Genomic DNA, 115,343 nt, shown 5'->3' with positions numbered 1-115,343 from the left:
TGCCAATCAAATTTCGCATTACGCTCAACCGCTAAGAAATCGGCTACATGGTAAACACCTTTTACACCTTCAATGGTTAAAATGCGCTTGATCATCTCTGGCGCTTCGTCTTTTTGATCTTTTTTGTAGTTATTGCTTTTACCGCCTGCAAGCGCTTCTGTCAAAATGACTTTCATTGTATTCGGGCTTGGCGTTGGTTCTATGGCAGTTATTTTCATCTATACATCCTCCTTACACACATAAAGACCCTACTCATCTGTAAGGCCGCATTCTTCTTTCCATGTCTTGATAAATAGACACATAAACTCATGCCGCTCATGAGCCAGCTGCTTTCCAGCACGTGTGTTCATCAAGTCTTTTAATTGAAGCAGCTTTTCTTGCATATGCAAAAGTACTGTGCCTTGGTGAGCACCCTCTGTATAGTGAGGCTCCCCTTTTGCACCTGCATATGTAAACACCCTTGCAATCCCAGTTGCACCTATCGCATCTAGCCGATCTGCATCTTGAACAATGGTCCCTTCTAATGTCACTGGCTTATGCTGCATATGCCGGTGACGAAAAGACATCGTTGTAATAATATCCATGATATAGCGAATATCTCGCGTGTCCACTTCCCACAAAAGGAGCTGCTGCTTGAGATCATGCGGTGAAAGCTTCCATTCACTAGACAGCTTGTCATCAATGACATCATGGACAATCGCTGCCATTTCAATGACAAAAAGCGACCCGCCCTCCTGTTGTGCAATATGGACGGCAAGCTGGCGCACACGATTGATATGAGCTTCATCGTGTCCAGTCGGTTCATTCTTTAGCTGTTTTGAAACAAAGGAGGCAGCTGCCTCCAATTGTTCTTGCTGCTTACTCGAATACATGCTTATTTCTCCAAAAGAGCGATAATGGAGCTTTCTAATTCTTTTGGTGGTGTTTTAGGAGAAAATCGTTCAGTCACTTCTCCGTTTTGGTCAACGATAAATTTTGTGAAATTCCATTTCACCGTTTTTGTGCCAAGCACACCTTTCGCATGACTCGTTAAGTATTTGAAAAGCGGATGCGCATTGTCACCATTGACATCTACTTTTGCAAACATTGGGAAGGTCACACCATAGTTCAACGAACAGAATTCTTGAATTGCTTCTTCCCCTTCTGGCTCTTGATTCATAAATTGATTGCACGGAAATCCTAAAATTTCAAGGCCCTTTTCATGATATTGATCGTATAACTCTTGTAATTGTTTAAATTGAGGGGTCAGTCCACATTTGCTCGCTGTGTTCACGATGATCAGTACTTTCCCTTTGTAATCTGCCATTGATTTTTCCTGACCGTTAATGGTCTTGACCTGAATATCATAAATTGACATCTCATAGCCTCCTAGGATTCACTTTTTCCTATCGTAACATGCTTCTTTTAGAAAATCGCTTTTTATGCTTCCTGCTAAAAGAGTCCAGTCACACTGCCGTCTTCTAATAAATCCATCTCAAGTGCCGCAGGTTTTTTAGGGAGACCTGGCATGGTCAGAATGCTTCCCGTTAGTGCAACGATAAAACCTGCCCCTACAGATGGTTTTAACTCTCGAATCGTAACGGTAAAGCCTTTTGGTCTGCCGATTAAAGCTGGATCATCCGATAGTGAATATTGCGTTTTTGCCATACAAACCGGCAAATGGGCCCAGCCATTTTTCTCAATTGCAGTTAGCTGCTTTCTTGCTTTTGATGTAAGGTTGACGCCGTCTGCACCATAAACCACTTTGGCGACTTTTGACAACTTTTCTTCAATGGAATCTTGCTCCTCATATAAATAAGAAAAGCTGTTTTCATTCTTTTCAATGAGTGTCGTGAGCTCTTCGGCAAGTGCTACCCCGCCAGCTCCCCCTTCTTCCCATACATTGACGGCTTTGACTGGATGTCCATTCGTTTCGCACCAGTTTTCTATTGCTTGAATTTCTTCTTTTGTATCGGTAATAAAACGGTTCACTGCAACGATGTATGGTAGACCGAAGGCTTGCACTGTTTCAATATGCTTCTCTAAATTATGTATACCTTCTAATACAGCCTGTGCATTTGCTTCCTTGAGCTCTGTTTTCTGCATTCCGCCATGCATTTTTAGCGCCCTGACAGTTGCTACAATGACAACAGCGCCTGGTTTAAAATCACCGGCTCTTGTTTTGATGTGAAGAAATTTTTCCGCGCCGAGGTCTGCACCAAATCCCGCTTCTGTTACGACGTAATCTGCTAGTTTTGCCGCCATTTTTGTGGCAATTAAACTATTGCATCCATGTGCAATATTGGCAAAAGGACCACCATGAACAAGGGCTGGAGTTCCTTCAATCGTTTGAACAAGGTTTGGTTTCAGCGCATCTTTTAATAGCAAGGTTAATACGCCTTCATATCCTAGATTTCCAACTGTGACCGGTTCACCTTCTTGATTGTAGGCAACAACAATAGAAGAAAGACGTTTTTTCAGATCGTTTAAGTCGTCTGCTAAACAGAGGATGGCCATCATTTCGGATGCAACCGTAATATCAAATCCATCTTCTCTAGGGTACCCATTTAATTGACCGCCAAGTCCTATGACCACTTGTCTTAGAGCACGATCGTTTAAATCTAACACTCGTTTCCATACAATTCGGCGTGCGTCGATCCCAAGCTCATTTCCGTGATGGATATGATTATCAATAAAAGCAGATAAAGCGTTATGTGCAGATGTAATCGCATGAAAATCCCCTGTGAAATGAAGATTGATTTCTTCCATAGGCAACACCTGTGAATATCCGCCGCCAGCTGCACCGCCTTTAATACCCATTGTGGGACCTAGTGAAGGTTCACGCATGGCAATGATCGCTTTTTTCCCAATTTTCTCGAAGGCTTGACCGAGGCCAACTGTTACGGTGGACTTCCCTTCACCTGCTGGCGTTGGGTTGATCGAAGTCACAAGAATCACATTTCCTTCTTTTTGTTCCTTTAAACGGTCAAAAATAGTCAAAGATATTTTCGCTTTTGTGAAACCATAGCATTCTAATTCTTCGTCATGTATTTGTAATTTTGCTGCGATGTCTTGAATGGGTCTCAGCTTTGCCTTTTGGGCAATGTCAATATCTGATAAATGCTTTGTGATCATGATTAATGGCCTCCTTTTTTGACAGAAACAGCTTTCTTTTTTGCTCTATTTTTCATTGTAACATAATTGAAACATTGAAATATCGCCAGAAAGTTCCTATAATGAAGTGAAATTAGCTTTGGTTCAGGGGGTGGCGAGTTGCCTATTAACATACCAGTTCATCTGCCGGCAAAACAAATACTAGAGAGCGAAAACATTTTCGTCATGGATGAGACAAGGGCATTCAAACAAGATATCCGTCCTTTGAATATCGTGATCTTAAATTTAATGCCAAAAAAAATACAAACTGAAACGCAGCTGCTGAGAATGCTCGGAAATTCTCCTTTGCAAGTGTATTTTACATTTTTGATTCCAAGTACACATACACCGAAGAATACATCGAGAGAGCATCTAGATGAATTTTATACGACCTTTGACTCGATTCGCCATAAAAAATTTGATGGCATGATCATTACAGGTGCACCAATTGAGCATTTAGCTTTCGAAGAAGTTTCCTATTGGAAAGAACTGCAGGACATTTTGGACTGGAGTAAAACGAATGTGACGTCTACTCTCCATATATGCTGGGGGGCACAGGCAGGTCTATATCATCATTATGGCATTGAAAAAATCAAGCTTCCAGAGAAAAAATTCGGTGTCTTTGAGCATCTTGTCAAAGAGAAAAAAGAAAGATTAGTAAGAGGTTTCGATGAAGTATACTATGTCCCACATTCTAGGCATACAGATATTAATACAGAACAATTAAAAAACATGCCGAATCTAAAAGTATTGAGCACGTCTGAGGAAGCTGGTGTTTGTTTAATTGTTTCAGATGATGATAAACAAGTATTTTTAACTGGACATCCTGAATACGATACAGATACATTGAAGCAGGAATATGAAAGAGATTTGTTGAAACATGATACAGTCAAAAAACCCGTCCACTATTTCATCGAAGATGGAGACACATTAGTTCCAGTGAACCGCTGGAAAGCCCATGCTACTTTGCTGTTTATGAATTGGCTTAATTACTATGTTTATCAAGAAACACCATATGTGTGGGAATAAAATAGACTGTAGTCTGATGATAAATGCTTAAAATGTGTTAAAATACAAATGGCTCTGTCTTCCATTATCAATTTAGTCTGTTTGTTTTTTAAAATTAGTTTAATTCTTTCGTAACGAATGATATGCTCTCGCTGTTTATATGTTATCTTTATGTATATGTAGACCTATGAGATTTATAGTTTTCGTACGAAGTTTTGTTGTTGTTGATTACATTTGAGGTGAATATTCTTGAATACCAATAAAAAAATATTAATCTTGACCGCAAATTATGGAAATGGACATATGCAGGTTGCAAAAACACTGTATGATGAATGCAAATCCCAAGGGTTTGAACATGTGATAGTTTCTAATTTGTATCAAGAATCAAATCCCATTGTGTCTGAAGTGACTCAATATTTATATTTAAAGAGCTTCTCCATTGGGAAACAATTTTATCGCTTGTTTTATTACGGTGTAGATAAAATTTACAATAAACGCAAATTTAACATTTATTTAAAGATGGGAAATAAGCGTCTTGATGAATTAATTCAATTACACAATCCGGATATCATCATCATTACATTCCCGATGATTGTTGTACCTGAATACCGAAACAAAACAGGTAAAGTCATTCCAACATTTAATGTGATGACAGACTTTTGTCTTCATAAAATTTGGGTACATGAAAACATTGACCGATACTATGTTGCAACCGATTATGTGAAACAAAAGCTAGTAGAAATCGGCACACATCCAAGCGATGTCAAGGTAACAGGCATTCCGATTAGACCACAATTTGAAGTAGACGTGCCTAAATCGATCATCTATAAAAAATATGGATTATCATCAGACAAAAAAGTCCTTCTCATTATGGCGGGTGCCCATGGTGTACTAAAAAATGTGAAGGAACTGTGTGAAGCACTACTTCTTGACAGTGAAGTACAAATTGTTGTTGTGTGCGGTAAGAATGCAGCGCTGAAGCAATCGCTTAGCGAACTTGAACAAGCACACCCAAATCAATTGAAGGCGCTTGGATATGTGGAACAAATTGATGAATTGTTCAGAGTAACGGACTGTATGATTACAAAACCGGGCGGAATTACATTAACAGAAGCAACAGCAATTGGTGTCCCAGTTATTCTTTACAAACCTGTTCCAGGACAAGAAAAAGAAAATGCTCTTTTCTTTGAAGATTACGGTGCTGCCATTGTCATCAACAGACACGAAGACATTTTAGAATCTGTCACCAACTTGTTGCAAGACGAAGAAAAATTAGAATCCATGAAACAAAACATCAAAAAATTACACTTAAAACAGTCTTCTCAAACCATTTTAGAAGATATCGTCGAACAATCAGATCTGATCATGAGCAATAAATCGTATGCTCAAGCATTATCATAAAAAGGTGTCCGTCAATGACGGACACCTTTTTTCTTTTAACCTTGATTTCCATTCGTTGTATATACTTCTTCAAACGGCTGCACGACAACAAAGCCACTTCCGCTAAATTTCATTTGAATGGACTCTCCGCTTCCCCTGCCAATAAACGTTTTGAACGATACATCTGTCACAAATTCAGTCTGCAAATCTCCTGACCATGCGACTGTCGCATTCGGATCTGTATAAACAGAATCACCTGGCTGAACAATCAGCGTCAGCGGTTCGTAATGACTTGTGATTGCCACAAGACCTGGTCCTTCAAGTTTGACATTAAATAATCCGCCTGCAAGCATGCCAGACACCTTTTTCATTAATTTAATATCCCACCGAACAGACGGTTCAAATGCGAGCAAGTCGTTTCCATTAACGAAAATAGACTCCCCTTGAGCCAATCGAAGAATCGAGATTTTTTTCCCTTGGTCTGCTACATATAATTTCCCATCACCTGTGGCCTTCATCAAAGAGGTTCCTTCTCCTGATAACATTTTTTTGAACATCTTTGACACACCGTGTTCAAATACACCTTCACGTTCAAACTTTATTTTCCCGCGATACGAAACCATGGAGCCTGTCTTTGCCCAAATGGTATCTGTTAAATTAATTTCTAACAATCTTGATGTTTCAAGTTCGAAGACCCCTTCCCCTTTGTCTTCTTGCTGCGTATTCTGAACAAACTCCTCAATTGTGTAACGATTCATGACGCACCTCTTTCTGTATTTTTACTATATACGGACAAGTTATACGTTAGGTTTCATGAGATTAGGACGTTTTATAGATAAATGTCATTCACTAAAAAAACAAAAAAATCAAACATTCTGCTCAAAATTTGGCTTGCCTGCTTGACGCTTTACTTTTGATGGTGTATAGTGGAACCATCATTTAACAACTGCTTAAGTCGTTAGGTGATGAAAAATTTTTTTTAGTATGCCAAAAGGTGTGCTACAGTACTAGGAGGAAAAAGCAATATGCAAAACGGTAAAGTAAAATGGTTCAATAATGAAAAAGGTTTCGGCTTCATTGAAGTTGAAGGCGGAGACGACGTATTCGTTCACTTCACAGCTATCGAAGGTGACGGTTACAAATCTCTAGAAGAAGGACAAGAAGTTTCTTTTGAAATCGTTGAAGGTAATCGTGGACCTCAAGCTGCAAACGTAACAAAAATCTAATCAACTCAATCAATGATGAAACGACAAAATAAAGAGAGGCATATGCCTCTCTTATTTGATTTTCAGCTGAATTTCAATCGCTAAAATATTTTGCTTTAATCTTTGTTCAATTTCAGAGATATCTTTTTCGAGAAAAGGTCTTCCCTTCTTTGCTACATCTACCAGTTGCTCTAGATCACTGTACACCTCTTGAAATGTCCGATGTAATACCGTTTCAAAATCCTTATTATCCATGCCGGCCTTCCCCTTTTCCTCTATTATCCGTCACTTAGTCAAAAAGTAACTCAACCAAAACTTTCTATAGTTATATCGGCTCATTTTTCAGAATATGTTCTTTTTTTACACATTCTATTCGTTTTTTTTCGTGAGCGTATGATACATCTAGGGGAAAACCGGAGTGTACGCTTATTTTTTGAGTAATTCATTCCCGTATTGTTTGATCTTCTCTCCTACCGTGCATTGCTGTATACAAAAGGAGTGCGCGTATTTTTTGCCAAATTCTTTGCGAAAGTGCTTCTTAATCAAGCAATCTGAACAATACGTGTCTTGAAGATCTGTTAATTCTTTTACTGCTGTTTTTTTATCCACTTTATTCAGCTCCGTCTGCTTCTAATTTCAACTTACTTTCGATGGGGACGTCTGCAAGTATCTGTCTGGCAAGCTGATCTGCTTCTGCATTTTGTTTACGATCGATGACTTCATATGTTGGCGTGAGCTTCAGCTCTTTGATCGCAGCCTCAATTCGGTCGAGCCATTTGTTATGTATATCATCATAACAAGGCCATTCCCCTTTGAGCTGATTCATCACAACAAGAGAATCTCCTCTAATCGTAACAGAGTTTCTGCTGGCTCCCAGTTCTTTTAAAGCTTTTACCGCTTCAAATAAAGCCGCATACTCTGCCTCATTGTTCGTGGTGCTCTGAAAAGGCTGATTCTTCCTTAACCGGTATGCATCCTGTCCGAGCTGATAATACACGACAATTCCAAGCCCAGCATCACCTGTTTCTTTGCGAAAACTCGCATCAAAATAGACCTGAAGCTGATCGGGTTCAAGCCTAAGTTCTTCGTTTAGCTTTTCAAGTTCTTTCATCGACCACATCGCACCCTTTTCATCTTCAAATGATAGAAGTGACTGCGGTTCTTTTTTGTCTATATGTTTTGCTAAAAGCAAGGCTTTTTTGAGCTCCATCCAATCTTCTTGGAAAAAAGCAATGGACCCAATCGATTTCACTTTCATTGTATAGTGTGCTCTTAGTTTCATTGATCACATCGCCTTCCCGTACTTTTAAGGTAAACGTTCGTTATGCTATAATCAAAAAGTTACATTTTACATTTAGAAAGGAAGTTCATGTCACTTGTTTAATGAAGGTATTTGGATCTTATTTGCGATCATTAATTTTATCATTGTTCTTCTATTTTATAAAGGATTTGGCAAGATGGGGCTTTTCGTCTGGATTGGTTTTGCAACAGTTGCTGCCAATTTACAAGTGGTCAAAACCGTTGAATTATTTGGCTTAACGGCAACACTTGGCAACATTTTATACGGCAGTGTGTTCTTTGCAACGGACGTCCTCAATGAAAAATATGGACAAACCGAAGCGAAAAAAGCTGTCTGGATTGGCTTTGCCACCCTTTTAACATTAACTGTTGTCATGCAGGAGGCTTTGCTTTTCCATCCCGCTCCATCTGACATTTCCCAATCATCATTAGAAACGATATTCGGCTTTATGCCAAGGGTCGCTCTTGGTAGTCTTGCTGCTTATATCATCAGTCAAATGTTAGATGTTTATGTATATTCGTTTATTCGCCGGATATTTCCTTCAGATGGTGCGCTCTGGCTGCGAAATGCGGGGAGTACAATGATTAGCCAGCTACTTGATACACTCGTTTTCACAACCATTGCCTTTCTTGGGACCTACCCATTCCATATATGGATCGAAATTTTCATCACGACTTATGTGATTAAATTTATCGTCGCTGCCATTGGCACACCTTATGCCTATGCGGCGAAAAAAATGGTTCCGATTGATGAAAGGGGGAAATAAATTGCCAGCTGAAATATATATTGACGGTGCTAGTGCCGGAAACCCAGGTCCATCTGGCATCGGCATTTTCTTGAAATATGACGGAAAAGCTGAGTCTTTCTCCATTCCTCTTGGCATCATGAGCAATCATGAAGCAGAGTTTTCCGCGCTCATTGAAGGCATGAAAATTTGCGTAGAAAAAGGATTACGGACCGTTTCATTCCGCACTGATTCACAAGTAGTAGATCGTGCAGCCAATGCAGGATTTGCTAAAAATCCATCTTTTCGTCATTTTATCGAAGAAATGCTGCAGCTTCAAAGCGAATTTGATTTATTTTTCATTAAGTGGATTCCGAGCAAGGAAAATCAAGTGGCTGATCAGCTCGCTAGAAAAGCGATTCACCTTTCAAAAGGATGAATCGCTTTTCTTTTGGTTATGCTAATGTGTGAGGTGATACGAATTGGATAAAGAGAACAGAGGCCGTGTCACAAACGGAACGACTCCTCAAGGTGATGCGCAAACAAAGGATAAACAGCCAATATCGCAATTAGAAAATAAGGCGAAAAAAAGCAACACAAAGGGCTAAAATGAACTTGATTTTAGCCCTTTCTTTTTTTCTAACCTCAACTGATTCCTAATTGACTTAAGCGGTTAACCATTGGTTCGATCCCTTTAATTTGATGCAAGCGAAGCATTGCCGCTGCCCGCTCTGGGTCCATTTTTATTTTTGTTTCGTCAATCGGACAGCTGAGTGGTACATCACATTTAATTTCTGCCAGTATACGAGAAAGCTTCAGATCTTCTAAACCTGCTTGCATTTTCTTTTGCTGAGCTGCCGTTAATGCATGAACATTTTCTAACAGTCGATCAATCGTTTGATACGTTTGAATAAATTTCAATGCTGTTTTTTCGCCGATTCCTTTTACACCAGGGTAATTATCGCTAGCATCACCCATCAGCGCTTTTATATCAATCAGCGCCTTTGGAGAAATGCCCATTTCCTCTTCAAAAATGGCTTTTGTATAATGCTTATAATTCCCGATGCCTTTTTGCATTAAAGCCACGTTCACTTGTTCATTCAAGATCTGCAGCAAATCTTTATCTCCTGTTAAGACGGTCACATGTGCTTCGTTTTGATAGATTGATGCAAGCGTTCCAATACAATCATCTGCTTCAAAACCTGTCACACCAATGTTCATGATCCCCAGTTCTGCTGTTGCCTCTTTTGCTAAATCAAACTGCGGGATAAGCTCAACAGGCGCCTCGCCTCGATTGGCTTTATAATCTTGAAACAATTCGTTCCGGTATGTCTGGCTTCCCATATCCCAGCAGCAAACGATATGAGTCGGCTCAAATGTTTGGACAGCTGTTAACAAATGCTTCAAATAACCATTCACTCCATTTGTCGGTACACCACGATCATTTATCATAAAATTGCGATGGACAGCCGTCGCATAAAACGACCTAAAAAGAAGGGCCATTCCATCTACAAGTAATACGTGTTTATTCATTCATCTAAACTCCCTTTTTATAAACAATACTCCTATTCTATCATAGAACATCGAAACGAACATAAAAAAGGCGCCTTCTTCTTTTTGATAAAGAAGAGGCAGCCCGATTACTTTTTACCATATTGCATTTTTTTCGTTTCCGCTTCTGCGTAGGATGGCATGCCTTTTTCCTTCGGCATGCGCTCCTCCTGCTGCTTTACGTTTTGCTTTTTTGCCATGATCATTCCCCTTTCTGGTTCATTTGTTAAGATGACCAAAAATGAGAAAGTTACTCTTTACTTCTGTTTACGCTGGGTGTATTCCTCCACCATCTCAATCGTGACATGTTTACGAAGCGGAACAATTCCGCCTCGGGCAAGCTCATTCATTTTAGACGTAATGGCATTGATCTCATCTGTTGAAAATGGTTCATTGTGTTCACATTTTTTCACAGCCGATTCAATCGCCTGCTCTCTTTTTTGTTCAAGTGCAAGAAAAGATTGGATGTGGGCATGTTGTTTCTGTGAATGTGCAGAAATTTCTTCGTGTACGCTCGTCATCGTCTATCAACTGCTTTCTTTTTTATATAGTCTATCATGAATCATCTCGTTTTCAACTGGTTCTTCCATTCATTTGTTTGTTCATAAACTTGTTCAATGACCGCCTGTTTTTCAGCATCTGTTGTAAGGCTCGTCATAAATGTCTGTTTTTGCTCATTGAGCTGTTGGAGAGCATCTTGTTCGTACCTTTCCGTATAGGTCTTCACTAGCTTTTCATATCTGCTCAGCAACTCTTCTTTTTCGTTATCTGCCCAACGTGTTGTCATTTGATGTAGAACATCTCGAATGGCTTCAATAAACGTAGCCTTTTCATTTTGTTCAAAAAAGGCTTTCGCTGATTTTTGTTTCTTTAAAAGCGGCTCAAATGGTGCAATCTCTGCTTCGACTTCAATTTGTTTTAGCTCAGCATTTTTCTCCTCAGGGGCTGACAGGCTAAGAGAAAAGTAAGGATCTTCCGCACATGCAGCCTGCATCCCTTTTTCCCACTCCTCCTGGAAATAATGATGGATAAACGATTCCATTCGGATATCAAGTGCCTTGAGCTCCTGCACAAATTCAAATTCATACTCCTTTAACGCTTTCTCAAGTGCCTTTTTTAACTGCTGACCAAAATTCCCTTGAGATATGCCAGGATAAAAAGCCGACTTTAATAGATCATTCGCAAATAATGAAAGCCGCTGTACAATATGATAGAGCTGTTCATGCACGTCTTTTTTTACGCTTTCGGTCACAAGTTTAGACCGTTTCACATCTTGCATTTTTTCGAGAATGGCTTCATAGGATGTCTTGATGTTTTTCTTTTCAGCTTCTTTCTCATCTTCTGATTGATGCAAGGTCGCACGTAGTCTATCGACCGTTGTACATAATGTATTAGCTTCAAAATGCAAAAGTTCAATGGCATCTTTCGTTAATTCTTCCTCAATAAAATAGTCAAGCTGTTTTCTCAGTGTTGCATATTGATTATAAGATGTCGGCTCTTTCCCTTCGATCTCTTCCTTACTAGACACATGATGCAGGTTTGGATTGCGGATGCCTTCTTTTGTGAGCTCGCTTCGTACATAGTCAAATACGGTTTCAAGCTCTGCTTGATCCTTAGCCAAATCAGCTGCATTGATGATAAAGAACATTTTATCCATGCTAAAGGAATCTTTTACGAGTCCAAGCTTCCGTAAAAATGAGCGATCAGCTTTTGAGAAAGAATGCTGATAATACGTTAAATAAAGAAGGGCGTCTGCATCCTTCATATACTGGAAGGCGATTTCTGTATGACGCTTATTCATACTGCTTGCACCTGGTGTATCGACAATCGTCAGCCCTTTATCTGTCAGAGGTGTGCTTAAATACACCGTCACTTCCTTCACCACACAAGAAACAGATTCTTCCGCTACATAAGGCTTTAATTCTTGAAGTGTGACATGTAAATTGGTTTGGTTGTCAATGTCATCATGAAACTTGGCATAGGCTTGTAGAAAATGTTCTACAATGATTCGGTGATCCTGTTCGAGCTGGCGTTTTTTCAGCACTCTTTCCAGCTTTGCCTTAAACGAATCTCCTTTTTCTGTTGTGATCGAAAATCCAAGAATCTGATCGAGTTCCTCTAGAATGTCCTGCTTGGTTTTAAACACCACTTTGACACTTTCATGAGGATGATCTTCCGTAGGTCGTGTCAGTTTGTTAATTGTTGCAGTTGTTGGCGTAGGAGATGATGGTAACACCTTCCGTCCAACAAGCGCATTGGCAAAAGAAGATTTTCCAGAACTAAAAGCGCCAAATAAAGCGAGTGTAAATTCTTTTGCTTGCAGCCGTTCTGTTCGTTTTTCAAAGGAATCTCTTTGAGACTTTAGAATATCTAAAGGCGATAAAATGCGGGAAAGCTCTTTAAATTGTGCAATCGATTGTGCTGTTGTTAAATGCTGCGATTGGCGGTATTGATCACGCTCTGTCCGTTCAGCAGCTTGATCGCCCTCTTCAACATGAATTGATGCGCGATTCTTCTCCAGCTGGTCGTGCTGCATCCATTGCTTTTTCGCATAAAACCAGTCGCCTGGGATATGCTCATCCGTTCCGTTTTGCCAAATATCCCATAAATGCTGAATATCCTGTCTTATTTGTTCATTTTTTTCGTTATACCCCTCAAGGCTCTGAAGCTCTTGTTTCGCTTGCTCCCATTTTTCCTCTTGCTTCTCCTGTTCATTCTTGAGCTGGTCTTTCAAGGTTTCAATCATCTGTTCAATCAATTGAAGCGCTTGCTGTTTCGCCTGTCTTTTCAATGCTTCACCAGCATCTTTCGCATATTGAAGAACATATTCGTTAGAAAAAGTTGCCCCTTGGTGAATGACCTTTTCAAGCAAGGATTCTTCAATAGGTGTCTCAAATGCCATGGCTTTGTCTAATAACGCTTCGCCAAGCTGATGCTGTTTTATTTCTTTTTTGAGGAGCTCGGCAATGTGCCAGTCAACTTCCGCTTTCATTCTCTTTTTTACATCTGCTAAGAAATCATTTGCCCGCTTTTCCTTTTCCTGCTCGGTTTTATTTTTGGCAAAAAGTAAACCCACTTTAAAGCCAGGTGCTTTCGATTCGATATAGTCACTTGCAAGCTCTCGCATCTTAAATGGCGTGAGGTTTGCATTTTTTAAGATGTTCTCTACTTCAGAAGACACTTCATCTTCTACCTGCTTTGCACCATTTTCAATAAATCGGCGTTTCTCTTCTAGTTCTTTCACTTCATTCCTTTTTTCTTGAAGCTGCTTATCAAGGTCCTCTTCATGCAGTTCTTCTTTTAACGAGTCTATATGTTCTTTTAAAACATGTTCGATTTTCTGCTCTGTATAGGCTCGAAGTGATGCTTTAGGCATGGTTTGTAATTCTTGTAGTTTCTTCACTAAACGGATCATTTCGTTTTTTGGGTGTGCCTCATCCGTCACAGAAGTAAAATATAGATGTTCTTCTTCAATGCCTTCTTTTAAAAGCATCTCAACGACTTGTTTTTTGTAGTTTTCAAAAGTTGTCTCTTGTTCATCATGCCGATCCACTTGATTGACGATGAAATAAAGATTGGGCACTTTCTCTTTAATCGAGCGAATGAAGCGAATGTTTTCTTCAGAATGGACATGGTTATAATGAACGACATAAAAAAGAGCATCCGCTTGATGAAGAATAGAAGCAGCGGATAAAAAGTGCGCATGATCCGTTGAATCAATTCCCGGTGTATCAATGAGTGCCACTTTTTCTTCAAGTCCACTATAATCACCGCTAATTTCCACCATCTCAATTTGTTCCCCATCTTTACAAAAACGCTGCACCGCTTCTTTATCATAAGAACCGCTCATTTTTGCAAAACGTCCATCAGACGTATGGAGCTGAACTTCACTGACCCCTTTCCTGACAACAACCAAGTTTGCACTCGTTGGAATTGGGCTTGTGGGCAGGATGTGATCATGAAGAAGATGATTCACTAGTGATGACTTACCAGCAGAATAGTGGCCGGTAAATGCGATATATACTTCTTCTTCAGCTTCCTTTTTCATAATAGATGCAAGTTTGGCTGCGCGCTCGTGATCATCCCTTTTCAGAAGGCTTTGATATAAAGCACCTGTAGTTTGAACGAGCGAATCTCGAATAGACAAGTCTTTCATGACGATAAACCCCTTTGTTTTTAGAAAAGTCAGTTATGTATGTGTACCATTTTACACAAAATAAAGAGATTTTTCTTCTGATCTGAGGAAATAAAAAAAATCTGCTGCCCGATCAGTCACAATGGACTGCAATCAGGAAGCAGATTTTTTTGAAACACCTTTTAATACGAAGCCAATCAATAAGCTGTATACACAGACCGTACCGAGTAAGAAAATCATTGTCATGTGATCACCGTCCATCCTTCATGATTGAGAATGTTTATCATTAATGAAAGTGTAGCACAATTGATAATGATTTTCAATATTAATTTAGTAAATATTGATTCAGCGCTTTTTCTTCTGTTTGTATTCTGACCATCATCATCCATCCATTTAAACAAGTAAACAAAATGGCAGTAATAAATGCGTTAAATAGCAGCGGAATGAACATCAGTTCAATCGCCACCACCACATAGTTAGGATGCTTTAACCAGCGATACGGCCCCTTTTTCACAATCATCGCATTGGGAACGACTAAGATTTTTGTATTCCAATACGTCCCAAGTGAACATAGTGCCCAGTACCGAATCACCTGGGTCGCAAGCAGGAACACAAGCAGTAATAGGAAAAAACGAGACGGTTGACGATGCAGCAGCCATGTCTCTGCAATAAGCGAGAGGAAAAATGCTGCATGCATAGCGACCATATAAGGATAATGGCTTGCACCAAATTCGATCGCTCCGATCGCCTTCACCTTCTTTTCATTTCTTTTCGCCACAAGCATTTCAATGAGGCGCTGACAAATGAAAATGCCAATCACTATCCAGAAAATCATCACGAGAGCCCCTCCCATTTCATGAACAATAATTCTGACGAAAAGCCTGGACCAAGTGCTCCGCAAAGCCCCACCTGTCCTGCATCTAGTGACTGATGTTCAAGAAAATGCTTCATGACATATAAAACGGTGGCAGAAGACATGTTTCCATGCTGTTTCAGAACCTCTTTTGAAGAAAATAGCTGATGATCTTGTAAAGATAGGCTTTCAAGATAGGCATCAATCACTTTTTTTCCTCCAGGGTGAGCAAGAAAAACGGATACATCCTCTGTTGAAAACCCTAGCTGATGTAAAAATTGATCCACTTGCTCTTTTAACCACCCAGAAATGATGGACGGAATATCACGTGAGAAGATGACCCGAAATCCGTCGGCGGTAAAATCCCATCCCATCACATCCTCAGAATCTTTCATGGTCACTGACTGCGTGCCAAGCACTTTAGGTACTGTTTTTAACCGCGTATACTTAGAGGCGGACTTTTCTCCAGTTAAAAGAACGGCCGCAGTCCCGTCACCGAACAGTGAGGTTCCAATTAAATTGCTTTTTGATTGATCTTGCGGCTGAAAAGTGAGGCTGCAAAGCTCGCAGGCAACAACGAGCACTTTCGCTTCTGGATACGCCCTGATGTATTCATAAGCTCGGGATAAGCCTGCCGCCCCGCCCCCGCAGCCTAACCCCCAAATTGGCACTCGTTTCGTATAAGGAGAAAATGGAAGAACATTCATCAGCTTTGCATCAAGACTTGGCGTTGATAACCCTGTACTGGAGATGAAAAACAAAGCATCAATCTCATCAAAAGGAACTGGCTTTGTAAGAAATGCTGTTTCATGCAGACAGTGAAAAACGGCTTCTTTCGCATGAGCCAATGCTTTTTCGACATAGAGATTATTTTTCTCTTCAAAAGAGTGATGTTCTTGATACCAATCAATAGGCTGGACAAACTGCCTGCTCTCTATTTCGCCATTATTAAAAGCTTTTAATAGTCGATCAATGTCTTTAAACGATCGTTTAAATTGAGATCTTGCAAATTGAGCAGCTGCTTGCTGATCCACATGATGTTTTGGCAGACTTGTTCCAACTGAAAGAATGTATGCCATCGGCTTCACCTCTTTTTTCGGTTAATATCCCCAATCAAAAAAAGGATATACATGCCAAAACGACACAATTCAGTCAAAATATTTTCCTCCGTCTAACTTTTTGTCTTGACGACAATTGATAAATATTGGATAATATAGGTGAAAACATGATGTAGTTTTCCTCCTTCACAGGTTCGTTCCAAGCCAAGCGAACCTGCTTTTTTTATGCAATTTATGTTCAAAAATAATGTTGATTTAATGAAAAATAAAAGAACTCCGTTAATTGGGAGTTCCTCTGTGAATGACCTCTCTTATGAACATCTAAATAGCAAACCCTCACCTAAACCTTTTCAAGGATTGACTTAATAAAATCAGTTTTTTCATGAGCGTATTTGTGTTTGTCATTTCCATGTAATCTTGATAATTTAAGTTTAAGCTGTTGGTACTCACTTCTAGCTTGCTCATTATTTCTCAAGTAATCTCTGAAATTTAACTGTTCAAGTAAATACTTATTATGTCTTTGGTACATATGGATTTGATGTGTTCGTGGTTCTCCTTTATTAAAGTAGTGTCTTTCAGGTAATACGTTTGTTCCTTTATATGAGTAACCGAGTCCTTCCAACGCTATTACACATTTTTCTCCATCAAAAAAATGTTCTATTTCAATTGCAATATCAATAATTGGCTTAGCGCTTAAACCTTTTACTGCTGTACTTCCAATATGGTGTACATTGATTATGTATGGACCAATATCACCTATTATCTTTCGCTTTTCACTTTCAAATTCTTTTGTCCACTCAATAGACCAAGGAACTAAAAAGACTTCCCCTCTTGGTAATCCTAACATTTACTTATCCCACCTTTTAACACCCATTTGGAGAATGTTAATAAACCAACTTTATCATAGGTCCCATATGGAGAGAGCAGACAGATTTCAATAATCATCCTATTCGTTTAGATCTATTTCTTGGTTGATGTCATTCAATACGATTCTTAACCATTCACTCTCATCTTATTTTATATCTAAAGAACAAAAATCCCTTCAACCAATTATTAATAGAGTTATTTAACATAGCTTTATGCAAAAAAACACCTCTCAAATGAGAAGTGCAGACCGTAGACAAACCCCACCTTTACTTCAAGTAAAAGTGCTGTATGAAAGGAATAAGCAAATGACTTTTCACGTTCACCTTTTACATAGTAGCCAATCTCTGATTCAGTTGTACTGACTTTGCTTTCTTTTGTTTCTTCTTTATTTTGTAGGGGAAGAGCTTTTCTCTATGTATTTCGCGTTTGATAGCCTCTATCTCCAATATCCACATGAGCATCCTTTTTTCAATGAAATCGTCATTTTACAACACTTTCATACGGAATCTCCTTTCACTTCGCATTAATGGTTAAATCTGTTGCTATCTTAGCGTATAAATATCAACGTTTCGATCATTATTCAGAATTATTTCATTTAAACATGAATGGATCACCTTTTTTCTGATCAACACAAATAAATAACCATAAAATGCTAATTTATTTGATGATTATATATGAAAAGGTGTTTTTTCCCTGTATACTTAATCAATATGAACACCATGAAAAACAGTGAAAAAAGACAGAATCTACTACATGATTCGGCACAAAATTTAATTGACTGGAGTGATTGTCATGAAAAAGGTGTCCAAAAAACAGACACCCTACAACACGATATTTCTCTCGAAGATAATTGGTTTAGTGCTTCTTACACTGTTTCTCGTTTTTATCTGGGAAATGACTAAACCCCATTTGCAGGCGACAAATGGGCAAGCAAAAATTGTTACTAGCAGTGACTTCCGAGACACAAGTATCAGTCTGAAAGCAAAAGATCAGTCTACAAGAACATTGGATCAACAATTTAGGACCAATCCAAACCAACAGACAACGAATAAAACGGTCTTTTTAACATTTGATGATGGCCCTTCTGCTACATCAAATCAGCTGTTAAATGTCTTAAAAGCACATCAAGTGAAGGCGACATTCTTCATGCTTGGACCGCAAATCCAAGCTCACCAAGCAGCGGTGAAAAGACTTTATCAAGAAGGACATCAATTAGGGCTTCATGGCATGACGCATGATATAAACCGCTTTTATCAGAACAGTGAGTCTCCCGCAAATGAAATGAGAGAAGCTCAGCTCATTCTTGCTTCTGTTACAGGCGTTTACACCCGTCTTGTGAGAACACCTTATGGCAGTGTTCCAAATTTAACATATGATCAAAAAGTACGTTTAAACCAAAATGGCTTTATTTACTGGGATTGGACGATTGATAGCCTTGACTGGAGATATAAAAACTCACAATATGTTCCAGAGGTATTGAATCAACTGCAAATGTTTGAGAAAAATAAACATGGGAACCAAAAGTTATTTTAATGCATGATCAACCCTCTACCACGAACTATTTAGATAGCCTGATTACACAACTAAAAGCAAGGGGCTATACATTTGCAGTCATTAACGAAACAATGCCGCCGGTACAACATTAATAGCGCTAATCACAACAAGCCCGTATCCAAAGGATGCGGGCTTTCAGCTCTCCAAGAGAAGTGTTCACATAACAGATTGCTTAGGTTCTTCCATTAGCTCCTGCTCTGTTTCTTTTTTAAAAGGAATCATGTGATAAATAATATGAAGCAAAATAGCGGTAAAGCTTCCGGCGACAATTCCGTTACTTGTTAACAATTTAATCGATTCTGGCAAATGCTCAAACATTTGCGGTACCACCGTTACTCCGAGCCCGATGCCAACTGAGCATGCGACAATGAGTAAGTTTTCCTGTTTTGCAAAATCGACGCGTGAGAGCATTTTAATCCCATACGCAATGACCATGCCAAACATGGCGACCATCGCACCGCCTAGAACGGATTTTGGAATAATCGTTGTAAATGCCGCGATTTTAGGAAAAAGGCCAAATACCATTAATAATACCCCTGTCACCACAATGACCTGATTTTTCTTCACACCTGTTAATTGGATCAATCCAACGTTTTGGGAGTAGGCTGTGTATGGAAAAGCGTTGAAGATACCGCCTAATAAGACGGCAATTCCCTCTGCACGATATCCCTTTGCTAAATCCTTCTCTTTTAATGAACGATTCGTTAAATCTCCGAGCGCAAAGTATACACCCGTTGATTCGACTAATGACACAATGGCAACTAATGTCATTGTCATGATTGGTGCAAATTCAAAAGTAGGCAACCCAAAGTAAAAAGGCTCAATGAGGCGGAAAACTTGTGCATTCGCCACTTCTGCCGTCTCCACCTTCCCTAAGAAAGCAGCAACTGCTGTCCCAAGTAGAATGCCGATTAAGATGGCAATGGCTTTCATGAATCCCTTTGTAAATCGATAGAGAAGGACAATGATAAACAATACAAGAAAAGCAAGTCCAAGATTCTCAAAAGAACCATAGTCTGCACTTCCTTCACCACCTGCCATATTGTTCATGGCGACCGGAATTAAGGTAATTCCAATGATCGTGACGACGGAACCTGTGACAACGGGCGGGAAAAATTTCACAAGCTTCCCAAAGAAAAATGAAAGAGCAATGACAATACACCCTGCGGCGATAATACTTCCATATATAGACGAAATTCCATATTTAGAGCCAATCGCAATCATAGGAGATACCGCAGTAAATGTACAGCCTAGTACAACAGGCAAACCGATGCCAAAAAAGCGGTTTTTCCATACTTGAAGCAGTGTGGCAGCACCGCACATGAAAATATCTGCCGAAATTAAGTACGTCAGCTGGGCTGGCGTGAGCCCAAGCGCATCTCCAACAATGAGCGGAACAAGAACCGCACCTGCATACATCGCCAGTACATGCTGTATCCCTAGCGAAAGGGTTTTGGCTTTTTTAGCGGCACTCATGATTGTACCTCGCGTACAAACGTGACTTTTCCTTCCTCGAGCGATTCGATACGTGCGAGTGACTCGACTCTATAGCCCATTTGCACAAGTTCTTTCCTTCCAGGCTGGAATGATTTCTCGATAACAATTCCAAAACCAGCTACTTTTGCTTTCGCTTGCTTTGCGATTGCAGCTAGTCCCTTAGCGGCTTCTCCATTTGCTAAAAAGTCGTCGATAATTAACACACAATCATCCTCACTAAGGTGCGTGTTAGAGACAGCGATCGTACTTTCTACTTTTTTGGTAAAAGAATACACACTTGCTGTCAAAAGGTTATCCGTTAAAGTCAGTGATTGCCGCTTTCGGGCAAAAACAACTGGCACATGAAGGGCAAGTCCAGCCATTACAGCAGGTGCAATACCAGAAGATTCGATTGTGATAATTTTAGTAATTCCATCATGCTTAAATAATCTAGCAAACTCTTGACCGATCTCATGCATTAACACAGGGTCAATTTGATGATTTAAAAAAGCATCTACCTTTAGCACTTGATTTGACAGAACGATTCCTTCGTTCTCGATCTTTTGACGTAACAATTCCATCATTCTTCCTCCCAGCATATTAGCAACTTTCATTTTTTTGCATAAAAAAAGCATTGCTGTCCATTAAGGAGCAAGCAATGCGAAAACGATCCACGTGATCTTCAGCTCATACAAAAGCTGTTTCATTTTGCTCACTCATAGTCGGACGGTATCGGTGTCCGGTAGAAACTTGCGTGCCATTATCACGCGATTATATGAGTGTTATAGTGTTCAAATTATAACAAGATTTCAGACGCTTGGAAAGCACTTTTCTAGAAAAATACCGAACTTAAACAATCATTAAGCTTTAAACGTTCGTTTTTAGAATATTCAACCAGCAAAAAAGCATCCTTTTGATTAAAGGGTGCCTCAGATTGTTGACAAAGGGCTAAAATGAACTTTATTTTAGCCCTTTGTCTTCTTTTCAGCGTGTTAGAAAACCTTTGCAGTCTAGGAAGGACGAGCACCGGAGCAGAGCGAATTTAACATTCGTGAGCACCGGCGCGCAGACCCTGACAACGAATGCGAGGGTTTGTCTACACGCTGAAGCACCCTTCTGATCAAAGGGTGCCTTTCATTTATGATAAATATAGTTTCGTGTACTTATCTGTTAAATAATCAATTAAGTATTGAACATTTAATTCTTCACCAGTTGCGTCTTGAATGATTTCAGATGGCTTTTTCCGTTTTCCATGCTGATGGACATATTCAGTTAGCCATTCTTTTATCGGTGCAAAAGACCCATTTTGAATCAGTTCATCAAAATTCGGTAAATCTTTGATCATTTGCTGCTTTAATTGCGCCGCATACATATAACCAAGTGCATATGAAGGGAAATAACCAAAACTACCATCAGACCAGTGAACATCCTGCAAAATACCAAGCGCATCGTTAGGCGGCGTAATGCCAAGATATGCTTTATATTTTTCATTCCATAACGCTGGCAGATCTTCAACTGCTACTTCTTCATTGAAAATGGCTTTTTCAATCTCATAGCGAATAATAATGTGAAGCGGATACGTGAGTTCATCTGCTTCAATTCGAATGTAAGTCGGCTTCGATTCATTCACCGCATGCACAAATTCTTCTAAAGTGACATCTTTAAATTGTTCAGGAGATGCCTCTTGCAGCTTTTGATAATACGTTTTCCAGAAATCTTCATGTCTGCCGATAAAGTTCTCAAAGAAAAGAGACTGTGATTCATGAATACCCATTGATGTGCCGTCACATAAGAGCGTTCCGCTCAGTGCCTCATCAATATTTTGTTCATAAATGGCATGGCCGCATTCGTGAATGGTGCCAAAGATCGCCATGCGAAAATCGTGCTCATCATAACGCGTCGTCACACGTACATCCCCTCTGCTTAATGTCACAGCAAATGGATGAACCGTTGTATCAAGTCGTCCTGCGTCAAAGTCATACCCTAACTCTTTTAAGAAAAAGAGACTCAGCTCTTTTTGTTTGTCGATCGGGAAGCTTTTCGATAAAAACGAAGTATCCGGTTTATTTGGTGAAGCTTCAATTTTTTTCACGAGAGGAACGATGGCGTCTCGAAGTGCACCGAATTTTTGATCGAGTTGTTCAACCGTCATATCCGGCTCATAATTATTGAGCAGCACATCATATGGTGTTTTTTTCACGCCCCAGTACTGGATGAAACGCTTGTTAAAATCAATCAGCTGTTTTAAATAGGGTGCAAAGAGTGAAAAATCTGATTTCTCCCTTGCTTCTACCCAAACATGTTCTGCTTTTGATTGTAGAATGGAGTATTCTTTAAATTCTTCTTTTGGAATTTTACTGTTTTCATCATATTCTTTTTGCGATAATTCGAGTGCCTTCTGCGTGTCTTTTGACAGCTTTTCTTTCTCTTTATTTAATGCATCAAGAAGATCTCTCATTTCATCAGAAGTCTTCATATTAAAGATATCGCTGGATAATTGACCGATGGTTTCTGCTCTGAAATCAGCACTTTTTTTAGGCGCTTGTGTTCGAGAGTCCCAATAAAGTAAATGAAGCGCCTCTGTATAATGGGCGATTTTTCCTAGTAATTGATAAAACGCTTTCTCTTTTGATTCAAGACTCATGCGTTCGTTCCCCCAATCAATAAAATATGTATGTACGTTTCAAGGCTACTTCAATAAATGTTCTTTTGTCAATGAAAAAGGAGGATACGCTGATCGTATCCTCCTCTTATTGAATGGTTTTCTATCATTAAGAGATCACTGGCTTTACTGGAAGAACGGATTCAATTTTACTTTGTAGCTCAATATCTTTCTGACTGCCAAAGTAAATATGAATGCTGCCAGCATCTTGGCTTGTCCGAATCAGTCTACCAATGCCCTGCCTTAGACGAAGCAGCATGTATGGAAGGTCCACTTCAGTAAATGCATCTTTCGCTTCATTCCGTTTTGCTTCAAATACTGGGTCATGCGGTGGATATGGAAGTCCCCAAATGACCACATTTGTTAGAGACTGTCCTGGAATATCCAGCCCTTCCCACAAGTGAACGGAACATAACACAGATGTTTCATCCGCTTGGAACTTTTGAACAATGGTACTGATCTCCTCGTCTCCTTCAAAATAAACATGGAAAGGCAGTGATTCATTTGATGCATCGAGCTGCTTTCTAAATACATGCAGTTCATCAAATGAAGGGAATAAAATAAGAGATCGACCGCCATTTTCTTTTACCTGAGATAGCACGTGCTGACCTTTTACAGCTGACTCTGTCATTGGTTGCTGAATTCCGTGGAAATACATTTGCATTTGCTCCTCATAATCATACGGCGAAGCCACACTCATGGATAAATAATCTTTGATCCCAAGACTTTCAGCTAAATAATCAAATGATTGATTTTCAGATAACGTAGCAGATGAGAAAATATAAGGGATTTTTTGCGAAAATACCTTTTCACCAAGCACCTCTGCTACCGTTTTTGGCATGACGACAAAGGTGGTATCTAATTCCTGCTTCTCCAGCCAGCTAATGGCATTTTTCTGATAAAGCGACAGAGAATACGCCATCTGTTCAATGTACTCTTCCACAACAGACAATTCGTATTGATCAATTGTGTACATCTCTGATTCAAATACGAGCGCTTCTCCAATCTTCTCAAGCAAATCACATAATTCACTTGCTGAACGCTTTACCTCATCTACACGACCAATTTCAAGACGGTGTGATCCTTTGATTTCTTTGGCATTCGTTTTTAAGAGATAAAAGAACTGATCGTTTGTTGCAAGTGCATCTTCAACAAGCTCTGCAAACTCTTCACGAATATCATTTTGCAAAAGACGCTCCAAGAACGTCTCAAGTGTTGATTGCTTCACTCGGTATGTTAGCGCTTTTTGTGCTGCAAACTCAAGAAGATGTCCTTCATCAAATACAACAGAGCTATGCTCAGGAAGGAGCGGCAGCTGTCCTTCACGTTTACGTGACTCCTTTGTCCATACATGCTCCATGTAAAAGTCATGAGAACAAATGATGAGATCTGTTGCTTTTCGGTAATGGTCTCTTGATAAATTCAAGCCACAGCGGTGCCGCATGTCGCACGTTAAGCAGTCCTGAAAAGAGTCATAACCAATTCTTGACCACTCATCATTTGTTAATTCTGGATACTCTTTTCGATCACCATACGGATAAAATGTCTGCATCCCATGAGATTCATGAACAAATGAAGGAAGCGATTCATAAATGTCGAGCCACTTCTCATCATCTTCACGTTGCATCGTTTTCTCTAGTTTCTTTAAGCATAAATATTGATCATGCGATTTACTTAATCTCGCATCTATTTGAATATCAAGGTGATTGGCAATTTTATAGATATCACCTTCTTGTTTGACCAGCTGTTCAATTAACGTTTCGTCTGCACATGCAATGATCGCAGGTTTCCCTGTATATCTTGCATATGTGACCGCAAATAAAAGATAAACGATTGTTTTGCCTGTGCCTACCCCAGCTTCGGCAAACATCACACTTTTTTCTTTAAAGGCTCTTTCTAACTGAAAAGCCATGAATATTTGTTCATCTCGAAGATCAAAGCCCTTTTCTGGCAAAATGTCATAAAACACATCACCAATCCAGTTGCCCAGTTCTTCGTAAAAATTATGTTCTTTTGTTAATGAAAAAGGCAAACGAGACGCTGTCACCTGCTTCAACCCCCAACTTTTGAATCATTCAGACATTCAATAGTACCATTTATGCTGGGGTATGACAATCTTTTTTTAAGAGCGCAGGCGATGCTGGTAGCTTTCCTTCATTAAAAACGCGTGCTCTGAATGGTCTATGTAGTTTTGAGCCATTGCTAAGTCCTCGATGGCTGCCGTAAGTTTAGCAGATTGTCCTGTTTCAATCCCTTCTATTTCTCGGGCTGTTGAAGCGAGTGCTTTTTGAATTAACTGAAATTGATCATAATGAATCATGAAGACACCTCTTTTTTTAAAATCAAGTTCAGTTTATTCCGTCCCGAGAAGACTTATACCTTTTTAGCATAAAAAATCCACACCTTCTCGTGGTGTGGACATTTATTATGATTCAGTTGTTTCTCTTCTAGGTCGGCGTTTTCCCCAGTATTGATAATAATCTGTTTTAATAAATCCATTAAACAGTTTTCTCTTTTTCGTCGCTTTTCTTCCGAAACACTCTTCGAATTTTTCATGTGACGTTAAAATGTAAATGGACCACGTATCTAGGTTCTTCAATGCTTCGCCCATGCCTTGATACATTTTTTCCACAGCTGGCTTATCGCTGAGACGTTCACCGTAAGGCGGATTTCCGACAATTACACCATACTCTTCTTTTGTTTGGAAGTCTTTCACTTGCATTTGCTTAAATTGAATCAGTTCACTAAGTCCAGCTTCTTCTGCGTTCAGTTTCGCAATCTCTACCATACGATGATCAATATCGCTCGCGATAATGTGAAGCGGCTGATCATAATTCGCCTTTTCTTCTACTTCAAGGCGTGCTTTGTTCCAAACGTCCTCACCGATCCATTCCCATGATTCAGATGCGAACTCACGGTTAAATCCAGGGGCAATGTTTTGTCCAATCATCGCTGCTTCAATAGCAATTGTTCCTGATCCGCAAAAAGGATCGACAAACGGACGGTCAGGTGTCCAGTTCGTTAATAAGACAAGCGCCGCTGCAAGGGTTTCTTTAATCGGAGCGCCCCCTTGATCTGCACGGTATCCACGTTTATGAAGACCCACACCAGACGTATCGAGCGTCAGCAATACTTTATCTTTTAAAAGCGCTACCTCGATTTTGTATTCAGGACCCGTCTCTTCTAGCCATTCAGACTGTATGTTGTAAGATGATCTAAGTTTTTGCGCGATAGCCTTTTTGACGATACGCTGACAATCCGGCACACTGGCAAGCTGAGATTTAACAGATTTACCAATGACAGGGAATGTACTATTTTTCGGTAAAAAAGCGGCCCAGTCAATGGCTTTTGTCTGCTCAAAAAGCTCGTCAAATGTCCTGGCCGAAAATTCAGCAACTTGGACTTTGATTCGGTCTGCTGTACGCAGCCATAGATTCGCACGGCAAATGGCAAGTGCATCTCCTTGAAAAATGACTTTTCCATTATCTACAGTGCACTCATACCCGAGGTCTCTTACTTCTTTTGCAACAATCGCTTCAATTCCCATTGGCGCTGTTGCGATGAGTGTATAGGTTTTCATTTGTTTATCACCTGTTTTCTCGTTCTATTCTGTAATCAAGATAAAAGCTCTCCATATGTAGAAATAGGAGAGCTTTGATTTCATCATGTTTATGATAACGGATATAACGTTCTGTAAGCCATGTTTTGTTCCATCGTACTGCAAACGGCAAAAGCCTCGTACTCAGGTGGTAATCATCTATCTACAGAATTCTCTGTCCTTCTCTCCGTTTGGTTCCTTTGAGAAAGTTCCCCTACCAAGTTTGGGTTTCTCGCTCGAGGGGTTTACCGCGTTCCACTCTCACCATTTCTAGTGAGACTTCGTCACTGTGGCACTTTCAAGGATACTTTGCCATATCCTAAAAGGACGTAGGCATTTTTCCTGCCGTCAGCCTTTCCCAGGCTGCCCTGGCTTATTTTTTCGCCAGGCACGAACACTACGGGCATCTCAGCACCGTGCGAGCATGGACTTTCCTCTGCAATGTCAAAGCATTACAGCGATTACCCGAACGTTAATCAACATGCGTTATTATAAACGACAATGTCATCTGACACAAGCTTTTTTGGTATTACTCAATCATAAAGTTTGCTACCGAAAACGTGTTTCTCAAGATTAGATAGTCTTTTTAAAATATCAAAGTTTGTTGTATTGGACTGTGCAGGCTGTCTTTTCCCTTGCTCAACCGCTTCTTCAAGCTGTTTTGACAAGTGAAGGTTTTCTTGTTGGAGTTTTTCAATTTCTTGATGGAATGTCTCATAGTCTTTAATGACCATATCTAGAAATTTATCGACTTCTTCTTGTTTATACCCTCGGACACCTGTTTTAAATTCTTTTTCTAAAATTTCTTTCGCAGAAAGCTTTACTTTATCAGCAAGCATCTTTTTCACCTCATATCGTGAATTCATAGTATATTTTTTCAGAAATACGTGACGTTGTCAAATTTTCTCTTGCTTTTAGTCAAAAAACGGATCTTCCGCCTCAACCTGTGCTCTTAAATCATCCATTGTGATATACATAATTGGGTAGTCGGTATAGGTTTCAGCTTCTTTGATCATATATTTTGGCGAGCCTTCATGCTCGGGATCATATAAGACGAGAAGGCCGTCCGTTTTTTCAATAAAAAAGCGGTTCTTTTGTTTAAATTGTGCCGGACTTTCATAAGGTCTATGCGTGACACTTTCTACAAAATCAGCTTGTGCAAGAACGCCTTCATACAGCTCTTTATTTTGTTCATTCCAGCGCTCTTCCTGTTCATAAAATGGTGTAATGACAGCAAGTTTTAAATCTGGGTACTCCTCTTGAAGCTCAAAGACCACTTCAGCTGTCCATATTTCTGCACCTAGCTGACCTGAAATGAGCACCCATTCCAGCCCGTTTTCAATGAGTGCCGCCAGCCTTTTCCGAAGTTCCGCTTTTATGTATTGAAGTGCAGGCTCGTCTTGTTTGAAGATCCCAAGCTCAAATGGCTTGTACCCTGTGACAGCAATAATTTTCATTTTTTCACCTGCTTTTAAAAAAAGGGACTTATAAAAGTCCCATTTCACTTTATCTGTTACAGCAAGGTCCACCGCAGTTAAAGTGTTGATGTGTTGCCGGGTCCACCTGAGAAAACGTATGCGGGAAGTAGTGAACATGTTGGAAATTTTGGTGATGAACATTTGTTACATGCTGCGGGTGGATGTGCGGCACAATTGTAGTTGACTCACTGTGCGTACAGCAGTGATTCGTTGGATGTACAATTGGCTGTGTAACATTTGGATTGCAATGATGATGATGGTACATGTAGCATTCCCCTCTCCTTGATTTTCTTACATTAACAATGTATGAATCAAGAGGTGTACATGTACTAATGCATTAACCTAATTTAAAAGTTTGCAAGAAAAACATCTTTATAGTTTGAAAAAACAAAAGCGACCAATATGACAACAAGAAAAAACAAGTAGAAAAGACCCTTATACATGCTCTACGCTCCTCATTCAATATCTAACGTTATTTTACAGGATTCGTGACTTTTCTACAATAAAAGGGCTAAACAATTTTTATTTTCGGCCGAGAGCCGAACGTTGTCATTTTTTGCGCTTTCCCAGGCAATAATTTCATTGCCCAGCTTTTCTTAAGAGCCGCTTTTCTCGCTTGTCAAGTTCCACAATGTCTCGTTCACTTAAAGACGATTGTGATAACAATGTTTGGGTAATGGAAAGGGCTGCTTTTGGATCTTTTTGACGGTGTTCTTCATACTTTGCAAGCTCTACACCCGCTTTTAATCTTACATGAACATCACTTGATTCAAATAGACGTTTCCATATGCATGCCGCTTCATCCCATTGTTTTAATCGCTTGTACTGTAATGATAGATCATAAGCTGCTTGATCCGCATGCTCAAACGCTGCTCCCGTTAATTCTTGCAGGTGCTTTGTTGCTTCCTGCACATCACGGTGAGCAAGATGCCACTTAGCTAATGCATATTTCTCATCGTCTTCCTTCACCGCATCTTTGGATAAGATTTTTTTAGACAAATGAATGTAGAGACTGATTAACGATAAGACATCAAGTTCATTGTGAGTCAAAATTCCTTCAATCAGTTTCGGGTTTTGTTCCTTTAAAAAGTGAAAATAGATCATTGGTGCGAGGAACCCCGGTGTATCTCCCTCTCGATTGACGTGCAGTTCCTCTTTTTCTACAACCGAAAGAGCCATACGCTCATATTTATGTTTCCACAATCTCCTTGACCCATGCAGAAGGTCAAAATGACCAAATTCAGGTAGAGCAGGTATTTGATCGCGTAATAATGTATGCCTCGTTTTGACTTGAGGCCAGTCAAATGATTTTCCATTATATGTCACAAGTGATTCGACATCCACCTCACTAAGAAAGCTTTTGTAAAGTGCCGCTTCATTTCCTGGATTCGTGAGCAGATGTTGTTTTACCACCACTTTATCTGAATAAACTCTCGCATGCCCAAGCAAAAAAATCATATTTCCCGTTCCGCCAGATAGTCCTGTTGTTTCTGTATCGAAGAAAAATAGCTCGTGAGGCTTGTAGCCTTTTGCAGAAAGAGAATGCTGAATCTCACTTTTGTTCCATGCACTCACCATCTCCGGCAGTTCTGCAAATGAATATCGCCCATGCTGATGGTCAAGTGGATAGGTCACTTCCCGAATGAGGCAGAAAGAGTCTTCAAAGTAGTAAGGAGCTGCACCTAATTCCCACCACTCTTTTAGAAATGGAATCGTTTCAGCCGTCACAGTGTGCGTTTGTCCCTTTTTTACTGCCCCACGCTTTTCATCTGACTGATTGTGCGACAGGTGTTTTTTCATTCTGTTTAATTTTCCTTTTAATGACATGAGTAGGTCTATTCCTCCTTTCCCTTAAAATCCTGCCATCAATTGAATGATCCTGCTTTTTCCATTGATCTCTTTCATTTCCATGCCAATACAAGATGGGCAGCCGTTCTCGCAGCTGCATCGCTCAATCAGCTGAGTGGCTGCACGGGCAATTTCATCAAAGCGAGCCTGGACCTCTTTACTTAAACCGATTCCACCTGGGTAATGATCATATAAAAATACGGTCGGTTTCCCAGTATGGGCTGCCTTTATTTGAGAAATGACATGAATGTCTGAACGGTCACACATGACAAACGCCGGAACAATATGCTGAAGAACATTGGCAATACCGAGCAAGAGCTGTTCAAGTGTTTTTTCTTCAATTGTCCGCTCTGCTTCATGTAATTCAAACCAAGCAGCACTCGTATGAATTTCTTCTTCAGGTAAGTGAATCGGGCCGGAACCAATATTTTCCCCGGTTGATAATCGAATTTTTTTGAAAATGGTCGGCATTGCATTGACGGTCACATCACCGTAGTGAACAGATACCGCTTCCTTCTCTGTTGTCTGATCAATTTCAAGCACCTTGAGCTGAACCGCTAAATTCGCATCTGTATAGTATTCTACATCGACTTGTTTCACATAAGCCTTAAGATGCTCATAATCTAGCTTTTCCACTTGATACTGAACCCCTTCATGTAAATAAATCGCTTCATCATGAAGTAAGGTCATCGCACTGAATCGATCCATCTCTCCAATAATTCGAACGTTCGCTACATCGGATTGATCGACAATGACGACATTTTCCTGACTTGCAGATCTCAGACTGATGCCATGAGCCGGGAACGATTGATCTGACCAATAATAACGGTTCCCGCTGAAATGAAGAACCCCTTCTTCATGTAAGTATTGCAAGATTTCTTCTACTTCCATACCGCCAAACTGTTCATCTTCTCGAAACGGTAACTCGTAGGACGCACATTTTAGATGATCGACTAGGATGATAAGGTTCTCAGGATTGATTCTTGCCGATTCAGGTGGTCTGTTAAAGAAGTATTCAGGGTGTCTGACAATATATTGGTCAAGTGGCGATGAGCTTGCGACCATGATAATGAGTGCTTCCTCATGACGCCTTCCAGCTCGTCCTGCCTGCTGCCACGTACTCGCTACACTGCCAGGATATCCGGTCATAATACAGACTTTTAGCTGACCAATATCTACTCCTAATTCTAGTGCGTTTGTGCTGACAACACCGAGAATGTCTCCTTCCCTTAAACCTTTTTCAATCATGCGCCGCTCTTTCGGCAAATAGCCCCCGCGATAACCACGGATCGATTTAGGACCAATTTCTTTTTTCACTAGTTCTTGAATATGACTTAGGATGACTTCAACTCTTACCCTACTTCTAGCAAAAACAATCGTTTGAATTTTTTCTTTTAAAAATGTTTTAGCGAGCTGATTCACAACAGTGGCCGCACTTTGTCTAATATTTAATGGCTTATTGACGACTGGCGGGTTGTAAAAGACAAAATTCTTTTTACCGCTAGGTGCTCCGTTTCGTTCAATTAGATGCACCTTGCTTCCGGTCAGCTGCTCTGCAAGCTCTTTCGGATTCGCTATGGTCGCTGAAGTACAAATAAAGGTCGGGTCACTTCCATAAAATGCACAAATTCGCTTTAGTCTGCGAATGACATTGGCGACATGACTGCCAAACACGCCTCGATATGTATGAAGCTCATCAATGACAATATACTTTAAGTTCTCAAATAAACTGACCCATTTCGTATGGTGAGGCAAAATCGCTGAATGCAGCATATCTGGATTTGTGATGACAATATGTCCTGCCTGTCTGACGCGCTGGCGAATCGCTGGGGAGGTGTCCCCGTCATAGGTTTCACTGTGAATTGGAACATCCATCTCATGAATGATTTCGTTTAATTCACTTTTTTGATCTTGCGCAAGTGCTTTTGTTGGAAATAAATAGAGGGAGCGGCTTGTCTGATCTTCTGCGATCGACTGAAGAACTGGCAGATTGTAGCAAAGCGTTTTACCTGAAGCTGTAGGTGTCACAGTCACCACATTCTCACCATCCATCACACGTTCAAAGGCTTCCTTTTGATGAATGTACAGTTCGCTCACACCTCTTTTTTCAAGCGCCACTTTGAGCCTGTCATTTACTCTTTCAGGAATTGGAGAAGTCAGTGCAGGCTTCGCTTCAATTTCATGCCAATGCTCGACCTGTTCGTCTTTTTTTAAATCTTCTATGAGTTCGTTCATTGTTTTCTTCTTCATCTGGTATCCACCTCTCATTCTAGTGTACCGAATATTTGTTTGCATGACTAGGCGGCAATTTTTTGATGCACCGCTTGTGAGCAAATATTTTGATGTGTTGTAACAATATCTATTACACTTCTATAGTGAAATGATTTTATCAAGGAAGAAGATGATCAGATTGAAAAACGAATTTAAGCCTTTATTTGAACCTTTTACATTCCCAGGGGGTGCCTCTATTGATGGCCGTTTAGTCGTTGCACCAATGACACACTTCGGTTCTCATGAGGATGGCACGATCTCAAAGGAAGAAATTGATTTTATTACCGCTAGATCAAGCGAAATGGGCATGGTCATCACCGCATGTGCAAACGTGACGCCAGATGGTAAGGCGTTTGAAGGACAGCCTTCTATTGCAAGAGATGAAGATATACCTGGCCTTCAAAAGCTTGCTTCTGCGATTCAAGCGAAAGGAACAAAAGCCATTATGCAAATTCATCATGGCGGCTCTCAGGCTCTCCCTCATTTAGTCCCAAACGGTGATGTCGTTGCGCCAAGTGATGTATTTAAAGATGGAAAACAAATTGCGAGAGCTTTGACAGAAGAAGAAATTCCTCACATCATCGACTCATTTAAAGAAGCAGCAAGGCGCGCAATCCAAGCGGGATTTGATGGGATCGAAATCCATGGAGCGAACGGATATTTATTACAGCAATTCTACTCCCCGCATAGTAATCAGCGTACAGATCAATGGGGCGGAAGCGAAGAAAAGCGTCTCGCATTTCCAATTGCAGTAGTAGATGCAGTGAAAGAAGCAATCAAAGAGCATGTAACAAAACCATTTATCTTTGGGTATCGATTATCACCTGAAGAACCAGAAACACCTGGTTTAACCATGACAGAAACATTTACTTTAGTGGACGTACTTAAGACAAAAAACCTTGATTACTTGCATATTTCTTTAATGGAGATTGACGCTAAAGCAAGACGTGGTGCTGATACAAGTAAGACGCGGATGGAATTATTAAAAGAGCGCTGTGGTGACACGCTTCCACTCATCGGCGTCGGCAGCGTCATTACAGCTGAGGATGCACTGAATGCATACAATCAAGGGATTCCACTCATTGCTGTTGCAAGAGAAGTCATTGTTGATCCCGATTGGGCAGTAAAGATTAAAGAAGGCAGAGAAAACGAGATTGAAACCGTCATTAAACGCAGTCAAAAAGACAAGTACATGATTCCAGAGGGTTTATGGACTGTCATGGAAGCAAGTAAAGGCTGGGTTCCAATGGAGGATTAATGTCCTCAATCAAAAAACTACCCTATCAACTCAGGGTAGTTTTTTGGATTATTTCATTTTCACTGTAAAAAGCTTGGACGTCTGCTTTTCTACAGAGCCCTTAGGTTCTTTGTCAAGATGTTCTACTAAATCACCATTCATGATGACAATTGGTGTCACTGTGCTTGCCGCTTTTTCTTCAATCAGCGCTAAATCACACGTAATGAGAGGATCACCTGCTTTCACTTTATCCCCTTCTTTTATGTGTGCTTCAAAGCCTTCACCATTTAATCCAACCGTTTCAAGTCCGATATGAATCAGAAGCTCAAGCCCCGAGAGTGTTCGAATCCCAATTGCATGTTTTGTATGGAAGAGTTGAATAATTTCACCATCTACTGGTGACACAATGGTGCCGTTTTTTGGTTTTACAGCTACGCCGTCTCCCATCATCTTTTGAGAAAAAACGGGATCTGGTACATCGGTCATATCCATTAACTCTCCATCCACTGGAGAATAAATGACTTCTTCCTTTACATCATCTTGGTTTTTTCCGAAACCGAATAATTTTTTCAGCAATGTTCATTTGCTCCCTTCAAGCTTTGCTTCTAGATCTATTCAGCGTATAAATCTTCACGCCCATACACCTTGCTTCATTCAACACTATTTAATCATAATTTTTTCCTCTCATCAATTGATAACCGCCTGAGCCCCTTTTGCATAGGCTGTAGATGAGAGGTGATTCAAATGAAACATGAAAGTGAAAAGAAACACGAGTTGTTAGCAAATGAAGACATTCTATATGAAGCGATTGAACAATTTTTTGCATCATCGCCATTTCATGACATTTTAAATAGTGCAGAGGCGCTGATGACCACGAGCCATTCACTTGCATCCATTACAACCGATGTGACAGAAGATGATCAATATGTATATATTGAGATTCGATTTCCAGACCATTTTGTCGAAGGTGATATCGCACTAGAAGTGAAAGCGCAATATTTACACTTATCGGTACAGGAAAAAATCAAAACAGACACGACTTCCTCCTATTCGAGCTTTACCAAAACCATTTTAATGCCTGCAAAAATAGATGAAACCAATATGAAGAGCGTTTGGAAAGATCAATCACTTCGTGTGACTGCGCCAAAACAAACAACCCAATAGATGTATATCTATTGGGTTTTGCTATGCTTTAAAAATACTAGTAAATCCTTTCGCCAATGAGCCCACTTGATTCATTGTACTCATCATTTGTCCAGCAGTATCAAACATTTTATTAAAATCGTATTGCCCATTCGTTTTTTTAAATTGTGACAGCACACTTTTAAATTGAGATGATTGCTGTTTTTGCGGCCTTGGCAAAGGATAAGGATTCATAGGCTGCTGCATAGGCATCATGCCCGGCGGCTGCATTTGCGGCTGATTCATTGCTTCAGGCTGCGGCTGATAAGGCTGGAAGTTTTCCTGATATCCAAAAGGCGGCTGATAGCCTGCAGCCGGCGGCTGGTTCATTTCACCTTGATATGGGGGCATGAAATATTCTGGAGGCTGCGGAGGCTGCTGCATATCTGGATACGGAAAAGGCCGTTGCTGAAATTGATTCATTTCATAAGATGGCTGGTTTGAATAAGGGAACACGTATCTCGCTCCTCTCGCTCTGAAAACATATTGAAGTCAATGATATATTATGTTCAGGTAGCAGAAGATGTGCCTACAGCAGCCATAAGAAAAACGCAGGCTGTTTCATCAGCTGCGTTTGTTGATTTCTTCTATTAAAAGGTTCAGTGTATAAATCACTGATTCAACTAAATTTTTCACACGAGGTGCATGCTGTTTGCCAAAATAAGATTGCAGCACAACCTCTTTTCCATTTTCTTGGACGGCTTCAAGCTGTTCTTGATGTAAGTATCTAGGTTTGGCCTGATGAATAAATGAGGTAGCAGCAGTAAGCCACTCTTCCATTTGCTGATCAAATTTGACAACGGCCGGTTGAATATCGTTGTAAAAATCATAAACTGGGTATTCCTCTTCTGCCTTTCCCTTTAGGTACTGCTCGTATGCTTCTTCGATCCATGTGATCAACTCTTGTGTATGTTTAAGTAATGTTTGATTATCCAAAGTGTTCACCTCTATGAACCATCCTATCAAACGTTTACTTATTGCTCAAATAGAAAAGCTATCCGGCGTGATATGCGGGTCTTGCCGCCAGCTTATACTCTGCTGCATGAATTTTCAATTCACATTCCTTCACTTCAGATTCAAGACGGTCAATGATTTGTTCTTGCTCCTCTACGGCAGCGTTTTTTGTTTTTTTGACAGCTAAAGACAGTTCTTCTTCCACCGCATCAATCTTTCGCTCAATTTCCTCTAACAACTGCATAATGGATTCTTTTGATACAAATTCGCTCATCATCAGATTCCTCCTTTATCATCTCTCGTTACATTCTCTTTTCTTTTACTCCCTCCTTCATACATGACAAAACTAGAACTAAATCGCCAATCTAAGTGAAGATAAGCGCAATTTCTTCCATTTCGACACGTGCTTGTCCTTCTTTGTATGATCGCGTCCGATTGTGTAAATTCTAAGGACAAAGGAGGTAGATGTCATGAAAAAGCAGCAAGCACCAAAAGAGCAAAAAACAAAAGGGAAAGAAAACAGTACAGATCAGCTTGATAAAAAGCTCGGCGGCCCTAACCGTCCATCCACGTAAAAAAAGCAGGTACCCCCTGCTTTTTATTTATGCAAAAAATAGTGTTCTAATGAGAAAAGAAAACGAAGCTGCCTTTTTTTATGAAAATACCAGTCGGTCAGCTCAATTTGTTTTGGTAAACGCTCTACTTCAAACAAGGATGGACTCAATTTCTTTTGAAACCAATCTTCCCTTTGATCGTCTAATGAATGTGTCATGACTGGATACACCGTTCTGAGGAAAGGGCTTGACCTTTGCGCAATCCCTAAAAACGGTTCAAAATCAAATCGAGATCCCGTATGCGGCACGGTATGTAAAAAGTGATAAAAATCCGAAAACAAATCGGCTCGAAACAATAGTTTTGCTAGCTTTTTCCCTAACGTAATGCGCTCTTTTACTTGGGAAAACTTTCGTATGGTTAACCCATACAAATGCCCGTCTACTGTCGGAAAAACGACGGTTTGAAAATGTGCCCACTCGCTGAAAAGATATTGAATCGAGTGAAAAACATTCTTTTTCAGGAGAGGATTTTGTATAATAGGAGATTGTATAGTATATTGTTCATTTATGATGAGTGCATGCAGCAGTCGCTCTGTGTCACGCGTTTGCCAAAATCGTTCCCACTCAGCGCTCATAAAACGAGACACACCGAAATGGGGCAGCAGATGAAATAAAGGTTTACGGCACCTTTTTGACCATTCATACAAGAGAAGCTGCGGGTAAGCATCTGAAAAGATCAGCCAATTCGCTCTTTCATATGCTGTAAAGAACAGATGCCCTTGCTGATCCGTTAAACCCGGATGGAAGAGCTCGCCTTTTAAATCTGTCATCGACCATCCAGCATTTCTGGAGACAAAAGAAGCAAGCAGAGACCATTTCATCTCTGGATGACGGTCATAAAAGCGCTTGTACGCATTTGTCCTTGTCAGGTTATCCTTATTTTTCGCTTTCGTTTCATGTAAAATATGCTGGGTAATCATGTGCTCTTGTTGTGACAACATGGTGATCTCTCCAATACAAAATGCATTAAAAGGAGGCTGAACTTGATGATTCGGTATCCTAACGGAAAATCGTATCAGCCCATTCAACAAATTGGGACAAAAAAAAGAATCAGCGGCGAATCATCTTATAGTAACCGCGGGATGACGCTTGAAGCTGACTTAAATGAAACGAACCAGTACTATTTGGTCAACGGGATCGCAGTCATTCATAAAAAGCCTACCCCTGTTCAAATTGTCAATGTGGATTATCCAAAAAGAAGCGCTGCTGTCATTAAAGAAGCCTATTTTAAACAATCCTCCACAACAGACTACAACGGGGTATACAAAGGGCGTTATATCGATTTTGAAGCAAAGGAAACCAAAAGCACCACCTCGTTTCCGCTCAAAAATTTCCACGACCATCAAATTGAGCATATGAAACAGGTTGAAAAGCAAGGCGGTATTTGTTTTGTTATTATATCCGCATTTGGTTCCGTTTATTATTTGTCCGCTACTGACCTCTTCTTCTTTTGGGAGCGGCAGCAGCAAAACGGCCGTAAATCCATTAGCAAAGATGAATTAATGGAAGCAGGTCACCTCATGACACTTGGATATTCGCCAAGAATTGATTATATTAAAGTAGTGGAGACACTTCATTTTTCGGATGATAGCAAGCAACATTTACGTTCGAAAAAGGTTTAACACGAAAGGTTGAGATGTGATGTCTGATCAATTTACAAGTCGTGAACAGCGACGTAAAGCAAGTCAAGAAAACAATAAGAAGCAAAAGAACAAAAAAGGCAAAAAGAAAGCAGGTCTATTTAAAAAAATATTTTTATCTTTACTCGTGATCGGTCTTCTTTGTTTAGTAGCCGGAATCACAACTTTTGCCGTTTTTGCATCAAGCGCTCCTTCTATTGATGATAGCAAGCTAAAAACGCCGTATTCTTCAAAACTTTACGATAAAGACAAAAAAGTCTTTGCAGAAGTCGGGGCGGAAAAAAGAACGTATGTCTCGATTAAAGATATACCCGATGTGGTAAAAGACGCATTTATTGCAACTGAAGATGCACGTTTTTATAAACACCACGGGATTGATCCTATCCGTATTGGCGGTGCTCTTGTCGCAAACGTCGAGGACGGTTTTGGAGCAGAAGGTGGAAGTACGATTACACAGCAGGTTGTGAAGAACTCCCTGCTTAACAATCAAAAGACGTTAAAACGTAAAGTACAGGAAGTGTGGCTCTCGATTCAGCTTGAGCAAAAATACTCTAAAGATGAAATTTTAGAAATGTATTTAAACCGTATTTTCTTCTCTCCTTATGCTTATGGTGTTGGGAAAGCGGCTGAACAATTTTTCGGAGTGACAGATTTAAATAAACTAACTGTTGCACAGGCTGCCACACTTGCAGGTATGCCGCAAAGTCCATCTGCCTATAACCCAGTGAAACATCCAGAGGCAGCGGAAAAACGTCGTAATATCGTTTTAGGCCTAATGAAAAAACAAGGCTATATTTCAGAGAAAGAGTATGAGGAAGCAAAAGCAACACCTGTCAGCAAAACAGTTGTTTCAGCTGATAAATATAAGAGTCAAAACTCAAGTAAGTACTCTGCTTATATTGAAGAAGTCATGGAAGAAGTACAGAAAAAAGCCAAAGTAGATGTATCAACAGATGGATTAAAAATCTATACTTCTCTTGATCGAAAAGCTCAGGATCATCTGGATGACATCATCAATGGGGATTCAGCCGGATTTACGAAAGGTATGCAAGCTGGAGTCACCCTGCTGGATACAAAAAATGGCGAAATTCGTGCCATTGGTGGTGGTCGTGATGTGCCAGCCGGCGGCTTTAACTATGCCACTGATGCAAAACGCCAGCCGGGATCTACAATTAAACCAATTTTAGATTACGGCCCTGTAATTGAAAACAAAAAATGGTCAACATATCAGCAAATTGATGATGCGCCTTATACGTACTCTAACGGTACACCAATTAACAACTTTGACAGAAGACACTTAGGGAAAATGTCGATGAGAAGTGCTTTGGCACAATCACGAAACATCCCTGCTTTAAAAGCTTTCCAAGAAGCTGGTACAGATAATGCTGTTCAATTCGCCAATAACTTAGGTTTGGACTTACCTTCTGACATTCCTGAGTCTTACTCAATCGGCGGATTTGACGAAGGTGTCTCTTCTCTTAAAATGGCTGGTGCATTTAGTGCCTTCGGTAACAACGGATACTATAATGAACCGCATGCTGTAACGTCTGTTGAATTTAATGACGGGACGAAGCTTGACTTAACGCCAGACTCTAAAGCAGCCATGAGTGATTACACTGCATTTATGATCACAGATATGCTGAAAACTGCTGTACAATCTGGAACAGGTACACTCGCACAAGTACCGAATGTTCAAGTAGCTGGTAAAACAGGTACAACCAACTTTACACAAGATGATATTAATAAATACAACATCCCTTCTGGCGGGGCGAAAGATTCATGGTTTGTCGGTTACACGCCGCAATACACAGCAGCTGTGTGGACCGGAATTGGCAATTCAAAAGATGCAGACGGCAAAATGTGGCTCACGGATTATGAACAACGTGTTGCCAAAGTTGTCTTCCAGAAATTAATTTCTCAAATTGATGATGGAAGCGGCTCATTTGAAAAGCCAGACAGTGTCGTTGAAGCAACGGTTGAAAAAGGATCAGATCCAGCGAAGTTAGCTGGACCAAACACACCAAGTGATAAGAAGACAACGGAATACTTCGTCAAAGGAACTGTCCCAACAAAAGTTTCTGACACATATGAAAAGAAAGAAGCTGACAAACCATCTGACTTAAAAGCGGTGTATGATGAAGAGAAAAAATCGATTACACTCACTTGGGGTTATGATGACGATGCAGATGCAACATTTAATGTGAAGCAAGCGGTCGATGATGGAGGCTATAAAGACATTCAAAACAGCTCTTCTAAAGAAGCCGTCATCTCTGATGTGAAGCCAGGATCCACCTATAAATTCCAAGTGACAGCGACTGTAGACGATGTCACAAGTAAAGCTGCTTCTACCTTCCTCACCATTAAAGATGACGAAGAAGAGGAAGAAAAAGCAGATGATGAGAACAAAGAAGAAGAAGAGCCACAGCAACCTGATGATGAGCAGACAGATCAAACAGATGATAATCAAAACCAAGGTGGCACTGATGAGCAGAAGCCTGATGATAAAAAAGATCAAGGCGGAAATACCGAAAATGGTGATGGCTCAGACAGTACAAATGGAAACAGCAACTCACAGAGCGATGCCAATAAAGATAAAAAGAAAGACGACGAGAAAGCCAATTCTCAAAGCTCAAATACTCAGTCAAATTCTACTTCTCGCAAAGAAGACGAATAACAAAAAAGCACTTGCCCTATGTGGCAAGTGCTTTTTTAACGATTTTGTTTTAACTTTCTGAGTGCTTCGTATTTTCCATACTGCTTTTTGAGCTCTGTGTATAACTCGTCCAATTGAATAAAGCAATGATATTGAGTAGGTTTAAGTAAAATAAACTCTAATCGTTCTGTCCAGTTAATGGGGGCTACTGGAAACGTCTGTTGTTTGATTTCCTCCCAATCAACGGTTTGAAGCTTCTCTCCTTTGATCCAGTAAAACATTGCAATCATACTGACAATGCCTTGCAGCATATCATCCTCTTCACACCGAGATTTTCTCGTTTGAAAGCGAGGAAGCATGTTGTCTTTTAATTCATTCCACAGATCAAACATCAAAGGAACAAATTCTTCCGTTTTCTGCCACGGTTGCTCATCTAGTAAAGGTTCTGAAGATAGATCAAATGCGAGTGGATTGATTCTTAATATATCCTTTTTTTCGCCGCTTATCTCTACCTTTTTCTCTTTTAGCTTTTCGACATATGAGGTGAAAACAGCTGCTCCGCTCATGCCAGCTTCACCAGCCCTTTTTTCAGCCTCTTCTGCCCTTCTCTGCACATATCAAGAAGTGGACAAGATTCACACTGTGGCCGCTGCGCCTTACAGTGATATCTGCCGAAAAAGATGAGACGATGATGGGTCACGGACCAATCCTCTTTTGGCACCTTCTTCATTAAGGTTTGCTCTACCTCAAGAACAGAATCCTTCCAGCGGCAAATCCCAAGTCGTTTGCTTACGCGCTCGACATGTGTATCTACTGCAATGGCGGGAATTCCAAAAGCGACAGACACAACGACATTTGCTGTTTTCCGTCCAACCCCTGGGAGCTTGATTAGCTCATCTCGATCTCTTGGCACTTCACCGCCATAATCTTCAATCAGCATTTGGCTTAATTTTTGAATGTTTTTTGCCTTATTACGATAAAGACCGATCGAACGAATATCCTGCTGCAACTCTTCAAGCGGCACACTTAAATAGTCTTCTGGTGTTTTATATTTTTGAAATAGATGTTTGGTCACTTTGTTCACTAGAACATCTGTACATTGCGCTGAGAGTGCGACAGCAATCACTAGTTCAAATGGATTGGAATGAACAAGCTCACACTCAGCCTCTGGAAACATATCTCCTATAATATCTAAACATTCATTGATTTGTTTTTTTGATAACATGCCTTCTCCTTTATTGGTTATTGTTCCAGCCAATTATAAAAAGGAACTTGTCTTTTATATGAAGATGTTTCTTCTTTTGAAGGTGGGGCTTTTTGCTGCGAACGGAAATGCTGGCTATGCTCTTTCGCTTCTTCCGCTGTTTTCAGCCCTTTCTTTTTCCACTCAAACAATATTCGATCGATATAGCGAAAATTTAATTTTCCTGATAAAACGGCTTCTCTTAGAGCAAGACGAATCATCTCAGCATCATGATGGTCTTGGTCCATCCAGATCGAAAGTGTTTCCCCTTCAAGAGGAGAAAGTGGTCTGCCAAACTCATCTTCAAATAGCGCATATAAAGATTTTTCAGCCTGCACATGATTCTTTTGCAGGTCTTTCGCCTGTTTTGCTTCTAAAAAGTCATACAGCATACCCCATAAGGGTTCTACCGAGTACCGGTCATGCTGAATACCAGACCTGTCTTCAAACGGCTGGATCGAAATAAACCCTTTTTGAATTAAATACTGCACCATATAAGCACATTCTTCGGCCGAAATGGTCATACCATGTGAAAGCTCTTCAAATGTCTGAAAAAAGACGCCTTGTTCTTCATTCATTTTAATCTTTAACATGACCATCATTTGTGATTCATTCAGTCCTAATTGCTCATAATGGGCAATCAGCAAATTAGGCAAACTGGTCGAACCCATTTTCTGCATATCTATAAATTGCTGCCTTTTCATCGGATACACCTCTTCACTTTCAGTATATCACGTTTTCTCATACGTGCTGCCCTTAAGACGTTTGAAAAAGCCTCCATATGTTGGAGGCTTTCACGTCTTAAGGATATAAACGGTTTAATAATCTTGGGAATGGAATTGTTTCACGCACATGCGGCGCTCCGCTAATCCAAGCAACTGTTCGTTCAAGTCCAAGACCAAAACCTGAATGTGGTACAGAACCATACTGTCTTAATTCTGTGTACCATTTGTACGTTTCTTGATCTAACCCATGTTCTTTTAATCTTGCTTCAAGCAGATCTAAATCATGAACACGTTCAGAACCGCCGATAATCTCTCCATAACCTTCTGGCGCAATTAAATCTGCACAAAGGACGACATCATCACGGTCTGGTGCAGGTTGCATATAAAATGGTTTTAATGAGGTTGGGTAATGAGTGATAAAGACTGGTTTATCATAGCTTTCGGCAATCGCTGTTTCATGCGGCGCACCGAAGTCATCTCCCCATTCAATGTCATCAAATCCTTTATCCTGCAAGAATTTAATCGCTTCATCATATGTGATGCGCGGGAATGGCGCTTTGATGTTTTCTAATTTTGCTGTATCACGGCCAAGTGTGTGCAGTTCTACTTTACAATTTTCAAGTACACTTTGAACAACGTGAGACACATAATTTTCTTGGTACTCAAGGTTCTCATTAAATTCAACAAATGCCATCTCAGGCTCTATCATCCAGAACTCGATTAAATGACGTTTCGTTTTCGATTTTTCTGCTCTAAATGTTGGACCAAATGAGAATACTTTTCCTAGAGCCATTGCAGCAGCTTCCATGTAAAGCTGTCCACTTTGAGAAAGGTACGCATCTTCATCAAAATATTTAGTAGCAAACAGCTCTGTTGTTCCTTCAGGAGCACTTCCTGTTAAGATTGGCGGATCCACTTTCACGAAGCCTTCTTGATGGAAAAACTCATATGTAGCACGAATAATTTCGTTACGGATTTTCATAATGGCATGCTGTTTTTTAGAACGCAGCCATAAATGACGGTGATCCATTAAGAATTCTGTTCCATGTTCTTTTGGTGTAATTGGGTAATCTGTTGCTTCGTGAATCACTTCAATGGATTTCACTTGTAATTCAAAACCAAGTGGTGAACGTTCGTCTTTTGTTACTTGTCCTGTGACATAGACCGATGTCTCTTGTGTCACTGATTTCGCAAGCTTAAAGACTTCCTCTTCCACCTCTGCTTTTACAACGACTCCTTGAATAAAGCCTGTCCCGTCGCGAAGCTGCAAGAATGCAATTTTTCCGCTTGAACGTTTATTGGCAATCCATGCGCCGATTGTTACTTCTTCATCGACGTGTTTGAACACTTGATTAATAGTTGTTTTCAACATATTTCCCTCCAAAGCCAGAAAGAAACTCACCTTGTTAGATAGGTGTGATTCTTTTTTCATACATTTTATTATAACCGTTCTAAATCAGCATGGTCAACGCAAGACAGAAGAAACTATGGTGTTAAATTTTTTTCCACTCGTCCTGTCGTAAAATCAACATAGCTGAAACTATATTGGTCGTTCTCATTTAAGTACGTTACTTCCCAAAGGAGGACGTCACCTTCCCGTGCTAATTGAACATTTTTTAGCTTAGAAATGGTGTTCTCCTTTTGAACGGCTTGTACTGCTTGGTTTGAAGTAATGCCTTCTTTTGCTTTTTTGGCAATGACTTTTTCTTTTTTGCTGGCAGGTACCCACACATAGATCGCTTCGTTTTGTTTGTTTTTACCTTCCACAACAAATTGCTTTTCTTTCCCAACAAAGGTATCCACTTGCTCTACTTGTGCAAATGATGCTTGCTTTTTTGCTCGTTCAATCGCTGCCTCATGACCTTCTTCTTTTTGACCCATGGCAATTTGATATATCCACGAAAAGCTAATGATGCCAATGAGTAAAACGAGCGCAGCAACGGATGAAATAATCCAAATTATTTTTTTCATGTCAAGCTTCCCCTATGTGCGATATATGGTAAATATCGCTTGATTTTGATCTTCTTGATCTAATGCTAATCCAAACATAAGATCTTCCCTTTTAAGCGTTCTGTTCAGCAAATCGACGATTTTGTATAGGTCTTCTGAATGCTTAATTTGAACAGTTGAAAGTACCTCTATTTTACTTTCCACTTCTAATTCCTCCTCGGTACGTAAATATTGTTAGTCATACTTTTCAATGTGAGAACCAATACTATTTTTACAACGGAACATAAAAAGCCGTTACGATAAATTAACTCCAAACCCACACCAGTGAAAGGCCGCTTATGACAGCGGCTTTTCGTTGTTAAGCTTTTCTATATACGCCTCAAGCGACTCTTTGGACATCTCGTGAACTGGCGCATGATGAAGTGATTCTAAAAATAGTTTTCCATACGAAGCGGTTTTCACTCGGCGGTCTAAAATCAGCAATGTTCCGATGTCTTTTTCCGAGCGCAGCAAGCGGCCGGCTCCTTGCTTAAAAGTTAACACAGCTTCCGGGAGAGCGACGGCTTTAAACGGATTCTTCCCCTGTTTTTTTGCCGCTTCGCATTTTGCTTCAATGAGCGGCGAATCGGGCGGGCGGAAAGGAAGCCTTGCCATAATGACAGTCGTTAGCTCTGAGCCAGGAAAATCCACACCTTCCCAGAAACTCCCTGTTCCTAGCAAGATGGCCTGCTTCGCCAACTTGAACATTTTTGTCAATTTTACAGGGCTCCCGCCTGTCAAACCTTGAGCAAACAATGCCGATTGCATACCTTCTGATTTCAGCTCTTCATACACTGCTTTTAACATCTCATGTGAATTAAATAACACCAATATTTTCGCTTGATCCTGCTTTTCCATGATCTTAATATATGTTGCAGCTTGCTTCACATATTCGCGTTCATCACGGTTTGTGATCGGCGGCATGTCAGCCGGTACAACGACCTTAAGCTGTTTTTCAAGTTCAAAAGGTGAATCAATTTGGACAAGGTGTGGGTAAAAATCTTGCAGACCAAATCGTTCCAAGCAATAATCAAAGCGTTGATTGATGGTAAGCGTCCCTGATGTGAGGACGACGCTTTTTTTGTTCATGAAGAACCGATCAGCTAGCAACTCCCCTGTATCCAGCGGCTGCGCGTGCATAAAGACAGCATTCTTGGCACCCTTTGCATCAATCTCAATCCAAACGGTTTCATCATTGTTTGGTTCAAAGATAAACCGGTACAGCGTACTGCAGAATGTCTGCATAAATGACATCACTTGATCGTATTCTTCTGCTTCAAATGCAAAGTGTTCTATGAACTGATCACTTTTGTGAAGTAACTCATTTTTTTGCTGCTCATACAGTTTCTCACAAGCAATCAATAACGAACAAAGCTTACTCGCTGATTCTTTAATTCGGACCCACTGAGCATGTTTTGAATGATGACGGACTCTATGAATGAGACGATTGATGTCCGCTTTTGGTTTTGTCCTTTTGACAAAAGAATGAACGGTACTAAAAAATGCGTCACTTTCCATCTGAAGCTGCTGAAGATACTCGTCCATTTCAATAAAGGTGTCAGTTGATAAACCTGCCCCATGAAATCTCTTTTTCAATTTCTTAAGCAGCCCGCCATGCAAAGAGCCAAGCTGGGTTAATTTCGCATGAAGCTGGATATAAGACGCACTGTCACCTAGCGTTTCATTGGCTGTTTTTTCAAATTGGTGGGCCTCATCAATCACATAGACATCTGCATGCTGAAAGATAGAAGCTCCTTCTGTTTGAGATAAAAGCAGACGGTGATTCGTCAAAATTAAATCAGCTGTTTGAGCCTTTCGTTTAGCCCGTTCATAAAAACAATGTTCTTTAAAACGGCGTTTTTTCGATGTAAATGGCATGTGCACACAAGAGATACGGTCTTTTATATTTGCAGCTCCTGACGGTAAATTCAGTTCAGACAAATCACCTGTTTCAGTGACAAGAAGCCACATTAAAATTTGCGCTTTTGTTAAGACAACATCATAGTTATCATCTTCCTCATGCAGGACATGCTCAAACTTATCTAAACAAATATAATGTGCACGCCCTTTAAACACACAGGCGGCTGGCTCAAATGGGAGCAATTGCTTGAGTAGCGGAACATCGCGCTGAAGCATTTGCTGCTGCAGTAAAATAGAATATGTACTGATAATGACAGGTTTTCCTGATTTCTTTGCTTCTAAAGCAGCTGGTATAAGATAAGCGAGTGTTTTCCCGATTCCTGGCGCCGCTTCAATTAACGCATAAGCTCTTTCATTGAACGCATCTCTTACTTTGTTCATCATCGTGAGCTGGCCTTCTCTTACTTCATAGCCTTCTAATGTTTGAGGAAGCTTCTCTTTTATCTCTTCAAACAGTTGCTCGTCGTCACCGCCTACTGCATATGTCGATTCAGTGATAGGATTGGTCACATCTTTCACAGCAAAAGATCCTACTTCTACAAGCGAATCATCCTGACTCGTGTGATTGGTTTCAAGCTGCTTAATTAAAAGTCCTATATCACTTAGAAGATAAGAGGATAATCTGCGCAGCTGTTTTAACACATTTGGCGGTGTATTCCTTAATTGATGTAATAAGGTTAAAAATAACATAGCAGTAACTTCCGCATCACTATCCGCCCTGTGCGGGTGGTCATGTGGAAGCATGAGCTCTTCGCTTAATTCAGTTAACTTATAACCTTCAAGCTCAGGATAAAGAATTCTAGAAATTTCAACCGTATCAATCGCTAGCACATCCAGCTCATTTTTCCCGCATGCTTTTAGTTCATCGTTTAAAAAGTTCAAATCAAAATGAACATTGTGCGCAACAAAATAAGCGCCCTGTATGAGATCATACACCTCTTGGGCAATGTCCTCAAAAAACACCGCGTCATCAACCATGTGCTGTTTAATACCTGTCAGCTGTTCAATAAATCCAGGAATCGTTTTCCCTGGGTTCACATATTTTGAATACCGTTCGACAATTTGTCCATTTTCAATGACCACCGCAGCAATTTGAATGATTTTATCACCTTTTTTTGGTGAATTCCCGGTGGTTTCAATATCAACGACAACAAACCTTTGATCGGTCATAAAATGGACACCTCAATTCCTCGTTCCACTCATAGTGAAACACACTCTGGGCAATATAGCTGAAACAGAACAGCTTCCTTTTGATGAAACTGTTCTGTTTACATGTTAGCGTGCGTTATAAAATCGTTCTCGCAGGCTCTTGCCCAATCATTTGTTCAATTTGATTTTGTTTATTTAACACGACCACTTTAGGTGTGTGCGATTTCGCTTCTTCCTCTGACAACATCCCATAAGCGATAATAATGACTTCATCTCCTGGCTGAACTAATCTTGCTGCCGCACCATTTAAACAAATGACACCGCTCTTTCTTTCTCCAGGGATGATATATGTTTCAAGTCTAGCACCATTGTGATTATTGACAATTTGCACTTTCTCATTTGCCATCATGCCTGCCGCATCAAGCAAATCTTCGTCGATAGTAATACTACCTACATAGTGTAAGTTTGCTTCAGTCACTGTCGCTTTATGAAGTTTCGAGGTCATAAAAGTTCTAAACATGTTTTTCACCGCTTTCAGGAACATGGAAAATCACATTATCAATCAGTCTTGCCCGGGAGAACTTCACAGCAGTGGCAATGATCACTTGGCCCGTTAAGTGCTGAAGAGGTTCAAGCTCTGGGTAGGAGTAAATGTCAATATAATCGATTTCTCCACTCGTTTGAAGAATCTCCTCTTCCACTAATTGATAAATACGATTTACATCATGTTCACCATTTTCTACAGCTGTCTGTCCTTTTTTTAATGCCCGATATAAAGCAGGTGCTTCTTGCCTTTCTGTTTCAGACAAATACACGTTCCTTGAACTTTTCGCTAAACCGTCTTCTTCTCGAACAGTAGGAACAGACACAAGGTGAAGATCAAAAAAGAAATCCTTGATCATCGCATCGATAACAGCGACTTGCTGTGCATCCTTTAGCCCAAAGTATACATTGGTTGGTGCGACAAGGTGAAACAGCTTTGTCAGCACCGTGACAACGCCGTCGAAGTGTCCTGGGCGTTTCTTCCCGCATAAGACGTCTGTACGCTTTTGAACAGTCATCGTAACCGATGGCTCGTCTTTGTACATTTCCTTCACACCAGGTGTAAATAATATATCTACTCCAGTTTCTTCGGCAAGACGCTGGTCTCTTTTCATATCTCTTGGATAGGATTCAAAGTCTTCATTCGGTCCAAATTGCAATGGATTGACAAAGATGCTCATCACCACAATGTCATTTTGATCTCTTGCTTCTTTTGCAAGCGTAAGATGTCCTTCATGAAGGAAACCCATTGTAGGGACAAATCCAATGGAATGCTGCTTCTTTTGATGCTGCTTGATCATTTCTTTTAATTCATGAATATGGGAGACAACCTTCATTCCTTGATCCCCCCATATAAACCATCAAGGACTTCTTCTTTCATATGAAAGGTATGAGCATCCTCTGGGAATGTGCGTGCTTTTACTTCTTTTGTATATTGTATGAGCGCTTCTTCTAATACAGCATCGATTTGCGCGTATTGTTTCACAAATTTAGGTGTTCTAGACACGCCGTACCCTACCACATCATGGTAAACGAGAACTTGTCCATCTGCTTCAGCCCCTGCCCCAATTCCGATCACAGGAATCTTTAGCATGTCAGTAATCCGTTTTGTCAGTTCACCAGGTACACACTCTAACACAAGGGCGATGGCACCTGCTTCCTCACATTTCAGACTATCTTCAATCAATTTCTGTGCACTCTCTTTGTCTTTTCCTTGCACTTTATAGCCGCCAAGGACACCAACTGATTGAGGGGTGAGCCCTAAATGGCTTACAACAGGAATGCCGCCTCTTGTAAGTGCTTGAATGGATTCAAATACTCCGTCTCCACCTTCAAGCTTTAAGGCATCAGCACCGCTTTCTTGCATAATGCGTGCTGCATTTTTCATCGTTTCTTCTAATGAATAATGATAAGACATAAATGGCATATCCGTCACAACAAATGTGTCTTTTGCGCCTCTTTTGACTGCTTTTGTGTGATGAATCATATCATCCATCGTCACTTGCACTGTGGAATCAAGTCCAAGGACAACCATCCCAAGTGAGTCACCAACTAAGATCATGTCGACTTCCGCTTTTTCCGCTTGCTTTGCAGCTGGATAGTCGTATGCTGTCAGCATCACAATAGGTTCGTTTTGTTCTTTCATTTTGAAAAAATCTAACTTTGTCTTCATTTGTTCCTCCTCATTCTGGAGAGGAGATGGCTTGTCTGATCTCACACGCTTTTATCTCTCATGTGCAGACGAATCATCCCTCTGTCCAAGTCCCTTAGGATCAAGGCAGAAATTTATCGAATTTTTCTTCCTAACAGGTACAGTTCTTTTTCAGATACTGCCCACACGAAGTATATCAAAAATGTGCCGGGTGTTCCACTTAAGTTGACTTGATCTCAATGTCAGCGGAGTAGATGTTTTGGATTCCGCCTTCCGTTTCGAGTAAAAGAACGCCTTCATCATTAATCCCAAGCGCCGTTCCAGCATATTGTCCATTGACGGTGCGTGCGATGATACGCTTTCCAATGGTCATCGCATACGATTCCCATAATTGTTTGATCGGAGCAAAACCATAAGTCATATATTCATCATACCTTTTTTCAAAGGTGGACATGATGGTTTGAATCAATGCCGCTCTGTCTACCTTTTCACCCAGCTCCATTTGCAAACTCGTTGCAACATCCTTTAATTCTTCTGGAAAATCATTTGCCGTCTGATTCACGTTAATGCCTGGACCAATAATGACTGCGTGAACTTGGTCAGCTTCTGCTTTTAATTCAGTCAAAATACCAACGACCTTTTTTCCGTTTAGCAAAATATCGTTTGGCCATTTGATTGATGGACTGAGACCCGTTTGCTGCGCTATGGCTTCAGCGATGGCGACAGATGCTAAAAGCGTCATTTGCGGCGCTTTGTGCAGCGGTATTTCCGGCCGAAGAATCAAACTCATCCAAATGCCTGTCCCATTTGGTGAATGCCACGTTCTTTGAAGGCGTCCTTTTCCGTTTGTCTGATGATCACTGACAACAAGCGAGCCGTGCGGGGCTCCTTTATTGACGAGGTCATGGGCAATGAGCTGAGTTGAGGCGACTTCTTCTTGAAAGTAAATATGCCTGCCAAACAGCTCTGTTTCCAAACCAAACAGAATTTCGTCTTCACTAATTTTGTCCGGTTTACGAAGCAGCCGGTATCCTTTTCTTCTGACCGCTTCGACCTCATATCCCTCTTTTCGCAAATCCTCTATATGCTTCCATACTGCCGTTCGGGAGCAGCCAAGCTCATCACATATTTGCTGGCTTGAGACAAAATCTTGCTCAGATGCTGTAAATAGTTCAATTAATCGTTTTCTAATCGCTGATCGCACGCTATGAGCCACTCCTCTATGGCTTCTTTTCGGTTTTCAAGCTGGTTTTGCAAAACGGCTTTTTTTACAGAAGAAAGCTCTTCTGCAATCCATTTACCAGCTGGCTTTTGCCGAAAGGCCATTAAATCTTTTCCTGACACTGCAAGGTCTTGAAGCTGTTTAATCGGCAACGCATCATATGAACGTTTCGCCGCCTCCAGCTCATCAAAGAAAATGCGGCGCTCATGTTTGAGTTGCGTGATTTTCATACTAGAAAGCAGGACATGTTCACCAGCTTCAAACATTTTTTCCGCATCCCAGTCACAATCAACATATTTGCTAATGGCAACGGCTTCTTTTAAAAGTTTCGTTGATAACTTCCATTCTTTTAAAAAGGACACCGCCTCCGCCTCATCTAGACCAAGTAAATGGATAAAGACTCCCCACACCTCATCTAACCCATCCAATAAATAATACGGGAAAGCTTGGAACGTTTCATTCAGCTGATCCTTTTTGAGGCCGGGCAATTCTTCATACAATTTGGTGGAGATGAGCACCTTGATGGCTTGCTCACAGTAGCGGCCTTTTAAAAGTTTTTCCATTTCGATTTTTTTGCGTTCAACAGATATGTTAGCAAGCAGATGTTTATCTTTTTTCATTGCTTCTTCCGTCTCTTTAGAAAGCTCAAACCCGAGCTGGCTTAAAAACCGCACCGCTCTCATCATCCGAAGCGCATCTTCTTGAAAGCGGCATGCAGGATCTCCAACCGTTTGAATTCGTCTTCGCTTAATATCCCGCTTGCCGCCTACATGGTCAATGATGTCACCATGAATATCCATGGCCACTGCATTGATCGTTAAATCTCTTCTTAAAAGATCTTCTTTTAGTGATGAAATAAACGCCACTTCTTTAGGCCGGCGAAAGTCTTCATATTCGGATTCAGTCCGAAACGTAGTGACCTCATAGCTGACCCCGTCAAGTAACACAAGAACAGTGCCATGCTCTTTGCCGACATCTACTGTTTTATCAAATAAAGACTCCACCACATCAGGTGTGGCATCTGTCGCAATATCGATATCCCCAATTTCCCTGCCTAAAAGGACATCTCTCACCGCACCGCCGACAAAATAAGCTTGATACCCATGTTCATGCAGTGTATGTAAAATAGGGATCGCATGTGTGAATGGTTCATTCATCTTCAACATCACCTTCGATCAATTCTAAGTAAAGCTCTTCATACTCTCTCACAATTTTGTCAGAAGAGAAATTGGCTTCAACACTAGACTTGGCTGCCATCGATATTTGCTTATGGAGCGCATTGTCTTTCAGAATAGAGATAGCATGTTTTGCTGCACCATCTACATCACCAAGCGGAACAAGGAATCCTGTCTCTCCATGTGCAATCACCTCTGGAATTCCTCCAACGTCTGTTCCTATACAAGGTACTCCGCATGCCATTGCTTCAAGTAGTACAAGACCAAAACTCTCTTTCTCAGAAAGCAGCAGCTTCAAATCACTAATCGAATAGAGCTCCTCCACCTTCTCTTGCTTTCCTAAAAATAACACGCGGTCCGTTAATCCAAGCTTTTTCACAAGCTCGCAAACAACCGATTTTTCAGGTCCGTCCCCAATCAGTAGCAGTTTTGCATTCACCTGTTCAGAAATCTGTTTAAACACATGGATTACGTCATGCACCCGCTTCACTTTACGGAAATTTGATACATGGATGACGACCTTCTCATCCTGCAGAAGACCATAATGCGTCTTCAGCACTTCGTGATCTTCACGCAAATATACGCGCTCATCGACGAAATTATGGATCGTATCAATTTTTTTATTCGGTTTAATTAGATCGTATGTCTGCGCAGCTAATGAATGTGATACAGCTGTTACGCGGTCAGATGATTCGATCGCAAACCGGATGACTTCCTTTAAAGATGGGTCATAGCCTAAAACCGTAATATCCGTCCCGTGAAGGGTGGTGACGACTTTGACAGACTGTCCAGTCATTTGTTTGGCTAAGAACGCACAGACAGCGTGAGGGACCGCATAATGCGCATGAATAATATCAAGCTTCTCTCGTTTTGCGACTTCTGCGAGTTTACTTGCCAGTGCAAGGTCATAAGGCGGATATTGAAATACAGCATATTGATTGACATCCACCTCATGAAAATAAATATTCGGATACACTTTATTGAGTCTAAACGGAATACTTGAGGTAATGAAATGAACATCGTGCCCTTTTTCAGCTAAACGTTTTCCAAGCTCTGTGGCAATAATGCCCGAACCGCCAACACTCGGATAACAAGTGATTCCGATCTTCAATTTTTTCATAATTACCCCCCAAGTAAGTCATCGTCCATCAAAAGTGGCTTCTTTGTCAGAAACCCTTCTGCAAAAGGTTTATTGACTTCCCTTCCATACATCGACTCTCTCATTTTGACAAAATCGATATAACCATTTACAAGCGGTGTCTCCACTGAACTCTCTGTTTTGACAAATTGGCTTTTATACGCATGTAAGCTATCAATTTTTTGCTTCATCTCGTCTGAAATATCGATCACAAAATCTGGACGATGGTGGCCATTAATCATGTAATAATACATCTGGCTTATTTTATGCGCTGGCTGCTTGTATGAATCTTCAAATTTATGTATACCTGCAGAAAAAGCGGCCTCTTCTACAAGTGAACCCGCATGACCATGATCAGGATGTCGATCTTGGTGGTGCGGGGCAAAAATAAGTCTCGGTTTGTATGTTCGGATGACACCTGCAATTTCTTTCATCGCTTCGTCATTCAGATAAAGTCCTCTATCTGGCAGCGTGAGCTGGATTCGAGTCGTGACGCCTAAAATGGCAGCGGCTGCTCTGGCCTCTTCTTTTCGGCTTTCAACCGTTCCATTTGAAGATAATTCAGCCTGAGTCAAGTCACAAATCCCAACACGTGCCCCTTTTTTTACGTATTTTGCAATCGTTCCACCCATACCGATCTCTACATCATCGCTATGGGCACCGAATGCAAGGATATCAAGTGGTTTCATGCGTTCCTCCGTTTTTTGCTACATCTCGAAAATCAAACGTACCTTTATTTAAATTCCTGACTAAAATTTCGGCAGTCCCCATATTGGTTGCTAATGGGATGGCATACACATCGCAAAGCCGGATGAGTGCAGATACATCCGGTTCATGCGGCTGTGCAGTGAGAGGGTCTCTAAAAAAGAGCACAAGATCCATTGCATTATCAGCAATCATAGCACCGATCTGCTGATCTCCTCCAAGTGGTCCTGATTGGAAACGATGAATGGGCAGCCCAGTCGCTTCTTTCACTCTTAAACCTGTTGTTCCTGTTGCATAAAGTGTATGATCTGCCAAAAGATCTCGATACGCAATGGCGAATTGAATCATGTCACTTTTTTTCTTATCGTGAGCGATTAAAGCAATGTTCATCAGGGATCCACTCCTTATTAGTCGATAATATTTTCTAAGCCATAGACGAGTTGATCAATATGCATCACCTGTTCAACAGAAAGCTTCACACCTGACATAAAGGATGCACGGTTATAAGAATCATGACGGATCGTGAGCGTCTGTCCGTCCATTCCAAACAGCACTTCTTGATGAGCAATCATGCCTGGAAGCCTTACGCTGTGAAGACGGATGCCATCATAATCTGCTCCTCGAGCACCTTCGATTAGTTCTTTTTCTTCAGGGTGCCCCTGCTTTTTGCTTTCTCTTACTTCAGCAATCATTTCAGCCGTTTTTAGTCCTGTACCGCTCGGAGCGTCCAATTTTTTATCATGATGAAGCTCAATGATTTCAACATCAGGAAAATAATTCGCTGCCATTTTGGCAAACTTCATCATTAAAACAGCACCAACAGCAAAGTTAGGCGCAATAATACAGCCTATCCCTTTTTCTTCTGTTAATTGCTGAAGTTCTTTTAGGTCGTCTTCTGAAAAACCTGTTGTGCCTACGACTGGACGTACGCCATGTTCAAGGGCTTTTTTTGTATGTACTTTCCCGATTTCTGGGGTCGTCAAATCAATTAATACATCCGGTGCTGTTTCTGAAAGACACACGTCAATATCCGTATAAATGGGCGCATCAGATGTTGTATGAAGCACATCTGATAGCTTTTTCCCCTCATGTGTGTGATCAAGTGCTGCTACTAGTTCGAAGTGGCTTGTTTCTTCTGCCAGCTTGACAGCCTCTATCCCCATTCTTCCTCTTGCTCCAGCGATTACTACTTTGATGGTTTGATTCGTCATCTTCTCTACTTCCCTTCTTTTTTCGTCCAGCGGTCTTTGTCTCTTGTATTGAATTTATGCATCACACGATCATGGGCTTCTTCAAGTGATATATTGAGTGAATTGGCAAGGCATGTTAACACAAACAGCACATCGCCAATTTCTTCTTCCATGCTTTTTTCTGTTTCTGATGTTTTTTTCGGCTTTTCTCCATAGTAATGGTTGACCTCTCTTGCCAGCTCACCTAATTCTTCTGTCAGACGGGCCATCATGGCAAGCGGGCTGAAATAGCCTTCTTTAAATTGTCCTATGTAATCATCGACTTCTTGCTGCACGTGACGCAGCGTTTTTTCATTCGTCATGAAGCTCATCCTCCTATCCATCTCTTACATGTTAGCGAAATCATAAATATTTGACAAATGTTTAAAACTCAGTTTGCTTGTTTCTCTTCCATACCATATAATATTATCGCTGTCTAAGCAAAAAAAGGAGTGATCTTTTGCTAAAAGAAATTCGTCTTAAAAATATCGTATTTATTTTAATAGGATCTGCGATTTTTTCTTTCGGCCTTGTTCATTTTAATATGCAGAACAACTTGGCGGAAGGCGGATTTACAGGTATCACACTGCTTTTATATTTTCTATTTCACATTGACCCATCTATTTCAAACCTTGTGTTAAACATTCCGATCTTTTTTATCGGCTGGAAAATGCTTGGCAGAACCATGTTTACATATACAATTGTCGGAACCGTCAGTCTTTCTGTCTTTCTAGCCATCTTCCAGCGCTTTCAAATACATATGCCTCTTCAGCACGATTTAGCCTTAGCCGCACTCTTTGCAGGTGTGTTTATCGGAACAGGCCTCGGAATCATCTTTAAATTCGGCGGGACAACAGGCGGCGTGGACATTATTGCAAGACTGATCAACAAACATTATCAAGTCGCAATGGGAAGAACGATGTTTATCTTCGATGCGTGCGTCATTACCATCTCTCTCACCTATTTAAATTACAAAGAAGCCATGTATACACTTGTTGCCGTATTTGTTGCTGCAAAAGTCATCGACTTCATGCAAGAAGGCGCTTACGCTGCCAAAGGAGCGATGATTATTTCTGAAAAGGATGACATCATTCAAAAGAAAATCACAGAGGAAATGGAGCGCGGAGTGACCATTTTAAAGGGTGTCGGCTCCTATACGAAACAGGAACGCAACGTCCTTTACTGCGTCGTTCCAAAAAATGAGCTTGTCCACCTCAAGAGCGTCGTAACTTCCGTCGATCCTCATGCCTTTGTATCAGTGAGTGACGTGCATGACGTACTTGGTGAAGGCTTCACATTAGATGAACATAAAAAGCCGCTCAATCCCCACTAAAAAAGAAGCCCGATAACGGTGCTTCTTTTTTTATGACTTTGGATAATCGGCTTGTCTCTTTTGCTTTTTTTCTTTTTCAGCACGGTATTTCCTAAACCCAACATACGTTAAAGTGAGTAAAATCATACTTCCTGTTGTTAAAATGACCCATAAAAGCGATGGATCCGCTTCATCTTGATCAACGTTCGCAAACACACTTAATAAATCTTCTTCGAGTTTCGTGAGACGCTCAAGCTTTGTCCCACTAGATGCTTTTAAAAATTCACCTTGTTCAATTACTTCCATGTGCTGCTTAATCGTTTGCAGCTTTTCAGGCGAGATATCAATGGTTAAACTCGGATAAATCATATCATACAATGAAACCAGCTCATTCCAAGTTTCATAGAACGTCGTCGATTCTGGATCTTTTACTTCTTTCTTTAATGTCGGAAAAGACCCCATAATCGGCTTCTCGAGAGATCCCCAAAGAGGTTCTGAATTTGATTGTATCGCATCGAGAAGCATTCTAAACTGAGAGGCATACCGAAGTTTTTCGCGCTCATTTAAGTCTTCCTGCGGGAGTCCTTTAATGATATCTTGATAGCCAAGTGTAATTTGCCGAACCTGCGTATTCGTCAGAGTTCCACGCCAATTCTCAGCTTTAAATGTCTTTTCAGCATACAATGCAACTTGTAATGCCTCATCATATTTAGCTTGTCTCGTTAATTGAAAGATTGAATCTGATAGTTCCGTTAATTCTTGCAGCGCTTTAGCAGCTGTTGTTTCCTCACCTTTTGCAGCAGCTGGATGCAAGACGAGAAATAATAATAGAATCATCGCGATTGACTTTCGTTTCATGCAAGTCCCTCCTAGCCTTTCTCCATACAGCGTATGAAGAAAAGGACAAGGTTAGACCAACATTGTTAAGGGAGTTCAAGCTTGACCGATTTTTTCGAGATGACAAGATAATACGAAACAAGAAGAACGGCAATACTTAACCAAAATGTCACGTAGCCGATCTCATTTGAATAGGCAGAAAGCATAGAATAACGCGGCATCATTCCAAATACATAATCAATCACATCATTATGTAAAATCCATATACCTGCTACAACCAAATGACGCATGTGAAAACGATAGTACGGCGCAAATAACACAGCCTGTACCGCCATAGCAAAGTGCGAACCAATTAGCATATATCCTTCCCACGGAAAATCATCAACAGAAACGAGCACGAAAAGATTCATCCCTACAGCCCATAATCCATATTTGATCAAGGTGACAAGGGCCAGTGCTTCAAAATAAGGAGCATGGCGTTTCATTAGAAAGGCTAGTAATACAAATAAAAAGAAAAAGCTTGCCGTCGGACTGTCCGGTACAAAAGGTAAAAAGACAGCCGGCGTCTCAACGAGCTGCGGAATATACCAGTAGTAGCCGTACACAGTACCAAGAAAGTTGACAATGAGCACAAGCACAAGCATGTAGCGTGTGGCTAGCAAATATTGAATCCATCTCATATTTCTCTTCACTCACGATCTGTTAAAATCAGAAAAAAGCTGACAGCGCCAGCTTTTTTCTCCTTTTGAGTATATCCTTGTACTTGCATTTAAACAACTGAATTATTTAGATTTGACCTCAGATAAATATTTCGAGAGCTTTTCAAGTTCTTCATCGCTGCCTTTAAAGATGCCCTTAGGCATGTTGCCTTTTCCTTCTACAGCGATTTTCGCAATTTCCTCTGGTGCTAAGCCATTGTCAACAAGTGACGGTCCAGCTGCCCCGCCTTGCATATTATCTCCGTGACAGGAGATACATGTCTGCTCTTGATAGATTTTATACTCTTCAGCTGAGGTATCAATCTCTGCTTCTTTCTTGATTTCACCTTGCTTCGCTGCTGCTTCCCAGTCATGAGTAGCAACAGACTCCCATGTTAAATAGGTTGCTGCACCAACTGCAAGAATCATCATTCCAACTGCAATTGGTCTTCGATATGGCCTGCGTTCAGGACCAGAATCAAGAAATGGTGCGAGTAAAAGAGCACCAAACGCAATTCCAGGCATAATCATTGCGCCAACTACCGTATAGCTTCCTGCAGCAAACTCATATTTTAACAACTGGTATAAAAATAAGAAATACCAGTCTGGCAGCGGAATATAGCCCGTATCTGTCGGATCAGCCATCCGCTCAAGCGGAGGTGCATGAACAACAGTTAGGACAAGAAATCCAATTAAAAAAACAGCACCTACAAGCCATTCCTTTAAAAGAAAGTTCGGCCAAAAGGCTTCGGTTTTTCCCGGATATTCGGAATAGTCTTTAGGTATGTTAGGTTTTCTTTCTGCCGGTATTCTGGAATCTCCGACAAACTTCATCCCTTTTCCCCTATGCAAAGTCATCCCCTCCTCATTGAACATTCATCAAACGCAAAATTTTACAGCGGTCCAGAAATTCCTTGCTTACGAATCATAATAAAGTGGGCAGCCATCAGCCCAAATAATGCCGCTGGCAAGAAAAAGACATGGATAGCGAAAAATCTCGTCAGCGTTTGTGCACCTACAATGTCAGGATGACCTGCAAGCAGCGTTTTAATCTCTTTCCCAATGAAAGGTGTCGCCTCTGCAATTTGAAGACCAACCTTCGTCGCAAATAGCGCCTTCATATCCCACGGTAAAAGATACCCTGTAAAACCAAGTCCAAGCATCACAAAGAAAATGAGCACACCGACAATCCAGTTTAGCTCTCTAGGCTTTTTATACGCCCCTTGGAAAAAGACCCTCAGCGTATGTAAAAACATCATAACAATGACTAGACTCGCACCCCAGTGGTGCATCCCTCTTACAATCTGTCCAAATGCCACTTCATTTTGCAAATAATAGACAGATTCCCATGCGTTTTTAATATCCGGTACATAATACATCGTTAAAAACATGCCCGAAAGGACTTGAATGACCGTCACAAAAAACGTTAAACCGCCAAAACAATACACAAAAGCAGAGAAATGATGTGCTGGATTGACGTGCTCAGGCACTTCATGATCCGCAATGTCTCTCCATATCGGTGTGATGTCCAGCCGCTCATCTACCCAATCGTAAATCTTGTTAAGCATCGTTACCCTTCCCCTTTCGGCACAGCTTTTCCAAGATAGAGGTATCCGTCCTTCACTTGCTGCTTATAATGATCAAGCGGTGCAAGCGGTGGAGTTCCGGGTACGTTTGTACCATCCTTGTCGTACAGCCCATAATGGCATGGGCAGAAAAATTTGTTTGGATTTTTCGGATCACTGTTCCAGTTCACTGTACATCCCAAATGTTTACAGATTGGCGATAAAGCGACAATTTCATCCCCTTCTTTGTACACCCATGCAGACCTAGATTCCTTTGACTCATACCATGCATCTACTTGATCAATTTTAAAGTCAAAGCGCTTCGGTTCTTTTGTCAGTTCATCTACACTGACAACTTGAACCATATCCTGATCCTCTGTTCCTTTTAGCACAGGGTCAAGCGCAAAGCGAACCATAGGCATGAGCATTCCAGCGGCCATAAATCCCCCCACGCCGGTCAACGTGTAATTCAAAAATTGACGCCTGGACACTCCATGTCTCTTCTCGCTCATTTTTTTCTCCCCCCCTCAGGTCGTCAGCTACTTTATAACTGAATTAGAAAAAATTTCATAAAACTAGGACACCCTCATAATATATCAATCTATTCACAAGGTCAACAGCCTAAAAAGCTATGTACAATGCAAATGTAAGGGTTTTTATGACGGGTTCCATTTTTGTAACAAAAAGTTCAAAATTTGTTCTACACTGTCTTGAATGACTTTTTGCTTTAAATTGACCTTTAAATGCTCAAGCGGAACAGACTGCAATATAAATGCCGATTCGCTCACTTCTAGCTGTTCTTTCCATTTGTTATCAGATGTGATAAACACAACATGCTGAAAATGTTCTTGCAATGATTGTTTTAGTGCAAGTATGTCTTCTTGCTTACGATTATTTACTTCTAAATATGTATGTGGAGGAAAAAGAAACACTCTGCCTTTCAGTTGCCTTTCAAGATCCTCTGCCACAAGCATTGTAAACTCACCTAAAGACACGGTTTGTTTGATATGGCTTGCATTTATCCCAACTAATGGAATGATAGCGGTATCAATGTAATCTTTAGATTGTAAAAAAAGATCCGCGTCCTCCGCCTGAAACTTCATCTAGTTCCCCTCTTTCATCACATAAGCCCTGCCTGTATAGGGCAAGGCTTATTGGCTTGGTTTATGATAATAGGCTTAATTCTTTTGCTAACTTATTAAATGTTTCTTGATCATGACGGTCAAGCGCTTCATCGATTTCTTTCATCAGCCGTTCTTTTTGGAAAGTAGCGATAGAATGCTCTAGCACTTTCTCAGCAAGATCTTTATCTTTTTCATTTTCATAAAGATCTTTAGGAATATGAGGGTTTGTTTCAAGTACAGCGGCATATTCCGGCGAACGATATGCAGATCGGAAATTCAATTGAATAAACAAATCTTGCTGTTTATTCAAACGAATATCATGAAATGATTTTTCTGCATCTGTCGTCATGATATTTTCTTTATAAAATCTAAAGGGAACTTCATCCACACAGTGTGTTGACATAATAATTCCCCTTGGGCAAAATTCTGCTTGCTCTACAAAATGAACCTTTTCCATCAAAGAGTCGTGACTCATTAAATAATTTAATATCCAAACACACTCTCTTCGCTTTAACTGATAATGGTTTAAGAACCACCGGATAAATTCCTTCTTTTCATTGACAGAAACAGGGGTCTGCATGTTATTCCCTCCTCTATCGTAAATTAAATTGCTATACATGAATTATTCAACAAACCAGTTCTTCATTCCTGCAAACTATAAGGAAATTTCGTCTTCAATTCTTAAAATCGTTTCTTCAATTTCTTCATTCGTGCCATCTTTCTGAAGAACTTTTCGTAATAACGGCAAGGCTTCTTTTTGTCTGCCTTCTTCTAAAAGGAACGAAGCATATTCATATAAAAAGTCACGTTCCTCATCAAAATCAGGCAGAGCAAGTTTGAAATACTCAGCGGCTTCATCGTATTCTTCTCGTCCGACAGAAGCAGAAGCAGCATACCAATTCCATTTTGGATCTTCTTCCCCAAAGCTTTTAACCTCTTTAATCACATCCAGAATTTCATCAAACAGCTCTTCATTTAAATAGATCGCAAGCAGCGTTTGAACCGCTTCAATATATCCTGGATCAAGAGCAAGTGCTTCTTGAAGCAATTTTTTCGCATCTTCCGAATGGCCATTTTTCAAATCAATCTTTGCCCCATATAAATATAACTCTTTGTTATACTCATCCACTTTAATTCCTTCTTTTACTATCTCTAAAGCTTCATGATATAGTCCTTCTTCCTCATAGCTTTTGGCTAAAGGCATATAAAGTGACGAATACGAAGGATCAATATCTTTTAGTTCAGAGAGCTGCTGAATAGCCGTTTTCGTTCTGCCAGCCCTCATCGCTGTAAATCCGTAGCCAAAAAGTGTATTTGGATCCACTTGATCCTTTACAGCCTTTTCATACCATTCAAGGGCATCTTCAAAATCTCCAGCTGTGCTTAATGATTCAGCGAGCCGCTGATATACATTGACACCACCAATTTCATTTTGTTGATCGGCCACTTTGTAGAAATAGTCGGCTGCTTTCTTTGAAAGACCTTGAGAAAAATACAATTCCCCTAAAGCAAAATCAATGACGGCTTCATGAGGTAGTAACTCTTTCGCTTTTAAAAGCTTTTGTTCACTAACTTCAAATAGTCCTTGCATTTGATACAAATCTGCCATTAACAATAAACTCTCTGGATACGCATCGTCATCTTCAGGAATCGTTTCAAGAACTGCTATTGCCTTCTCTTCTTCATCAGAGTCTATTAATAGCTCTGCATAAAAACAGGTTAATCCTGTTTCTTCTGGATATAAATCATGTAAATCACTAATGAGATTCCGTGCTTTATCAATATCTCCCCAGTCATAATATAACTGAGCTGCCTGCGCTTTTTCTTCATCATGAAGATGCTTCTCTGCTTGAGCAAGTGTTTGGAGTCCCTTTTCAGTCTCACCCGCCTCAACTAATTTTATGGCTTCTTGTAATGAACTATTCAAATCAAACCGTTCCTTTCTGTTTCCAAAAACCTAAACTGTTGTTACTTCATATCATAATCGACAGCTGCATATCCAGCAAATATGTTGCTCTTTTAACATGAAGCCATTTTTGTGTTTTGAAGACTCTTTTTCAATCAATACTTTACTAAACTGATGATTTGTAAACCGAATACACTAAAAAATTGTTTTTGAATCAGCAAAATGCTCTTTTTCAAGGTTTCACCTTGAGACAAGCTATGCTATAGTTCTTTCAAATATGCAAAAGGAAAGAAAAAGCCTGAGGAAATCCTCAGACTGTTTGCGTTAAGTATTCAATGTGTTCAAAGAAATTTGGGTAAGATACACGTACTGCATCTGTATCTTCAATCTCGATTGCTTGCTCTGTTATACATGCCGCAATTCCTAACATCATACCAATTCGATGATCTCCGTAGCTTGAGACGACTGCGCCGCCTTTAAGGCTCGTTTTACCATAAATCTTCATTCCATCATCTGTTGCTTCAATATGAGCACCTAGTTTTTTAAGTTCTGAAACGACTGTATCAATCCGATTGGTTTCTTTCACTTTTAATTCAGCAGCATCTTTAATGATCGTTGTTCCTTCTGCTTGAGTAGCTAGGAGCGCAATAATAGGAATTTCGTCGATGAGTCTAGAGATCATTTCACCTGAAATGTCGATCCCTTTTAATGAAGAGGTAGAGATCGTTAAATCACCGTACGGTTCTCCGCCTTTAGCATCCACTTCTTGAATGTCGAGGTCTGCACCCATTTGTTTTAGCACATCTATAATACCAGTTCTCGTTTTGTTCAAACCGACATTTCTCAATACAATCCGGCTGTTTGGAACGATAGATCCAGCCACTAAGAAAAATGCAGCTGAAGAAATATCTCCAGGGACAAATACATCTGTTGCTTTTAACGTTTGTCCACCTTCAATTGAAACATTTTGTGCATCTTCATGTAGCGAGACACCAAACATTGATAACATTCTTTCGGTATGGTCTCTTGATTTATGCGGTTCAGTTAACGTCGTTGTTCCTTCTGCCTGCAGTCCAGCTAGAAGGACAGCCGACTTAATCTGGGCACTGGCAACTGGAGACTCATAAGAGATAGCTTTTAAATTACCCCCACGTATAGAAAGCGGTGTATACTCGCCATTTGCTCTACCATCGATCTTGGCTCCTAATTGTCTTAACGGACCTGTTACCCGTTTCATCGGTCTTTTGGCAATACTTTCGTCTCCAATCAGCGTACTGTGGAACTCACAGCCAGCCAAGATCCCCATCATTAAACGAATGGTCGTGCCAGAGTTACCGACATCGAGAATATCACTCGGCTCTTTAAGTCCTTTTAGTCCCTTACCATGAATGACAACATCTGTACCTTTTTGTTCGATGTCGACACCCATCTTTCTAAAACAATCGATCGTGCTTAAACAATCAGCGCCAGGAAGAAAGTTTTTTACTACTGTAGTCCCGTCAGCAATAGCGCCAAACATCACAGATCTATGAGAAATGGATTTATCTCCTGGAATATGAATTTCTCCATTCATAGGAGCACTTTTATGAATTTTCATGTTCCTCACCTCAATCAGCATAAAATGTATCGTAATTTGCTCTATTTTTTATACAGAGTTCTGCCCTCTTTCGATCGTCATCTGTTTGAAAACTGATGCGTAAAATCCCGTTAATGTCTTCTCGCGTTTCAATAATACGGATATTTGTAATACTGATGTTTTCATTTGCTAGATATCCAGTAATTTCCGAAATAACACCTGGATGATCCGGCACATCGACATAAAGATCATAAAAAGCAGGGATCGCTCCTTTTTTCCTCAGAGGCAGGCCGTCGCGATATTCCTTGGCCTCTTGGAAATAAGAGAATAACCCCTCAGCATCTTCTTGTTGCACAAAGGATTCAATGCGGTCAATCTCTTTTTTCCATTCATGAAATCGGTCTAAAATCTTGTTTTTATTGTGCAAAAGGATATCGCGCCACATTGCAGGATTACTTGATGCAATACGGGTAATATCTCGAAAACCTCCAGCAGCAAACCGTTTTACAAGAGGAAATTCTTCTTCAAAATGATGCGCTTGATGCACAAGACTGGCAGCGACGATGTGTGGAAAGTGACTAATCACACTTGTCACAGCATCATGTTCTTCGGGTGTCATTTCAATGAAATGAGCATTGGTTCCCTTCAACAGATCCTTCAAACGGTCAACAGCTTGACGACTTGTTACCTTTGCTGGCGTTAAAATGTAGAATGCATTTTCAAATAAAAAGTCTTTTGCTGCAATGACACCTGACTTATGAGACCCTGCCATCGGATGCCCGCCAATAAATTGGTAATGATCAGGCAATGTTTTTTCAGCAAAGTGAACGACCTTTTGCTTTGTGCTCCCTACATCCGTAATCGTGAGCTCTCTTTCAATACCAGATGCTGCAATATCACTTAACATTTTGACGGTTTGTTGTACTGGCGTTGCCAAAATAATCGTTGCTGATGCTTTTAAACCTTCCATCAAGGACTCGGCAGTCGCGTCGATGATTCCTAGTTTTGTTGCAGCAATCATTTGTTCTTTAGAGACATCATAGCCTACAATTTTTTTATGTGGAAATTCTTTTTTAATCGACAGTGCAATAGAACCACCAATTAAACCAAGCCCAGCGATTAATATGGTTTCGTTTGCTTCATTCATGTTCATCACCTGATTTTTCGCGTAAATTAAACAAGCTGTTTCAATAACTTATATGTATATTGGATGAGTTACAACGAAAGCCATATCCGATAAACAGGATATGACTTCATTGTTATGCTACGCACGAATGCCTTGTAATAAATCGGCAAGTGTAGTTAGGATTTCTTCATTTTGCTCCTTTGTTCCAACAGTAATACGTAAAGAGGTTGGGAATCCGAGAGCTTGACCAGATCGAACGATATAGCCCTTTTTCAAAAGTGCATTGAACAGCTCATCTGCGTCTCTTTTAAAATCAATCAGCACAAAGTTTGTTTGAGATGGATAGATAAATAATCCAAAACGGTCTGCAAATTCTTGATATTGTTTGAGACCTGCTTCATTTTTTTGTCTGCACGATTGAATGAAGTCTTGATCTTTAATGGCTGCACGTGCACCTGCCTGAGCGATACGACTTGTATTAAAAGGCTCTCTCGCAGGTTCAATGGCGGTAATCAACTCCTCTGAGGCAACCCCATAGCCTACTCGAAGTGCCGCAAGTCCATATGCTTTAGAGAACGTGCGCAGTACAATGACATTTTGATAGGCTTTTAATAGAGATAAACTGTTCGGAAAGTCTTCCGCGCGAACATATTCAAAATATGCTTCATCTAGAACGACAAGCACGTGAGCAGGCACTTGATCTAAAAACGATACGAGCTCAGATTCTGACAAATGATTTCCTGTCGGATTGTTCGGGTTACACACCCAAACGACTTTTGTGTTGTCATCCATCGCATCCAGCATTCCCTTTAGATCATGAGCTCCACCATTTAGAAGTGGTACTTCTCTAATCTCTGCATGCTCAATCACTGCATTGTGACGGTATTGCGGGAATGACGGAGATGGGATCACCGTATTTGTATGTTGATCAAGGAATGCCCTAGCAATAATTTGCACAAGTTCATCTGAGCCATTCCCGAATATTAATTGTTTTTCATTTACTTGAAGAAACTCAGCCAGTTCCGTTCTTAAACTTGCGCTGTATCCGTCTGGATAAATCGCTAAATGTTCAAGTTCAGCTTGTATGGCCTCTCTTGCATGTGTGGAACATCCAAAAGGGTTTTCATTTGAAGCCAATTTCACAATTTTGTCTAATTGATATTCTTTTTTGACCTCTTCAATTGGTTTCCCAGGTTGATACGGTTTTAGCTGTTTTAATTGATCTTTGATTTGCAAAATGTTTCACCTCATTTGAATGAATAGAGGGGACTAAATGTTTTTGCATATGTTTCAAATTCTCTTAAAGCCTCTTGGCGTGTATCACTTGCTACTAATTGTTCTTGAAGCTCTTCAATTTTTTTGACAAGCGCACTGCCGACAACGACACCATCACTCATTTTATTCATTGAGTCTACTTGTTCTCTTGTTGAAATACCAAAACCTACAGCAACTGGTATATGACTCAGCTGTTTTACTTGTTGAATAAAATCTGTAATCGATGCGTCGAAAGATTGTCTGACACCTGTGACGCCAAGAGATGAAACACAATACACAAAACCTTCTGCCTGCTCTACAATTTTTTCTAATCGTTCCTTGCTTGTTGGTGCAACGAGTGATATATATGAAATGTCGTGTGCTTGACAGTTCTTCTTCAGCTCGCTGCTCTCTTCAAAAGGCAAGTCGGGTGTTAAGAGCCCCGAAATATGATTTTTGCGCAGTAAAGCGAAAAAGTATTCTGTGTCTAATTGTAACACAGGATTATAATACGTAAATAGAATTACAGGAATTTTTACGCCGTTTTTTTTCATCTTTCCTGCTAATTCTATCGCTTTTACGATATTCATACCATGATGAAGTGCTCTTTTAGAAGCTCTTTGAATGACGGGGCCGTCCGCTAACGGATCGGAATACGGAACACCTAGTTCAATCGCATGTGCCCCTGCTACTTGAAGCGCGAGGGCTAAATCAATGGTGATCTCTTCTGATGGATCACCCGCTGTAATAAATGGAATAAATAATTTCTGACCTTGCTCTAATTGAAATGTGATCATTTTGTTTCACCCTCACTTTCAAGCACATTCATTAATGTATGCACGTCCTTATCTCCTCTGCCTGACAAGCAGACAAGAACAATGTCGTCTTCACTCATGTTCTGGCTCATTTCAAACGCTTTTGCTAAAGCATGTGCAGATTCGATCGCTGGCAGGATTCCTTCTTTTTCTGTGAGCAGCTTTAACGCATCTAGTGCTTCTTGATCTGTCGCACTCACATATTGAACCCGGCCGCTCGCATGCAAATACGCATGCTCTGGACCGATCCCCGGATAGTCTAATCCAGCTGAAATCGAATAAGGCTCAATAATTTGACCAAATTCGTCTTGAATCAAGTATGTCAAAGATCCATGTATGACACCTTTTGTCCCTTTCGTGATGGTCGCTGCATGAAGCGGAGTGTCGATTCCTTTCCCAGCAGCTTCTACACCAATGATATCGACTTCTTCATCTAAGAACGCCCGGTACATCCCTATCGCATTGCTCCCGCCGCCAACACAGGCAACGACTTTATGAGGAAGCTGCCCTTCCTTTTCAAGTATCTGCGCTTTTGCCTCATCTCCGATCATCCGCTGAAATTCACTGACGATTTGAGGATACGGATGAGGTCCAACGACTGAGCCGATCATATAAAAGTGGTCACTGCAATGCTGGACCCAATAGCGGATGGCTTCATTGGTTGCATCCTTTAATGTTCCGTTCCCGCTTGTGACAGGTATGACTTCAGCGCCGAGCAGTTTCATTCGGAACACATTGAGTGATTGTCTTTCCACATCTTCTTTTCCCATAAATACAGTGCAGGATAAACCGAATTTTGCGGCCACTGTTGCAGCAGCTACACCGTGCTGACCTGCTCCTGTTTCGGCGATGATATTTGATTTTCCCATTTTTTTTGCTAGCAGTGCCTGCCCAAGCGCATTGTTAATTTTATGAGCGCCTGTATGGTTTAAATCTTCTCTTTTTAAATAGATTTTAGCACCACCGAGATATGCCGATAATTGATCAGCGTATGTGAGTGCAGTTGGTCTGCCTGAATAGTTTTTCAAAAGCGATATATATTCCTTTTGAAAAGCAGGGTCTTCTTTTAATTCACGAAAAGCTTGTTCGATCTCTTCTAGTGGCTGCATAAGCGTTTCAGGAACGAATTTCCCTCCAAATTCTCCGTATCTGCCAATCTCATTTGGATATGCGTACATGGTTCAACATCCTTTCTTCGAGCACTTTCATCTTTGTACTGCTTTTCTTCCCGTTTTCTTCTATACCGCTTGAAAGGTCTATGGCGTCTGGACCAAAAGCAAGCAGATCTATTATGGTGTCTGGCGTGATCCCGCCAGCAATGGCGCAAGTTTTTCCCAGTTGTTTTGCATGCTGAACATATGAAGGCACCGCCTCCCATGCAAAAGCTGTTCCAGAACCGCCTCTCATTCCTTTTACTTTCGCATCAATGAGAAAACCGTCGACACTTGGAGCAAATGCCGTCATATGTTCAAGTGTGTTGTTTACATCGGGCTCGTGATGGAACACTTTCCAAACGAGCGCCTTCGTTTGTTGTTTGATGTCGCTTGCATCTTCTGGCGTCTCATCGCCATGAAGCTGCACAATATCTAAGGGGAGGTTGTTTGTGATCTCGCACACTTTTGGTGTTTTTTCATTCACAAATACCCCCACTATCTCTTTTTTGCATTTTACTTTTGACAGCCAGTGTTTCACTTGATCTGGATCAACTCGTCTTTTACTCGGCGCAAAAATAAAACCGATGGCATCCGCTTGAGATTGCGAGATGCATGCGACATCCTCTTGTGAGACAGCCCCGCAATATTTTAAGTAAGGCTTACTTTTCTTCATTCTCCGAACAATGCCTGAACGGCTTTCTCCTGTGATTGTTCCCTCATTAAAGATTCACCAACAAGAACGGCGTTTGCTCCGTGCTGTTTCACAAAGGTCAGATCATCAAATGTCTTTATCCCGCTTTCACTTACTAGTAATACGTCTTTTGGAACAAGTGGCGCGATCTCTTTTGTTTGTTCAACAGTTGTTGTAAACGTATTGAGATTCCGGTTGTTCACACCGATGATCTCAGGAGTGAATAGGTGTAAGATCTTTTCTAGTGTATGTGCTGCATGTACTTCAACGAGGACATCAAGTCCTTTTTCTTTCGCTTCTGTATAGAGCTCATACAGCTTTTGCGGCTCAAGCACCTCTCCAATTAATAAAATGGCATCTGCCCCTATCCGTTTCGATTCTTCTACTTGTATAGAGTCAATAATGAAATCTTTTCTTAAAATAGGACGTGTGATGTGTTCTTTAATAAGAGACAAATATTCGTTTTTCCCTTGGAAAAACGGTTCATCCGTTAAGACAGATAAACAATCTGCATTTGATGCTTCGTATGCTTTTGCTGTCTGTAAAGGATCAAAATGAGGCTGAATGATGCCTTTGGAAGGAGACGCTTTTTTCACCTCAGCAATCAGTCCGATCGAGCGGTGAGGATTCATAAGGGCTTCTTTAAATGATTGTCTTTCATAATGTCCTTCCTCAGGTAATTGCAAGGTTTGCACATGTTCTTTTTTACGGGCGATAATTTGATTAAGCATAGATCTCTTCCTCTTTCGTTTTTTGTTTTAGACGGGCTAATTGTTCTTTAGCTGATCCGTTTTTGATCGTTTCTAATGCTTTCATTGTGCCTGCCATCAGACTCTCTGCTTTTCCTGCCACATATAATGCGGCCCCAGCATTAAGCGCTGTAATATGAAGCGGTGCTCCACCCGCTTGATAATTCAATATATTCTGAATTAATTTGGCACTTTCTTCTGGTGATTGAACCTGAATGTCTGATAAATGCCCTTTTTCAAGTCCGAAGTCTTCTGGGTTTAACGTATATTCTGTCATGACACCTTTTTTGAGTTCAATGATGTATGAATTTGCTGTAATGGTTAATTCATCCAGCCCATCATCTCCGCAAACAAACAGGACATGTTCTGGCTCTAAAGGAGCAAGAGCTTTCGCCATGAGCTTTGCCTTTTCCTTTGCATACACACCGATGATTTGCTTTTTGGCCTGCATCGGGTGGCAAAGCGGTCCTAATAAGTTAAATACCGTCCGAAATCCGAGCTGCTTGCGTACGGCGGCTACTTGTTTCATAGAAGAATGATAGAGCGGTGCAAATAAAAAGCCCATGTTTTTCTGCTGTATTTGCCGTCTTGTTTCTTCAGGTGTGGATTGAATTTGAATACCAAGACATTCTAGCACGTCAGCACTCCCGCTTTTAGAGGAGACGGAACGATTTCCGTGCTTGGCGATTTTCGCCCCAGCAGCCGAAGCAACGATGGCAGCGGCTGTTGATATATTAAATGTTGATAAACCGTCGCCTCCTGTCCCGCACGTATCAACAACATCAAGTGACCTTTCTACTGGTGCTGCATGCTGCCTCATGGCTTTCACAAAGCCTGTCATTTCTTCGGCGGTTTCTCCTCGATGCGCTAAAATAGATAGACTAGCAGCGACTTCAGCATCTGTTAACGAGCCGCTCATCATATCATGCATCAGGCCATTCGCTTCTCCTTCTGATAGTTTTCCTCCCTTAACAAGAGCTGATAGTCGTTGATTCATTTGGTACACTCTCCTTTTCTGAGAAAATATGTTCAGCAAGCTGAATGGCTTTTAGAAGTGCTCCTGCCTTATTACATGTCTCTTCCCATTCGTTTTCTGGAACGGAATCAGCGACAATGCCGGCACCTGCTTGTATAGAAGCAGTCTGATGTTTGACGCTCATTGTGCGAATGGTAATACAGGAATCGATATTGCCGTCGAAACCAATATAGGCAATACAGCCGCCATACGTCTCTCTTGGCTCAGGCTCCATTTCGTTTAATAATTGCATCGCCCTAATTTTTGGGGCGCCTGTCAATGTGCCTGCTGGAAAAGCGGACATAAGTGCGTCTACTGGATGTGTATCCTGCTTCAGCTTCCCTGTCACAATAGAAATAATGTGCATGACGTGCGAAAAGTTCACGACTTTTGTAAAAGTTGGGACAGACACACTGCCGTATTCTGCCACACGTCCCACATCATTTCGAGCCAGATCCACCAGCATGTAATGTTCTGCTTTTTCTTTTTCATCATCGAGCAACTCTCTTGCTAGTGCATCATCTTCTTCTTTTGTCATTCCTCGTTTTCTTGTACCAGCAATTGGATGGATTTCTAAGTGTCCGTTTTTCGCATGGATTAATCGTTCTGGCGAGCTTCCGACTAAGTCTCGATCTTTTAATTTCATAAAATACATATACGGTGATGGATTGACGATCCGAAGCACACGATATAATTCAAATGAGCTCACTGTCACTGGAATGTCAAAACGCTGAGAAAGCACACCCTGAAAGATATCACCCGCTCGAATATACTCCTTGATTTTTTCGACATCCTTTAAAAATTTTGCTTTTTCATAGGTAGACGTCACCTGTTCAAACGAAGGGGGTTCATTCATATTCCCTGAGATAATCAGTTCTTTCATATCAATTTTTGTATGAAGCTGCTGTATCATCAGTTCAAGCTGCTTTTGATTTTCTCGATAAACCAGAATTTTTTCTTCCTCTGTTTCATGACCGTTCAGCTGCGTGTACTGAATAAAATGAACTTGGTTTGTTTCGTGATCAAATGCGATCATTGTTTGGCAAACAAATAATGTGCAATTATCTGTTGTTGATGCATTCGGATGCGGCTTGACAGACGGCTCAATGTTTGGAATGAGGTCGTAACTTAAGTACCCTACGGCTCCGCCAGTAAATGGAATATCAATTTCAGGTGTCTTGATTTGATATTGCTCTTTCATCCAGTCAAGCAACTCTTTCAGCTCCGCTTTTTGCATCACTGTCTTTCCCGCAGCGTCACGAGCAATATAATGGTCTTGCTCGTCATGTAATGTTAAAAAAGGATGTAATCCGATAAAGGAATATCTCGACCAGCTAGAAGATTCGTCTTTGCTTTCTAGCAAATACACAATATCCTGTTTCAGTTTCTCAACAATTTGAATGGGTGAGAGCGTATCAACTGTAATGGTTTCAACAATCGGGATGGTTTTGTAAAACTGACTGTCTCTTAAAAATTGGGTAAGGTTTGATTGGGATTTCATAAGCACACTCCTTAAATGGAATTAAGGAGAATGAGGGGACATCTTGAGGATTTGTTTGAGTATACGAAATAAGCCTAAAAGAGGCTTCGCTCTTTTAGGCAGTATGATTAAATAGAAGTATCGTATCTCTGCTCAACTCTACTCATCTCAACTACCCTAGTCTCATTCTCATCTTCTCTAAGCTTGCAATGCCGTTCACACCTGTGTGTAAACTTCGGCTGTTCATATCGTATTATAATTCCTTGTTTTTTGTCAACTGTAAATCAGGCCGAAGCGTGACAGCCTCTTCCAAGTATACGTGCTGGATGTCTTCCTGCTTGACATCTGTCTGAACGGTCATTAAAACGCGAATACACTTCTTTAGACCTCCATCAATGTCAAGCTCTTGCATACAAGTGACAGGCACATAGGTCCATCCTTCAAACTGCCTGAGTGCTTTTGCTGGAAAAACAGAGTGAATATCTTGTGTAGCTGAAATCAAGATCTGCACGACACGCTCTGGATCTACTTGATTTTTTGAAATGATCGCTTCTAGCAGCTGCTTCGTTTTGGTTAACACTTCTGTTTCTGTATCTTCTGTCACAGTTGTAGCCCCGCGTATCCCGCGAAACATCATAGACAGCCCTCCTCCCGTTTCCATTCTTCGAGCCAGTGATACAGCTCATCTTTTGTGAAAGATTGCAGGGTGACGTCTCCAACTTGTTTTAGCAAAACAAACTGAACACTCCCGCCTCTTGCCTTCTTATCACCAATCATGCGATCGACAAATGTTTTGGTTGAAATCGTTTGTGTGACTTGTACTGGGAACCCTAGTTCTTTCATCCACAATTTAAGTTTCTCACGATCTAGGCTGAGTCCTTGCTCTTTTTCACTGACATATAAAGCAAACTGCATGCCAATTGCAATGGCATCTCCATGCGTGATCGCACCGTATCCATACTCCGCTTCAATGGCATGCCCTAGTGTATGACCTAAATTCAAGTATGCCCGCACACCTTGTTCTTTTTCATCTTCTTGAACAATGGATGCTTTCACTTGAATCCCTTGATAAAGCATATGTGCCAGTTCATCCCTTGATAATTCTGTCAACGAACGAATGGACATCAGTTCTGATAAAAAGACTTCACTTGAAATCAGTGCATGTTTTATCACTTCTGCAAAGCCTGATCTCAGCTCTATTGGTGAGAGTGTCTCTAGCATACTTGTATCATAGATGACAGCAGCCGGTTGATGAAACGCACCAATTAAATTTTTGCCGAGCGGATGATTGATTCCGGTTTTTCCGCCGACTGCACTATCATGTGCAAGCAGCGTGGTCGGTACTTGAATAAAATCAATGCCTCTCATATAAGTGGCAGCAGCAAAGCCAGCCAAGTCTCCAATCACCCCGCCTCCTAATGCAATGATGCATGAGGAGCGGTCGAGTTGAAATTGGATGGCTTTCGTATGAATCTGCTCAAACTGCTCAAAAGATTTTGATTGTTCTCCGTTTGGCACCACTACTTTTTGTACAGACCATTTCTGTTTAAGTAATTGAACCATTTCATCTCCATAAAGGGCATCGACGGCTGAATCTGTCACGATAAAGAGCTTCGTGTAGGATCGCCCAGTGGAAGTAATCAAGTCTACGATATTTTGTCTAATCCCATCACCGATATATACAGGATAAGTGGCTGAAGACGTCTTCACTTCCAGTGTTTTCATTAAAACTCCCTCTGAAGCTGGCGCATTTTGTCCACATTTTCTTTAATGCGGTCAATTTGATCAAGACCAAACTGCTCAACCACTGCATTGGCGATTTCCCATGCAACGACTGCTTCTGCCACAACACTTGCGGCTGGTACAGCACAGCTGTCAGAACGCTCAATACTTGCAGAGAAAGGTTCTTTTGTCTCAATATCCACGCTTTGCAATGGTTTGTATAAGGTTGGGATTGGTTTCATAACCCCTCTTACGACGATTGGCATGCCAGTTGACATTCCGCCTTCAAGACCACCTAAGCGATTTGTTTTTCTCGTATAGCCTTTTTCTTCATCCCAGATGATTTCATCATGAACTTCACTGCCATTTTTAGAAGCCGCCTCAAAGCCAATACCGAATTCAACTCCTTTAAAAGCATTGATACTCAGTACTGCGCCCGCAAGCTTGCTATCCAGTTTGCGGTCATAGTGCACGTAGCTGCCGACTCCAACTGGCATCCCTTCAACGATGACTTCGACAATACCACCAATTGAATCGCCGTTTTTCTTCGCTTCGTCAATGGCATCCATCATTTTTTGACCAGCTTCACTGTCATAGCAGCGAACAGGTGATTCTTCTGTTACTTTTTGCAAATCTTCAATAGATTCATAAGCGGTATGGGAAGCTTTTACTCCACCAATTTCAAGGACGTGACCAGCCACTTTGATTCCAAGGTGAGCCAAAATTTGTTTCGCTACTGCACCTGCTGCTACACGAACCGTTGTCTCGCGTGCTGATGAGCGCTCTAATACGTTTCTCATATCACGGTGACCATATTTAATCGCACCATTTAAATCCGCATGCCCTGGTCTTGGACGAGAGATTTGACGCTTCATTTCACTCTCTTCTTCTTCAGTAATTGGCTCTGCACCCATGACCTTTGTCCAGTGCTTCCAATCATTATTTTCAACAACAAGTGCAATAGGAGAACCTAATGTTTTCCCGTGGCGGACACCACTTAACACTTTCGCTTGGTCTTTTTCAATCTGCATTCTTCTTCCGCGGCCATGACCTTTTTGTCTTCTAGCCAGTTCATAATTGATGTCATCCTGCTCTATGTAAAGTCCCGCTGGAACTCCTTCAATAATTGTGGTCAGTTGTGGACCATGTGATTCACCTGCTGTTAAGTACCTCATGACTTATTCTCCCTTCATCGCATTAACGCTTTTAAGTAAAACTATGATAACACACTTCCTACTAAAAAGTCAGCTACTACCCCTTCTTTTGATAAAAGAAAGTATCAGCAGAGGTTAGTCCAAACTTTTCTGGGTGAAAAATTTGTTCTGTAGAACCAACAAATAATACGCCGTTTTGCTTTAAACTGCTGCTCATTTTTAAGTAAATTTCTTCTTTCGCCTCTTCTGTAAAGTAGATGAGGACATTTCGGCACACGATGAGATCCAGCTGTTTTTCATATGGATCTGCTAAAAGGTTGTGTTTCTTAAATTGAATGTGCTTTCGAATCTCATCCTTCACCGTGTAAAATGAAGAATCTTCTTTGGTGAAATATTTTTGCTTGATTTGATCTGGCACCTCTTGCAAAGATCGTTCATGATATCTTCCTTTTTGCGCAGATTGCAGGACTTTATCATCTATATCCGTTGCAATAATTTGGAAGTCCTTCACAAGCGGATGGCTTGATAGCAGCATTGAGAGTGTATACGGTTCTTCTCCAGTAGAGCAAGCTGCACTCCATATTTTTAGGGTGCCGCTGTTTTTTGAAAGCAGCGGCAGGATTTTTTGATCAAGTACTTCCCAGCGCTGATAGTTTCGGTAAAATTCTGACACATTGATCGTCATTCGATCCATCGTTTCATCTAATAGCGCTTTGTCCTTTTCAAGAGCAGACGCAAATGCCTCAAAATCTTTATATCCTTTTTTATCATAAAGAGATGTTAATCTTCGTTTCATTTGTGCTTCTTTATATAAATTCAGATCTACCCCAGTTAACTTTTTCCATTTTCCAACAAATACTTGATACTGATCCATCAATGTCCTCTCCTGTCTCATCTATCTTTGTCCTAGTATAGCTGTTTTTATCATAAATTTGTATCATCTCATGCGAAAAATCGTATAGAAATCTCAATATAAAAAAGCCAAAGTGATCATTTGATGAACACTTTGGCTTGAACATTAATAAATCCAGCTTGAGATCGTTTGATCCCAGTTTGTCAGTTCTTCTTGTTTGAAGAAAAGGTTGATTTCTCTTTCGGCACTTTCTGGTGAGTCTGAGCCATGGATAATGTTTTTGCCAACAGTTAATCCATAGTCGCCTCTTATTGTTCCTGGAAGCGCTTCCTTCGGATTTGTCTTTCCAATTATCTGCCTTGTTACGTCTACGACTTGTTCACCTTGCCATACCATCGCAAATACAGGTCCTGACGTAATAAAGTCAACCAATTCACCGAAAAATGGTTTTTCTTTATGCTCTCCGTAATGTGTTTCTGCTACTTCTTTTGGAATGCTCATGAGCTTTGCTCCAACAAGCTGAAGCCCCTTTTTTTCGAATCTTGACACAATTTCACCGATTAATTGTCTTTCCACACCATCAGGTTTGACCATAAGAAATGTTTTGTCCATATACGTTTTCCACCCCGTCGTTATGTATGTATAGGCTTACATTGTTACAAAGTGATCGTATCATTTTTTTTTATAATAATCAATTTTTGACAAAAAATTTCACAAAAAAACCAATCAACGAAACGTTGATCAGAATTTTCGTTTACCTATATATTTTGCAATCGACGCTAATGAAGATTTAGCCCGCCCGCGCGGAAGTTGATCGAGCTGTTCAAATGCTTTTTTCAAATACATTTCACTCACTCGAATGGAACGGTCGATCGCATCTGTTTGTTTGAGATGTTCAATCACAGGTTTCAGCTGCTTTTCCGTCGTTTCACTATTGATCAGCTTCAACTGACCTTCTAACGTCGGGTTCTGAAGCGCGTATAAAACGGGAAGAGTGACATTTCCTTGTAAAAGGTCCCCGCCAACAGGTTTGCCTAATTCTTCTTCAGTTGATGTAAAATCAAGGACATCATCAATGATCTGGTACGACATACCAACATAGTACCCAAACCAGTAAAGGGCTTTATGTGTTTTTTCATCTGTTCCAGCTGCAATCGCACCTAATTGGCAGCTACCTGCAATAAGCAAGGCTGTTTTTCGTTTAATTCTTCTTAAATATGTACGAAGGTTTTGGTCCATGTTGTATTTATCTTTGACTTGTTCTATTTCCCCAAGACAGAGCTCGACGACCATTTTTGACAAAATTTCATGTGCCATTGGGTGATTGATTTTCGTCATGTACTCGAGTGATCTTGCAAATAAGTAATCCCCCGTGTACATCGCAATTCTGTTGTCCCATTTTGCTTTAATCGTCGGTTTTCCTCTTCTCAGTTCTGCATCATCAATGACATCGTCATGGACAAGTGATGCCATGTGGATTAATTCAAGCGCTACGGCTACATATTTAATTTTATTAATATCATAGTCACCAAACATGCCTGAAAGGAGAACAAAAACGGGGCGGATTCGTTTTCCGCCCGCTTGCAGCAAATGAAGACCGGCTTCACTTAATAATGCATAATCAGAGCGAACGGTTTGTTCAAGCTCTTTTTCAATTATATCGATATCATGATTTAGAAAAGAAATCATTGCTTTTAGTTTCATTATTTTCACCCAAATATCGTTTATTCAAAGCTTCTTTCCGATATGTGTTGCTGCTACACCGCCTGTAAATGGATGATACGTGACATCAGACAGACCGGCCTCTTCAAAAAGAGACGCCAGTTCTTTCATGCCAGGGAACGTTTTGGCTGATTCTTGAAGCCATGAATACTCCTGATAGCTTTTGGCAAACAGCTTGCCAAAGAGCGGCATGATGTATTTGAAATAGACATAATACCCTTGTTTAAACCCAATCATCTCAGGCTGTGATGTTTCAAGGCAGACAACCATTCCACCGGGTTTTACCACTCGTGTCATTTCCTTTAGCACTGTTAAGTAATCAGGGACATTTCGAAGGCCAAAACCGATTGTGACATAATCAAATGAGTTGTTCTCAAAAGGAAGCTCCATTGCATTGCCGTGGAGCAGCTCAATTTGATTGTAGCCGCCTGTTTTCACCTTCGTTTCGCCAACACTCAGCATATTTTTACTAAAGTCAAGGCCTTTGACCTCGCCTGTTTCTCCAACAGCATCTGCCAGCGCAATCGTCCAATCGGCAGTTCCGCAGCATACATCTAGTGCTTTGGCTCCTTTTTGAACATTCATGAGCTTCATTGTTTTATCGCGCCATTTTTTATGCTGTTTAAAGCTAATGACAGAGTTCATTTGGTCATAGTTTTTATAAATTTTTTCAAATACACCGTGTACTCGCTGTTCTTTTGATTGCTGCATGACTTACCCTTCTTCCACTTTCTGATGGTACGCAGGTTCATTTTTCATATGATCCAAGCGATTTAATAGCTCTTTTTGAACGATCGGAGATGAAACTAGATGCTCCTTTATTGATCGTTTGGCCTTTTCATAGCCTTCACTTTCAAAGTTGTCAAAACATGTATAGGCGTCCGTATAGCTATCGTTCAAAAAAAGTTTTAAATGTTTGTCGTCTTCTGCTTGTTTCATAAAACGTTTATAAACAAGGAAGCGACTTGCAATTTCATTCCAATGCGTCAATTGAAAGTGCTCAGAAATTCTTTGGAATAGCGCAGATTCTACTGTAGCAACACTTTTATAAAAGTGGGCTGCATCTTGAATGGATCGATCATATAGTCTAATTTTATGTTCATTAATCTCTTTGATCGCCGTGGCAAGAGTACGGATCATGTAAATATCTTTCATGTCAGAGAGAAGAGAGTAATAGAGACCGCTGAAATAGTCTCCTGCTAGGATGGTCAACTGACGATTTTTGAACTCGTCTTGTTTGATGGCTGCAGCAGTTGTGACTTCGTCATGGGTATCAAGGGCAATTTGCACAAGCATCGCCGTTAAAATATAATTTTCTTTTTTCTCAGCATCGATTTGAGCTTCATCAAACATTGCATGAAAAAGAAGGAGCTTATCTTCATCGATGAGCGGCGCACGCAAATGCTTCGCCAAATAAGGATGAGAAAGCTTTTTGTTTAATTTTATATTCAGATTAGATAAAATTCCGTAGATGTCTTGCAAAGATATCACCCTTGTCCCAAAAATTACAGTTTCATATGTAGCTCTCTACATTGTATAGAGATTTATTATACCATATCAGGCCTGACTTTCATGCTATCAAGTGCATAGTCGTGCGTTATTTCTTTGCTTCGCTTTGAATTTCACCGAAGCTTGTTTGAATGACAGCATCGCCCCGCACTTTGATGGCTGATGTGTGCTCAGTAAATTGTGCGATAATGACTTCACCTTTATCGAGCTTTTCGGAATGGTGAAATCTTGTATCGGAACCTCTAGTTAAGCCGATCACATTGACACCATTATCAATGGCTTTAATCACCACAAAATCAGATGCTTTATTTTCACTCAATCTGTTCACCTTCCATCTATGGATTAGTCGTTTTTAATAAATGAAAGCACTTCTGCTCTTGCTGCCGCATCATTTGCAAATGTACCGCGTACGGCTGAAGTGACTGTTTTAGCGCCGGGCTTCTTCACTCCGCGCATCGTCATACACATATGCTCTGCTTCAACGACAATCATCACACCATGTGGATTTAAAGTTTCCACCATACTATCTGCAATCGTTGATGTAATGCGCTCCTGAAGCTGCGGGCGCTTTGCCACGGCTTCTACTGCTCTCGCCAGCTTGCTGAGTCCCGTTACTTTTCCGCCGCGCGGAATATAAGCGACATGGGCTTTGCCATAGAATGGCACAAGATGGTGTTCACACATTGAATGAAAAGCAATATCTTTGACAAGAACAAGTTCTTCATGATCTTCACCAAAAATGGTTTTAAAATGTTCTTTTGGATCTTCATTTAATCCCGAGAACACTTCTTCATACATTTTTGCTACTCGTTTTGGGGTATCAAGAAGTCCTTCACGATCTGGATCTTCTCCGATTGCTTTTAATATATCGCGTACCGCGTGTTCGATTAATTCTTTATTTATTTCACTCATGTATTATATCCTCCAAAGGCGATTACATTTCATTCAGATTCTAGCACACTTCAGATCCTAAAAGCAAAGGAGAGCGTTCTAAACAAACCATTTGATTCAAAAGGAAAAGCCCCTTATCAAAGGGGCTTTTCTAGACCAGTGTGAAACTGTATATGTATAACTCCTTCAATAGGATCATTACACATAACGATTATTTACCTGCCACCGCGTCTTTAAGTGCTTTACCTGGTTTGAAAGCAGGTACTTTGCTTGCAGGGATTTCGATCTCTGCACCAGTTTGTGGGTTACGTCCTTTACGAGCTGAACGCTCACGTACTTCAAAGTTACCAAAACCAATAAGTTGGATTTTGTCACCATTTTTAAGTGCATCTAAAATTGTATCAAAAACAGAATCAACTGCTTTTGTCGCGTCTTTTTTAGATAACTCGCTTGCTTCAGCAACCGCGTTAATAAGTTCTGTCTTGTTCATGCCTTTCACCTCCTCCCAAAAATATGCATTCATAGATTGTTATCATTTCTTCACAATTCATCTTCTTTCTATACACTTTTTTTGAAAAAAAGAGCGTCTAGAAAGCGTCATACATGGCTTTTCATTAGAAAACTTCTCTTTGAAGGAATGTTTGTCCAACAAAGTGAAGATTTTCTGTAAGTAGATTAACACATATGAAATACCATATCAAGCATTTTAAAGGGAAGAATCCTTATTCGTCAAGGATTAAGGGCACTTTTGCGAACGAATATTCCTAATTTCAGCCTGAATCTGACTAATCTTTATACAATTGTCTTTTTATGACTTCACCTGCACGCAAAAAAAGACCCCCATCAATGAGAGGTCTCACATCCTATAGAATAATCGCGATCAGACCGCCTGATCCTTCGTTAATAATTCGTTCAAGCGTTTCCTTTAGTTTATACCTTGCATTTTCCGGCATCAGCGAGAGTTTTGCTTGAATGCCTTCTCTGACAAGCGAGCTGAGTGAGCGTCCAAATATATCGGAATTCCAGATAGAAAGCGGATCATCCTCAAAGTCTTGCATTAAGTATCGGACGAGCTCTTCACTTTGTTTTTCTGTTCCGATAATCGGCGCAAACTCACTTTCTACATCTACCTTAATCATATGAATAGATGGTGCGACTGCTTTTAATCTGACGCCGAATCTTGATCCTTGCCTAATGATTTCCGGCTCATCTAAACTCATATCCGACAAAGCTGGTGCCGCAATTCCATAACCAGTCTGCTTCACCATTTTTAAAGCGTCAGACACTTGATCATACTCCGTTTTCGCATGTGCAAAATCTTGCATGAGCTCAAGAAGGTGATCTTTGCCCCTAATTTCCACACCAACCACTTCTTTTAGGATATGATCATATAGATCATCCGGCGCATACAGATCAATTTCTGCGATCCCTTGACCCATTTCAATGCCTGCTAAGCCCGCTCTTTCGATAAAATCGAATTCACTGAACTGACCTACCACTCGGTCAACATCTCTTAATCTCTTAATATCCTTGACGGTTTCTTTCACTGAATCCTGATAACTCTCTCTTAGCCAATGATCTTCTTTTAGTACCATGACCCAGCTTGGCAGGTTCACATTCACCTCAAGCACTGGGAATTCATATAATGCTTCACGAAGTACACTGAGGACGTCTTGTTCTCTCATACTTTCGACACTCATCGCGAGTACAGGAATATCATATTTTTGACTAAGTTCCTGCCGCAGTGCTTCTGTTTCAGGGTGATAAGGTCTCACAGAGTTGATCACCATAATAAACGGCTTTCCAACTTCTTTGAGTTCGTCAATGACACGTTCTTCTGATTCAATATAGTCATGTCTTGGGATTTCCCCAATTGATCCATCTGTTGTAATCACAACACCAATGGTTGAATGCTCTTGAATGACCTTGCGTGTACCAATTTCCGCTGCTTCATGAAACGGGATTGGCTCTTCATACCACGGCGTATTAATCATTCTCGGACCATTTTCATCTTCATACCCGCGTGCACCAGGCACGGTGTAGCCTACACAATCGACAAGCCTAATGTTGACATCCAGGCCGTCACTCACGTGAATGGATGCCGCTTGATTTGGCACAAATTTTGGCTCTGTGGTCATAATGGTTTTTCCTGCTGCGCTTTGCGGCAATTCATCCTGTGCTCTTGCACGGTCTGCCTCATTATTGATATTCGGGAGCACCACGAGCTCCATAAACTTTTTAATAAACGTAGATTTCCCTGTACGAACAGCTCCAACGACTCCTAAATATATATCGCCTCCTGTTCGTTCAGCGATATCCTTGAAAATATCGACTTTTTCCAAGTGATCCCCTCCCGGACTTGCTATCCTCGTTTTCAAATAAAATACTCTATACTTCAATCAAACGGTGCTTGAAAGGTGTCAGGACAATATATGTGTATGACGTTGTCCTATTTGAATATGACACCTTTTTTGTTTTGAGAGTATGTTTAGCCATAAAAAAACCTTTCTCCTCATTTATATGCAGAGGAGAAAGGTTCATTCTTGTTTATGACGTCTTTTTTTCTAAAAAAGCCGGCTCACCTTTTTTGTTGATCGTATATGGAACAGAAAACGCTGGTACAAACGGGGTTTCCTGCCAATAGACATCTTGAATATTTTCACCTGGTTTCAGCTTTTGTTTCGTATTTTTCAAAATCTGGGCAAAATCACTGCGATAGTCAACATAGATTTCGCCATTTGAGGAAATCAGTAATGGAAGTGATTCACCCGTGACAGGGCTCGTCACTGTAGGCGGTGCTTTTAACCCTAGTTTTTTTTCATTTAACGTATATAAATCTTTGGATACTACTTTGCCATATGGCGGATATGTATGTTCATCTTGATATATTTTGATCCTTAGACGTAATTCACTGATCGTTTGTGTCATTTTGACATCAAGCAGTTTCACCGTTGGGTTTTGTTCGACGTCTGTGAGGACATAGATATATTCGCCCCCGCCTTCAAAAGATGTCGACGGTACATCGTGTAAATATCTTGGTGACAGACGCTTAAAGTCAATGACATACTTCTGATAAATCGGTGTGTCGCCTTCTTTTGTTTCAATCGGTAAAAGGCCATTTGTCGCTTTTTGAAAATCTTCAATCGCTGTCTGCACACTTTGCAGCTGCTCTTTATATGGCACGCGGTTTTCAGCTTTGCGATTCTCTGGATAGAGGCACCCCGTAAGTAAAATAAGTGTTAACAGCATGACACTGATTTTTGCTTTGATCATCACATTCTTCCTTTTTCTTTATTCATTGACCGGCCCGCTAACTACAACTAAAAACACAATGATACCTGATATGAGCATTAAGCTGTACGCAACAGTCGAAGCTGTTATTTTCAGAAATCGGCTCTTCAGCTTAAACCTACTCAGATAAATGGTTACAACGGCTAAAAACATGAGCCCCATTGAACCAAGCGCAAACCACATCTTGATTAAAGCAAAACTCATCGTGCCTGTCCCCCTTTAATATAAACGAATTGTAAGCGTTTATATTTCATTCTAAACCAAAATTAAGTAAAATATCAATCATTTTTCCAATCATTCAGAAAAAAGTGAATAAAAAAACTGAAGCAAAGAGGGGGACTCTGCTTCAGTCATTAGGTCGACTATTTTTCCTCATTCTGTAGAGGCAAAGCTCTATTCAAACTTCATTGTTATGTTATGCAAGTCTTCCCCTTCTTGCATCCTCTACACGCCTAAGTTCAGTCTTCCAATTACTTTGTTTGGTTTTCGAACATGTTCACAAGGTCTTCCATCTCATGTGTTTTCACACGTGCCATTAAGGATTCTACAGCATCGTCTACCTTTTTCCCTTCAAATAGGACGCCGTAAAGAGCCTCTGTAATCGGCATACTGACCTTGTATTCTTTGGAGAGCTGATAAGCGCCTTTTGTTGTGCGGACGCCTTCGACAACCATCCCCATTTTTTCAAGCACTTCTTCGAGCTTATATCCTTTACCGAGTAAATTCCCGCAGCGCCAGTTACGTGAATGAACACTTGTACATGTGACAATCAAATCTCCAACACCTGTTAACCCGGCAAACGTAAGAGGGTTTCCTCCCATTTTTGTGCCGAGGCGGGCGATTTCAGCAAGACCCCTTGTGATGAGCGCTGCTTTCGCATTATCGCCATATCCGAGTCCGTCTGTGATCCCTGCCGCAAGAGCGATGATGTTTTTCAGCGCCCCGCCAATTTCCACCCCAATCACATCAGGGTTTGTGTACACTCTGAAGTTGTTGTTCATAAACAAATCTTGAACAAATTGAGCCGCTTCAATATGTTCTGATGAAACTGTAACAGTTGTCGGATGACGCAAGCCAACTTCTTCAGCGTGACTTGGTCCTGACAGGACAACAACTGCTTCTCTTTTTGCTTCTGGGACTTCTTGTTCAATCATTTGAGAAATTCTAAGAAGCGTATCTGGTTCAATTCCTTTACTGACATGAACAAATGGCACCTTTGACGTAATGAACTCATTTGCCTGTTTCAATACTTCTCGAATGGCCTTTGTTGGCACAGCGACAATAATCGCATCTGTCCCTTCTAGTGCCTGTTTCATATCTGTTGTCGCTTGAATAGATGCTGGCAATGCAACATTAGGCAAGTAATCATGATTTTCATGTTTCTCATTGATTTGATCAATTAATTCTTGTCTATGTCCCCACATGTGTACATCATGATGATTATCAGCTAATACAAGCGCAAGAGCTGTTCCCCAGCTCCCTGCTCCAAGTACTGAAATTTTCTTCATCCTGCTCACCCTTTTTATTTTCTCGCTCTCGCAAATATTTTAATTGGTGTTCCTTCAAAACCAAATGCATCTCGAATTCGGTTTTCTAGGAAACGCTCATAAGAAAAGTGCATAAGTTCTGGATCATTTACAAACACAACAAAGGACGGCGGTTTGATCGCCACTTGTGTTGCATAGTAAATTTTCAGACGCTGTCCGTTATGGGTCGGCGTTGGGTTCATCGCTACAGCATCCATGATAATATCGTTTAGAATGTTCGTTTGAACGCGCATCGCATGATTTTCACTAGCGGTAATAATTGTTGGCATTAACGTGTGAATTCTCTTTTTCGTAAGAGCAGACATGAATAAGACAGGTGCATAATCAAGGAATTGAAAATGCTCACGAATGTTTTGCTCAAATTCCTTCATTGTACGCTCGTCTTTTTCAACAGCATCCCACTTGTTCACAATGATCACAACGGCTTTACCCGCTTCGTGTGCGTAGCCGGCAATACGTTTATCCTGTTCAATAATGCCTTCTTCACCATCAAGAACAACAGCGACAACATCCGATCGATCAATGGCTTTCAACGCACGGAGTACACTGTATTTCTCTGTTGTTTCATATACTTTCCCTTTTTTCCTCATACCTGCTGTGTCCACAATGACAAAGTCACGTTGGTTGTACGTAAACATTGTATCTACAGCGTCTCTTGTTGTACCAGCAATGTTGCTGACAATGACACGTTCTTCACCGAGCATCGCATTCACCAAAGAGGATTTCCCTACATTTGGGCGGCCGATTAAGCAGAACTGGACCACTTCTTCATCATACTGTGTATCTGGTAAGTTTTTGAAATGCTCTGCGACAGCATCAAGCAGATCACCTAGACCGAGTCCGTGCGTTCCAGAAATCGGATACGGTTCGCCAAATCCAAGTGCATAAAAGTCATACACGTCGCTTCTCATTTCAGGGTTGTCCAATTTATTGACAGCAAGTACGACAGGTTTTTTCGTGCGATATAAAATTTTTGCGACTTCTTCATCCGCAGATGTGACGCCATCTCTTCCATTGACCATAAAGATAATAACATCCGCTTCATCCATTGCGATTTCAGCCTGATGGCGAATTTGCGCCAAAAACGGCTCATCTCCAATATCAATTCCACCAGTATCTATTAAATTAAAGTCATAATTTAACCATTCAGCAGAGCTATAGATTCGATCTCTTGTTACACCAGGTGTGTCTTCTACAATCGATATTCTTTCGCCTGCGATTCGATTAAAAATTGTAGATTTTCCAACGTTGGGCCTTCCAACAATGGCTACGACAGGTTTACCCATAGTACCCTTCCTTTCAATCCAGCCGCGATTCAATATGTTCATCATCATGTTTCAACCGGGATTTATAATTTTCATTCAGTTTTATGAAATAAACCCTTCAAACATGAAGGGTTCAACTTATATATTATATCAATTTTTAATCAGACCACAATGAATAACTTAAAAATGTTTGACGATCAAGTAAAGATCTTCTCCAATGCCGTGTGCAATTCCATCTAAAATGGCCTCTAAATTCATGGCATACATGTCGAGCTCTTCTTTATTTTCACAGAAAAAAACGGCTGTTCCGCCAATGACCCGCTCTTTATTTGTTGTCGCCACAGCCAATATAAATTGTTCAATGGTGTTCGCCATGCCCTATTACCTCACTTTCTTTTTAATGAAATCTGTCGGCATTCTAATGGCATTTTCTAAAATAGGCACCTCTTCTAATACACGGACAGCCAAATCTTCACGCTGCCATTGCGGTAAAATGAATACGCCAAGTGTGCCATTATTCAGATCACGTTTTGCGAGCGGACAAAGCGATGGTTCACCAGAATCTCGGTATACACCAAGCACGTTGGATAAATCAAATAAGATGGCTTGCCGCTGCCCAAGGTTTGCGATGGTTGTGGCCGAGTTAAAATTCTTCGGAGTCAAGATGAACCCCATTCCATGCTCTAAAATCAATTTTTGCTTTTCAGGCAGCCCGATATTCATAATGTAAATATCATTTACGTAAAGTCCTGCGCCGTCAAAACGAAGTTCCCCTTTTTGAATATTCACGATATCCTTTAATTGGCTCCCTGACATTAATAGTTTTGCCATGAAAAAACAAAGAATACCGACCACGGTCCCAACGACGAGCGAAAAGAAAATACAGGCGGTCGTTGTAATTAGGGCAGTAAGAATGGCAATATAATTTCGACTTTCAAAGGCGATCGCAATGCCCTCGATATATGTACTGCCTCGTGAGACAAGCTCATACGAATCCATTTGGGTCAATGTATTTCTTTCCATATTACGCACATCACGAAATTGCGTGGCTGCAAGCGTCAGAAAGGTAATGGCAGTGAATTCTTCCTGGATCAGTGCAGGCATAATAATAGCACCAAGGCCTGATGCGATAAAACCTAGCGCAATGTGAATCACTTGTCCATGAATATATGTGGGATATTGCCGATAATCAGTTCTTAGCATATAAAGCCTAGCCGCCATCCCAAAGATGACACCAATAATCACAGGAAACGTGTAATCCGTCATGTTGATTTTGCAGCCCCTTTTACTGGTTTTCTAGATGAACGGGTGTTCAAGAGTTTTTCAAGCTGACCTACACCTAATAGAAAGACAGCTCCTTGAACAGCCATGGAAAGAAACGAGAGATCTCCTATGACAATGGAAGATGTGAGGCGATGAATCGTAAGCGCATAAAGGGCTTCCCCCAGACATATAGCCATCATCCATAAAGTGATCCGTTCCGTTAAATGATGCCCATATGTTAAACACATCAAGATCAGCAAGGCAAATACAACCCAGTCCACCTTTATTATCGTGAACCAAACTGGATCATATAATGCAAAAATCATAAAAAAGGCATACGCACTGACCATGGAACCTAATTGCATGATTCGCATAATTCGATGAGCAGGCCGAAAGATCACGAATGACATGCAAGCATATAAAAAGGTCATCAAAAATCCTGCATTGATCCTAATGTCTAAAATAGAAACCATGACATGACTGCATATAATATGAATGAGAACACATACGCCCAGCACATTGCGCCACGTGCTTTTCTCCATGATAAATGTCACCATAATCCAAACGAACCATATTGACCAATAATAGTACAATGCCTCCAACCCTCATCACCTCAATTACATTATGGGAAAATCTCCAGTTTTTAAACGTATGAGAAGGTGCGGGATTTGCATGAAATAAACAAGAGGTGACACCCTAATAGTTGAGGAGGGATGTATGATGGGTAAGGATAGACAGGAAAAACGCCTAAAGGCATCAAGAAGAGTTGAATCTGACCGTGATCAATCCATTCATCACAAAGGGGCAACAACTTTAGAAGGCCCGGAAGACGCTCGCAAAAGAAATCAATAAAAAAAGACATGTGATCATCACATGTCTCAGCGTGTAGACAAACCCTCGCATTCGATGTCAGTCCTGCGCGCTGGTGCTCACGAATGTCAAATTCGCTCCGCAAAAGTAGCTGTCTTTCATAGACTGCAAAGGTTTTCTTTCACGCTGAAAAGAAGACAAAGGGCTAAAATTTCATTTAGTCCTTTGTCTTCTTATTTCTTAAACTATAGTACGTAGTATCCACGCCTCTTTCTTTCAGCCAATGACTTGTTTCCCCTGTAAGCACAATCGGAGCTTGCCGTAGCTCCTCAATTGTCTTCATGCCAAGTACTGTCATCAACATCTTCACATCATCTTGTAGATCAATGATATCAGAGATGAGGCCCTTTTCTCCTCCACTCGTCAGGGATTTTAAGAAAAAGCCGGCTAATCCAGCGGCAGACGCACCAAGAGCAATTGATTTTGTCACATCAAGTGCATCTTGAATGCCTCCAGAAGCTAGGACGGTTTGATCTGGAAAGGCTGTATGTACTTCAGCCAGACTCGCTGCAGTTGGAATTCCCCACTGGTCAAAATAACGAAGTGCTTTTTGACGGCGCAGGTTCTCGATTTTAGAAAAATTCGTTCCCCCAAATCCGCCTACATCAACAGCAGCAACTCCAGCATCAAATAATTTCTTTGCTGTTTCCTTATTCATCCCAAATCCAACTTCTTTGACGACAACAGGTACCTCAATTGATTCAGTGATGGCTGCGATCCGCTCAACAGCACCTCTGAAATCACGATCTCCTTCAGGCATGACGATCTCTTGAATCACGTTTAAGTGAATTTGGAGCATGTTTGCCTCCAGCATGTCAACGGCATCCCGTGCTTGCTGAATTGTCGCCTCACTGCCTAAATTGGCAAAAACGAGTCCATCCGGATTCACCTTTCGAACCACTTCATACGTACGACGTTCGTCTGCATCTTTCAGTGCAGCCATTTGTGATCCGACTGCTACTGGAATATTGGTTTCCTTCGCTGCGATAGATAAAGAGCGATTAATCTCATAGGTCGATTCTCCGCCTCCACCAGTCATTGCATTGATAAAAATTGGCGAACCGAAAGTCAGTCCGCCAATTGTCGTATGTGTATCAATTTGTGATGTCGCAAGATCTGGTAAACTGGCGTGAACGAAGGAAACATCTTGTAAACCTGTTGCTGCATGCTGGCCAGTCGACAAAGCATGCTCAATATGCTGTTTCTTTCTTTCTGCTCGCGTCAATTTTGATCACCAAATTATTTTAGTTTATTGAGTTTATCACCAATCAGGTCACCAAGCTGGAATCCGCTTGTATTTTCTTCTTTCGCCTGATATTGACGGTAATCCTCTTCAATTTGTTTTTCAGGATTCTCTTCTAATTCACGAATGCTAAGTGAAATGCGCTCTTCATCTTCATTGACATCAAGCACTTTCACTTTCACAGTCTGCCCTTCTTCAAGGACTTCTTGAGGAGTACCAATATGTTTGTGTGAAATTTGGGAAATATGCACAAGTCCTTCTACACCTGGCAGAATTTCAACAAATGCACCAAAGCTCACAAGACGTTGAACGGTTCCTTCAAGAACATCACCTTGTTTTACCTTTTCACCAATTTGGCTCCAAGGTCCTGGTAATGTTTCTTTAATAGATAGTGAGATACGTTCGTTATCGCGGTCAACAGCAAGAACTTTGACTTTCACTTCCTGTCCTTCTTCAACAACGTCAGATGGCTTTTCGACATGCGCATGGGATAGTTGAGAAATGTGAACTAATCCATCAATGCCGCCAATGTCAACAAATGCACCAAAGTCAGTCAGGCGCTGCACTTTTCCATCAATCACACTGCCTACTGCAAGCTTTTGCAGGAAGTCTTGCTTCTTGTCTAATTGTTCTTGCTCAACGACTGCACGATGCGATAGAATCACGCGGTTTTTTTCGCGGTCAAGCTCTACCACAACAAGCGAGAGTGTTTTTCCTTTATAGTCAGTGAAGTCTTCTACATAGTGTGCCTCAACAAGAGACGCAGGAATAAATCCGCGAACACCAATGTCGACCACTAGACCACCTTTGACAACGTCTTTTACTTCTGCTTCAAATACTTCTTTTGTTTCAAACTTTTTCTCTAGGTCTTCCCAAGCGCGGTCTGCATCAACAGCACGTTTCGATAAAATCAAAGCATCGTCTTCGACCTTTGTTACTTTAAGCTCTAACTCGTCGCCATCTTTCACGACATCTGATGCTTTTTCAACGTGAAGACTTGATAATTCACTGATTGGGATGATCCCAGGTTGTTTCACATTGACGATATCTACATTGACATGCTTGTCCTCAACTTTAGAAACAATCCCTTTCACTACATCTCCAACCTCTGGTACCTGAACATCGATTTGATTCATTTCCTCTGTCATTTCGATAACCTCCTTGGTCCAAACCTACACAGCTTAGTTAAAACGACTGGGTGAATATGTGTCCTTAGCATGATGATTGCCAGCCGAATATGTATTATAGAAACATTCAAATCAACAGAATTGCTTGAATGATCAATAAAAATAGTATTAGTATAAACTTCTAATAAAAGACCTTGTTTGTCAAGAGATAAACCTCTAACTTATAAAAGTTTTCTAAAATTTCTTACTGTTTTTCTACACGCTCTGCTGCATCTAAAATTTTACCTGCAACCTCTTGAATAGAAAGAGAAGTCGTGTCAATTTCAATGGCGTCATCTGCTTTCTTCAGCGGTGATACCTCCCGCTCTGAATCAAGCTTGTCACGTCTTGCAATCTCTTCGATCAGCTGATCGTAATTGACATCATAGCCTTTTTTCTGATTTTCTTCAAAACGGCGTTTTGCTCTTTCCTCTACTGACGCAAGTAAGAAAATTTTCACTTCTGCATCTGGAAGAACATGCGTGCCGATGTCTCTTCCATCCATGACGACACCGCCTCGGTTCCCCAGCTCTTGCTGCCTGCGGACCATTTCTTCCCGGACAGCTCGATGCTTTGCAACAACAGAGACTTGATTACTTACGCGGTCTGTTCTGATGTCTTCTGTGACATCGATCGTGTCTAAATGCACTTTTTGACCTTCGTCAGTTGACACAAGTTCAATAACTGTGTTTTTCAATAACGCATCAAGTGCCTGTTCGTCTTCAAGGTCTACGCCTTGATTGAGTGCTGCAAGTGTAATTGCGCGGTACATCGCACCTGTATCGATATAAATATATGATTTTTTCGCTGCGACAATTTTTGCCACAGTGCTTTTTCCTGCTGCAGCAGGACCGTCAATTGCGATAGATAATTTCTTTTTCATAATACCTCTCCTTGATTGAATCTCCCTTATGAATTGTAACACGATCACCGCTCAAACGGGGGAATTTTCTATCAATCCTTTTGCTTAAATGTCTCAATCCAATCTTCAATGCTCATGTTATTCACACCCTCGTATTGTACGACTTTTGACAAAAATAGTTCTCCTTTCGTCAAGTGAAGGGTGACCTGAACCGCCAAAAGCAGAATGAGCTGAATGAGCACTGCTTTGAATAGCCATCTTTCCATTGTTTTCATACAAAAAAGCCTCCAACGCTAGATTCTTTCTCTCTAGTATGGAAGCTTTTGACAACCTTTATTCTTATACTTTTTTCACACGTGTTAGAAGCTGCTGCTGGAAACAATACTTCATGATGTGTTGCTGGTGGTCGTTTGTGATTTCAGTAAATTCCATGATCGCTCTTGTTTTCCCCGTCTGTTCATCTTGATAAACACGATTCATTTCTGCAATCGCTTTAATTTTCACTGGTTCTTTAAGTGAAAGTTCAAACTCTGTGACGACCTCGCCATATTCTTTTAGTGAGACACCTTCTGGAACAGCAATTGCTACACCGCCAGCACTCATATTGACAATAAATGTGTCGAAGGTTTCTTCACCATTTTGCGTAATGGACGCTTTCACCATCGTATCCACTCGAAGATATTCTCTTCGCTGAAGCCGAATCATTTCTTCTTTTGGCGGAATCGAAACGACAATCATCGGGATATCTTCTTTTCTTTTCCCAATGACTTTGCTTGTACATTTGTATGGAATTTGATTTTCATCGAAAAAGAAGACGGTGATTTCTGTTTCTTGATTTAAATAGATCGTGCGCCCCGTTTCTTTATCAGCTGGATAATTAATGCAAATATCATCGTTATTATTTTCCAAAACTTTCGATTTTGCAGTTTTCACTTCTTTGTTCTCATTGACATACTCAATTGTGATTGCATCCCCTATTTGTAACATTCCTCATCACTCTTTTCATCTGTGAAATCGTATCCTCTCTTATATTAAACCATGTATAAAACAAAAGGAAAAGGCTTATTCGCCTTTTCCTCGCTTCCTTTTCTATAGGTCTTTATATATAGGTTCTGCATTTTTTAGTTTATCTACTCTTTCTTCTTTTCCAGTATCTGCATTAATGAACATTCGGTACGTGTCGTTTTTAATGGTTCCTAAAAACTCATAGCAGAGAACTTCCTCTGACATATCATTTTGAACAAGAGCTACATGTGTATCCTCGATCTTCACATGTTTATTTAAGGTCTTTTCAGCTTCTTTTCGAGAAATCTTTGGTGCTTTTATGTCACGTTTTCTGTGATTCATTAAATAGTCTTTCGCTGAGAATCCCACAACCTCACCATCATCTAAAGCGACTTTCATTCGAATACTATCTGGATAAAGCAATACGTTATTCTGTAAAGGTACATAGGTAAATACGCCGATATTATCAAATTGCGCACTCTCATCTAAATGAAATGATTCGGTATCGAATCCATGCTTCTTTAAGAAACTTAGTGCTTTTTCTGAGGCATCATTTAAACTGATTTTTTGTTTGTTCACTTCACGGTTCTGAAGAAGATAGACAGGATGGCCGCCTTTTTCAGTCAAGTCTAAATAAAAGTTTGCCCGGTTGTCTGGGTCAGACATTGACAGGCTGTAGACATCACGGTTCGTTTTACTCCCACTTTTTCTCACCTTAAAATCTTTGTTATGGTCAGGTGCAAATTGCTGGGCGATACGGATCGCTTCTTTTTTTGAAATCTTTTGCCCTTTTAAGTGATTGTAGCCTTGCGTTTCTGATTCAGTTGACACATTTGTAGGGCCAAGATCAACATCTGCAAACGCATCAGCATTTCTCTCAACGGTTTTTAATCCGTCAATGATGGTGTTGTCGTTTTTTCGATCTCCATCAGCCAGTGCCATTTCAACATCCATCCATTTTAAATTTTTGTTGAGTACGAGATGCTGCACTTGTCTAAGTTCGTTTTGAATATCTGCCGCTTGATCATATAAAGTGGTAATGGTTTTGTGTGTATCTTTGTTTAATGGTTCATCTGATAAAGATTTAAGTGACGATTTGTAGCTAAAGTCACCGACATTCGCTAGAAACTCTTCTGTTTTGTTAAAAGGCATCAATGTGAGCGGAAGCTGACTGACATTGTTATGCGCTTCTGATGACATTCTCCATACATCTGCCAGTGCTGGAGATATAGATGTTTGGCTATTCATCGCAAGTGTTGCGCCAAGTTTATCGTGCAGCTGATCGACTTGATACGTTAAATCATGGAAGGCTCTTTGATAGTTGTTCTCTGCATGAAGCAGTACTGCATCTTTTTCTTGATGCTCTTTATAGCCCCAGTATCCTGTTGAGATGACAGCAATTCCTAAAATAGCAATCAATATTCCTCTGATCATTTATTTACACCTCTTTTTATTCACAGAAAATATGTTTCCCGATTCGTTTAATTTGTGGTCTTCCCCAAATCCATGGGCTTGTTGCTGTATCAGGATTAAAGTAATAAACGGCGCTTTCAGATGGGTCCCAGCCATTAATGGCATCAAATACTGCCTTTTTAGCGGTTTCATTTGGCGCCATATAAAATTGTCCATCTGCTACAGCAGTAAACGCAAGCGGTTCAAAAATGACACCAGCAATCGTGTTTGGAAAGGTCGGGTTGTTTAAACGGTTTAAGATGACGGCTGCGATCGCTACCTGTCCTTCATAAGGTTCACCTCTCGCTTCACTATAAACAGCTTGTGAAAGAAGCTGAATGTCATTGCTTGAAAAACCACCTGGCATGTTGGCTGCTGTTTGTTTCGGCGTTTGATTTGCTTGACCATTTCCTGACTGCTTTCCAGACTTCCCAGTCGAGCTGTTTCCTCCGCTTTGACTTTTTTGATTCTCTTTTGCACCTTGTGCTGTCTTTTTTTGCGTGTTTCTTTGCGCAGGAGCCTTTGTTTGCTGATCAAGAGGTTTCCCGCCATAATGCGTAAACTGATTCCCTTTTTGCAGCTGCTGCTGCACAAACTCTTTATAGTATTTCGTCTTTTGAACTAATAGGTTTTTTGTTTTTTCCCCTACGAGTCCATCGACTTTCTTTACACCAAACTGGCTTTGAAAATTGCGCACGGCCCAGTAAGTTCCCCAGCCATACACCCCGTCTATTTTTCCATTGTAAAAACCATTGTATTGGAGCCTTGCCTGGAGCTCGACGACATCTTCTCCTGTAGCTCCCCGCTGAATCACTTGATTCGTGAAAGCTTCACTTTTTTCAGCTGTCATCAATGAAGACGCGAGCAGAACAATTGAGAAGATAAGGACGATTTGTTTCATGAAACGAGCTTTGTCCATATTTGATCCTCCTGTACTTTTGATGTTTGAATATATGTTTCTTCCGATCCCTATTTTTATACATTCATCACAGGAGGGAATTGGATGGAAAAGACAAAAAACGCCCTACAGACGTATAGGACGTTTTCCAATTTAAATTTGTACCATCTTCACCGCACGGGCTTTTTTGGCTTTCCGCAGACCAAACCACCATAAAAAAATCATGAACGGTAACATAATATATCCCCAATTTTTCATGCCAAGAAGAATGAAATCATATAAGCCATGAAAAAGGATAGGAAGTATTAAAGAGAGAATCAGCCATTTTCGCTGCTCTTTTTTATCAGAAAAGCGAGCTTTACCTATATAAAACCCCATCACCACACCAAATAAAGCATGGCTTGATACAGGTAGCAAGGCACGTGTAAACGCGTACTCCACCCCATGACCCACTAAGTACAGAATATTTTCAAGTGTCGCAAATCCAAGCGAGACACTTGTTCCATAGACAATCCCGTCATAGTGTTCATCAAACTGTACGTGCGCATAGACACTGACCATTAAAATAAACCACTTTAATGATTCTTCTAAAAAACCTGATGTCACAAATGAAATCACGATAGGATTCGTGGCTATATTTTCCTCTTGGAGGACATACTGAATAAACATGGTTGGAAACACAAGTATGACACCTAGCATAAAAGATCTGATGACCATATGAACCGGCTCATTGTCGTATTGATCTTTCAAATAAAAATAACTTAAAAGTGCGATGCCGGGAGCTAAACCTGCTGAAATGATTGCGATCATAATCAGACCTCTTTCCCTACATTATCCTTTATTATCGTACCACGAATCACCCCTTTTTTATATGACTGGAGCCCATTTTCCCAAAAATAATCTTCTATATAATCCCAATTTACATAAAAAAGAACTGAATCCCTTAGAAGGACCCAGTTCTTTTTTTACCCGTTGATTCTTTTGTTGATTTCTTCTGCAATTAACCCACCATGAAATCTTCCATTTTCAATGAAAATTTCGTTGGCGTTGTTACCAGCTGCAATGACCCCTGCAATGAAAATACCTTCTACATTTGTTTCCATTGTTTGTTCATCAAATGCTGGGCGGCCTGATTCTGGATCGATTGTTACACCCATTTTTTCTAAAAATGAATGATCAGGATGATAACCTGTCATCGCAAACACATAATCACTTTTCACTCGATCCGTTTGACCCTGCTGGTTTGTAAAGACAATATCCTGTTCTGTGATTTCCTTCACCTCTGCACCGAACTCCATTCGAATGGTGCCATTTCGAACAAGCGCTTCAAACTCTGGTAAAATCCAAGGTTTGATGCTGGATGAATATTCAGTTCCTCTATATAAAACCGTCACCCTGCTTCCGCATTTCACAAGTTCCAGGGCAGCATCAACACTAGAGTTCTTCCCGCCGATCACCGTCACATCTTTATCAAAGTAGGGGTGTCCTTCTTTAAAATAATGATACACATGAGGAAGGTCTTCCCCTTTTACATTCATATAGTTAGGATGATCATAGTAGCCAGTCGCAATCACAACATAGTCACATGTATAGTCGTCTTTTGATGTATTTACCGTAAAACGGCCATCTTTTTTCGTCACAGCGTTTACCTTTTCAAAAGCATTCACACGAAGGCTTTTTCGTCTGACCACCTCTCGGTAATAGGAAAGCGCCTGAATACGAACGGGTTTCCGATTTTCAGTGATAAAAGCGACGTCACCGATTTCAAGCTTTTCACTTGTACTGAAGAAGGTTTGGTGTGTAGGGTAATGATAAATACTGTTGACCACATTGCCCTTTTCAATCACAAGTGCATCAATCCCAATTTGCTTGAATGCAATGGCAGCTGATAGACCGCACGGGCCGCCTCCTATTATGATCGCTTTTTCTTGTTTCATTTGTTCCACTCCTGTCGTTTCACTGCAATAACAATTGCTGGACTGTTTGATTCTTTGCATGATTCCATAAAAAAATCTCCTATTTAAGGATAGGAGATTTTAAGGCGCGATGCAAATAAGTCGCTTAAATCCAGCCTCTGAATCGAGAAGCTTCAGCCATTTTACGTACACCGACCATATATGCTGCTAGTCGCATATCAATACGGCGGTTTTGCGCCATTTCATAAATATTATTAAATGATTTCACCATCATATCTTCTAAACGAGTTTCTACTTCTTCTTCTGTCCAGTAGAACCCTTGGTTATTCTGAACCCATTCAAAGTAAGAAACAGTCACTCCACCCGCACTTGCAAGTACGTCTGGAACAAGCAGTACACCACGATCTGAAAGAATTTTTGTCCCTTCCAATGTCGTTGGTCCATTTGCTGCTTCTACGACAATTTTGGCTTTAATGTTCGCCGCATTATCTTCTGTAATTTGATTTTCAATGGCTGCAGGTACTAAGATATCACAATCTAGCTCAAGCAGCTCTTGGTTTGTAATTGTATCATTAAATAATTTAGTGACGGTTCCAAAGCTGTCACGTCGGTCAAGCAAGTAGTCAATATCGAGACCATCTTCATCATACAAACCGCCGTAAGCATCTGAAATTCCTACGATTTTCGCTCCGGCATCATACATAAATTTAGCCAAGTAACTTCCTGCATTTCCGAATCCCTGAACGACAACACGAGCCCCATTGATGTCAATTCCTTTTTTCTTCGCCGCTTCTTTGATACAGATCGTTACACCTTTTGCCGTTGCAGTATCACGTCCATGTGAGCCTCCAAGAACAATTGGTTTTCCTGTAATAAATCCTGGCGAGTTAAATTCATCAATTCTAGAATACTCATCCATCATCCATGCCATGATTTGAGAGTTTGTAAACACATCTGGTGCTGGAACATCTTTTGTTGGTCCAACGATTTGACTAATTGCGCGTACATATCCGCGACTTAGTTTTTCAAGCTCCCTAAATGACATTTCTCTTGGATCACAGATAATACCGCCTTTTCCTCCGCCATAAGGAAGATCCACAATACCACATTTTAAACTCATCCAAATTGAAAGCGCTTTTACTTCTTTTTCAGTAACGTTCGGGTGGAATCGAATTCCGCCTTTTGTTGGACCGACAGCATCATTATGCTGCGCACGATAACCAGTGAAAATTTTCACCGATCCATCATCCATACGTACTGGAATTTTGACCGTTAATAGGCGAATTGGCTCCTTCAGCAATTCATACACTTCTTGCGGATAGCCCAATTTATCAAGCGCTTTATGTATGACGGTTTGAGTTGACTTTAAAACATCTAGCTTATCTTCTGCGTTATGAGCGGCGTTTTGATCGGCTGCCATTAAAATAAACCCCCTAGAAATCTTTCATGATCTACTGCTCCCTTTCAAGCAATAGTATACACCTTCGTACTGGTAAAGCAAAGGTAAAAAGCGTTTTTTATCAAAATAAAATATCAGCGTTTATAAATATAAAAATGGATATAAAAAAATACTGTTGTTTCATCACAACAGTATTAAATATAATAGAAAAAAGTGATTAAAAATACAGTTGAATCGTTTTCACTGCATCTTCCTGCATGATCACTTTTCCGTATTCTTTTAACCGGTGAATGGTTAATGTCGTCGGTGAACCGAACTCCGCTAAAATAGAAATGACCGTATCTGCAGACAGTTCTTCGAAATCATCTAGGCTGAGAAAATATTGACCTTCATAATGGTAAACTGTACCCCCTAAAAGTCCAATACGACTTAAACTATGGGACAGTTGAATCACATCTTCAAACGAGGCAAATTGATAGAGCACATGCTTGCTCTCGTCGAGCTTGACTTGCATCTCAATGTAATCTTCATCAAACTCATCATCAGCATCTTCCTGCTGACTCTTTGTCACAATGACGACCATCCCCTGCGCCTGAAGAGAAAATACTTCAACAGCAATCGGTCCATTCGCTTCAAAACCGAGCTCCTGATTCGCTTCGTTCATCATGTCTTTAAACAGCTGATGAACTTTGAACGAATCTTTCCAAAGGTCTTCTTTCGTAAGACCTCGGTCTGTCAGATCATCTAGTGTGAGAAAAATTTTGATTTTATTATAATTCAGACGCTCTAGCCGCATAACGTTCCCTCCTGCCTCTTCTAACACACATCATACTGTAGTATATGAGATGATGAGTCATAGGTTCTTAATTTTGTATTCAGTTTACACTGTGTCAAGACGGAAGACAAGCATGAAGCTATGCTTACGGTGACTTTTATGGAAAATATTGATGGGGCATCAACTTAGCGCGTTTTTAGCGGCATTAAATAGATCAGATGGGTTTCTGGTTCTGCTCCAAGACGCATCGGAATCTTTGTTGTTCCGTAACCATTACTAATTAGAAAGAAAGCACCTTTGACTTGGCCTGTTCTTCCTTTTTCATACGGACCAAATTTCCCAATGCGAATTTGACCCCCATGGGTATGACCGCTCAAAACGAGATCAATTCCCTCTTCTTCACTCATCAAGTGATGCACATCTGGGTTGTGTGATAAAAGGATATTCACGTCTTCTTTGACAAACTCCGGCCGTATCGCTTCATAATCTGCTTTTTCAAGCCGGATATCATCGATTCCGCCTATTTTAATGGGCTGTCCTTCAAAATCCCACACAGCCGTCTCATTTTGCAATGTCGTCACCTGATAGGTATGGAGGAGGTCTTTGAGTTTTTGCTGATGCAGCTCATGGTCGTTATTCCCCCACACAAAGTACACCGGGGCAATCCTTGCTAAACGTTTCACATTTTCTTCGACTCTAGCATAAGGGACTCCCTTTTCAGCTAAGTCCCCGCCGATCATAATGACATCAGGCTGCTGCTCTTCTACTTCCGCTAATAAAGTATCACTAATTAGACGGCGATGGGTATCAGAAATAAAGAAAATGACTGCAGGTCGATCTGACTGAAGTCCTTCTATTGTAAAGTAATGCTTTTTGATGTTGTTTTGTTTTGCCGTTTTCACCATTTTCGCTGTTACACACACACCTGTTGTCACAGCCGCTATGGCAGCAGTAAATCCGATGGCATATTTCATTATGAATGACTCCCTTGTATCAGCTTTCTTTTATAGGACGCTTGAATGAAAAAAGACGTTTCAACTGTTTAAACGTCTTTTGCTCATTTATTTACTTTCATAATAGAGGTTGATGTCATATTGCGTCTGCATGAAGTGAAAAACGGCCTCGCGCTCTTTCCACTGATTTGATTGAGGCCATAAATCTGTGCTTTTCTGTATAATTTCACATCTGAGCTTATGATATTCATCCTCAGCCTTTTCTTCTTTTTTCTTATAATAATACGATGCGTAAAAAGCAAACACTTCAGCCATGATCCAAAACAGAAACACCTCATGGCCAAGCAATGTGGCAATCATCGCTTCCGGCTGCAGGGAGCCCCCGCTATTAGCTGTTATCACAAAATAAAACAGAAGAATCGCAAGTGATAAAAGGGCTGTCCATTGCCATCTTTTGCATTGTTTTGCAAATCCCTCGTATTTACGTTTCCTTTTGATCAATGTTTCAATCATTTTCTGTGTCGGCTGATCCATATAGCGGCTGATTGCGTGCAATGTCATCACATACACCCTTGTCCCTTTTTTCTACATATGTATGTGCTTTTCGATTCATTCATGTCAAATATTAATTTTCTAATGGGATATTCAATACTTGTCCGCTGTACACGCTATTTCCTTTTAAATGGTTGTAAGCTCGAATTTTCTCTTCCCCTGATCGGTTTTGATAATACTTCATGGAAATTCGATACAAGTTTTCCTCTGGTCCAACAGTATGCTGCACGACACGAACAGGCTTTTCTTCCTGCTTCTTCTTCTCTTCTGCTTCTTTTCGCTTTTTCTCTTCTTGCTGTTTTTGAAGAGCGAGCTGCTGCTGCTCACGCTTTTTTGCAGCTTCGGCCTTTTCACGCTCAGCCTTCTCTTTAGCGGCTTGTTCTTTTTTCTTTTGCTCTGCTTTTTCTTTTGAACGCTGCTTTTCTTTATCAGCATCTTTCTTTTTCTTCTCGTCATCAGATGCATCCGCTTTGTCAGCGCTTGAATCATTTTTTGTTTCAACAAGTGCTGACGGGACTGGATCTGTGTCAGCACTCGATGTTTTATCAATATATACACCTTGATTGTTATTATCGTTAATTTCCTTTGATGTGTAATAAATCAACAGGAAGAAAACCGTGACGACAATAATAGGAAAGATAATAGCCAGTGTCGTAAACAATGGATTACGCACCTTTTTGGTTCGCTGCTTTTTATATTCATGAAAATCTTCTCGTGTAGGAAAGTGAGAGTCATCTGAAGGATGCACTTTTTCTTCTTCAAGATTTTCCTCTACATCATCATCATGGATGTTTGTCAGCTGCTGCTTTTTTCTCTTCATTCTCGACATTTCTTCCATGTTCATCCCTCCCCCAATATTTAAAACGAATTTGACATGCAAAGACTAAGTCAATGACAAAGTGTGTCATGACAGGAACGAATAAATTCCCTGTCCACTCGTATAAAAGTCCTAAAAAAATACTAATAGAAACCACAAGGATAAACAAGAGTATTTTTGACAAGTAGCGAAAGTGAAGAAGTGCAAACACAATGCTTGCAATCTCCAGTCCAAATTGCTGCTGAACGATCCCGCGAAATAAAATTTCTTCTGAAAAGGCAATGAGCAGCGTTAACCAAACAATATGCGGGATGCTGCGGTTTTTGAACATTTTTTCATTTAATCCGCCATCATCATACATATGAGCCGGAAACACCTTCATGACAATAGCGTCGACAATAATCACAAGCAAAGCGCCGCCAATTCCATAAGTCAGGATACGCATATCTCGGATCTGCCATAGGGCTGTAAAATCAGTCCAATGATCAAACATAAACATCCCTAGTAAAAAAGAGACAATCAGCATGAGCAGCTGTGTGAAATACAACTGTTCTACTACTTGTCGATCGGTTAATTTTTCAATAATACGGCGATGTTGTTCAATCAATGCTGCGCCTCTTTTGTCAGGTGAAACAGACGATCCAGCTCGGTCTTCCAGTGTTTCATTTCATTCAGCTCCAATGGTTGATCTTTTTTTTCGTAATCTGATAGGTCAAGTCCGCATGAAGAGCAGCAGTTCCCAAATGAAGCGTCCTCCGTTAGATCAAGCTGCTCATCAAAGTATGATAACAGAGATTGCCTAAAGCAGGGATGACCAGTGATATGCTCTTTAAACTGCCACACTTTTTTTAGCTTCTCTGTTTGTCTATCCTGCAGCTTTTCTTTCAGCTTCTTCATGAGCAAACGGGGCTGTTCAGTTTGGTACATCATGTAATAATGCGAGAGCATTCGCGCACGCGTCTCCTGAAGCCCTGCTTCCATCAATTGTTCACGTAATTTCTTTTCATCATTTATCGGCATTTGTGATACTCTGGCTAAGAAAAAATCAATTTCTGGATCATCAAAACCTTCTGCTTGAATCAAATGACTTTGAATATCCGCATCCTCTTCTGTATATAAAAGAACGCTCACACTATTTTTCCCGTCCCGTCCAGCTCTTCCAATTTCCTGCATAAATGCTTCAATTGACTGAGGCGGACTCATATGAATCACAAAGCGTATATTTGCTTTATCAATTCCCATTCCAAAAGCACTTGTACAGCAAATGAGATCAATTTGACCACTGATAAATTGCTGCTGGATCAGCATGCGGTCCCCTGACTCCATTCCGCCATGATAAAACTCTACACGTTGATGCGTTTTTTGTTTCACCAAACGTGAAATATCTTCTGTCATTTGCCGGGTCGGACAATAAATCAGCCCAGGCCCTTGAAGGGTTTCCACAAGCTCAAGTGCTCGTTTCTCTTTTGCTTCTTTCGTTTCATGCGCCTCTTTTAATAGTGCAATATTCGGCCGGTTGACTGAATGAATATGAACATCTGGATGCTCTAGCCGCAACGTTTGCACAGTATCTTTTAAGGTTTGTTTCGTCGCAGTTGCCGTTAGTGCTAAGGCGACAGGATTGCCGAGCGCTTCTCTCCATTCTCCAAGCTTGGAGTATTCCGGGCGGAAATCATGTCCCCATTCCGATATACAGTGAGCTTCATCTACAACGAATAGACCAACATGCATCGCTTTGAGCTGCTCTAACAATACCTCTGACATAAGCGCCTCAGGTGCGACAAATAAAAATTTATATGATGGCAAATGCCGAATAATATGTCTTCTTTCTTGAAAAGACAGTGTACTGTTAAGCGCAGCTACTCGCTTTTCACCGCGCATTTTCATGCGTTCCACTTGATCTTCCATGAGTGATAAAAGAGGTGAAATGATCAGCACTAACCCGTCTGTCAAATAGCCCGGAATTTGATAACAAAGTGACTTCCCGCCACCAGTAGGAAGCATGGCAACCGTATCTTTTTGTTGAAGTACACTTCGAATAATATCCTCCTGACCTGTTTTGAAGGCATCATAACCAAAGTGTCGCATCAGCGTCTGATGAAGCTTATCCACTTGCTTTCACCATCCTTGTCAATGCCAATCGTATTTGAAAATAAGTAAATGAATGCTCGAGACTTTCTTTGATCAGCTTCATCTTGTTGGTTTGGAGCTGACCGGCTACCTCATGTATCGCCTTTTGAGCTTCACTGCTGACATATGGTTCGATCGAGAAGCTCGGCTCATGTATCGAGAGCTCCACAATATGATCTTCAATTGTCGCTTTTTTTAATGAACGAATATGAGCAATTTGATCAATACTGAACCCTTTTTGTACAAGCTCAAGCGTTTTATGGGTAGAGGTGGTCAGCACACGTTTGAATTGAAGATCATCTATCATTCGCTGGATGATCGGTGCCTCACCTTTTTGCGCACATTGAATAAAATAATGGAGCACATTCCAAAAAAGCAAGTAAACATACCATACATCTTCTTTCATCCATTCCGCCATTTGCTGGTACGTCCGTCCGATTCTTTCATTGGAAGTCAATGAATAAACAAAAAGCAGTGCCTCTTGATCAGTTAAATGAGCAAGAAGTGTTTCAAGCTCATGATGGATATCTTCAGAAAGCTTTTTCTTCTGATGATATTGCGAGAAAAAGGATTTCGTCCAGTTTTGAACCGATATATCTCTTTGAATCGGCACATAGTGTTGTGACCCCGCTGCATGATGTGAAAGGACCTGCACAAGTAAAGACAGCCTCATCCATAACACCTTTGCTTTATCATGATACTTGGCACCATCAAAATAAACTGGCATTGGTTTTTCAGCAAAACGCTGACTTAGCATACTTATTCCTTCATCTGTGGCAATGAATGTATCCTCTGTATTTCTGATAAAGTGTTGCTCTAACAGCCTTTTTACAGAGCGGTTCAGCTGATCCCTCGTAAAAGCTGGGTAGCAGCCGAAGTAGCTAGAGAGCTGAAACAAACTTGCATCCTGTATCGTTTGTGATGATTTTTTCCCTTTAAAAAGATGGTAGACAGCACTAATGGAGCGTTCGCCGTTCAATTTATGTACGCTGTCCATCAACATGACATCCAAGTAATGAATCGTCATTGACCAAAGCACCTGTCTTCCTGACAAAATTCGAATATTTTCTCCCTTTATTTTAACAGATTTCATTGAAGAAGAAATGTTTAAACTCAATTAATGGGGGAAAGTTATGAACAAACCCTTATGTGATAAGCATTCTCAATCACTTTACAGTTGAAATGTGAATTTAAAATCATTACAATAAGGTTTGAGGAAATTGGTTTTTTATCGGTGAAACTAAAAAGGTTAAACCATTTGTTCCATCGAACAATCTGGGAGGTATTTTTTTAACATGGCAAAATATACAATTGTAGACAAAGACACATGTATTGCTTGCGGCGCATGCGGTGCAGCTGCTCCAGACATTTATGATTATGATGATGAAGGCATTGCATTTGTCACGCTTGATGACAATCAGGGGACTGTAGAAGTTCCAGAAGTACTTGAAGAAGATATGCTTGATGCATTTGAAGGTTGCCCAACTGACTCAATTAAAGTTGCGGACGAAACTTTCGATGGTGATCCACTTAAGCATGAATAGGATAAAAGCCCCTTTAAAAGGGGCTTTTTTTATATTAACTATTTTGAAGTCGGCGTTTATTTTCAAACCATGGACGCATTTTGACAAAAATGAAACTAAAAACGATGGTGATGATGATTCCTTTAATCAGGTTAAAAGGCAAGATCCCTGCTGTAATGGTTGCCTTTAGCACATGATCTGACAGGACGGGTGCATTCAAAAACCATGTATAAGCAGGTAGGAACAAGAAATAGTTTAAGATGCTCATCATGACTGTCATGAGTAATGTTCCGAGAATCATGGACCACGCTAACCCTCTTGCTGATTTAATCTTTTTAAAAATAAAAGCCACCGGTAAGATGAATAGTACACCTGCTGTAAAATTCGCTACTTGATCCACAGGAACACCGGACATGCTACCATGAATGAGGTAGTGCAGTAGATTCTTTAAAGCTTCAACAGCAATCCCAGCACCTGGCCCATAAATTAAAATTGCAATAATCGCAGGAATATCACTAAAATCAATTTTTAAATACCCAGGAAGCCCAGGGAAAGGGAAATTCAATAACATTAATACAAATGCGATACTGCTAAGCATGCTGATGACGACTAAACGTTTTACTTTACTTTGATTCAATATTCTCTCTCCTTTTCGATCAAATCTTTCGAAAAGAGGATTGTTCAATTTTAGCCACAAAAAAACCGCTCTGAATAGATACACAGGAGCGGGAAATTTAGGCTACACAAATAAACGTATAAACAGACATGTTTTCAACGTTTACGAACCTCCATCTTCTCCCATCCAGACTATACTGTCGGCTTCGGAATCACACCGAATCCTGCCAAAAAAGGCTCGCGGGCTTAGAGACTATGCCTCATCACCGCCGGTAGGGAATTACACCCTGCCCCGAAGATTGATCATTATTCAATTCGACATCATTATATATGATATATGAGCATTTGTACAGATAAAAATCCTGAGCAAATTCATCAGTTTTAAGAAATCGTAAAAAACCTAAAATTTATAATGACAAATGCGTAAAAATTGGTTATCTTTTGTTTAAAGGTGTCCATTCTTGATCAAGACACTAAAAAATGTTCGTGTTTTCTTTTTCGCTTTACTGCTTTAATTTGATTGACACAGTGAAAAGGAATATGGTAAATTATCAGATATTTATGACGTTTATTTTAGGAGGAAATCTTACGATGTTTCGAGTATTAGTCTCAGATAAGATGAGCAATGATGGTCTTTTACCACTATTAGAATCAGATTTTGTTGAAATTGTTCAAAAAAATGTAACAGAAGCAGAAGATGAATTACACACGTTTGATGCCTTACTTGTCAGAAGTGCCACAAAAGTGACAAAAGAACTTTATGAAAAAATGACTTCATTAAAAATTGTTGGCCGTGCCGGTGTGGGAGTCGACAACATTGACATTGATGAAGCGACAAAACACGGTGTGATTGTCATCAATGCACCAAATGGGAATACGATTTCAACGGCAGAGCATACGTTTGCGATGATCTCATCTCTCATGCGTCATATTCCTCAAGCCAATATTTCTGTGAAATCAAAAGAATGGAACAGAGGCGCATATGTTGGTGCTGAGCTTTACGGAAAATCTCTTGGGATTGTTGGCTTAGGCAGAATTGGAAGTGAAATCGCCCAGCGTGCAAGAGCATTTGGCATGACGGTCAACGTATTTGACCCTTTCCTCACAAAAGAACGTGCCGAAAAAATTGGTGTTAATGCAAAATCACTTGATGAAGTGCTTGAAGTATCAGATATTATTACGGTACATACACCTTTAACAAAAGAAACTAGAGGACTTCTCAATAAAGAAACAATCGCAAAAACGAAAAAAGGTGTTCGTCTAGTGAACTGTGCACGCGGCGGCATCATTGACGAACGCGACCTTCTTGAAGCACTTGAAAATGGTCATGTCGCAGGGGCTGCTCTCGATGTATTTGAAGTAGAACCACCTACTGAGAATCCACTTGTGGATCATCCAAACGTCATTGCCACTCCGCATCTTGGTGCATCTACAAAAGAAGCACAATTAAATGTGGCGGCACAAGTCTCTGAAGAAGTTCTTCAATTTGCAAAAGGACTCCCGGTTATGTCATCTATTAATCTACCAGCGATGACAAAAGACGAGTTCAAAAAAATCCAGCCTTATCATCAATTTGCAGGAAAACTTGGACGTCTTGTTTCTCAATCGATGAGAGAACCTGTAAAAGAAGTCAGCATTTCATATGAAGGATCTATCGCAAAACTCGAAACATCGTTTATTACAAAAAGTCTGCTTTCTGGCTTTTTGAAAGAGCGTGTCGATTCGACTGTAAATGAAGTCAATGCTGGTATGGTGGCAAAAGAACGCGGCATTAGCTTTAGCGAGAAAATTTCTTCAAGCGAATCTGGCTATGAGAACAGCATTTCCATTGAAGTCAAAGGTGACCTTTCTACCTTTACATTAAAAGCAACGTATATCCCGCATCTAGGTGAACGTGTCGTTTCTATTAATGGTTTCAATATTGACTTTTACCCAGATGGGCACCTTGTCTATATTCAGCATACTGACGCACCTGGTGTGATCGGTCAAGTTGGAAAGATTTTAGGCGACCACGATGTGAACATTGCGACAATGCAAGTAGGCCGTAAAGAAAAAGGCGGCGAAGCCATCATGATGCTTTCTTTTGACAAGCACCTTGAAGATGAAATTGTCCAAACGTTAACTAAAGTGAGCGATATTCTTTCTGTACGTCTGATTGACCTATAAAAAAATGGTAAACCTCATGCTTTTGCATGAGGTTTATTTTGTTGAAACGATTAAACGTTCACCTGTACGTATGAGATTCTTTGTCAGTGCATTGATTTTCTTCAATTGATCAACGGTCATTTGATGTGCTTTAGCAATGGACCAGAGCGTGTCCCCTCGTTGTATGACATATGTATGTTTCTCATATCCATCTACATGAAGGGCTGGCTCTTGGAAACGATCTCTTGCAATGATTGTGAGCGGATCTACTGCATCTTCTTTACTAACTGACCAATTCCCCCTGTGCACCTCAAAATGCAAATGAGTGCCCCTAGAAGCGCCTGTGTTGCCTATGATGCCGATCGGCTGCCCTGTTTGTACATGGTCACCATTCTTTACAAAACGCGCATTTAAATGCGCATAGACGGTTTCATATCCATTTGGATGCCGAATAAATACAACTTCTCCATAAGTAGCAGATACATAGGAACGAGTAACCACACCTTCGCTTGCAGCAAAAATGGATTCTCCTTCTGGTGCAGCAATGTCTAACCCCTTATGCGAACCACCTCTTGTCCCAAACAAATCAGTGACTTCACCTTTGATTGGTTCCACCCACTCGGTTGTTTTCTCTGCATGGGCAAACGGTGATAAGGTCAAGAACAAGAAACAGCTAGCACATATGTAGCAATACCTTTTCATCAGTGACTTCCCTTCTTTGAAGTTCTTTTCATGACAGCTTAGTATACCTCAAGGAAGCCCTTTTCTATACATGAAAAAAGAACGCATAAGTTGCGTCCTTTAGCGTTCTTTGATAACAACTGGGTTTGGCAGTGCCGGTACCTCTAGCGGTTCTTTTAATTCATATGGGCCTACTTGATCTGTTCCTGCATTTTGTATCGTGACATCTGTAAAACCGAAATCTTTCGCTGTGAGCAGCAGCCCTTCAATAAGTAAAATATGATCAATTGAGTCCGTTAATTGTGCTGATGCTCCAAACGTGATGGTTGCATGTTTACCTTTTGATGTCACTTTTTTAATAGGCTCTTCTTTAATGAGTGGATCGAGTCCTGCATCATTCGCCCGCTTCATCGCCTCTACCGCATCTTTATAAGAAGGATAATCATCTTTTGAGGGCACCAAAAATGTCCCGCTCTTATTTTCTAAAACGTAGTAAGCGTGCTTTGTTTGTTTATTAATTGAAATGGTACCAAGACGGCCATTCGTCCCTAATTGAAGGTGCGAGCCATTGACAGACTTGACCTGTACTTGTTTATATTGGCTCCATTTTAACGTTTCTTTTACCATGTCTTTAAAACGGTTGGCTTCTTTTAATGTATCAAGAGACAAATCATTTTTCAGCTGAAAAATCAGTGTGTCTCCTTTTTCACTCACATCCACCATATCCATATAGGCTTGAAGAGGTTTTGTCATTTCAGGCAGCTCCAGTTTTTCATATGTATCAAGAAGCGCCTGCACATCGTCATGCTTATTTTCTTTTTGAATACTGATTGGGACAACTTGAGAAGTCGATTCATCTATGTATGAAATCGTCATATACTTTTCTTTGTCAGATGCATAAGCAACATGTGAAGGATCATTTGTGTTTTTTACCGCCTCTAATGTAGCATTCACCTGTCCTTTTTCAGCACTCGAGTCCATTTTCACTTTCTTTATATCTTGAGCAGCCGGCTGAAATAAATGAGGAGAAATCAAAAACGCCATAAATAAGACCACAACGGTTGCGACCGCTGGACCGATCCATCTGGCACTTTTCTTTTTCTTCCCGCTTGCCATCAGCATTTGCTGGTAAATCTGCTTAGATGAACGGTTGTCCTCCACCTTTGGAAGCTGACTGAGTAATACTTTAATTCGTTCTTCGCTCCAATTGGACCTGTTCGTTTTCATTCACTAGCTCCTCCTTCAAAAGCTCCATATGTTTTCGGAGCACTTTCAGGCCTCGGTGCTGCGTTGTTTTGACTTTGCTTTCCGAGAACTTTAGCGCCTTGGCCGTCTCCATGATTGAGTAGCCTTGGATAAACCTTAAAATGATGACGGCTCGTTGATCAATGGTGCAATGATCAAGTGCGGCATAAATTTCTTTGATATTTTCATCCTGTACAGCCAATTCATCTGGGAGCAGGTCTGGATCTTTTACATCCTGTTTATCCCAATCAAACGTGCCGAGCACCCGTTGTCTGATGGTTTGCTGTTTGCGAAACCAGTCAATTGCCACATGCCTTGCAATTGAAAACAGCCATGTTTTCTCGCTGCTTCTTCCTTCAAAAGTTTTATATGAGTGAAGTACCCGAATGTAAACCTCCTGCACGAGATCCTCTGCCTGATTTTTATCTTTTACCATATAAAATAAAAATTGGTACAAATCTTGATGGTACGAATCATATATTTTTTGAAAGGTTTCATGCATAGGAAACCCCTCCGTTCACTTATTTTTGTCGAGTGACTCTCACAAAACGTTACATTACAACTTTATGACAAATATATTACAAGATCGACAATTTGGAAAGGGCTTTTTGTTTAACTTCTCCTTAAAAATATGAAAATAGAAAAAACACTTCGTTTTCTTTCGAAAAGAAGTGTTTCTCATGTAACAAGATTCTTCGTCAAGATTAGACGAGTTCCTGCTTTTTTTTCGGAATATAGAAAGTGAAGTGAGTACCTGTTCCAGCTTTACTATGTGCATGAATGGAGCCTTGATGCGCTTCTACGATGTTCTTCACAATCGCAAGGCCCAGCCCCGTACCGGAACGTCCTCTTGTTCTTGCTTTATCTGCTTTATAGAACCGTTCAAAAATAAATGGGAGATCCTCTTCAGGAATGCCGCTTCCCGAATCTTTCACATCCATCTTGAGCCCATTTTCCACCGATTGAACTGAGAAGTGAACTTCTCCGCCTTCTGGTGTATGACGAATGGCATTATCGATGAGATTTGTAAAAACCTGTTCTATTTTATCTGGATCAAATACAAAATACGGTTCTTCTACTTGAATTTCATACGTCAGGTTGATTTGTTTTTCTTTCGCAATTCCAAGGAATTTACGGTAGATTTTTTCAGTCAGCTCTTCTGTATCAGTTGATTCAAGATTCAGTGTAATATGACCAGCTTCCATACGTGCGAGATCGAGAAGATCATTCACAAGACGCCCCATTCGAAGTGATTCGTCATAGATAATTTGGGCAATCTCTTTCTTTTCCTCTTCTGATCCGGCAATGTCATCGACAATCGCTTCACTATAGCCCTGCAGCATAGCAATAGGTGTACGGAGTTCATGACTGACATTTGCAATGAAGTCTTTTCTTAGCTTATCCAGTCTTCTCTCTTCTGTCATATCGCGAAGCACCGCAACCGCCCCTCTGACATCTTGCTGGTTATAAAGCGGAGACATAAGAAGAACCCAAGTACGCCCTTGCAGCGTGACTTCGATCATTTGCTCTTTTTCCGTACTGACGGCAGTATGAAACAATTCACGCGCTTCTGGCGGCAGTTCATCCCCATCTTTGATCTTCATATTTTGCTCGTAATACCAAGCCTGCAAGAATCTTTCTGCAGGAGGGTTTGTCATGAGGATCGTTCCATCAATATTGATCGTGATGACACCGTCTGCCATACTGCTGAGAATGTTGGACAAATGTTCTTTTTCTTGATTTAAAGCGGTTATATGAAATTTAAGCTGCTTACCCATTTGATTAAAGGCGATCGCCAGTTCCCCAATTTCATCTTGCGTTAAAATAGGAATCTTAGTATCAAATTTCCCTTTCGCCAAATCTTGTGCTCCCTCTCTCATCTTTCTGAGAGGATAGGTGACACGAGTAGATAAGAAGAAAGCGAAAATCGTCGTCAGCACAATCGCAATTCCGGCTGCGAGGAAGATATAACGCGTCGTATGTTTTGTTGTCTGCTCTACAGCGAGGAGGGATTGAGAAAGAAAGACCATCCCTTTCTTTCCGTTCGCCTCGTAAGGAACACCTACTACAATGCGCTCATCCTTCTGATTGCCTGTATCAGATTCAGCTCGTTTACTGATTTTTTTTCGTTCTGTCAGTGCCCTGTTCAAATCTTTGTCTGCTTCAATTTGTTCTTTTGTGATCGCAGGAAGCTTCCCGCCTTTTTCAGACGAATACCATTCTAGTCCATCCTCTTGAACAATCGCGATACTTGTCAATTTATCAGCTAGTTCTGATGTAATCGATCTTGCAAGCGATTGATCCTCATGGCTTTCTAAAATGACTGCTACTTTGTTGGCCATTTGTGTTAAATCAGACTTTGCTTCTTCCACATGGTAATTCTCAATGAACTCTAAAAGAAGCACAGTTAAAATCGATAAAACAATGAGCACGAGGAAAAGAATGGTTAACCATAGCTTTCCTACGACACTTTTCCACAGCTTCATTCAGCGCCGACCTCAAATTTGTACCCGACACCCCATACTGTCACGATTTTTTTCGCTGCTTCTGGTGACACTTTATTTAGTTTTTCGCGAAGCCTTTTGACGTGGGTATCCACTGTTCTCAGATCCCCAAAGAATTCATACTGCCACACTTCTTTGAGAAGCTTTTCCCTGTCATAGACCTTATCCGGCGTTTTTGCCAAGAAGTACAAAAGTTCGTATTCTTTCGGCGTGAGGCTGACTTCTTTTCCATCTGCTGTGACCCGGTGTGCATCATGATCAATAGATAGATGAGAAAACACGAGAACATCTTTTGTGGTTGTTCCAGTATTAAGGTATGACGTTTGAGACGATCTTCTTAACAGTGCTTTCACACGAAGAACCACTTCACGCGGGCTGAAAGGTTTGACGATATAGTCATCCGTTCCTGCCTCAAAGCCTTGCACACGGTTAGCTTCCTCACCTTTTGCTGTCAGCATAATAATTGGTGTGGCTTTTTTATCTCGGATTTGATTACACACTTCAATCCCATCTGTCCCAGGCATCATTAAATCAAGCAAAATGAGGTCATAATCGGTTTGAAGTCCTTTTTGAATGGCTTCATCCCCATTTTCCGCTTCATCAATTTCATAATTTTCCCGTTCTAAATACATTTTTAAAAGGCGACGAATTCTTGCCTCATCATCGACGACTAATATTTTCGTTTGAGTTGTGTGTTCCATTAGACAATCCTCCTGCTTTCTCCGTTGTTACATACATTTTAACAAAAAGCCGAATCGAATCATAAAAGTTGGCCTTTTTCATGCGATTACGCGTAAGAATGAAGCCCCGCAATCACTAGGTTGACAAAGATGAGGTTAAACATAATGATCGCAAATCCGATTACAGCAAGCCAAGCGGACTTTTCACCATGCCAGCCTCGTGATAACCGAAGGTGGAGATAGGCGGCGTAAAATAAAAATGTAATTAAAGCCCATACTTCCTTCGGGTCCCACCCCCAGAATCTCGTCCATGCAATTTGTGCCCAGATCATCGCAAAAATAAGACCGCCTAACGCAAATACAGGGAATCCTATGGAAACAGCCCTGTACCCAATTTCATCGACTAAATCGAGATTCACCTGTCTTACGAGCGGCTGAAGCAGCGCACTTAGTCGTTTGCGAATGATCAATCTTAGCAGTCCATAAATGATCAGCCCAACGCCAAATGACCACAGCACTGTATTCACCTTTCTACCTGAAAAAACAGGCGGCAGATCAACCGCAGGCTCTAAACGATCTTTTGTGATAAGTTCTCCTTTATGAGGTCCTACTAAGGCAGGAAGCTCATAGACCATGACGCTCTCTTCTTTATTTTTATCTACCCAATTAAATTTCGCTTCATACCCTGTCATTCTAAAAATGGACGTGACAGCGATAAATGCAAGGGTGACCACAATCATAAACATGACCAGCTCTAAGCCAAAGGTTTTCTTCCCCGGTTTTGTTTGATCGACATGCTTCAAAAGAAAAATCACACCTGCCACAAAACTGATCGCCAAAATGGCTTGACCAAGCGCTGCTGTCGTGACGTGAATATATAGCCAATTACTTTGAAGCGAAGGAATCAACGGTGAAATATCCGATGGAAACATGCTTGCATAAGCAATGATTAATAAAGCGATTGGAAGTGTGAATAAACCTAGCACAGACACTTGATAGACAAAATATAAAATAATAAATGCGAGCACCAGCATCATGCCAAAGGCTGTGGTGAATTCAAACAGATTACTGACTGGTGCGTGACCAGACGCGATCCACCTTGAAATAAAATAGCCAAATTGACTCAAAAAACCGATGATGGTGAGCGTTATGCCGATAAGTGCCGCCTTGTTTTTGCGCGGACCATCTTCCTTCTTTTTTCCTTTAATGGCCCCTCCAAAAAAAGGAACTGCCGCTAAATACAATAGAAAAGCTGCAAATAACAGGTTTTCACTGACTGCCGCCATCTAATCCTTCCCCCTTGCTTTTGCTGATACTTGTTGTATCAGGCAGTTCTTTTTGATCCACTGGCTGTTTGATGCCACTGCCATGCAGTAACACCTTGAGATCAGACTTTAAGCCGAACCAGTTTTTGTTTGTATGTCCTGCCACAAACACTTTTCCATCCTTTGCCGACAGCCAGATTCTTCTATGCTGCCAGTACATCCCTTGTACGACACCAATCATAAAGATCATTCCGCCAACAATAAGTACCCAGAGTGTTAAGTCTTTTCGAACCGTTAAACCTGTCACGTTTTTTGTTTCAACCCGGTCAAATTTCATTTTATAAAGATTGTTATCAGAACCCTCTACTGTCTCTTGAATCGCGACAAAACTTTTTTCACCTTTTGGTTTTTCAGGAGAGATCATTTCAAATACGAACGCAGGATTATTCGGATTCCTCGTTTTCGTACTAGGTGTGCCATCTTCGTCAAAATAAAAATCAGGCAAATAACTCATCACCTTGACTTTGTAACCGCTACCAAGATCATATTCTGACTTAGGCTCCAGCAGATTAATCTTTACTGTTCCGAAAGATTTCTCAGTATCTTTTCGAATCAGCTGAAAGACCATTTGATCGAGTTCATTTTGTTTAAAATCCACTTGATATAATGAGAAATTGTCAAACTTAAGCGGTTCATTCACTTTAATATCGTGTTCTGTTACCTGCTTCAGCTTTGGTTTTTCACCAAAAACAACTTCCCCTTCACGTTTGTATAAAACGGCATCGGTTTTATAACTTTTGACGACTTGACCATCGCCAGCCTTTTCAATAGCATTTTCAAAGACTTCTTTTTCTTTTTCAGATTCATAGCGGTCAATTGAAAACGCATTATTCTTTAAGAAGTATTGGCCTCCCGTTCCTGGGATTGGTGCCGTTTCGCCTTCTCTTACCCATAATGTTTCATCCACGTACATTCCTGGGACAAATCGAAGCATGGATCCAATGAGAAATATAATTAATCCAATATGATTGACGTAAGGTCCCCAGCGGGAAAAGCGGC

General features: G+C 40.7%; 124 protein-coding genes, 1 other RNA gene, 1 pseudogene and 2 riboswitches (2 of these 128 cut by a window edge). Of the genes and pseudogenes, 16 read left to right on the top strand and 110 right to left on the bottom strand.

Annotated elements, in window-relative coordinates; genetic code table 11:
• From ACTJJQ_RS06585 to ACTJJQ_RS06570, 4 genes are all read right to left on the bottom strand, one after another.
• Positions 1-218: the beginning of a conserved virulence factor C family protein gene (locus tag ACTJJQ_RS06585; RefSeq protein WP_272753719.1), read on the bottom strand. 922 nt of this gene lie to the left of the window's left edge; the window shows 218 of its 1,140 coding nt (coding positions 1-218); its start codon is at positions 216-218; its stop codon lies beyond the left edge, outside the window.
• 30 nt (positions 219-248) lie between these two features.
• Positions 249-872 carry an HD domain-containing protein gene (locus tag ACTJJQ_RS06580; protein ID WP_281201273.1) on the bottom strand — a complete coding sequence of 208 codons (624 nt, stop codon included), beginning with the start codon at positions 870-872 and terminating at the stop codon, positions 249-251.
• 2 nt (positions 873-874) lie between these two features.
• Positions 875-1,357, bottom strand: coding sequence for a glutathione peroxidase (locus tag ACTJJQ_RS06575; protein ID WP_007500827.1), 483 nt, complete (start codon positions 1,355-1,357; stop codon positions 875-877).
• Between the two features lie 74 nt (positions 1,358-1,431).
• Positions 1,432-3,114, bottom strand: a complete 1,683-nt coding sequence (locus ACTJJQ_RS06570; protein ID WP_281201274.1) for a formate--tetrahydrofolate ligase — start codon at positions 3,112-3,114, stop codon at positions 1,432-1,434.
• A gap of 138 nt (positions 3,115-3,252) precedes the next feature.
• Between ACTJJQ_RS06570 and metA the strand changes: the two genes are divergently transcribed.
• Both metA and ACTJJQ_RS06560 read left to right on the top strand, forming a co-directional pair.
• A complete protein-coding gene (metA, locus tag ACTJJQ_RS06565) occupies positions 3,253-4,161 on the top strand; it encodes a homoserine O-acetyltransferase MetA (protein WP_440600043.1) in 909 nt (302 codons plus the stop codon).
• 228 nt (positions 4,162-4,389) lie between these two features.
• A complete protein-coding gene (locus ACTJJQ_RS06560; RefSeq protein WP_007500831.1) occupies positions 4,390-5,541 on the top strand; it encodes a diglucosyl diacylglycerol synthase in 1,152 nt (383 codons plus the stop codon).
• A 35-nt stretch (positions 5,542-5,576) separates the two neighbouring features.
• Here ACTJJQ_RS06560 and ACTJJQ_RS06555 read toward each other — a convergent pair whose 3' ends face one another.
• Complete coding sequence (locus tag ACTJJQ_RS06555; protein ID WP_017359709.1) at positions 5,577-6,278, bottom strand: AIM24 family protein; 702 nt, start codon at positions 6,276-6,278, stop codon at positions 5,577-5,579.
• A 267-nt stretch (positions 6,279-6,545) separates the two neighbouring features.
• Between ACTJJQ_RS06555 and cspD the strand changes: the two genes are divergently transcribed.
• Positions 6,546-6,746 carry a cold-shock protein CspD gene (gene cspD, locus ACTJJQ_RS06550; protein WP_003215784.1) on the top strand — a complete coding sequence of 67 codons (201 nt, stop codon included), beginning with the start codon at positions 6,546-6,548 and terminating at the stop codon, positions 6,744-6,746.
• Positions 6,747-6,797: 51 nt separating this feature from the next.
• On the opposite strand, the gene ACTJJQ_RS06545 is transcribed toward cspD, so the two are convergent.
• From ACTJJQ_RS06545 to ACTJJQ_RS06535, 3 genes are all read right to left on the bottom strand, one after another.
• Entirely contained in the window at positions 6,798-6,980 is a 183-nt protein-coding gene (locus ACTJJQ_RS06545; protein WP_008346368.1) for a hypothetical protein, read from the bottom strand.
• Positions 6,981-7,151: 171 nt separating this feature from the next.
• Positions 7,152-7,334 (bottom strand): zinc-finger domain-containing protein, encoded by a 183-nt coding sequence (locus ACTJJQ_RS06540; RefSeq protein ID WP_008346366.1) that lies wholly within the window; start codon positions 7,332-7,334, stop codon positions 7,152-7,154.
• Between the two features lies 1 nt (position 7,335).
• Entirely contained in the window at positions 7,336-8,007 is a 672-nt protein-coding gene (locus ACTJJQ_RS06535) for a ribonuclease H family protein (protein ID WP_440600042.1), read from the bottom strand.
• Between the two features lie 94 nt (positions 8,008-8,101).
• Here ACTJJQ_RS06535 and ACTJJQ_RS06530 point away from each other — a divergent pair, with 94 nt between their 5' ends.
• Genes ACTJJQ_RS06530 through ACTJJQ_RS06520 form a run of 3 tightly spaced genes read left to right on the top strand, consistent with a single transcriptional unit; the run spans position 8,102 to position 9,357 of the window.
• The gene (locus ACTJJQ_RS06530) at positions 8,102-8,791 is read left to right on the top strand and encodes a queuosine precursor transporter (protein WP_007500834.1); all 690 of its coding nucleotides are present in this window, start codon (positions 8,102-8,104) and stop codon (positions 8,789-8,791) included.
• A gap of 1 nt (position 8,792) precedes the next feature.
• Positions 8,793-9,188: a reverse transcriptase-like protein gene (locus ACTJJQ_RS06525; RefSeq protein WP_017359712.1), complete on the top strand. Its 396-nt coding sequence runs from the start codon at positions 8,793-8,795 to the stop codon at positions 9,186-9,188.
• Between the two features lie 43 nt (positions 9,189-9,231).
• Complete coding sequence (locus ACTJJQ_RS06520) at positions 9,232-9,357, top strand: hypothetical protein (RefSeq protein ID WP_008346357.1); 126 nt, start codon at positions 9,232-9,234, stop codon at positions 9,355-9,357.
• Between the two features lie 37 nt (positions 9,358-9,394).
• Here the strand turns inward: ACTJJQ_RS06520 and ACTJJQ_RS06515 are convergent, their stop codons facing one another.
• The 7 genes from ACTJJQ_RS06515 to ACTJJQ_RS06485 form a co-directional block, all read right to left on the bottom strand.
• Positions 9,395-10,282 carry a 5'-3' exonuclease gene (locus ACTJJQ_RS06515; RefSeq protein ID WP_440600041.1) on the bottom strand — a complete coding sequence of 296 codons (888 nt, stop codon included), beginning with the start codon at positions 10,280-10,282 and terminating at the stop codon, positions 9,395-9,397.
• Positions 10,283-10,557: 275 nt separating this feature from the next.
• Complete coding sequence (locus ACTJJQ_RS06510) at positions 10,558-10,821, bottom strand: YpbS family protein (RefSeq protein ID WP_008346351.1); 264 nt, start codon at positions 10,819-10,821, stop codon at positions 10,558-10,560.
• Between the two features lie 41 nt (positions 10,822-10,862).
• Complete coding sequence (locus tag ACTJJQ_RS06505; RefSeq protein WP_440600040.1) at positions 10,863-14,456, bottom strand: dynamin family protein; 3,594 nt, start codon at positions 14,454-14,456, stop codon at positions 10,863-10,865.
• A gap of 132 nt (positions 14,457-14,588) precedes the next feature.
• Positions 14,589-14,675 (bottom strand): Fur-regulated basic protein FbpC, encoded by an 87-nt coding sequence (locus ACTJJQ_RS06500; RefSeq protein ID WP_223251174.1) that lies wholly within the window; start codon positions 14,673-14,675, stop codon positions 14,589-14,591.
• 85 nt (positions 14,676-14,760) lie between these two features.
• Positions 14,761-15,270, bottom strand: a complete 510-nt coding sequence (locus tag ACTJJQ_RS06495) for an isoprenylcysteine carboxyl methyltransferase family protein (protein WP_148779970.1) — start codon at positions 15,268-15,270, stop codon at positions 14,761-14,763.
• Positions 15,270-16,367, bottom strand: a complete 1,098-nt coding sequence (locus ACTJJQ_RS06490; RefSeq protein ID WP_440600039.1) for a type III polyketide synthase — start codon at positions 16,365-16,367, stop codon at positions 15,270-15,272. The genes ACTJJQ_RS06495 and ACTJJQ_RS06490 overlap by 1 nt, the downstream gene beginning before the upstream one ends.
• A 319-nt stretch (positions 16,368-16,686) precedes the next feature.
• Positions 16,687-17,193 (bottom strand): GrpB family protein, encoded by a 507-nt coding sequence (locus ACTJJQ_RS06485; protein ID WP_178896910.1) that lies wholly within the window; start codon positions 17,191-17,193, stop codon positions 16,687-16,689.
• Positions 17,194-18,005: 812 nt separating this feature from the next.
• Between ACTJJQ_RS06485 and ACTJJQ_RS06480 the strand changes: the two are divergent.
• Positions 18,006-18,859, top strand: a pseudogene (locus ACTJJQ_RS06480) (polysaccharide deacetylase family protein).
• A 64-nt stretch (positions 18,860-18,923) separates the two neighbouring features.
• Here ACTJJQ_RS06480 and pbuX read toward each other — a convergent pair.
• The 12 genes from pbuX to ACTJJQ_RS06420 form a co-directional block, all read right to left on the bottom strand.
• Positions 18,924-20,243 carry a xanthine permease PbuX gene (pbuX, locus tag ACTJJQ_RS06475; protein WP_212360130.1) on the bottom strand — a complete coding sequence of 440 codons (1,320 nt, stop codon included), beginning with the start codon at positions 20,241-20,243 and terminating at the stop codon, positions 18,924-18,926.
• Positions 20,240-20,824, bottom strand: a complete 585-nt coding sequence (gene xpt / locus ACTJJQ_RS06470; RefSeq protein WP_008346333.1) for a xanthine phosphoribosyltransferase — start codon at positions 20,822-20,824, stop codon at positions 20,240-20,242. Before xpt ends, pbuX begins: the two co-directional genes overlap by 4 nt.
• 118 nt (positions 20,825-20,942) lie before the next feature.
• Positions 20,943-21,042: riboswitch (purine riboswitch) on the bottom strand.
• 339 nt (positions 21,043-21,381) lie between these two features.
• A complete protein-coding gene (locus tag ACTJJQ_RS06465) occupies positions 21,382-22,887 on the bottom strand; it encodes a carboxypeptidase M32 (protein WP_242730594.1) in 1,506 nt (501 codons plus the stop codon).
• A gap of 127 nt (positions 22,888-23,014) precedes the next feature.
• On the bottom strand, positions 23,015-24,952 hold the full coding sequence (locus ACTJJQ_RS06460) for an ATP-dependent DNA helicase (protein WP_025207526.1): 1,938 nt from the start codon (positions 24,950-24,952) through the stop codon (positions 23,015-23,017).
• Between the two features lie 75 nt (positions 24,953-25,027).
• Complete coding sequence (locus tag ACTJJQ_RS06455) at positions 25,028-25,225, bottom strand: hypothetical protein (RefSeq protein ID WP_025207527.1); 198 nt, start codon at positions 25,223-25,225, stop codon at positions 25,028-25,030.
• Between the two features lie 105 nt (positions 25,226-25,330).
• Complete coding sequence (locus tag ACTJJQ_RS06450) at positions 25,331-26,485, bottom strand: THUMP domain-containing class I SAM-dependent RNA methyltransferase (protein ID WP_017359722.1); 1,155 nt, start codon at positions 26,483-26,485, stop codon at positions 25,331-25,333.
• A gap of 109 nt (positions 26,486-26,594) precedes the next feature.
• Positions 26,595-26,976: RNase P RNA component class B (gene rnpB / locus ACTJJQ_RS06445), an RNA gene on the bottom strand.
• 60 nt (positions 26,977-27,036) lie between these two features.
• The gene (gpsB, locus tag ACTJJQ_RS06440) at positions 27,037-27,342 is read right to left on the bottom strand and encodes a cell division regulator GpsB (protein ID WP_008344631.1); all 306 of its coding nucleotides are present in this window, start codon (positions 27,340-27,342) and stop codon (positions 27,037-27,039) included.
• Between the two features lie 75 nt (positions 27,343-27,417).
• The gene (locus ACTJJQ_RS06435) at positions 27,418-27,960 is read right to left on the bottom strand and encodes a DUF1273 domain-containing protein (RefSeq protein ID WP_440600038.1); all 543 of its coding nucleotides are present in this window, start codon (positions 27,958-27,960) and stop codon (positions 27,418-27,420) included.
• 49 nt (positions 27,961-28,009) lie between these two features.
• Complete coding sequence (gene cotD, locus ACTJJQ_RS06430) at positions 28,010-28,246, bottom strand: spore coat protein CotD (protein ID WP_072368252.1); 237 nt, start codon at positions 28,244-28,246, stop codon at positions 28,010-28,012.
• Between the two features lie 314 nt (positions 28,247-28,560).
• Entirely contained in the window at positions 28,561-29,808 is a 1,248-nt protein-coding gene (locus tag ACTJJQ_RS06425) for a ribonuclease H-like domain-containing protein (RefSeq protein ID WP_440600037.1), read from the bottom strand.
• Between the two features lie 24 nt (positions 29,809-29,832).
• The gene (locus tag ACTJJQ_RS06420; protein WP_440600036.1) at positions 29,833-32,079 is read right to left on the bottom strand and encodes a DEAD/DEAH box helicase; all 2,247 of its coding nucleotides are present in this window, start codon (positions 32,077-32,079) and stop codon (positions 29,833-29,835) included.
• 160 nt (positions 32,080-32,239) lie between these two features.
• Here ACTJJQ_RS06420 and ACTJJQ_RS06415 point away from each other — a divergent pair, with 160 nt between their 5' ends.
• Positions 32,240-33,358 carry an NADH-dependent flavin oxidoreductase gene (locus tag ACTJJQ_RS06415; RefSeq protein ID WP_024718533.1) on the top strand — a complete coding sequence of 373 codons (1,119 nt, stop codon included), beginning with the start codon at positions 32,240-32,242 and terminating at the stop codon, positions 33,356-33,358.
• 48 nt (positions 33,359-33,406) lie between these two features.
• Here the strand turns inward: ACTJJQ_RS06415 and ACTJJQ_RS06410 are convergent, their stop codons facing one another.
• Entirely contained in the window at positions 33,407-33,913 is a 507-nt protein-coding gene (locus ACTJJQ_RS06410; protein ID WP_008344623.1) for a PTS sugar transporter subunit IIA, read from the bottom strand.
• Between the two features lie 168 nt (positions 33,914-34,081).
• On the opposite strand from ACTJJQ_RS06410, the gene ACTJJQ_RS06405 reads away from it, so the two are divergent.
• A complete protein-coding gene (locus ACTJJQ_RS06405) occupies positions 34,082-34,501 on the top strand; it encodes an Hsp20/alpha crystallin family protein (RefSeq protein WP_007500867.1) in 420 nt (139 codons plus the stop codon).
• 21 nt (positions 34,502-34,522) lie between these two features.
• Here ACTJJQ_RS06405 and ACTJJQ_RS06400 read toward each other — a convergent pair whose 3' ends face one another.
• The 3 genes from ACTJJQ_RS06400 to ACTJJQ_RS06390 all read right to left on the bottom strand — a co-directional run bounded on the left by ACTJJQ_RS06400 (position 34,523) and on the right by ACTJJQ_RS06390 (position 35,747).
• On the bottom strand, positions 34,523-34,975 hold the full coding sequence (locus tag ACTJJQ_RS06400; protein ID WP_440600035.1) for a YppG family protein: 453 nt from the start codon (positions 34,973-34,975) through the stop codon (positions 34,523-34,525).
• A gap of 108 nt (positions 34,976-35,083) precedes the next feature.
• Positions 35,084-35,464: a YppE family protein gene (locus ACTJJQ_RS06395; RefSeq protein ID WP_225310452.1), complete on the bottom strand. Its 381-nt coding sequence runs from the start codon at positions 35,462-35,464 to the stop codon at positions 35,084-35,086.
• Positions 35,465-35,513: 49 nt separating this feature from the next.
• Positions 35,514-35,747: a DUF5446 family protein gene (locus ACTJJQ_RS06390; protein ID WP_231131595.1), complete on the bottom strand. Its 234-nt coding sequence runs from the start codon at positions 35,745-35,747 to the stop codon at positions 35,514-35,516.
• 196 nt (positions 35,748-35,943) lie between these two features.
• On the opposite strand from ACTJJQ_RS06390, the gene sspM reads away from it, so the two are divergent.
• A complete protein-coding gene (gene sspM / locus ACTJJQ_RS06385; protein ID WP_017359731.1) occupies positions 35,944-36,048 on the top strand; it encodes an acid-soluble spore protein SspM in 105 nt (34 codons plus the stop codon).
• 23 nt (positions 36,049-36,071) lie between these two features.
• On the opposite strand, the gene ACTJJQ_RS06380 is transcribed toward sspM, so the two are convergent.
• Positions 36,072-37,028, bottom strand: a complete 957-nt coding sequence (locus ACTJJQ_RS06380; RefSeq protein WP_440600034.1) for a DUF2515 domain-containing protein — start codon at positions 37,026-37,028, stop codon at positions 36,072-36,074.
• Positions 37,029-37,073: 45 nt separating this feature from the next.
• Here ACTJJQ_RS06380 and recU point away from each other — a divergent pair, with 45 nt between their 5' ends.
• Together recU and ACTJJQ_RS06370 are read left to right on the top strand one after the other, a co-directional pair.
• The gene (recU, locus tag ACTJJQ_RS06375) at positions 37,074-37,709 is read left to right on the top strand and encodes a Holliday junction resolvase RecU (protein WP_017359733.1); all 636 of its coding nucleotides are present in this window, start codon (positions 37,074-37,076) and stop codon (positions 37,707-37,709) included.
• Between the two features lie 19 nt (positions 37,710-37,728).
• Positions 37,729-40,401: a PBP1A family penicillin-binding protein gene (locus tag ACTJJQ_RS06370; RefSeq protein WP_035702944.1), complete on the top strand. Its 2,673-nt coding sequence runs from the start codon at positions 37,729-37,731 to the stop codon at positions 40,399-40,401.
• 35 nt (positions 40,402-40,436) lie between these two features.
• Here the strand turns inward: ACTJJQ_RS06370 and ACTJJQ_RS06365 are convergent, their stop codons facing one another.
• The 17 genes from ACTJJQ_RS06365 to ACTJJQ_RS06285 all read right to left on the bottom strand — a co-directional run bounded on the left by ACTJJQ_RS06365 (position 40,437) and on the right by ACTJJQ_RS06285 (position 55,392).
• Positions 40,437-40,946, bottom strand: a complete 510-nt coding sequence (locus ACTJJQ_RS06365) for a YpoC family protein (RefSeq protein WP_019744018.1) — start codon at positions 40,944-40,946, stop codon at positions 40,437-40,439.
• Positions 40,943-41,605, bottom strand: coding sequence for an endonuclease III (gene nth / locus ACTJJQ_RS06360; RefSeq protein ID WP_008344602.1), 663 nt, complete (start codon positions 41,603-41,605; stop codon positions 40,943-40,945). Before nth ends, ACTJJQ_RS06365 begins: the two co-directional genes overlap by 4 nt.
• A 17-nt stretch (positions 41,606-41,622) precedes the next feature.
• Positions 41,623-42,327, bottom strand: coding sequence for a DnaD domain-containing protein (locus ACTJJQ_RS06355; RefSeq protein WP_096881570.1), 705 nt, complete (start codon positions 42,325-42,327; stop codon positions 41,623-41,625).
• Between the two features lie 97 nt (positions 42,328-42,424).
• Positions 42,425-43,717: an asparagine--tRNA ligase gene (gene asnS, locus ACTJJQ_RS06350; RefSeq protein WP_024718525.1), complete on the bottom strand. Its 1,293-nt coding sequence runs from the start codon at positions 43,715-43,717 to the stop codon at positions 42,425-42,427.
• A gap of 116 nt (positions 43,718-43,833) precedes the next feature.
• Positions 43,834-44,319 (bottom strand): cell wall elongation/penicillin-binding protein regulator TseB, encoded by a 486-nt coding sequence (tseB, locus tag ACTJJQ_RS06345; RefSeq protein WP_440600033.1) that lies wholly within the window; start codon positions 44,317-44,319, stop codon positions 43,834-43,836.
• Between the two features lie 12 nt (positions 44,320-44,331).
• Positions 44,332-44,502 (bottom strand): YpmA family protein, encoded by a 171-nt coding sequence (locus ACTJJQ_RS06340; protein ID WP_008344594.1) that lies wholly within the window; start codon positions 44,500-44,502, stop codon positions 44,332-44,334.
• Between the two features lie 132 nt (positions 44,503-44,634).
• Positions 44,635-47,427, bottom strand: a complete 2,793-nt coding sequence (gene dinG, locus ACTJJQ_RS06335) for an ATP-dependent DNA helicase DinG (RefSeq protein WP_440600032.1) — start codon at positions 47,425-47,427, stop codon at positions 44,635-44,637.
• A gap of 115 nt (positions 47,428-47,542) precedes the next feature.
• Entirely contained in the window at positions 47,543-47,926 is a 384-nt protein-coding gene (panD, locus tag ACTJJQ_RS06330; protein ID WP_440600031.1) for an aspartate 1-decarboxylase, read from the bottom strand.
• The gene (gene panC, locus ACTJJQ_RS06325; protein ID WP_046527069.1) at positions 47,919-48,785 is read right to left on the bottom strand and encodes a pantoate--beta-alanine ligase; all 867 of its coding nucleotides are present in this window, start codon (positions 48,783-48,785) and stop codon (positions 47,919-47,921) included. Before panC ends, panD begins: the two co-directional genes overlap by 8 nt.
• Positions 48,782-49,621 (bottom strand): 3-methyl-2-oxobutanoate hydroxymethyltransferase, encoded by an 840-nt coding sequence (gene panB / locus ACTJJQ_RS06320; RefSeq protein WP_008344587.1) that lies wholly within the window; start codon positions 49,619-49,621, stop codon positions 48,782-48,784. Before panB ends, panC begins: the two co-directional genes overlap by 4 nt.
• A 199-nt stretch (positions 49,622-49,820) precedes the next feature.
• Positions 49,821-50,804 (bottom strand): bifunctional biotin--[acetyl-CoA-carboxylase] synthetase/biotin operon repressor, encoded by a 984-nt coding sequence (locus ACTJJQ_RS06315; protein WP_017367494.1) that lies wholly within the window; start codon positions 50,802-50,804, stop codon positions 49,821-49,823.
• The gene (locus ACTJJQ_RS06310) at positions 50,777-51,979 is read right to left on the bottom strand and encodes a CCA tRNA nucleotidyltransferase (RefSeq protein WP_440600030.1); all 1,203 of its coding nucleotides are present in this window, start codon (positions 51,977-51,979) and stop codon (positions 50,777-50,779) included. Before ACTJJQ_RS06310 ends, ACTJJQ_RS06315 begins: the two co-directional genes overlap by 28 nt.
• Positions 51,972-53,117, bottom strand: coding sequence for an N-acetyl-alpha-D-glucosaminyl L-malate synthase BshA (gene bshA, locus ACTJJQ_RS06305; RefSeq protein WP_216894619.1), 1,146 nt, complete (start codon positions 53,115-53,117; stop codon positions 51,972-51,974). The genes ACTJJQ_RS06310 and bshA overlap by 8 nt, the downstream gene beginning before the upstream one ends.
• A 2-nt stretch (positions 53,118-53,119) precedes the next feature.
• Positions 53,120-53,824 carry a bacillithiol biosynthesis deacetylase BshB1 gene (gene bshB1 / locus ACTJJQ_RS06300; RefSeq protein WP_024718519.1) on the bottom strand — a complete coding sequence of 235 codons (705 nt, stop codon included), beginning with the start codon at positions 53,822-53,824 and terminating at the stop codon, positions 53,120-53,122.
• Positions 53,811-54,230: a methylglyoxal synthase gene (gene mgsA, locus ACTJJQ_RS06295; protein WP_035702930.1), complete on the bottom strand. Its 420-nt coding sequence runs from the start codon at positions 54,228-54,230 to the stop codon at positions 53,811-53,813. Before mgsA ends, bshB1 begins: the two co-directional genes overlap by 14 nt.
• A 17-nt stretch (positions 54,231-54,247) precedes the next feature.
• A complete protein-coding gene (dapB, locus tag ACTJJQ_RS06290) occupies positions 54,248-55,051 on the bottom strand; it encodes a 4-hydroxy-tetrahydrodipicolinate reductase (protein ID WP_017359745.1) in 804 nt (267 codons plus the stop codon).
• Between the two features lie 5 nt (positions 55,052-55,056).
• On the bottom strand, positions 55,057-55,392 hold the full coding sequence (locus ACTJJQ_RS06285; RefSeq protein WP_039165700.1) for a nucleotide pyrophosphohydrolase: 336 nt from the start codon (positions 55,390-55,392) through the stop codon (positions 55,057-55,059).
• A 137-nt stretch (positions 55,393-55,529) separates the two neighbouring features.
• Here ACTJJQ_RS06285 and ACTJJQ_RS06280 point away from each other — a divergent pair, with 137 nt between their 5' ends.
• A complete protein-coding gene (locus tag ACTJJQ_RS06280; protein WP_003215598.1) occupies positions 55,530-56,402 on the top strand; it encodes a YitT family protein in 873 nt (290 codons plus the stop codon).
• A gap of 30 nt (positions 56,403-56,432) precedes the next feature.
• On the opposite strand, the gene ypjB is transcribed toward ACTJJQ_RS06280, so the two are convergent.
• The 36 genes from ypjB to ACTJJQ_RS06100 all read right to left on the bottom strand — a co-directional run bounded on the left by ypjB (position 56,433) and on the right by ACTJJQ_RS06100 (position 88,181).
• A complete protein-coding gene (gene ypjB, locus ACTJJQ_RS06275) occupies positions 56,433-57,239 on the bottom strand; it encodes a sporulation protein YpjB (RefSeq protein WP_440600029.1) in 807 nt (268 codons plus the stop codon).
• A 65-nt stretch (positions 57,240-57,304) separates the two neighbouring features.
• Complete coding sequence (locus ACTJJQ_RS06270) at positions 57,305-57,898, bottom strand: DUF1405 domain-containing protein (protein ID WP_144740030.1); 594 nt, start codon at positions 57,896-57,898, stop codon at positions 57,305-57,307.
• Positions 57,899-58,000: 102 nt separating this feature from the next.
• Positions 58,001-58,768, bottom strand: a complete 768-nt coding sequence (locus tag ACTJJQ_RS06265) for a menaquinol-cytochrome c reductase cytochrome b/c subunit (RefSeq protein ID WP_008344567.1) — start codon at positions 58,766-58,768, stop codon at positions 58,001-58,003.
• A 41-nt stretch (positions 58,769-58,809) separates the two neighbouring features.
• Positions 58,810-59,484, bottom strand: a complete 675-nt coding sequence (gene qcrB, locus ACTJJQ_RS06260; RefSeq protein ID WP_003215804.1) for a menaquinol-cytochrome c reductase cytochrome b subunit — start codon at positions 59,482-59,484, stop codon at positions 58,810-58,812.
• 2 nt (positions 59,485-59,486) lie between these two features.
• Positions 59,487-59,993 (bottom strand): ubiquinol-cytochrome c reductase iron-sulfur subunit, encoded by a 507-nt coding sequence (locus tag ACTJJQ_RS06255; RefSeq protein ID WP_007500911.1) that lies wholly within the window; start codon positions 59,991-59,993, stop codon positions 59,487-59,489.
• A gap of 144 nt (positions 59,994-60,137) precedes the next feature.
• Positions 60,138-60,584, bottom strand: coding sequence for a YpiF family protein (locus tag ACTJJQ_RS06250; RefSeq protein WP_073414792.1), 447 nt, complete (start codon positions 60,582-60,584; stop codon positions 60,138-60,140).
• Positions 60,585-60,645: 61 nt separating this feature from the next.
• The gene (locus tag ACTJJQ_RS06245) at positions 60,646-61,185 is read right to left on the bottom strand and encodes a ReoY family proteolytic degradation factor (protein ID WP_008344562.1); all 540 of its coding nucleotides are present in this window, start codon (positions 61,183-61,185) and stop codon (positions 60,646-60,648) included.
• Positions 61,186-61,260: 75 nt separating this feature from the next.
• Positions 61,261-62,532, bottom strand: a complete 1,272-nt coding sequence (locus ACTJJQ_RS06240; RefSeq protein WP_242730605.1) for a tetratricopeptide repeat protein — start codon at positions 62,530-62,532, stop codon at positions 61,261-61,263.
• A gap of 289 nt (positions 62,533-62,821) precedes the next feature.
• Positions 62,822-64,108, bottom strand: coding sequence for a 3-phosphoshikimate 1-carboxyvinyltransferase (aroA, locus tag ACTJJQ_RS06235; protein ID WP_440600028.1), 1,287 nt, complete (start codon positions 64,106-64,108; stop codon positions 62,822-62,824).
• Positions 64,109-64,118: 10 nt separating this feature from the next.
• Positions 64,119-65,234 (bottom strand): prephenate dehydrogenase, encoded by a 1,116-nt coding sequence (locus tag ACTJJQ_RS06230; RefSeq protein ID WP_045034315.1) that lies wholly within the window; start codon positions 65,232-65,234, stop codon positions 64,119-64,121.
• Positions 65,235-65,351: 117 nt separating this feature from the next.
• Positions 65,352-66,449 (bottom strand): histidinol-phosphate transaminase, encoded by a 1,098-nt coding sequence (hisC, locus tag ACTJJQ_RS06225; RefSeq protein WP_440600027.1) that lies wholly within the window; start codon positions 66,447-66,449, stop codon positions 65,352-65,354.
• 11 nt (positions 66,450-66,460) lie between these two features.
• On the bottom strand, positions 66,461-67,264 hold the full coding sequence (gene trpA / locus ACTJJQ_RS06220; protein WP_440600026.1) for a tryptophan synthase subunit alpha: 804 nt from the start codon (positions 67,262-67,264) through the stop codon (positions 66,461-66,463).
• Entirely contained in the window at positions 67,261-68,460 is a 1,200-nt protein-coding gene (trpB, locus tag ACTJJQ_RS06215) for a tryptophan synthase subunit beta (protein WP_007500937.1), read from the bottom strand. The genes trpA and trpB overlap by 4 nt, the downstream gene beginning before the upstream one ends.
• A complete protein-coding gene (locus ACTJJQ_RS06210) occupies positions 68,441-69,109 on the bottom strand; it encodes a phosphoribosylanthranilate isomerase (RefSeq protein WP_251185249.1) in 669 nt (222 codons plus the stop codon). Before ACTJJQ_RS06210 ends, trpB begins: the two co-directional genes overlap by 20 nt.
• The gene (trpC, locus tag ACTJJQ_RS06205; protein ID WP_024718509.1) at positions 69,106-69,858 is read right to left on the bottom strand and encodes an indole-3-glycerol phosphate synthase TrpC; all 753 of its coding nucleotides are present in this window, start codon (positions 69,856-69,858) and stop codon (positions 69,106-69,108) included. The genes ACTJJQ_RS06210 and trpC overlap by 4 nt, the downstream gene beginning before the upstream one ends.
• On the bottom strand, positions 69,851-70,873 hold the full coding sequence (gene trpD, locus ACTJJQ_RS06200) for an anthranilate phosphoribosyltransferase (RefSeq protein ID WP_342494793.1): 1,023 nt from the start codon (positions 70,871-70,873) through the stop codon (positions 69,851-69,853). The genes trpC and trpD overlap by 8 nt, the downstream gene beginning before the upstream one ends.
• On the bottom strand, positions 70,845-72,392 hold the full coding sequence (gene trpE / locus ACTJJQ_RS06195) for an anthranilate synthase component I (RefSeq protein ID WP_193803699.1): 1,548 nt from the start codon (positions 72,390-72,392) through the stop codon (positions 70,845-70,847). The genes trpD and trpE overlap by 29 nt, the downstream gene beginning before the upstream one ends.
• 232 nt (positions 72,393-72,624) lie before the next feature.
• Positions 72,625-73,008: a chorismate mutase gene (aroH, locus tag ACTJJQ_RS06190; RefSeq protein WP_008344549.1), complete on the bottom strand. Its 384-nt coding sequence runs from the start codon at positions 73,006-73,008 to the stop codon at positions 72,625-72,627.
• The gene (gene aroB / locus ACTJJQ_RS06185) at positions 73,005-74,096 is read right to left on the bottom strand and encodes a 3-dehydroquinate synthase (RefSeq protein WP_440600025.1); all 1,092 of its coding nucleotides are present in this window, start codon (positions 74,094-74,096) and stop codon (positions 73,005-73,007) included. The genes aroH and aroB overlap by 4 nt, the downstream gene beginning before the upstream one ends.
• Positions 74,096-75,268: a chorismate synthase gene (gene aroC, locus ACTJJQ_RS06180; RefSeq protein WP_007500947.1), complete on the bottom strand. Its 1,173-nt coding sequence runs from the start codon at positions 75,266-75,268 to the stop codon at positions 74,096-74,098. The genes aroB and aroC overlap by 1 nt, the downstream gene beginning before the upstream one ends.
• 76 nt (positions 75,269-75,344) lie before the next feature.
• Positions 75,345-76,121, bottom strand: coding sequence for a CheR family methyltransferase (locus ACTJJQ_RS06175; RefSeq protein ID WP_008344547.1), 777 nt, complete (start codon positions 76,119-76,121; stop codon positions 75,345-75,347).
• Positions 76,122-76,265: 144 nt separating this feature from the next.
• Positions 76,266-76,712: a nucleoside-diphosphate kinase gene (gene ndk / locus ACTJJQ_RS06170; protein WP_003216015.1), complete on the bottom strand. Its 447-nt coding sequence runs from the start codon at positions 76,710-76,712 to the stop codon at positions 76,266-76,268.
• A gap of 129 nt (positions 76,713-76,841) precedes the next feature.
• A complete protein-coding gene (gene hepT / locus ACTJJQ_RS06165) occupies positions 76,842-77,804 on the bottom strand; it encodes a heptaprenyl diphosphate synthase component II (RefSeq protein ID WP_007500951.1) in 963 nt (320 codons plus the stop codon).
• A 24-nt stretch (positions 77,805-77,828) separates the two neighbouring features.
• Positions 77,829-78,533, bottom strand: a complete 705-nt coding sequence (locus ACTJJQ_RS06160) for a demethylmenaquinone methyltransferase (RefSeq protein WP_440600024.1) — start codon at positions 78,531-78,533, stop codon at positions 77,829-77,831.
• Between the two features lie 3 nt (positions 78,534-78,536).
• Positions 78,537-79,304, bottom strand: coding sequence for a heptaprenyl diphosphate synthase component 1 (locus tag ACTJJQ_RS06155; protein ID WP_024718505.1), 768 nt, complete (start codon positions 79,302-79,304; stop codon positions 78,537-78,539).
• Between the two features lie 115 nt (positions 79,305-79,419).
• Entirely contained in the window at positions 79,420-79,650 is a 231-nt protein-coding gene (gene mtrB, locus ACTJJQ_RS06150; RefSeq protein ID WP_008344541.1) for a trp RNA-binding attenuation protein MtrB, read from the bottom strand.
• Positions 79,651-79,673: 23 nt separating this feature from the next.
• The gene (gene folE, locus ACTJJQ_RS06145) at positions 79,674-80,243 is read right to left on the bottom strand and encodes a GTP cyclohydrolase I FolE (RefSeq protein WP_003215789.1); all 570 of its coding nucleotides are present in this window, start codon (positions 80,241-80,243) and stop codon (positions 79,674-79,676) included.
• 190 nt (positions 80,244-80,433) lie between these two features.
• Positions 80,434-80,712, bottom strand: coding sequence for a non-specific DNA-binding protein Hbs (gene hbs / locus ACTJJQ_RS06140; RefSeq protein ID WP_003215863.1), 279 nt, complete (start codon positions 80,710-80,712; stop codon positions 80,434-80,436).
• A gap of 373 nt (positions 80,713-81,085) precedes the next feature.
• A complete protein-coding gene (gene spoIVA / locus ACTJJQ_RS06135; RefSeq protein ID WP_008344534.1) occupies positions 81,086-82,564 on the bottom strand; it encodes a stage IV sporulation protein A in 1,479 nt (492 codons plus the stop codon).
• Between the two features lie 205 nt (positions 82,565-82,769).
• The gene (locus tag ACTJJQ_RS06130; protein WP_007500961.1) at positions 82,770-83,495 is read right to left on the bottom strand and encodes a hypothetical protein; all 726 of its coding nucleotides are present in this window, start codon (positions 83,493-83,495) and stop codon (positions 82,770-82,772) included.
• A gap of 18 nt (positions 83,496-83,513) precedes the next feature.
• Positions 83,514-83,717: a DUF2768 domain-containing protein gene (locus ACTJJQ_RS06125; protein WP_024718503.1), complete on the bottom strand. Its 204-nt coding sequence runs from the start codon at positions 83,715-83,717 to the stop codon at positions 83,514-83,516.
• A gap of 266 nt (positions 83,718-83,983) precedes the next feature.
• Positions 83,984-85,021, bottom strand: coding sequence for an NAD(P)H-dependent glycerol-3-phosphate dehydrogenase (locus tag ACTJJQ_RS06120; RefSeq protein ID WP_008344529.1), 1,038 nt, complete (start codon positions 85,019-85,021; stop codon positions 83,984-83,986).
• A 14-nt stretch (positions 85,022-85,035) separates the two neighbouring features.
• Positions 85,036-86,346, bottom strand: a complete 1,311-nt coding sequence (gene der, locus ACTJJQ_RS06115; RefSeq protein ID WP_008344528.1) for a ribosome biogenesis GTPase Der — start codon at positions 86,344-86,346, stop codon at positions 85,036-85,038.
• Positions 86,347-86,505: 159 nt separating this feature from the next.
• Positions 86,506-86,700: a capping complex subunit for YIEGIA gene (locus ACTJJQ_RS06110; protein WP_008344527.1), complete on the bottom strand. Its 195-nt coding sequence runs from the start codon at positions 86,698-86,700 to the stop codon at positions 86,506-86,508.
• Positions 86,701-86,706: 6 nt separating this feature from the next.
• Complete coding sequence (locus ACTJJQ_RS06105; RefSeq protein WP_007500964.1) at positions 86,707-87,591, bottom strand: YIEGIA family protein; 885 nt, start codon at positions 87,589-87,591, stop codon at positions 86,707-86,709.
• A complete protein-coding gene (locus ACTJJQ_RS06100) occupies positions 87,588-88,181 on the bottom strand; it encodes a YphA family membrane protein (protein ID WP_440600070.1) in 594 nt (197 codons plus the stop codon). Before ACTJJQ_RS06100 ends, ACTJJQ_RS06105 begins: the two co-directional genes overlap by 4 nt.
• A gap of 127 nt (positions 88,182-88,308) precedes the next feature.
• On the opposite strand from ACTJJQ_RS06100, the gene ACTJJQ_RS06095 reads away from it, so the two are divergent.
• Positions 88,309-88,440, top strand: a complete 132-nt coding sequence (locus ACTJJQ_RS06095; RefSeq protein ID WP_008344525.1) for a YpzI family protein — start codon at positions 88,309-88,311, stop codon at positions 88,438-88,440.
• 175 nt (positions 88,441-88,615) lie between these two features.
• Here ACTJJQ_RS06095 and fni read toward each other — a convergent pair whose 3' ends face one another.
• The 17 genes from fni to ACTJJQ_RS06010 form a co-directional block, all read right to left on the bottom strand.
• Positions 88,616-89,683, bottom strand: a complete 1,068-nt coding sequence (fni, locus tag ACTJJQ_RS06090; RefSeq protein WP_008344521.1) for a type 2 isopentenyl-diphosphate Delta-isomerase — start codon at positions 89,681-89,683, stop codon at positions 88,616-88,618.
• A 14-nt stretch (positions 89,684-89,697) separates the two neighbouring features.
• Positions 89,698-90,849, bottom strand: coding sequence for a 30S ribosomal protein S1 (gene rpsA / locus ACTJJQ_RS06085; RefSeq protein ID WP_008344519.1), 1,152 nt, complete (start codon positions 90,847-90,849; stop codon positions 89,698-89,700).
• A 223-nt stretch (positions 90,850-91,072) separates the two neighbouring features.
• On the bottom strand, positions 91,073-91,750 hold the full coding sequence (cmk, locus tag ACTJJQ_RS06080; RefSeq protein ID WP_017359766.1) for a (d)CMP kinase: 678 nt from the start codon (positions 91,748-91,750) through the stop codon (positions 91,073-91,075).
• Between the two features lie 71 nt (positions 91,751-91,821).
• Positions 91,822-92,004: a YpfB family protein gene (locus ACTJJQ_RS06075; RefSeq protein WP_008344514.1), complete on the bottom strand. Its 183-nt coding sequence runs from the start codon at positions 92,002-92,004 to the stop codon at positions 91,822-91,824.
• A gap of 64 nt (positions 92,005-92,068) precedes the next feature.
• On the bottom strand, positions 92,069-92,716 hold the full coding sequence (locus tag ACTJJQ_RS06070) for a flagellar brake protein (protein ID WP_007500975.1): 648 nt from the start codon (positions 92,714-92,716) through the stop codon (positions 92,069-92,071).
• A gap of 102 nt (positions 92,717-92,818) precedes the next feature.
• Positions 92,819-94,168 carry a germination protein YpeB gene (ypeB, locus tag ACTJJQ_RS06065; RefSeq protein ID WP_035702899.1) on the bottom strand — a complete coding sequence of 450 codons (1,350 nt, stop codon included), beginning with the start codon at positions 94,166-94,168 and terminating at the stop codon, positions 92,819-92,821.
• A gap of 16 nt (positions 94,169-94,184) precedes the next feature.
• Entirely contained in the window at positions 94,185-95,105 is a 921-nt protein-coding gene (sleB, locus tag ACTJJQ_RS06060; RefSeq protein WP_144679408.1) for a spore cortex-lytic enzyme, read from the bottom strand.
• A gap of 132 nt (positions 95,106-95,237) precedes the next feature.
• A complete protein-coding gene (gene prsW / locus ACTJJQ_RS06055) occupies positions 95,238-95,894 on the bottom strand; it encodes a glutamic-type intramembrane protease PrsW (RefSeq protein ID WP_008344507.1) in 657 nt (218 codons plus the stop codon).
• 155 nt (positions 95,895-96,049) lie between these two features.
• Entirely contained in the window at positions 96,050-97,021 is a 972-nt protein-coding gene (locus ACTJJQ_RS06050) for a YpdA family putative bacillithiol disulfide reductase (RefSeq protein WP_024718498.1), read from the bottom strand.
• Positions 97,022-97,145: 124 nt separating this feature from the next.
• Positions 97,146-98,420, bottom strand: coding sequence for a Glu/Leu/Phe/Val family dehydrogenase (locus ACTJJQ_RS06045; RefSeq protein WP_007500982.1), 1,275 nt, complete (start codon positions 98,418-98,420; stop codon positions 97,146-97,148).
• A 196-nt stretch (positions 98,421-98,616) separates the two neighbouring features.
• On the bottom strand, positions 98,617-99,195 hold the full coding sequence (locus tag ACTJJQ_RS06040; protein WP_007500984.1) for a genetic competence negative regulator: 579 nt from the start codon (positions 99,193-99,195) through the stop codon (positions 98,617-98,619).
• Positions 99,196-99,359: 164 nt separating this feature from the next.
• Positions 99,360-100,148 carry a metallophosphoesterase gene (locus tag ACTJJQ_RS06035; protein WP_061419508.1) on the bottom strand — a complete coding sequence of 263 codons (789 nt, stop codon included), beginning with the start codon at positions 100,146-100,148 and terminating at the stop codon, positions 99,360-99,362.
• Positions 100,149-100,235: 87 nt separating this feature from the next.
• Positions 100,236-100,688, bottom strand: a complete 453-nt coding sequence (locus tag ACTJJQ_RS06030; RefSeq protein WP_007500988.1) for a DUF2663 family protein — start codon at positions 100,686-100,688, stop codon at positions 100,236-100,238.
• 64 nt (positions 100,689-100,752) lie between these two features.
• Positions 100,753-101,517 carry a LysM peptidoglycan-binding domain-containing protein gene (locus tag ACTJJQ_RS06025; RefSeq protein WP_019744027.1) on the bottom strand — a complete coding sequence of 255 codons (765 nt, stop codon included), beginning with the start codon at positions 101,515-101,517 and terminating at the stop codon, positions 100,753-100,755.
• The gene (locus ACTJJQ_RS06020) at positions 101,462-102,103 is read right to left on the bottom strand and encodes a CPBP family intramembrane glutamic endopeptidase (protein ID WP_008344498.1); all 642 of its coding nucleotides are present in this window, start codon (positions 102,101-102,103) and stop codon (positions 101,462-101,464) included. The genes ACTJJQ_RS06025 and ACTJJQ_RS06020 overlap by 56 nt, the downstream gene beginning before the upstream one ends.
• On the bottom strand, positions 102,100-103,608 hold the full coding sequence (locus ACTJJQ_RS06015) for a RecQ family ATP-dependent DNA helicase (protein ID WP_242730619.1): 1,509 nt from the start codon (positions 103,606-103,608) through the stop codon (positions 102,100-102,102). The genes ACTJJQ_RS06020 and ACTJJQ_RS06015 overlap by 4 nt, the downstream gene beginning before the upstream one ends.
• Positions 103,601-104,653 carry a helix-turn-helix domain-containing protein gene (locus tag ACTJJQ_RS06010; protein ID WP_242730621.1) on the bottom strand — a complete coding sequence of 351 codons (1,053 nt, stop codon included), beginning with the start codon at positions 104,651-104,653 and terminating at the stop codon, positions 103,601-103,603. Before ACTJJQ_RS06010 ends, ACTJJQ_RS06015 begins: the two co-directional genes overlap by 8 nt.
• A 268-nt stretch (positions 104,654-104,921) precedes the next feature.
• Between ACTJJQ_RS06010 and ACTJJQ_RS06005 the strand changes: the two genes are divergently transcribed.
• Entirely contained in the window at positions 104,922-105,170 is a 249-nt protein-coding gene (locus ACTJJQ_RS06005) for a ferredoxin (RefSeq protein WP_008344492.1), read from the top strand.
• 34 nt (positions 105,171-105,204) lie between these two features.
• On the opposite strand, the gene ACTJJQ_RS06000 is transcribed toward ACTJJQ_RS06005, so the two are convergent.
• Complete coding sequence (locus tag ACTJJQ_RS06000) at positions 105,205-105,786, bottom strand: ECF transporter S component (protein ID WP_008344490.1); 582 nt, start codon at positions 105,784-105,786, stop codon at positions 105,205-105,207.
• Between the two features lie 149 nt (positions 105,787-105,935).
• A riboswitch (FMN riboswitch) is annotated at positions 105,936-106,068 on the bottom strand.
• 287 nt (positions 106,069-106,355) lie between these two features.
• Here ACTJJQ_RS06000 and serA point away from each other — a divergent pair.
• Positions 106,356-107,930, top strand: a complete 1,575-nt coding sequence (gene serA / locus ACTJJQ_RS05995) for a phosphoglycerate dehydrogenase (RefSeq protein WP_008344488.1) — start codon at positions 106,356-106,358, stop codon at positions 107,928-107,930.
• 33 nt (positions 107,931-107,963) lie between these two features.
• Here serA and ACTJJQ_RS05990 read toward each other — a convergent pair whose 3' ends face one another.
• From ACTJJQ_RS05990 to resB, 7 genes are all read right to left on the bottom strand, one after another.
• A complete protein-coding gene (locus tag ACTJJQ_RS05990) occupies positions 107,964-108,611 on the bottom strand; it encodes a M23 family metallopeptidase (RefSeq protein WP_008344486.1) in 648 nt (215 codons plus the stop codon).
• 99 nt (positions 108,612-108,710) lie between these two features.
• On the bottom strand, positions 108,711-109,817 hold the full coding sequence (locus ACTJJQ_RS05985) for a hypothetical protein (RefSeq protein WP_017359775.1): 1,107 nt from the start codon (positions 109,815-109,817) through the stop codon (positions 108,711-108,713).
• Complete coding sequence (gene sigX / locus ACTJJQ_RS05980) at positions 109,777-110,337, bottom strand: RNA polymerase sigma factor SigX (protein WP_007501006.1); 561 nt, start codon at positions 110,335-110,337, stop codon at positions 109,777-109,779. Before sigX ends, ACTJJQ_RS05985 begins: the two co-directional genes overlap by 41 nt.
• A gap of 202 nt (positions 110,338-110,539) precedes the next feature.
• A complete protein-coding gene (locus ACTJJQ_RS05975; protein WP_024718919.1) occupies positions 110,540-112,321 on the bottom strand; it encodes an ATP-binding protein in 1,782 nt (593 codons plus the stop codon).
• Positions 112,318-113,040: a response regulator transcription factor gene (locus ACTJJQ_RS05970; protein WP_003215596.1), complete on the bottom strand. Its 723-nt coding sequence runs from the start codon at positions 113,038-113,040 to the stop codon at positions 112,318-112,320. The genes ACTJJQ_RS05975 and ACTJJQ_RS05970 overlap by 4 nt, the downstream gene beginning before the upstream one ends.
• Positions 113,041-113,126: 86 nt before the next feature.
• Entirely contained in the window at positions 113,127-114,305 is a 1,179-nt protein-coding gene (gene ccsB / locus ACTJJQ_RS05965) for a c-type cytochrome biogenesis protein CcsB (RefSeq protein WP_440600023.1), read from the bottom strand.
• A protein-coding gene (gene resB, locus ACTJJQ_RS05960) for a cytochrome c biogenesis protein ResB (RefSeq protein WP_216894641.1) crosses the window boundary here: on the bottom strand, positions 114,289-115,343 show its 3' portion. 625 nt of this gene lie beyond the right edge of the window; the window shows 1,055 of its 1,680 coding nt (coding positions 626-1,680); the start codon falls outside the window, past its right edge; it ends in the stop codon at positions 114,289-114,291. The genes ccsB and resB overlap by 17 nt, the downstream gene beginning before the upstream one ends.

The sequence above is a fragment of the Bacillus sp. 22483 genome (assembly GCF_052044605.1).
Taxonomy (GTDB): domain Bacteria; phylum Bacillota; class Bacilli; order Bacillales; family Bacillaceae; genus Bacillus; species Bacillus altitudinis.
The sequence above is the reverse complement of the archived record's forward strand: the minus strand, read 5'-3'. Positions and strand labels throughout refer to the sequence as shown.

What these genes read in the sequence shown, in the direction of transcription:
- ACTJJQ_RS06380 (WP_440600034.1), bottom strand. Translation starts at nt 37,028, where the DNA reads ATGTTGTCACAACAAGAGCACATGATTACCCAGCATATTTTACATGAA.
- ACTJJQ_RS06110 (WP_008344527.1), bottom strand. Translation starts at nt 86,700, where the DNA reads ATGGCGAACACCATTGAACAATTTATATTGGCTGTGGCGACAACAAAT.
- trpB (WP_007500937.1), bottom strand. Translation starts at nt 68,460, where the DNA reads ATGTACGCATATCCAAATGAGATTGGCAGATACGGAGAATTTGGAGGG.
- folE (WP_003215789.1), bottom strand. Translation starts at nt 80,243, where the DNA reads ATGAGTGAAATAAATAAAGAATTAATCGAACACGCGGTACGCGATATA.
- nth (WP_008344602.1), bottom strand. Translation starts at nt 41,605, where the DNA reads ATGTTATCAAAAAAACAAATCAATGAATGTTTAGATATTATAGGAGAT.
- ACTJJQ_RS06070 (WP_007500975.1), bottom strand. Translation starts at nt 92,716, where the DNA reads ATGTTACAAATAGGGGATGCAATCACAATTGAGTATGTCAATGAGAAC.
- ACTJJQ_RS06210 (WP_251185249.1), bottom strand. Translation starts at nt 69,109, where the DNA reads ATGAAGAAAAGTAAGCCTTACTTAAAATATTGCGGGGCTGTCTCACAA.
- ACTJJQ_RS06390 (WP_231131595.1), bottom strand. Translation starts at nt 35,747, where the DNA reads ATGAGCGAATTTGTATCAAAAGAATCCATTATGCAGTTGTTAGAGGAA.
- ACTJJQ_RS06075 (WP_008344514.1), bottom strand. Translation starts at nt 92,004, where the DNA reads ATGAAAACAATGGAAAGATGGCTATTCAAAGCAGTGCTCATTCAGCTC.
- ACTJJQ_RS06005 (WP_008344492.1), top strand. Translation starts at nt 104,922, where the DNA reads ATGGCAAAATATACAATTGTAGACAAAGACACATGTATTGCTTGCGGC.
- ACTJJQ_RS05975 (WP_024718919.1), bottom strand. Translation starts at nt 112,321, where the DNA reads ATGAAGCTGTGGAAAAGTGTCGTAGGAAAGCTATGGTTAACCATTCTT.
- aroC (WP_007500947.1), bottom strand. Translation starts at nt 75,268, where the DNA reads ATGAGGTACTTAACAGCAGGTGAATCACATGGTCCACAACTGACCACA.
- ACTJJQ_RS06160 (WP_440600024.1), bottom strand. Translation starts at nt 78,533, where the DNA reads ATGCAGCAATCAAAAGAACAGCGAGTACACGGTGTATTTGAAAAAATT.
- ACTJJQ_RS06500 (WP_223251174.1), bottom strand. Translation starts at nt 14,675, where the DNA reads ATGATTTTCTTACTCGGTACGGTCTGTGTATACAGCTTATTGATTGGC.
- ACTJJQ_RS06130 (WP_007500961.1), bottom strand. Translation starts at nt 83,495, where the DNA reads ATGATCAAAGCAAAAATCAGTGTCATGCTGTTAACACTTATTTTACTT.
- ACTJJQ_RS06230 (WP_045034315.1), bottom strand. Translation starts at nt 65,234, where the DNA reads ATGAATGAAGCAAACGAAACCATATTAATCGCTGGGCTTGGTTTAATT.
- der (WP_008344528.1), bottom strand. Translation starts at nt 86,346, where the DNA reads ATGGGTAAACCTGTCGTAGCCATTGTTGGAAGGCCCAACGTTGGAAAA.
- ACTJJQ_RS06420 (WP_440600036.1), bottom strand. Translation starts at nt 32,079, where the DNA reads ATGAAGAAGAAAACAATGAACGAACTCATAGAAGATTTAAAAAAAGAC.
- ACTJJQ_RS06515 (WP_440600041.1), bottom strand. Translation starts at nt 10,282, where the DNA reads ATGAATAAACACGTATTACTTGTAGATGGAATGGCCCTTCTTTTTAGG.
- sleB (WP_144679408.1), bottom strand. Translation starts at nt 95,105, where the DNA reads ATGGACAAAGCTCGTTTCATGAAACAAATCGTCCTTATCTTCTCAATT.
- ACTJJQ_RS06555 (WP_017359709.1), bottom strand. Translation starts at nt 6,278, where the DNA reads ATGAATCGTTACACAATTGAGGAGTTTGTTCAGAATACGCAGCAAGAA.
- ACTJJQ_RS06365 (WP_019744018.1), bottom strand. Translation starts at nt 40,946, where the DNA reads ATGAGCGGAGCAGCTGTTTTCACCTCATATGTCGAAAAGCTAAAAGAG.
- ACTJJQ_RS06465 (WP_242730594.1), bottom strand. Translation starts at nt 22,887, where the DNA reads ATGAGTCTTGAATCAAAAGAGAAAGCGTTTTATCAATTACTAGGAAAA.
- ACTJJQ_RS06250 (WP_073414792.1), bottom strand. Translation starts at nt 60,584, where the DNA reads ATGAAGTTTCAGGCGGAGGACGCGGATCTTTTTTTACAATCTAAAGAT.
- ACTJJQ_RS06575 (WP_007500827.1), bottom strand. Translation starts at nt 1,357, where the DNA reads ATGTCAATTTATGATATTCAGGTCAAGACCATTAACGGTCAGGAAAAA.
- ACTJJQ_RS06370 (WP_035702944.1), top strand. Translation starts at nt 37,729, where the DNA reads ATGTCTGATCAATTTACAAGTCGTGAACAGCGACGTAAAGCAAGTCAA.
- ACTJJQ_RS06310 (WP_440600030.1), bottom strand. Translation starts at nt 51,979, where the DNA reads ATGAATGAACCATTCACACATGCGATCCCTATTTTACATACACTGCAT.
- ACTJJQ_RS06050 (WP_024718498.1), bottom strand. Translation starts at nt 97,021, where the DNA reads ATGAAACAAGAAAAAGCGATCATAATAGGAGGCGGCCCGTGCGGTCTA.
- trpA (WP_440600026.1), bottom strand. Translation starts at nt 67,264, where the DNA reads ATGATCACATTTCAATTAGAGCAAGGTCAGAAATTATTTATTCCATTT.
- ACTJJQ_RS06510 (WP_008346351.1), bottom strand. Translation starts at nt 10,821, where the DNA reads ATGACGAGCGTACACGAAGAAATTTCTGCACATTCACAGAAACAACAT.
- mgsA (WP_035702930.1), bottom strand. Translation starts at nt 54,230, where the DNA reads ATGAACATTGCTTTAATCGCTCACGATAAGAAAAAAAGTGACATGATT.
- ACTJJQ_RS06435 (WP_440600038.1), bottom strand. Translation starts at nt 27,960, where the DNA reads ATGAAAATTATTGCTGTCACAGGGTACAAGCCATTTGAGCTTGGGATC.
- dinG (WP_440600032.1), bottom strand. Translation starts at nt 47,427, where the DNA reads ATGACCGATCAAAGGTTTGTTGTCGTTGATATTGAAACCACCGGGAAT.
- ACTJJQ_RS06535 (WP_440600042.1), bottom strand. Translation starts at nt 8,007, where the DNA reads ATGAAACTAAGAGCACACTATACAATGAAAGTGAAATCGATTGGGTCC.
- recU (WP_017359733.1), top strand. Translation starts at nt 37,074, where the DNA reads ATGATTCGGTATCCTAACGGAAAATCGTATCAGCCCATTCAACAAATT.
- aroA (WP_440600028.1), bottom strand. Translation starts at nt 64,108, where the DNA reads ATGAAAATTCATAAAAGTGCTCCTATGAATGGAGAAATTCATATTCCA.
- panC (WP_046527069.1), bottom strand. Translation starts at nt 48,785, where the DNA reads ATGAAGGTTGTCTCCCATATTCATGAATTAAAAGAAATGATCAAGCAG.
- ACTJJQ_RS06270 (WP_144740030.1), bottom strand. Translation starts at nt 57,898, where the DNA reads ATGAGATGGATTCAATATTTGCTAGCCACACGCTACATGCTTGTGCTT.
- ACTJJQ_RS06570 (WP_281201274.1), bottom strand. Translation starts at nt 3,114, where the DNA reads ATGATCACAAAGCATTTATCAGATATTGACATTGCCCAAAAGGCAAAG.
- ACTJJQ_RS06030 (WP_007500988.1), bottom strand. Translation starts at nt 100,688, where the DNA reads ATGACATTGCACGCAATCAGCCGCTATATGGATCAGCCGACACAGAAA.
- ACTJJQ_RS05985 (WP_017359775.1), bottom strand. Translation starts at nt 109,817, where the DNA reads ATGAAAACGAACAGGTCCAATTGGAGCGAAGAACGAATTAAAGTATTA.
- panD (WP_440600031.1), bottom strand. Translation starts at nt 47,926, where the DNA reads ATGTTTAGAACTTTTATGACCTCGAAACTTCATAAAGCGACAGTGACT.
- prsW (WP_008344507.1), bottom strand. Translation starts at nt 95,894, where the DNA reads ATGATCGCAATCATTTCAGCAGGTTTAGCTCCCGGCATCGCACTTTTA.
- ndk (WP_003216015.1), bottom strand. Translation starts at nt 76,712, where the DNA reads ATGGACAAAACATTTCTTATGGTCAAACCTGATGGTGTGGAAAGACAA.
- ACTJJQ_RS06045 (WP_007500982.1), bottom strand. Translation starts at nt 98,420, where the DNA reads ATGGCAGCCGATCAAAACGCCGCTCATAACGCAGAAGATAAGCTAGAT.
- ACTJJQ_RS06035 (WP_061419508.1), bottom strand. Translation starts at nt 100,148, where the DNA reads ATGAAATATGCCATCGGATTTACTGCTGCCATAGCGGCTGTGACAACA.
- ACTJJQ_RS06455 (WP_025207527.1), bottom strand. Translation starts at nt 25,225, where the DNA reads ATGATTCATTATGATCAATTTCAGTTAATTCAAAAAGCACTCGCTTCA.
- ACTJJQ_RS06175 (WP_008344547.1), bottom strand. Translation starts at nt 76,121, where the DNA reads ATGGATCAGTATCAAGTATTTGTTGGAAAATGGAAAAAGTTAACTGGG.
- hbs (WP_003215863.1), bottom strand. Translation starts at nt 80,712, where the DNA reads ATGAACAAGACAGAACTTATTAACGCGGTTGCTGAAGCAAGCGAGTTA.
- cmk (WP_017359766.1), bottom strand. Translation starts at nt 91,750, where the DNA reads ATGAAAAAGAAATTATCTATCGCAATTGACGGTCCTGCTGCAGCAGGA.
- ACTJJQ_RS06405 (WP_007500867.1), top strand. Translation starts at nt 34,082, where the DNA reads ATGAAACATGAAAGTGAAAAGAAACACGAGTTGTTAGCAAATGAAGAC.
- ACTJJQ_RS06245 (WP_008344562.1), bottom strand. Translation starts at nt 61,185, where the DNA reads ATGCAGACCCCTGTTTCTGTCAATGAAAAGAAGGAATTTATCCGGTGG.
- ACTJJQ_RS06125 (WP_024718503.1), bottom strand. Translation starts at nt 83,717, where the DNA reads ATGAGTTTTGCTTTAATCAAGATGTGGTTTGCGCTTGGTTCAATGGGG.
- aroH (WP_008344549.1), bottom strand. Translation starts at nt 73,008, where the DNA reads ATGATGTTTCGCGGGATACGCGGGGCTACAACTGTGACAGAAGATACA.
- cotD (WP_072368252.1), bottom strand. Translation starts at nt 28,246, where the DNA reads ATGTACCATCATCATCATTGCAATCCAAATGTTACACAGCCAATTGTA.
- trpD (WP_342494793.1), bottom strand. Translation starts at nt 70,873, where the DNA reads ATGAATCAACGACTATCAGCTCTTGTTAAGGGAGGAAAACTATCAGAA.
- ACTJJQ_RS06425 (WP_440600037.1), bottom strand. Translation starts at nt 29,808, where the DNA reads ATGTCATTAAAAGGAAAATTAAACAGAATGAAAAAACACCTGTCGCAC.
- ACTJJQ_RS06495 (WP_148779970.1), bottom strand. Translation starts at nt 15,270, where the DNA reads ATGATTTTCTGGATAGTGATTGGCATTTTCATTTGTCAGCGCCTCATT.
- ACTJJQ_RS06450 (WP_017359722.1), bottom strand. Translation starts at nt 26,485, where the DNA reads ATGAAAACCTATACACTCATCGCAACAGCGCCAATGGGAATTGAAGCG.
- trpE (WP_193803699.1), bottom strand. Translation starts at nt 72,392, where the DNA reads ATGAAATCCCAATCAAACCTTACCCAATTTTTAAGAGACAGTCAGTTT.
- trpC (WP_024718509.1), bottom strand. Translation starts at nt 69,858, where the DNA reads ATGCTTAATCAAATTATCGCCCGTAAAAAAGAACATGTGCAAACCTTG.
- gpsB (WP_008344631.1), bottom strand. Translation starts at nt 27,342, where the DNA reads ATGCTTGCTGATAAAGTAAAGCTTTCTGCGAAAGAAATTTTAGAAAAA.
- ACTJJQ_RS06025 (WP_019744027.1), bottom strand. Translation starts at nt 101,517, where the DNA reads ATGGAAGAAATGTCGAGAATGAAGAGAAAAAAGCAGCAGCTGACAAAC.
- ACTJJQ_RS06505 (WP_440600040.1), bottom strand. Translation starts at nt 14,456, where the DNA reads ATGAAAGACTTGTCTATTCGAGATTCGCTCGTTCAAACTACAGGTGCT.
- ACTJJQ_RS06255 (WP_007500911.1), bottom strand. Translation starts at nt 59,993, where the DNA reads ATGAGCGAGAAGAGACATGGAGTGTCCAGGCGTCAATTTTTGAATTAC.
- ACTJJQ_RS06285 (WP_039165700.1), bottom strand. Translation starts at nt 55,392, where the DNA reads ATGACGAATGAAAAAACGCTGCGTCACGTGCAGCAAGAAGTCGATGAT.
- pbuX (WP_212360130.1), bottom strand. Translation starts at nt 20,243, where the DNA reads ATGAGTGCCGCTAAAAAAGCCAAAACCCTTTCGCTAGGGATACAGCAT.
- ACTJJQ_RS06580 (WP_281201273.1), bottom strand. Translation starts at nt 872, where the DNA reads ATGTATTCGAGTAAGCAGCAAGAACAATTGGAGGCAGCTGCCTCCTTT.
- ACTJJQ_RS06040 (WP_007500984.1), bottom strand. Translation starts at nt 99,195, where the DNA reads ATGCGGCTAGAGCGTCTGAATTATAATAAAATCAAAATTTTTCTCACA.
- ccsB (WP_440600023.1), bottom strand. Translation starts at nt 114,305, where the DNA reads ATGGCGGCAGTCAGTGAAAACCTGTTATTTGCAGCTTTTCTATTGTAT.
- ACTJJQ_RS06490 (WP_440600039.1), bottom strand. Translation starts at nt 16,367, where the DNA reads ATGGCATACATTCTTTCAGTTGGAACAAGTCTGCCAAAACATCATGTG.
- ACTJJQ_RS06485 (WP_178896910.1), bottom strand. Translation starts at nt 17,193, where the DNA reads ATGTTAGGATTACCAAGAGGGGAAGTCTTTTTAGTTCCTTGGTCTATT.
- ACTJJQ_RS06105 (WP_007500964.1), bottom strand. Translation starts at nt 87,591, where the DNA reads ATGACGGATTACACGTTTCCTGTGATTATTGGTGTCATCTTTGGGATG.
- rpsA (WP_008344519.1), bottom strand. Translation starts at nt 90,849, where the DNA reads ATGACAGAGGAAATGAATCAAATCGATGTTCAGGTACCAGAGGTTGGA.
- sigX (WP_007501006.1), bottom strand. Translation starts at nt 110,337, where the DNA reads ATGCATGAAACCTTTCAAAAAATATATGATTCGTACCATCAAGATTTG.
- bshA (WP_216894619.1), bottom strand. Translation starts at nt 53,117, where the DNA reads ATGAAAAAATTGAAGATCGGAATCACTTGTTATCCGAGTGTTGGCGGT.
- bshB1 (WP_024718519.1), bottom strand. Translation starts at nt 53,824, where the DNA reads ATGAAACCACTTGATATCCTTGCATTCGGTGCCCATAGCGATGATGTA.
- ACTJJQ_RS06095 (WP_008344525.1), top strand. Translation starts at nt 88,309, where the DNA reads ATGGGTAAGGATAGACAGGAAAAACGCCTAAAGGCATCAAGAAGAGTT.
- ACTJJQ_RS05990 (WP_008344486.1), bottom strand. Translation starts at nt 108,611, where the DNA reads ATGAAAAGGTATTGCTACATATGTGCTAGCTGTTTCTTGTTCTTGACC.
- qcrB (WP_003215804.1), bottom strand. Translation starts at nt 59,484, where the DNA reads ATGCTTAACAAGATTTACGATTGGGTAGATGAGCGGCTGGACATCACA.
- ypeB (WP_035702899.1), bottom strand. Translation starts at nt 94,168, where the DNA reads ATGATCAGAGGAATATTGATTGCTATTTTAGGAATTGCTGTCATCTCA.
- dapB (WP_017359745.1), bottom strand. Translation starts at nt 55,051, where the DNA reads ATGACGAATCAAACCATCAAAGTAGTAATCGCTGGAGCAAGAGGAAGA.
- ypjB (WP_440600029.1), bottom strand. Translation starts at nt 57,239, where the DNA reads ATGAAACGAAAGTCAATCGCGATGATTCTATTATTATTTCTCGTCTTG.
- cspD (WP_003215784.1), top strand. Translation starts at nt 6,546, where the DNA reads ATGCAAAACGGTAAAGTAAAATGGTTCAATAATGAAAAAGGTTTCGGC.
- ACTJJQ_RS05970 (WP_003215596.1), bottom strand. Translation starts at nt 113,040, where the DNA reads ATGGAACACACAACTCAAACGAAAATATTAGTCGTCGATGATGAGGCA.
- ACTJJQ_RS06010 (WP_242730621.1), bottom strand. Translation starts at nt 104,653, where the DNA reads ATGACGATTCATTACTTGGATGTCATGTTGATGGACAGCGTACATAAA.
- ACTJJQ_RS06355 (WP_096881570.1), bottom strand. Translation starts at nt 42,327, where the DNA reads ATGAAAAGGCAGCAATTTATAGATATGCAGAAAATGGGTTCGACCAGT.
- panB (WP_008344587.1), bottom strand. Translation starts at nt 49,621, where the DNA reads ATGAAGACAAAGTTAGATTTTTTCAAAATGAAAGAACAAAACGAACCT.
- tseB (WP_440600033.1), bottom strand. Translation starts at nt 44,319, where the DNA reads ATGAAAAAAATAATTTGGATTATTTCATCCGTTGCTGCGCTCGTTTTA.
- ACTJJQ_RS06120 (WP_008344529.1), bottom strand. Translation starts at nt 85,021, where the DNA reads ATGAAGAAAATTTCAGTACTTGGAGCAGGGAGCTGGGGAACAGCTCTT.
- xpt (WP_008346333.1), bottom strand. Translation starts at nt 20,824, where the DNA reads ATGGAATTGTTACGTCAAAAGATCGAGAACGAAGGAATCGTTCTGTCA.
- serA (WP_008344488.1), top strand. Translation starts at nt 106,356, where the DNA reads ATGTTTCGAGTATTAGTCTCAGATAAGATGAGCAATGATGGTCTTTTA.
- aroB (WP_440600025.1), bottom strand. Translation starts at nt 74,096, where the DNA reads ATGAAAACACTGGAAGTGAAGACGTCTTCAGCCACTTATCCTGTATAT.
- hepT (WP_007500951.1), bottom strand. Translation starts at nt 77,804, where the DNA reads ATGAAACTAAAAGCAATGATTTCTTTTCTAAATCATGATATCGATATA.
- ACTJJQ_RS06545 (WP_008346368.1), bottom strand. Translation starts at nt 6,980, where the DNA reads ATGGATAATAAGGATTTTGAAACGGTATTACATCGGACATTTCAAGAG.
- sspM (WP_017359731.1), top strand. Translation starts at nt 35,944, where the DNA reads ATGAAAAAGCAGCAAGCACCAAAAGAGCAAAAAACAAAAGGGAAAGAA.